We start from the raw sequence: 115343 nt of genomic DNA, 5'->3' as shown, positions 1-115343 counted from the left end.
CTGCCCGGGCCCGCCCCAGGCGGTCAGCTTCCGGTCCCCGTACAGGTACCCGACCGCGGTGCCCGGCCGCACCGAGTCGTACTTGCGCTTGTAGTGCCAGGTCGCGATGGTGACGTCGATGAACGCCACGTCGGACATGGTGATGTAGTGCACGGTCTGCTCGGTGTTCAGCTTGCCCGCCAGCACCACCGGCGTGCCCGCGTACTGGCCGAAGGTGAGCACCTTGTCGTTGAACAGCTCGGCGGTCATCTTCTGCTCGTCGGTGAGGTTCGCCGACGCCTTGAGCACCTCGTCCGCCTGGCGCTGGTAGGCGCGGCCGTTGTGGTGGTCGCTGTTCACCGGCGGGGAGACCTTGAACTCGGTCGGGCTGTCGTACGTGAACGGCTTCACCCTGCCGTAGTACGGGGTCGCGAACTGCTGGTCCTTGTAGACGTCCCGGGTCGAGGACGTGCCCGGCTGCCAGCGCGACGGATTGCGCAGCTCGTAGGCGGAGTTGACGGGCCTGTAGCCGGTGTAGTCCGAGTAGGGCTTCTTGTTGTACTTGCGGCCGCCCATGCCGCCGTCCCGGTTGCTGCCGTCGTCCTGCCGCGCCGCCATCGCGTTCTTCGCCGCGAGGATGCCGATGCCGCTCGGCGTGGTCGGGTCCTCGGCGGTGGCGCCCGGGTCGAGACCGGCCGCGTCCATCATCTCGATCCACCGGTCCTTGTACTCCGGCAGCAGCGCGTTCAGCGAGGTGAACGCCGCGTAGGTGACCGCGATGTTCTGGTTGCGCGTCGTGTGCTCGGATTCCGGGCGGCGCGGGATATCGGAGAAGATGCCCTTCGCCGTGGGGTGATAGGGCGCGATGGCGTCGAACCACGGCATTTCGATGAGCATCGCGTGGTCCACGGTCAGCGACACCGCGCGGCCGGAACTCTCCTCGCGCGACACCCGCTGGAACTTCGGATACACGACTTCCATCAGCACGTTGTCATGGTCGATGTCGAAGCCGTCGTCCTGCGACGACGCCGGCACCGCACTCGTCAGGGTCCCCGTCAGCGCCGCCGCGGTGGCGATGGCCACCGCGTATCCCAGGCGCCGGCTACGCAGCCGTGTCACTTTCGCCACCGGACGATCTCCTTGTTCGTGCGTGGGCTGGATCCGCAAATGGGCGCGTCGTATTCGGCAGAGGAATTGCACACTGATCAAGGAGGCTAGACCTGCGTTCTGCTGCCGGTCCACTGCTCGATCGGGTAGTGGGCACTACCCATGCTGGAGCATTTGCGGATGTTGCCCGCGCGGGCCGCCGCCGGGGAGAATTCGCCGGAATCGGGGGCGCGCCGACGGGAGTTCGGCGGTGTCCGGCCGGAGACAGGGAGAACGGGCGCGGGCGGCGGCCCGGCTTCCCGGACCGCCGCCCGCGCCCGTTGCGTACGGGCCGGCCTTCCTTCGGCTACGGCAGCGCGGGGCCGCGCGTGCCGGTGACCTTCCAGACCTTGCCGTTCGCCTTCGCCAGCAGGTACAGCTCGCCCGCCGAGTCCTGCCCGAAGCGCAGGTCGACGCGGGTGTCGCCGGCCAGGTCCTGCGCCGTGACGAGGTTTCCGGTGGCGGCGTCGTAGAGCCTGAGCTGGTGGATCGTCGCCATCTCGGCCGCGCCGCGGTTCATCTCGCCCGTCTTCGTACCGAAGACGCGGCCGTCGACGAGGTCGCCGAAGAGGTACGTGCCGCGCAGCTTGCGCAGGTCGTCACCGCGGTAGACGAAGCCGCCGGAGACGGCCCGGCCGACGTCGGAGGTGCAGTTCCAGTCGGCCGGCGGGTCGTGGTCGTAGGCGGTGACGGGGTAGGTGTAGCCGTACGTGTCGTCGTCGGGCGGCAGCGGCTTGTACGCGTCGCACGGGTCGGCCGGGTTCTTGTCGAAGACGAACGGGCCCTCGCGCTCGCTCCAGCCGAGGTTGTCCCCGGCCCGCACCTCGTAGATGGACTCGATGGCGTGCTCGCCGATGTGGCCGAGGTACAGCCGGTGCTTGCCGCCGGTGTCCCAACTGAAGCGGTGCGGGTCGCGGAAGCCGTACGCGTAGACCTCGCCGAGGGCGCCGGGGCGGTCGGCGAACGGGTTGTCGGCGGGCACGCCGTACTTGCCGCTGGCGCTGTTGCTGCCGCGCGGGTCGATCCGCAGCAGCTTGCCGTGCGGCAGGGCGAGGTTCTGCGGCTCGGTGGTGCGCACGCCGGTACCGCCGTCGCCCACGGCGAGGTAGAGCTTGCCGTAGTCGGCGCTGCCCTTGCGGGCGGTGGGGTTGAAGGCGATCTGCTGGATGCCGTGGATGCGGCCGTTGAAGCCGAGGCGCAGCACCTCGCGGCGGGTGCCGGAGAAGGTGCCGGCGGCCGGGTCGTCGGCGGTCCACTCGGTGATGATGCCGTGGTAGCCGGTGTTGGGCTGCGGGGTGAGGTCCGGCTTCTTGTCGGTGGTGGAGGCCAGTTCGGTGTGCACGGTGTAGAAGATGCCGTTGCGCGCGAAGTCGGGGTGGAAGGCCGCGTACCCGAAGCCCTGGCCGAGGCCCTGGCCGGAGAAGAACTGGGGCGCGAAGGTGGCGCCGACGTCGAGGTACGTGCGGGGCTGCGCGCCGTCCTCGACGAGGTACAGCTTGCCGTTGAGGTCGGGCACCGCCTTGCGGCCGGAGCCGTCGGGGAGTTCGGTGAGCGCGTTGATCCGGGCGTGCCGCATCAGCCGGGGGTCGGTCGGCGGGGGAGTGGGCTCCGACTCCGGGAACTGCGCGTACTCCTCGACGACGAGGCCGAGCTTGGCGGGTACCGGCTTGGGGAGCAGGGAGTCGCCGGGCGCGGCGGCGCCCGCGGTCGCGCCCGGCGCGGCGGTCGGCTCGGTGCGGGCCTCGGCGGGGGCGGTGAGGAAGGCGGTCGCGGCCACGGCGGCGGCGAGCGCGGGGGCGAGGAGGCGGGGCTTTCTGCGGGTGGACAGGGGCATGCCGGGCTCCGTTCTGGGGGTGCGGGTGCGCGGGCGCGTGGTGCGGCGGACGGCGTACTACGGGAAACGGCGTACTACGGGAAGGGGGCCGGTGACCGGGTGGCCGGGTGGCGGCTCAGGGCCGGGGCGCGACCATCAGCCGGTACTGCGCCCGTACCTGACCGCCGGTCAGCTCGCGGTCGAGGAACATCAGGCTGTCCATGCGGCAGTTGCAGGGATTGCCCTCGCGGGTGTTCTGCGGGAAGCTCCCGCCGATCTTGATGCCCCGGGGATCGGTGGGCGAGGCGCGGTGCTCGCCGGGCCCGCCGACCTGCCAGGGGTCGCCGGGGTTGGTGTAGAAGCCGTCGAGGCGCTCGCCGTTGCGGAACAGCGCCATGGTGCCGTCGGAGTAGTCGAACGTCGCGGCCAGGAACACCCACTCGTCGGGCGGCAGCAGCCGGCGCCAGTCCTCGGCGGCGGCGAACGTCTGCGAGGCGCCCTCGTCGACCCGGCGGCCCAGCGCCACGAGGCGCATCTCGCCGTTCACCTCGATCAGCTCCAGCAGGGCCCGTACGCCGTGGCCGTCGGAGTTGCCGGAGAGCACACCGGCCAGGCCGACGGCGCCGTAACGGTCATGGGGGTCGGCGGTGTTGGAGTTGGGGGAGGGGTTGTCGCCGGTCATCTTGAACCAGCCCATGACGGTGGCGGACTGCGCCCCGTTGAACGCGCGCATGCTCGGCACGCCGCCGGGGCGGTAGAGGCCGGCCTTCCAGTCGTCGTTCCCGGCGGTGGCGGGGGAGACCTGGGCGGTCTGCAGCGCGGACCCGGCGCCCGGGAAGGCGCTGTCGGGCACGCGCATGGCGGCGCCGCCGTTGACGAGTTCGATGTCGGTGCCGGAGCGGCCACGGTCGCTTTCGAGGGCGGGGCTGCCGGGGACCGGATGGCCGAAGTCGTAGTACGCGACGAGGCCGGGCCCCAGCGCCGGCAACACGACGGGCGCCCCCCGCCTGTCCCCGTCCGCGGTGTCCCCACCCTGCACCGCCTGCACCGGCCCGGCCGCGAGTGCGGTCAGGACCAGCGCCGCGGCCGCCGCGACAGCCCGCGCGGCAACGCTCCCGCTGTGCTTGCGCATTGCGTCATCTCCCCTGCCAGAAGAGGATCCCACGATCTCAGTAAGCGCTTGCTAAAACGCCTTGGCGGACGCTATCCGCGCGACGTAACGGCGTCAAGCACTCGCGGCTCCACCGCGGGCAACGGGGGAGCCCGGCACGGGGGCGCTCCGGTGCGGGGTCGTGGCGTCACCGCCGACCGGGAAGGGGCCGGGCACCGGGGCGCTTTCGCGCGATCGCGGGAGTAACAGCCGCTGAAGCCGGTGCGGTTGGTCGGGCCCCCCAGCCAGGGAAGGCCGAGCGGCAGCGAGTAGCCCGAACGCCGGGCGCCCCACCCGTACCGAGGCGGCGCCACAGGTCGAAGGGGCCGCCTCGGCGAAGCCTCGGTGACGGGCCCGGGGCGCACGTCGGGCGCCGCCCGGCCGTACCCCCGACTACCCGGCCGGGGCGCTGCCCGTCGCCCCGGTCCTTGCGGCCCCGGCGGGCCGCCTCAGGCGCGGTCGCCCCGTGTCTCCGCCTCCGCCCCCGGAGCTACAGCGCCCGGCGGCCCCGCCGCCTGGCGGGCGCCCGGCGGTAAGGGCCGGCTGGGGTGGTGCGGTGAAGGGTCGGTGGCGTGCGGCGGGCGGTGCCCGGCCGCACCCCCGATTACGCGGCCGGGCGCCGCCCGTCACGCAGCCCGACCGTCCCGGCCCAACGCGCCGGTCCTGTCGTCCCGGTCCCGTCGTCCCCGTCCTGTCGGGCCGGCCTCCCCCTGCTCTGGCACCGCCCCCCCCGCGGGCCGGCTAACCCGCCGTCGGTCCCTGCGTCGCCGGCTCCGCCGCGCCCCGCCGGGCGTTCGCCGTCCAGGTCAGCAGTGCGTCCCACAGTGCGCCGTAGCCGCGCCAGCCCGTGAACGCCGCCGGGGCCCAGTGGGCCGACATGTCGGAGGTGAAGACCGACGTGCGGCCCGCGCCCACCTCGCGTACCGCGATCAGCGGGTCGCCGTCGATCTCCGCGAGCAGCGTCGCCTCCTCACGCAGCACCGTCTTGTTGTAGCCCAGCAGGTACGGCCACGGCCCCGCCACCTCCGGCAGTGCCGGGTGCGGCTCCGGGCGCGGGGCGGGGATGCGGCCGTCCGGGAGTTCGCGGCGGTCGTCGTGGTCGAGTACGCGGACGGGCAGGACGTCGGCCAGCGGGCTGGCGCCGTAGCGCGCCTTGCCGTCGATGCCCGCGAACGACAGGTAGCCGCCGACCATGGCCAGCCCGCCGCCCTCCTCCACGTACGTCCGGAGCATCCCCAGCCGGTCCACGTCCCGGTCGCCGTCGGTGAAGACGGAGCGGGTGAGCTGGAAGGTGTTCACGCCGACGTCGGAGACGACGACGCAGTCGTACGCGCCCAGCCGCGCGGCGTCGGTGGGGAAGTCCCGCTCTATGGTGTGCGCCGGGAGGTGGTCGACCTCCCAGCCGCGCCGCGACAGCGCCGCCGTGAGCGGGCCCGCACCCTCGGCGTACTCCGTGGTCGTGAAGGTGTCGAAGCCCTTCTGGTGAATCATGTGCGTGGTCCACGACTCACCGAGGAGCAGCAGTTTCTTCGCGGTCATCGGTTTACCTCCGTGAATACTCCGTCCTTCAGGGCGGAGGGGAAACGGTCCTGCGGAGCAGGGCAACGGGCTGGGTTCGCCGCCGAGAGGGATCCCAGCGCTCTGACCGGCAGGATTGATCTCTAACCGGCGGTCCCGCTCACTTGTGAGCGTGACTGCGGAAGGTCTACGACATGGCGCTCGCTGCCCGCAGTGAGGCGTGGGCGCTCCGTCAGGACGTACGTAACACGGTCAAGAACCACAACCTTGCCCGCGCCACCAGCGATGCGGCATGGTCGCAGTTCCGGAGGATGCTGGAGGACAAAGCCGCCTGGTATGGCCGCACAGTGATCGTGGTCGACCGGTGGTTTCCCTCCTCCAGGCTGTGTTCACCCTGCAAGACGAGATGCCCCTGCACATTCGCACCTGGACGTGCGACTGCGGAACGACCCGCGATCGGGACGTGAACGCAGCGAAGAACCTCCTGGCGGCCGGACGGGCCGTTACAGGCTGCGGAGCTGGTGCAAGACCTCAACGGAGTTCTCCGGGCGGGCAGTCGGCAAGGAAACAGGAAGTCTCACGGTGCGAGCCGTAAGAACCCTCTCCACTCAGGGAAGGGAGCGTCAACGAATGGTTCCTTTCGGGAAGTGCTCCGTGAACTGCCAGTCGTGCTCGGGGACGATGATGTCGGCCTCGCGATGCAGCCGGTCGTATCCACGCATGAGCTGGGCCAGGTCCCAGAAGGACCCCATCGGCCAGTTCAGCTCCAGATTCCGGTAGTTGTACATGACGTCGCTGGTGAGGCAGACGGTGCCGCTCTCGGTCTCGACCATGACCACCATGCAGCCGGGGGTGTGGCCGCCGATCTTCACCAGCCTGATGCCGTCCGCGAGTTCCACGTCGCCGTCGATCACCCGGAGCCGGTCGCGTACGTCGGTGACCTTGTACGAGTACTCCGGGTAATAGAACATGCAGAACTGCGGCGGCGCGATTCCCTGCGGCAGCTCGTCGCGTTGCACGACGAAGGTCGCCCGCGGGAAAAGCTCGTTGTTTCCGATGTGGTCGAAGTGCAGGTGCGTGAGGACCACGACGTCCACGTCCTCCGGCCGGACGCCGTGCCTGGCCAGGCCCGCGACGATGTCCTGCTGCGACCCGCGGCGCTCGGCGACGAAGCCGACGCCGTAGCGCGACTGCATGGCCGAGACCTCGTCGAGGTCGCCGAGGCCGGTGTCGATGAGGATGGTGCGGTCCGCGCCCTCGATGAGCCAGACCGGCACCGGCACCATCACGCCCTCGTGGAGGCTGCCGTCCCGGCGCCGGATGTCGTGGCGGTAGCCGTACGGGAGCACGGACTCGCGGTCGAGATCCGGATGCGCGCCGCTGTTCAGCAGGCTCACCGACAGCGAGCTCTCCAGCTCGCCGGTCACGATGTGGTGGATGGTGTGCTTGCCGCTCATGGCGTCCTCCTCGCTCTGCCTGCCGGCCCGTGGGGCCGCCGTGCTCAGTAGCCCTCTTCGTGCTCGCCGTACTTGTCGACGTAGTCCTGCCAGACCTGCCCGCCCGCGAAGTGCTTCTTCGGGTCGACCGGGGAGCCGAGGGCGCCGGTGCGGGTCAGGTAGTCGTTGTCGCCGTCCCAGGTGCGCTTCCAGTAGGCGACGCCGTCCTCGTCCAGGACCCACTTCTTCACCGCGGCCGCGTTCGGCGCGTACAGCTCGATCTTCTGCCAGGCGGCCACGAAGTCCTCGACGCTGGACTGGCTGCCGGTCTCCTTGTTGAGCCGGTCCGTGATCGTCTTCCCGCACGCCTCGGTCTCGGCGTCGCAGTAGCGGAAGATGCGGTGCATGACGTGGGTGAGCTTGAGGATCTTGTCCTCGTGCTCGTCCAGGTACGAGTCCGTGGTGACCCAGCCGTTGATCGGCGGCGGGGCCAGGTCGGGACCGGCCAGCAGCACCGGGGAGCCGTCGGCGACGGCCCGGGCGCGCTGCGGGGCGCCGCCGATGTAGGCGTCGCCCGTACCGGAGAGGAACGCGGCGAGGCCCTGGTCGGGGTCCATGTCGATGACCGTCACGTCGTCGGTCGACATGCCGACCGACTCCAGCGCGTAGTCGAGGGCCTTGCCCATGTCGGTGGCGTTGGTGGTGACGACCGTCTTGCCGCGCAGTTGCTCGATGACCTCGGTACGCGCCTTCTCCTCGTCCGCGCCCTTCTTGACGGCGTCCTCGTACGTCGTGAGGTCGCTGCCGGGTCGGGCGACGAGGGCGGAGCCCTCGGTGAACGGGTTGAAGCCGTAGGCGTAGACCATGTCGCCCGTGGCTTCGGCCACCGAGACCAGGCCCGTGGTGTTGTTGATCGCCACGTCCACGGAGCCGGAGGCGACCGAGGGCGTCACCGTGTTCCACGCGAGCGTCTTCAGCTCGACGTTCAGGCCCTCCTCTTCGAACCAGCCCTTCTCCTGGCCGATGATCGGCAGCATGGTGTCCTGGAACGGGGAGATGCCCAGCCGCACCGTGTTCGGGTCGCCGCCGCCGGGCTCGGAGCCCGAGCCGCAGGCGGACAGGGTGAGCAGCAGGGCGGCGGAGACGGCGAGGCCGGCGGTCAGGGGTGAGGACGTGCGCATGTCGTGCCCTCCTCGGGTGGTTCGTGCGCGCGCCCCGGCGTCGGGACGGCGCGGGGAGCGCTCACGGAGCCGACGCGGACCAGCGCGTGGCCCGGTCGCTCAGCAGCTTGATGATCCGGTCGAGCAGGACGGCCTCGATCGCGATGATGATCGTGCCCACCAGCACCGACGGGGTGTTGAGGGTGCGGCTGGCCTGCATGATCAGCCGCCCCAGCCCGCTCTGCGCGCCCTGGAACTCCGCGGCCACGACGACCGCGAACGTCAGCGCGCTGCCGATCCGCAGCCCGGAGAGCAGCTCGGGGACGATGGCCCGCAGCACCACGGTGCGGTAGACCTGCCCGGATCCCGCGCCCAGCGACCTGGCGGCCCGGCCGTACAGCGGGTTGACGTTCCCCGCGGCCACGATCGTGTTGACGACCATGACCATGAACGAGGCCAGCGCGCCGAGGAAGATCTTGCCGCTGTCGCCGATGCCGAACCACAGGATGACGAACGGGATCAGGGCCACCGGCGGGATCGGCCGGACGGCCTCGATCACCGGCGTCAGCGCGTAGAACAGCGTGCGGGAACGGGACATGAGCAGCCCCACCGCGACGCCGAGGGCGCTGCCGACGGACCACGAGACCACGACCCGGCCGAGCGTCGCGGTGGCGTCGGACCACAGCGTCTCGCGCAGGTTCGACGCGCTGTCCCACACCTTGTCGGGCGCGGGGAACTTCAGCGGGTCGATGGCGTCGGTGGCGGTGGTGAAGAGCCACCACAAGAACAGCGCCAGCGCGATCACGGCCACGGACAGCGCGGGGCCCGCCAGCCGCCGCGCGGGGTGCTTCGGCGTACGGGCCGGCTGGTCCGGCGCCGCGGGCGGGCGTACGGGAGTCGTCTCAGGCAGCGTCATCGGTCGTCTCCCTCAGCAGATGGGCGATGCGCAGGCGCAGTTGCTGGAACTCGGGCTCGCCGCGGACGTCGAGGTCCCGGGGCCGGTCGAAGGGGACCTCGACGATCTCGCGCACCCGTGCCGGGCGCGGCGTCATGACCGCGATCCGGTCACCGAGGAAGAGGGCTTCCTCGATGTCGTGGGTGACGAAGAGGACGGTCTTCGGCGCGGCCTCCCACGTCTTGATCAGGAAGAGCCACATCTCCTCCTTGGTGAACAGGTCGAGCGCGCCGAACGGCTCGTCGAGCAGCAGCACCTCGGGCTCGTTGACGTAGGCGCGGGCCAGGTCGACGCGCTTGCGCATGCCGCCGGACAGCTCCTTGGGGTAGGCGTCGGCGAAGTCGCTCAGCCCGACCTGGGCCAGGAAGTGGTCGACGGCCGGCGCCCACTCCGAGCGCGGTACGCCGCGCGTGCGCGGGCCGTACGAGACGTTGTCCCGCACGGTCAGCCAGGGGAAGACCGCGTCCGCCTGGAAGACGACGGCGCGGTCCGCCGACGGGCCCTCGACCCGCCGGCCGCCGACCTCGACGCTGCCCTCCGTGGGCTGCTCGAAGCCGGCGATGAGGTTCATCAGCGTGGTCTTGCCGCAGCCGCTCGGGCCGACGAGGCAGACGATCTCCCCGGATGCCACGCTGAGTTCCGTCCGCGAGAGCGCGAGCGTCTCCCGCCGGCGGCTGACGAACAGCTTCGATGCCTGTGCTACATGGATGCCGGACACGTCTCACGCTCCTCACTCTCTGGTGCGGCCTGGCGCTCTCCTTCTGGCTGCCGGGCGGCGGGTCGCCGCCGGCGCGGTGGAGTGGCGTTCCCTTAAGGTCACGGGCAGCACGGTGTGCTCGGGCCCGCTCCCGGGGTCGGCGATGATGCGGTACAGCTCCTCGGCGGCGGTCCGGCCGAGGACGGCCGCGTCCTGGCGCACCGTGGTGAGCGCGGGCTCGATCAGGTGGGCCGCCAGCACGTCGTCGAAGCCGACGACGGAGACGTCCGCCGGGACGGCGAGCCCCAGGTCGCGCAGGGCGGCGACGGCGCCGAGGGCCATCATGTCGTTGACGGCGAAGACGCAGGTGAAGCCGCGGTCGAGGAAGAGGGCGGCGGCTTCGCGTACGGCCGCGTAGCCGCCGTCGTAGGTGAACCCACCGGGGCGCACCTCGCAACTGCCGCCCGTCTCCTGCCAGAGGTCACGGAAACCTTCGACGCGACGAAGGCTCGACATGAGCTGGGACGAGGCGGACAGCACGAGGGCGTCCCGGTGGTCCAGGGCCGCCAGATGCCGGGCGGCGAGGCGTCCGCCCTCCGCGTTGTCCGAGACGACGCTGGTGGCGCCGATTCCCGGCACCTCCTCGTCGACCAGCACGAAGGGGATCCCCGCCAGCATCTCGGCGGTGTCGGGGGCGGGCGAGGGCGCACCGGCGGCGTAGACGACGCCGTCGACGGCCCGCGACCGGATCATGTTGAGGTGGAAGCGCTCGCGTTCGACCTCGAAGGCGGTGTTGCCGAAGACGACGTTGTAGCCCTGCTCCAGGGAGACGTCCTCGACGCCCTTGGCGAGGTCGGCGAAAAAGGTGTTGCTGATGTCCGGCACGATGAGGCCGACGATCTGGGAAGCGCCGCTCTTGAGCGTCTGGGCCGCGCGCCGCGGCACGTAGCCGAGCTCGGCCATCGCCTCCTGTACGCGCTTGAGCACGCTGGGGCTGACGGGCCGCTTGCCGGACAGGGCGTGCGAGACGGTCGTCCTGCTGACGCCCGCACGGGCGGCGACATCCGCTATGACCGGTCGTGCCATCCCGTTCTCCTCTCACGCAAACCGGTTTGCCAAACCGGTTTGCCCAACGTAGAACGCGGGTGGCCGCGACGTCAACCCCCTCGGCGTCGAGCGCGCGGCACGCGGGGGGTGCGGGTGGGGCCGTGCCGGTACCGGGGCCGGCCTGGTCGGGGGCGTACACCCTGGGGAGGAGAAGGGCCCCGTACGACGGTCCGGCGGGTGGACGGCCGGGGGTGCCGCAACCCGTAACGTGTGTCCATGGATGTCGAGCGTGGCGATCAGGGGGACGAGAGAATGGACAAAGCCGACACCGACGCTCCGGTGGCGAAGCTGGACGAGCCCGAGAAGCCGGACACCCCGGAGCACCGGACGTGGGGGTCCAAGGCGCCGCACTTCATCCAGCGCTCGCGCGCGCTGCACGTGAGCTGGCAGGTCGGGGTCTTCATAGTGGGCCTGGCGATCGTCATCGGGGGCATCATCCTGCTGCCGCTGCCGGGCCCCGGCTGGCTGGTGATCTTCGCGGGCATGGCGGTGTGGGCGACGGAGTTCGTGTGGGCGCAGATAGTCCTGCACTGGACGAAGCGGAAGGTCACGGAGGCCGCGCAGCGCGCCCTGGACCCGAAGGTCCGCCGGCGGAACGCGATCCTGACGGCGGTCGGTCTGGTGATCTGCGGCGTGCTGCTCGGCATCTACCTGTACGAGTTCGGCTTCGAGATGCCCTGGAAGGTCTGACGCCACGCCCCTCCCGGCCCCGCCGACCGGGGCCGGGTTTTGCCGGCGAGGGCGGCCCCGGCGGGGCCGGACGCGTCACCACCGTGAGCGGGCGAGCCCGCGGTGAGGCACGGCCCTCGCCGCGTCGCCCCGCCCCGGTCGGGACGAGCCCCCGCCACGCGGGCCCCCGGCCGCGCGCGTAGGACGGGCGCCGGGCGGGGTACGTGCCGTCGCGAAGCACGGCCCCGTTTCGCATCCGGCCCGCTCGGCGATGGAACGGGCAGCGGCCGAGCGGCCGGTGGAGCAGCCGCCGGCGCGGCTGACGGCGGCGGACCTCGCCGCGCGGGGGCTGAGGTCGGGCCAGGCTCGTGCACGTTCTCCAGCGCCTTCTGCCGGCCCAACGCGGCCACGCGGCGGATCCTCGCGAACGAGGCGGGCATGGTCGCGGGCGGGGCGGCCACGAACGTGGACACCGGGAGCCCGCGTCCTGCCGCCCGCGCCGCTCCCGGCCCGGGGCGGACGGCCACTGCGTGGGCGCGTTCCCGCCGCGGCTGCGCGAGCCCTCAGGCGCGGCCCGTCGCGTTCCACGGGCTCCCGACCATGGTCGCGTCCCGCCCCGGCGGGGCAGCGGACCCGTGAGGGCGCGACCCCTGCCAGGGGCGGCTCCATCGCGTCCCGCCCGCTCCCGCGTCCCGCGGCCCCCCACCGCTCCTCGGTCCCGGCGGGAGCCCGCCGTGTTGTGTGTCTCCGCCGCCGCCGTGCAGCCCTGGCGTGCGCGACTCCGTCGGGCTTCGCGCGCTGTTGGGTTTCTGTGCCCCTCCCGTCCCGACGAGAGGCCACCCCGTGGGCGCGAGCCCCCCTCACGCACGGCCTGTCGCGTCCCGCCCGCTTCCGCGTCCGCGCCCTCCCGCGTCCCGCGATCCCGCCCGGCGGCGGTCGACCCGTGAGCGTTCGCGGCGCGACCGTGCGCCTGCTGTCAGGCACGGCCACGCCGCGTTCCGCGGGCTGGCGGGTCCCCGTCCCCGGTCCGCGTGCCTCTCCACGGTCCCGGCCGGAGGCCACCCGGTGGTGTGCTCCCCACCGCCTCCTCGCGTCCGGCCCGCTCCCGCGCCTCTTCGGCCCCGGCGGAAGCCGACTCGTGATCCACGTGTCCCCCCGCCTCCGGCGCCCCCCAGCCCCGGCCGGAGGCCACCCCGGGGGGTGCGTTCCCGTCGCCACCGCGCGAGCACCCCTCACGCACGGCCCGGTCGCGTTCCGCCCGCTGCCGCGTCACGCCGCGCCCGCCCCGGCGTCCCCGGCTGGAGGCCGGCTCGTGGGTGCGCTCCCACCTGGGGAAAGACATGGGATGTTAATTAGTCAGGTGGATTGACAAATTGACACGCCGTTGTGAGCATCGGCGCCGTTCGGAATCTCGAACGCCGCCGCCCCACGGAGAGCCGAGATGCCCACCTGTCATGTCCGCAACCCAGGAACCGGCGAGCACCTGGGCGACGTACCGCAGTTCACTCCCGAAGACATCGATCACGTCGCCGAGTCGGCCCTGCGCGGACAGCGCGCCATGGCCGCGATGCCCGCGCATCAGCGGGCCACCCGGCTGACCCGGGTCGCCGCGCTGCTCGACGCGCACACGCCGGAACTCGCCGCGCTGCTCGCCGCCGAGAACGGCAAGCCCCTCGCCCAGACATCCGACGAACTCGCCGCCGCCGCCCGCATCTTCCGCGGCTTCGCCGGGGAGGCCACCCGGCTCTTCGGGCGGCAGATTCCCCTCGACGCCGTGCCGGGACTGGAGCGGCACCTCGCCGTGACGCTCACCGAGCCGCTCGGCCCGGTCGCCGCGCTCGTGCCGTTCAACTATCCCGTCGAGCTGTACGCCCACAAGGCCGCCGCCGCGCTCGCCGCCGGCAACGCCGTCGTCGTCCAGGCGCCGCTGCGCTGCCCGCTGACCGTGCTGCGCGTCGCCGAACTCGTCGCCGCGGCCGGCTTCCCGCCCGAGGCGCACCAGGTGTTCACCGGCGGCCCCGACGTCTCCCGCAGGCTCGCCGACGACCCGGCCGTCGCCGCCGTCAGCCTCACCGGCAGCACCGCGGCAGGACGCGAGATCGCCCGCCGCGCGGCGGCGACGCTGAAGAAGACCCACCTGGAACTCGGCGGCAACGACGCCCTCATCGTCTGCGCCGACGCCGACGTCGACGCCGCCGCCGAGGCCGTCGTGCTCGGCCGGCTCGCCCGCGGCAACGGCCAGATCTGCTGTGCCGTCAAGCGCGTCTACGTCCAGGACGCCGTGCACGACGAGTTCGTGGACGCCCTGCTCGCCCGCACCATCCGCCTCACCGTCGGCGACCAGTTGGCGCCGGGCACCGACGTCGGCCCGCTCATCAGCGAGGACGCCGCCGAGCGGGTCGAGACCGCGGTGGCGTCGCTGATCCGGGACGGGGCGCGGCGCGCGGCCGGCGGGTGGCGCAGCAAGGCGTTCTACGAACCGGCGGTGCTCGTCGACGTCCCCGACGGCAGTCCGGCGCTGGCCGAGGAGATCTTCGGCCCGGTCGCGCCCGTCGCCCGGTTCACCGACCCGATGGACGCGGTCCGGATGGCCAACGACTCCCCGTACGGGCTCCAGGCCGCCGTGCACACCCGCGACCTCAGGCGGGCGTTCGCGATGGCCCGCCGGCTGCGCGTCGGCGGCGTCGTGATCAACGGCTCCACCGCCCTGCGCGCCGAGAACCTGCCCTTCGGCGGGCCCGGGGACACCGGCGGCAGCAGCGAGGGACTGCACGACACGGCGCGGGAGTTCACCCGGCAGAAGACCGTCATCGTGCAGGAGGCGCTCGCGTGAGCGCCGCCGGGGAGCGCGCGCCCGGGGAGCGCGCGGCGCGGCCCGAGGTGCTGCGGATGCGCGACGTGCACAAGTCGTACGGCCGCACGGAAGTGCTCCACGGCGTCGACCTCGTCGGGCACGCCGGCGAAGTCCTCGCCCTCGTCGGTGCCAACGGGGCCGGGAAGTCGACGCTCATCAAGGTGCTCGCCGGCGCCGAGCCGATGAGCGCGGGCGAGCTGCACGTGGGCGGCGAGCGCGTCGCGTTCGGCTCCCCGCACGCGGCGCAGGCGCACGGCATCCGCACCGTGCACCAGGAACTGACCCTGGTCCCCGAGCTGTCGGTGACCGAGAACCTGCTGCTGGGCCACCTGCCCAGGCGCCTCGGCGGGCTCGTCGACTGGCGCGCCGCGCACGCCCGCGCCGCCGACCTCCTCGCGGGCATCGGCTTCGGCGCCGTCGACCCGCGGGCGGAAGCCGGCCGGCTGAGCGTCGCCCGCCGGCAGATGGTGGAGATCGCCAAGGCACTCGCGGCCGGCCGGCCCCGGGTCCTGATCCTCGACGAGCCCTCCGCCGTGCTCGCGGGCACCGACCTCCAGGCGCTCTTCGCCCTCGTCCGGCGGCTGCGCGAGGAAGGGGTGCTGATCGTCTACGTGTCCCACCGGCTCGCCGAGATCGGGGAGCTGGCCGACTCGATCGCGGTGCTGAAGGACGGCCGGGTGGTGGCCCGTACGGTACCGGCGGACACCGACGAGGACCGGCTGATCCGGCTGATGGCCGGCCGCAGCACCGGGCAGTTGTACCCGGCGAAGCGCACCGGGCCGGGCCCCGCGCTGCTGGAGGTCGAGGGCCTGAGCCGGCCGGGGGAGTTCCACGACGTGTCGTTCCGGCTGCACGCCGGGCGGATCACCGGGCTCTTCGGGCTCGTCGGCGCGGGCCGCAGCGAGCTGGTGCGGTGCGTGTTCGGCGCCGAGCCCCCGGCGGCGGGTTCTGTGCGGGCGCAGGCCGTACGGGACGAGAACGGGGACGCGCCCGCGCCGGGAACGCGGTTCGCCGGGCCGCGCGCGGCGATCGACGCCGGGCTCGCCCTCGTCACCGAGGACCGTCAGCGCACCGGACTGGTGCCCGGGCTGAGCGCCGCCGAGAACATCGGCCTGACCACGCTGCACACCGCCACCCGCGGCCCGCTGCTCGACGGGCCGCGCCGCCGCCGGGAGGCCGCGGCCATGGTCCGCCGCCTCGGCATCCGCCCCGCCGACTGCGCCGCGCTGCCCGTGTGGACGCTCAGCGGCGGCAACCAGCAGAAGGCGGTGCTCGCCAAGTGGCTGCTGACCAGGCCGCGGGTGCTGCTGCTCGACGAACCGACCAGGGGAGTGGACGTGGCGACGCGCGCGGAGATCTACCGGACGCTCGACGAGCTGGCCCGCGGCGGCATGGCCGTGCTGCTGGTCTCCTCCGACCTCACGGAGGTGATCGGGGCGAGCGACCACGTGCTGGTGATGCACGAGGGCCGGATCGTCGCCGACGTACCGGCGGAGGGCGCCACCGAGGACGGCGTCCTCGCGTACGCGATCGGGCGTGCCGCGTGAACGGGCGCCCCGCGGCGGCGGACACCGCGAAGTCCGGGCGGAGCGCGCGGACCCGGCGCACCGCCGGGGAGCCGGAGGACGCCGAGCCCACCGGCAAGGACCCGGCGGACCGGGCCCCCGCCCCGGTCCTCTCCCGCCTGCGGCCGCCCCGGCTGGTGGTACGCGGCCGGGACTTCACCGCCGAGGCCGGGATGCTCCTGCTGCTGGCGGCGTTCGTCGCCGTCGCCGGCTCCACGACCGACGCGTTCCTCACCGACACCAACCTCACGAACCTGATGAAGCAGATGGTGACCACCGGCCTGCTGGCCTACGGCATGCTCGTGGTCATCGTCACCGGCGGCATCGACCTGTCCGTCGGCTCGGTCGTCGCGCTGACCGGCATCATGGCCGCGGGGCTCGCCGCCGACATGCCCGTGCCCCTCGCGCTGCTGGCCGGGGTCGCCGTGGGCATCGGCTGCGGGGCGGTCAACGGCACCCTCGTGGCCCGGTTCGCGATCGCCCCCTTCGTGGTGACGCTCGCGGCATTGACCACGGTGCGCGGGCTGGCGTTCGTCTACTCCGAGACACCCGTCGCGCCCACCAAGGAGAGCTTCTTCGAGCTGGGTTCGGCGACCGCCGGGCCGTTCCCCGCCGCCACGCTGATCATGCTCGGCGTCTTCCTCCTCGGCGGGATCTTCCTCACCCGCACCCCGCCCGGCCGGGCGCTCGTCGCCATCGGCGGCAACGCCGAGGCGGTACGGCTGGCCGGGATCGGGGTGCGCAGGCACCTGGTGCTCGCGTACACGATCAGCGGCGCCTGCGCCGGGCTCGCCGGGGTGATCCTGGCCAGCCGGGTGGGCATCGCGCAGCCCAGCGTGGGCACCGCGTTCGAGCTGGACGCCATCGCCGCCTGCGTGATCGGCGGCGCCAGCCTGGCCGGCGGCAAGGGCTCGGTCCGCGCGACCTTCGCGGGCGTGCTGCTGCTGGCCCTTATCAACAACCTGCTGAACCTCCACGACGTGCAGAGCTTCTGGCAGCAGGTCCTCAAGGGCCTGATCATCGTGGCCGTCATCCTCGTGCAGCGCGCCGGCCGGCTGCGCGTCGGGAGCGGGGGCACCGACCGAACGAAGGCGAGAATGACATGATCTCCACCCGTACGGCCGCGGCCCTCGCCGCCGGCCTCCTCACCGCCACGGCGCTGGCCGGCTGCTCCTCCGACGACTCCGGCGGGGACGGCTCGTACACCGTGGGCGTCGCCAACTTCACCCTCAGCGGCCCCTACTTCAACGGCATGGACAAGGCGATCGAGGCGCGGGCCAAGAAGAAGGGCGTCGAGGTCCGCTCCACCGACGCCGGCGGCGACGCCGCCAAGCTCGCCGCCAACGTCGACGACCTGCTCGCCAAGGGCGTGGACGCGGTGATCGTCTCCGGCGGCCCGCTGGAGTCGGCGCCCGCGGTGCTGAACGCCATCAAGGCCGCGGGCAAGCCGGCCGTACTGGTCGACCGGAAGTTCCAGACGGGCGACTACACGAGCTGGATCGGCCCGGACAACGAGGCCATCGGCAAGCAGAACGGCGACTTCCTGCTGGAGCGGCTGCCCGACGGCGGCAAGGTCGCGATCATCAAGGGCGGCCCCGCGGACAACAGCATCGGCCTGGCCCGTACCGGCGGCGTGAAGCAGGCACTCGACGGCGCGCCCGGTATCGAGCTGGTCGAGGCGCCGGACTACGGCGACTGGACCACCGACGGCGGGCTGAAGGTCATGGAGGGCCTGCTCGCCGCGCACTCCGGGATCGACGCGGTGTTCTGCGAGAACGACGCGATGTGTCTGGGCGCGCAGCGCGCCGTGGCCGACGCCGGGCGCGAGAAGGACATCGTGCTGGCCGGCGTGGACGGCCAGACCGAGGCCGTGAAGGCGATCCTCGACGGCACCAACTACCTGGTCACCGGGCTCAACGACGCGGACGAGATCGGCAGCCTCGGCCTCGACCGCACCCTGGCCGTCCTCGACGGCGAGGAGACCGAGAAGGACACCGTCGTGCCCTCGCCGATGGTGACCGAGGACAACGCGAAGAAGTACTACGACCCCGACGGGAACTTCTGATGACGTCTACGTCCCCACCCCCCGCACGCTCCCGCGGCCTCGCCGTCCGCTCCCGCCGCGCGGGCCTCGCGCTCGCTGCCGGCGCCCTGGCGCTCACCCCCGCCCTCCAGGGCGGCACGGCGACGGCCTCGGCCGCGCCGGAGGGCGCTGACGCCGCCTCCGCCGTGGAGTGGCAACTGCTGCACGAGGAGGACTTCGCCGACCCGCTGGACCCCGGTGGCGCGTCCTGGTCCCGCGAGACCTACGACGAGCCGTTCGACACGATCATGGACGACGACGGCCAGTGGTACCGCAACGACTACGGCCCGGCATGGGAGGAGGCGATGGACTCCTTCGACACGTACCGCAAGGAATTCCCGGTCGGCGACGGCGGCTGGCTGACGGCCTCGCTCTCGGGCCGCGACTGGAACAAGGACGGCGAGATCGAGCAGCCGCCGTCGATCACCAACGGCACCGCGGGCGGCGAGCCCGTCGCCCGGCTCGACGTCCCCGACCACACCGGCGGCGCCATCCTGCGGCCGACCGAGCAGTTGCCGGACGAGTACCGCATCGAGTACAAGCTCAAGACGCTGGACTTCGGCGGCAAGCGCAACGGCTCCATCGAGTACGGAGGACGGATCAACGGGTACGACGCCGACGGCTGCAAGACGCAGCACCCCTGGGGCGAGGGCTCGAACAGCCCCGGCTGGGAGGGCGACGCCTCGGCGCCGTACTGCGAGTGGCAGGACGTCCGCGAGGGCCCGTACGGCTACAACGGCTTCCACTACATGTCGATCGTCGACTTCCCCGACCCCGCGCCCCGCAACAACCACTTCTGGCACTACCGCCGCAAGGTGCTCATGGATTCCTTCGCCCAGCACCCCGACCGCGTCGGCGGCGGCACCGGCGGGCGGATCTGCGACGCCTCGACCGGGCAGTACTACGACTACAAGGACAGCAGCTTCAACACCGTCAACATGTGGATCAGCGGGATGCCCAACTGGACCCCGGGACAGGGCGGGCTCGCCGGGAACTCGCAGTGGTTCATGTCGAGCTGCTCCGGCGGCGTCGCCGAGCAGCAGCTCTCCTCCGCGGGCGAGCTGCAGCCGGAGCTGATGCCGGACGAGGACTACACGTTCGCCATCGAGCGCGACGCCACCGGATACACCCTGGAGGCCGGCGGCAACTTCGCCCGCTCCGGCGAGCAGACGTTCCGCTTCCACCGGCCGTTCGTCGTGAACAACGCGCCGATCTGGCACTACAACACCAAGCCGGAGGAGTACGACGGCCGGTTCGACGGCGACCTGGTGCAGAACGACAAGAACGGCAGCACCACCTGGCCGGACCAGTGGCCGCAGGGCTCCGCCTACCCCGACTCGTTCGTGATCGGCGACCTCTACACCAACGTCTACGAGGGCAGCGCCGGCCTCACCGACCTGAAGATGTTCGTGCCGGCCGACTGAGGAAGGCGGCGGGAGAGGACAGGGGCCGGGGGAGGGGCGCCCGGCGGGCGGTCGCGCCGGGAGGGTTGTTATCCTCTCATGACATGCAGTCAAGTATCGATCGTTCGTCGCTGCTCCCCTTCTACCACCAGCTCAAGCAGATTCTCCTGGGCGAGATGGAGAGCCGCGAGCTGAAGCCCGGCGACCGGCTGCCGGGGGACCACGAGCTGTGCGAACGCTACGGGGTCTCCCGGACGGTCGTCCGCCAGGCCCTCGCGGAGCTGGAGTCCGAAGGGGTCATCGAGCGGATCAAGGGCCGCGGCACCTTCGTCGCCCACCCCAAGACCCCCGAGGGCCTGGTCCAGTCCCTCACCGGGCTGTACGAGGACGTCGCCGCCCGCGGCGGCCACCTGCGCAGCCAGGTCCGCCGGCTCGCAGTGGTCCCGGCGGACGCGCAGGTCGCGGGGGCCCTGGACGTACCGCCGGGGCATCCGGTGATCGTCATCGAGCGGCTGCGGTTCGTCGAGGAGGAGCCGTGGGTGCTCACGATCACCCACGTCCCGCAGGAGGTCGCCCCGGGGCTGGTCGACGAGGACCTGACCCAGGAGTCGCTGTACGCGCTGCTGGAGGGCCGGTACGGGGTGCGCCTCGTGCAGGGCCGGCGCTCGGTGGAGGCGGCGGTGGCCTCCGCGGAACTGGCGCGCAGCCTCGGCGTCAACCGGGGCGCCCCGGTGCTCGTGCTGCGCAGCGTCAGCGTCGGCGAGCAGGGCCGCCCGGTGGAGAGCTTCGTCGCCTTCCACCGCGGCGACCGCAGCCGCTTCGAGGTGGAGCTGTCCCGGCAGCAGGGCGCCCCGCCCCGCCCCCTGATGATCGTCACCGACTGACGCCCCCGGGCCGTACGCGTCCCGTACGCGCGCCCGCCCCGACACGACCCACGCGGCCGGTCTGCTCACCCGAGCGGGCCGGCCGCGACGCGTGTGCGGGGGAGCGCGGAGGGCCGCTGCGGGACCCTTGACATCCTGACCGTACAGGATGTCAAATGACCAGGTCGTCACGCTGACGCCCTCCGGAAACACCCCGCACGACCCCAGGAGGCCACGGTGCCGTCCTACGCATCGCCCCCCATCGAGCCGAGTCTCATCACCTTCGATCCGCGGGCCGGCGGCATGAGCCCGTCGGGCCCGGTGCTCACCCGGCGCATGTCCGATCTCGACGGCCTCTTCGCCGACGGCGACGCCTGGCGCGCCGCGGTACGGGACGGCGGTGACCCCGTCGTGTACGACGTCGCCTCCTCGCCCGTGCCGGAGGCGGAGGGCGAGCTGCCGCAGTCGATCACCACGATCCGGCCGGGCACGGTCGGCGGCGAGTTCCACATGACCAAGGGGCACCAGCACCCCAACCCGCAGGGCGAGATCTACCTCGGCCTCGCCGGCACCGGCGGGCTGCTGCTCTTCGACGGCGACCGGCCGCGGTGGATCGACATGTACCCGGGCGCCATCGGCTACATCCCGCCGGGCTGGGCGCACCGCAGCGTCAACACCGGCGACGAGCCGTACCGCTTCCTGGCCGTCTACCCCGGCAACGCCGGCCACGACTACGGCTGGGTCCTCGACCACGGCATGGGCTACCGCGTCCGGCGCGCCCCGGACGGCGCCCCGCCGCTGCTGGTCCCCTTCACCGCTTCGTCCCCCAGCACGTCCCCTAGCAACCAGGAGTAGCCATGGCGCGCATCCGTTTCGTCTCCTCGGGGGTGGCCGCCGCGCTGGCCGTCGTCTTCGCGGCCGGCGGCGTCGCCGCCGGAAAGGTGGCGTTCGACGACTCCGGCTCCTCGTCGGGCGGCGGCGCCGCGGTCGGCGGCACCAAGGTCGACGTCATCACCAAGGCCACCGACTCCGACTTCTGGCAGTCGATGCTCGCCGGCTCCAAGCAGGCGGGCGACGACTTCGGCATCGACCTCGGGCTCTTCGGCCCGACCTCGGAGACCGACATCGAGGAGCAGGTCAGCCTGGTGGAGAACTCCATCTCCCGGGGTGCCGACGCCATCGTGCTGGCCTCCAACTCCTCCACCGCGCTCAACGGCGCGGTGGACCGGGCCCGCGACGCCGGCATCAAGGTGATCACCGTCGACAACGCGATCACCACCGAGGCCGAGGGCTTCATCGGCACCGACAACGTCAAGGCGGGCGAGCAGGCCGGGGTCCGCATGTGCGAACTGCTCACCGGCAAGGGGCAGAAGGACGGCAAGATCCTGCACGAGAGCTCGACTTCCGGGCAGCAGGTGCTGGTCGACCGGTTCAACGGCTTCAAGAGCGGTCTGGCCGCCGAGTGCCCCGACGCCGAGATCATCCAGACCTCCGTCAACGACAACGACCTCAACAAGGCCGTCTCCCAGGTCAACGACGCCCTCACCGCGACGCCCGACCTGGCCGGGGTCTTCGCTGACAACAACACCTCGGGCACCGGCGCCGCCAAGGCCGTGGCCGAGCGCAACGCCAGCGACCGCGTCGCCGTCGTCGCCTTCGACTCCGACCCCGCGGAGATCGCGGGCGTACGCGACGGGTCCATCGACGCGATCATCGTCCAGAACCCGTTCTTCTTCGGCTACCAGGGCGTCGTCGAGGCCGCGATGGCCGCGGGCGACAGCACCCCGCCGGTCCGGCTCGACCCGGGCGCCGTCGTCATCGACAAGTCGACCGTGGACGAGGCCCAGTACGAGCAGTTGCTCAACCCGCCCAAGACCAAGGGCTGAGGGCCGGCCATGGCAACCCCCGAGTCGAGCCCCCTGGTCAGCCTGCGGGGCGTGGGTAAGAGCTATCGCGCCGTGACGGCGCTGGCCGCCGTGGACCTGGACATCGCGCCGGGCGAGGTGCACTGTCTCGCCGGCGAGAACGGTGCCGGGAAGTCCACCCTCATCAAGGTGCTGACCGGCGCGGTGGCCCGCGACGGCGGCGCGTACCGGGTGCAGGGCCGCGAGATGCGCGCCCACGTCACCCCCGCGGAGGCCCGTGCCGCCGGCATCGGCGTGGTGTATCAGGAGCTGAGCCTGATGCCCGAGCTGACCGTGGCGAGCAACCTGAGCATGTTCGGGATGCCGGCACGGGCCGGCTGGGTCGACCGCCGCCGGCAGCGGGCGCAGGCCAGGGAGATGCTGGCCCGCGTCGGGCTGGCCGAACTCGACCCCCGTACCCGGGTGTCGGAACTGACCACTGCCACCCGGCAGTTGGTCGAGATCGCCCGGGTGCTCGGCCACGACGCGCGGCTCGTCGTCTTCGACGAGCCGACCACCGCGCTGTCCGCGCAGGAGGCGGACGCCCTCCTGGCGCGCATCGCCGCGCTGCGGGACGAGGGCGTGTCCGTCCTGTACGTCACCCACCGGCTGGAGGAGATGTTCGCCGTCGGCGACCGGGTGACCGTGCTGCGCGACGGCCGGGTGGTCGAGACCCGGCCGGTGTCCGACTACGACGAGGACTCCCTCGTGCAGTCGATGGTCGGCCGCCGGATCGAGAACCTGTACCCCGGCGAGCGCCCCGACCCCGGGGACGTACGGCTGGAGCTGCGGGGCCTGCGCCCCGCAGGATTCCCCGCGCCGGTGGACCTGACCGTACGCCGCGGCGAAGTCGTCGGCCTGGCCGGGCTGCTCGGCTCCGGGCGCACCGAACTGCTGCGCGCCGCCTTCGGCGCCGACCCGGTGCTCGGCGGCGAGATCCTGGTCGACGGCCGCCGGGTCAACGCCACCTCCCCGCGGGCCGCCGCCCGCGCCGGGCTCGGGCTGCTGCCCGAGGACCGCAAGGAGTCCGGGCTGCTGCTGGGCCTGAGCATCGAGAAGAACGTGGCCATCGCCAGTCTGCCGCGCACCGGCACCTTCGGGGTGCTGCGCCGCCGCCGGATGCGCGAGCAGGTCACCGCCGCCTCCGCGGGGCTGCGGATCAAGCTCGGCGACTGGAGCGACCCGGTCTCCTCGCTCTCCGGCGGCAACCAGCAGAAGACGCTGGTCGCCCGCTGGCGGGCCACCGGCGCCAAGGTGCTGCTGCTCGACGAGCCCACGAAGGGCGTCGACGTCGGCTCCAAGGCCGACATCTACCAGGTGATCGCCGAACTGGCCGCGGACGGCCTGGCGATCGTGGTCGTCTCCTCCTACCTCCCCGAACTGCTGGGCCTGTGCGACCGCGTCGAAGTGGTGCGCCAGCGCCGTCTGGTGGGCTCGCTGCCCGCCGCGGAGGCCACCGAGGAGGCCGTGCTGCGGCTGGCGAGCCCCGTGGGCCCGGCGGCCGCGCCCCCCGCCGCCGGCGCCCCCGCGGCCGGCCGGCCAGGACCCGCCGAACCTTCCGCACCGTCCCTGGAGAACCGATGACCGACCTCGCCAGAGCCACCGCCCCCGCCGCCGGCGGCGGCACGTCCAAGGGCATCCAGTTCGGCAAACGCCCCGCCCGGCAGCCCGCCGACGGGGAGATCCTGCGCCTCGGCCAGGTGCTGGGCCGCACCTCGGGCGGCATCCCCGTGCTGCTGGTGCTGGCCTTCGCGCTGACCATGTCCACCGAGTCGTTCCTCACCGGCACCAACCTGGACAACCTCGGCCGGCAGGTGTCCATCTTCGCGATCATCGCCGTCGGCCAGCTCATCGTCATCCTGACCGCGGGCATCGACCTGTCCGTCGGCTCGGTCGTCGGCCTGTCCGGCATCGTCGCCGCCAAGGTGGTCTACGACACCGGCGGCGGACTGCCGATCGTGGCCGCGGTGCTCCTCGCGCTGCTCGTCGGCGCCGCCGCCGGACTGATCAACGGCCTGCTGGTGGCGTTCCTCAAGATGCCGCCGTTCATCGTGACGCTCGGCATGATGGGCGCCGCCCGCGGCGCGACCCTGCTGCTCAGCGACGGCCGCACCGTGCAGCCGCTGCCCGACGGCTTCGCCGAGATCGGCGGCGGCAGCCTGCTGGGCATCTCCCATCTGACCTGGCTGATGGTGCTCATCACGGTGTTCTTCGCGCTGCTGCTGCGCCGCACCGTCTGGGGCGAGTACGTCTACGCCGTCGGCTCCAGCGCCGAGTCCGCCCGGCTGACGGGCGTGCCCGTACGCCGCGTGCTCGTCAGCGCGTACGTGCTGTCCGGCACCCTCGCCGCCGCGGCCGGCGTGCTCCTCGCCTCCCGCCTCGGCAACGGCGTGCCCACCTCGGGCAACGGCTACGAACTCCAGGCCATCGCCGCCTGCGTGATCGGCGGCGCCAGCCTCTTCGGCGCCAAGGGCAGCGCGCTCGGCGCCCTCGTCGGCGCGCTGGTCGTCGGCATGCTCAACAACGGCGGCACGCTGCTGGGCATCGACCCCTTCTGGCTGCAGATCGTCATCGGCGTGCTGATCCTCGCCGCCGTCGCCACTGAGCACGTTCACAACCTGCGCCGCGGCGGCAAGGCCAAACCGGTCGCGGACGCACCCCCGCCGGGGGTGCCGGGACAGCCCGGCGAGCCGGTACCGGCGGGCGGCACGGCGCAACCCGGTCCGGGGACCGCGGGCAACGAGACTGCCGGTGAGCCGACCCCGACGAAACGAGCGGCACCATGATCATCGCGCACGACCTCGGCACCACCGGCGACAAGGCGTCGCTGCACGCCGACGACGGCACCCCGGTCGCCGCGCTGACCGAGCACTACGGCACCGACTTCCGCGCCGGCGGCGTCGCCGAGCAGGACCCCGAGGTGTGGTGGCGCGCCGTCTGCGCCGCCACCCGGCGGCTGCTGGAGCACACCGGCGTCCGCCCCGCGGAGGTCGCCGCCGTCGGATTCAGCGGCCAGATGATGGGCGCGGTGCTGCTCGACTCCGCGTACCGTCCCGTGCGGCCCTCGCTGATCTGGGCCGACCACCGCAGCCAGGAGCAGGCCGGCCGGCTGACCGAGGCGCTGGGTGCCGAGCGGGCGTACCGCCTGCTCGGCCACCAGCTCCACCCCACCTACTCGCTGACCAAGGTGATGTGGGTACGCGACCACGAACCGGAGACCTTCGCCCGGGTGGCCCACGTCTGCCTGGCCAAGGACTACGTCGTGCACCGGCTCACCGGCGTGCTGGCCACCGACCGCTCCGACGCCTCCAGCACCAACGCCTACGACCAGCCCGCCGGCGCCTGGTCCGCCGAGGTGCTGGCCGCGGCCGCCATCGACCCGGCGCTCTTCCCCGAGATCGTGCCGTCGACCACCGTCGCGGGACCGCTGCTCCCCGAAGCCGCCGAGGCCACCGGGCTGGCCGCCGGCACCCCCGTCGTCCTCGGCGGCGGCGACGGCCCGCTGGCCGCGCTGGGCGCCGGGGTCATCGACCCCGGCGACGGCGCGTACACCTATCTCGGCTCCTCCTCCTGGGTCTCGCTCTCGGCCGAACAGCCCCTGCACGACCCGCGGATGCGCACCATGACCTTCGACCACGTCGTCCCCGGCCGCTACGTGCCGACCGCGACCATGCAGGCCGGCGGCGCGTCGCTGGACTGGGTCGCGGAGGTGCTTCGGCCCGGCCAGGGCGGGGATCGCTTCCCCGAACTGCTCTCCGCGGCGGCCGACGCCGACACCGCGGGCCTGTACTTCCTGCCGCATCTGCTCGGCGAGCGCTCCCCGTACTGGAACGCCGCCGCGGCCGGCGCGTTCCTCGGCCTCACCCGCCACCACCAGGAGGCGCATCTGACCCGCGCGGTGCTGGAGGGCGTGGCATTCAACCTCGCCACCTGCGTCGGCGCGTTCCGCGAGGCCGGGCACCCGGTCGACCGGGTCGACGCGATCGGCGGCGGCGCGGCCAGCGACCTGTGGCTGCAGATCCTCGCCGACGTCTGGGGCGCCACCGTGCGCCGCCGCAGCATCGTCGAGGAGGCCAACAGCCTGGGCGCGGCCGTCACCGCGGGCGTCGGCGCGGGCCTCGTCGACGGCTTCGCCGTCGCCCGCGACCTGTCCGGCGTCACCGCCGAGTTCACCCCGGACCCGGGGCGGCACGCCGACTACCGGCGGCGGCACGCGCTGTTCCTGGAGGCGTACGAGCGGCTGGAACCGTGGTTCGCGAAGGAGAAGCGATGAGCGGGATAGCAGAAACCGTCGCCGGCGCGCCCCCCGTGGTGCTGGTGACCTCGCGGTCCTTCGGCAGCGGCACCGCGCCCGTGGAGGACCAACTCGCCGCCGCCGGGCTGCGCGTGGTGCGCGGCTCCACCGCCCACGACCCCGCCGAGCTGGCCCCGCTGCTGGCCGGGGCCGTCGCCTGGATCGCCGGCACCGCGCCGGTCACCGACGCGCATCTGGCCGCCGCGCCGCGGCTGAAGGTCGTCGCGCGCTACGGCGTCGGCGTCGACAGCGTCGATCTGGCCGCCGCCGCCCGCCGCGGCGTCACCGTCACCAACACCCCCGCCGCGAACAGCGACGCCGTCGCCGACCTCGGCATCGCGCTGCTCCTCGCCGCGCTGCGCGGTATCGCCGCCGGCGACCGGGCGGTGCGCGCCGGGTCCTGGCAGCCGCGCCGCGGCCGGGAGCTGGGCACCCTCACGCTCGGCGTCGTCGGCCTCGGCCGGGTCGGGCGCGGGGTGGCCCGCCGCGCCGCCGGGTTCGGCACCGAGGTGCTGGGGCACGACCCGTACCTGGACCCGGTGGTCTTCGAGGTGCTGGGCGTCCGGCGGACGCCGCTCGCGGAGCTGGCCGGGCGGTGCGACGCGGTGAGCCTGCACGCTCCCGGCGGCACCCGGGTGGTCGACGAGCGGTGGCTCGCCGGGGCCAGGCCGGGGCTGATCATCGTCAACACGGCGCGGGCCGACCTCGTCGACGAGCACGCCGTCGCCGCGGCGCTGCGGGACGGCAGGCTGGCCGCGTACGCCGCGGACACCCTCGCGGGCGAGGGCGGCGCCGCCGCGGAAAGCCCGCTGCTGGCCGCCGAGTTCGCCGACCGGGTGGTCCTCACCCCGCACCTGGGCGCGCAGACCGTCGAGGCGGTGGACCGGATGGGCGCGGGTGCCGTACGGGCCGTCCTCGACGTGCTCGCAGGACGCGAGCCCGCGCACCCCGTACCCCACCCCGTACCCCTGCCCGTACCCGCCACCGAAGAGAGCGCACCGTGACCACCCAGCAGCCCCCCGCGGACCCCGCCGCGCCCCCGTCCCCGCTCGCCGGCCTGCGCCGCGCCGGCGTCGTCGCCGTCCTCCGCGCCCCCACTCCGGACGGCGCGCTGGCCGCCGTGGCGGCGCTGGTCCAGGGCGGCGTCACGGGCATCGAGATCACGTACTCCACCCCGGACGCGCCCGCGGTCATCGCGGAGGTATGTGCCCGCCACCCGGAGGCGCTGGTGGGCGCGGGCACCGTCCTCACCCCCGCGCAGGCCGCCGCCGCGGCCGACGCCGGCTCGGCGTTCCTGGTCAGCCCCGGCACCACCCCGGAACTGGCCGCCGCCATGCTGGACACGGGCCTGCCCGTGCTCTCCGGCGCCCTGACCCCCAGCGAGGTCATGACCGCCTCCGCGCTCGGCGTGCACGCGGTCAAGGTCTTCCCCGCCTCCCTCGGCGGCCCGGGTTATCTCCGCGCGCTGCGCGGCCCGTTCCCGGACGTGCCGCTGGTGCCGACCGGCGGGGTCTCCGCCGGGAACCTGGAGGAGTGGTTCGGCGCCGGCGCGCTGGCGGTCGGCGCGGGCGGCGAGCTGGCCTCCGCGGCGCACATCGCCGCGGGGCGCTGGGATTCGCTGACCGTACGGGCCAGGGCGTTCGCGGCGGCGCTGGCGAAGGTCCGCGGTTCCGGCACCGCGCCCGGCCCAGCGGACCCGGCCGTCCCCGCGGACCCGGCAGAACCCGCCGACTCGGGTACGGAGGCGGTCCGTTGAGCGCGCCGGCCGGCGCCGCCACCGGCACCGCCGCGGACACCGCGGCCATGGCCTTCGTCGGCGTCAGCACCGGCGAGTCGTCCATCATGCGGATCTTCCCCGAGTGGGCCCGCCTCCTCGGCCTGCCCACCGCCCGGCTCGTCGGCTTCGACCTGCCGCCGGACGCGGAACCCGCCCGCTACCGTGCCGTCGCCGAGCGGATCAGGCGCGACCCGCTGCTGCTCGGCGCGCTGATCACCACGCACAAGATAGGCGTCTACCGGGCCGCAGCGGACCTCTTCGACGAGCTGGACGACTTCGCCAGGCTCTGCGGCGAGGTGTCCTCCGTCTCCAAGCGGGACGGCCGCTTCGTCGGCCACGCCAAGGACCCGCTGACCGCGGGCCTGGCCATCGAGGAGTTCCTCGCGCCCGGCCACTTCGCCGCCACCGGCGGCGAGTTGCTGTGCCTGGGCGCCGGCGGCGCGGGCACGGCGATCAGCTACTACCTCGCCCGCCGCCCCGACGCCCCCGCCCGCATCGTCTGCACCGACCGCTCCGCAGACCGGCTCGCCGAGCTGGCCGACGTGCTCCGGCGCGGCGGCGCGGACCCCGCCCGGCTGCGTACCGTCGTCACCGAGGGCCACGCCGACGACCTGCTCGCCGCGGCGTCGCCCGGCACCCTCGTCGTCAACGCCACCGGCCTCGGCAAGGACCGGCCGGGATCGCCGCTGTCGCCCGCCGCGCGGTTCCCGCGCGGGGCCGTGGCGTGGGAGCTGAACTACCGCGGCGCGCTGCCCTTCCTGCACGCGGCCCGCGCCCAGGCCGCCGAGCGGGACCTCGATGTCGTCGACGGCTGGCGGTACTTCATCCACGGCTGGTCCCAGGTGACAGCGGAGGTGTTCGGCCTGACCCTGGACGCCGCGACCGTCGACCGGCTGTCCGCCGCCGCCGAGGCCGTACGGTGAGCGTCCGCACGGTCCTCGGCGACGTGCCCGCGGACCGGCTCGGGCGCACCGACTACCACGAGCACCTCTTCCAGGTCTCGCCGCTGCTTCCCGGCGACGAGCTGGACGACGAGGCGCGCAGCGGGCAGGAGGCCGCGTATCTGCGGGCGGCCGGCTTCACGGCGATGGTCGAGGCGACCCCGGTGGGCCTGGGCCGCGACCCGGCGGGCGTCGCCCGCATCGCCCGTGTCACCGGGCTGCACGTCGTGCACACCACCGGCGCCCACCGCGAGGCGCACTACGCGCCCGGACACCCGCTGCTCGCGCGCACCGAAGCCGGGCTGGCGGACCTCTTCACCGCCGAGCTGACCGACGGCATGTACGCGGGCGCGGACCTGACCGTACGCACCGGGCCCGCCGTGCGCGCCGGGATCGTCAAGGCGGGTGTGGGGTACTGGTCGGTCACGCCGTTCGAGCACCGGGTGCTCGCGGCGGCCGGCGCCGCGCACCGGGCCACCGGGGCGCCGGTGATGGTGCATCTGGAGTACGGCAGCGCGGCGTTCGAGGTGCTGGCGGAGCTGGCCGGGCACGGGGTGCCGGCGCACCGGGTCGTCCTCGCGCACGCCGACCGCAACCCCGACCCCGGGCTGCACGCGGAGCTGTGCGCGGCCGGCGCGTACCTCGGCTACGACGGCATGGCCCGGCACCGCAGCCACCCCGACTCCACCGTGCTGGGCTGCCTGCTCGCCACCGCGGAGCGCGCGGGTCCCGGCCGGCTGCTGCTCGGCGGAGACGTCGCCCGCCGCAGCCGCTACCGCGCGTACGGCGGCATGCCCGGCCTGGACTACCTGCCCCGCCGCTTCCTCCCGCGCGTCGCGGCCGGGGGCGGCGATGCGCTGGCCGACGCCGTCACGGTGGCCAACCCGGCGCGGCTGCTGGACTGGAGCGGCACGCCCTGAGGGGCAGTCCCTCGCCCAGCGGCCCTCACCCCGCGTCGTCCTCCTCGACGGTCTGGAGGATCGCCTCGCCGTACTTCGCGAGCTTGTTCTCGCCGACGCCGCTCACGGAGCCCAGCGAGGCGAGCGACCCGGGCCGCTCGGTGGCGATCTGCCGCAGCGTCGCGTCGTGGAAGATCACGTACGCGGGCACCCCCTGCTCCTTCGCCGTCGCACCCCGCCACGCGCGCAGCCGCTCGAAGAGCGACGCCGCCTCCGCCGGCAGGTCGACGGCCTCCGCGCGCTTGGACCCGGACTTCGCCTTCGCCGCCTTCGCCGCCCGCTTGGGCTCGGTGCGCAGCGGCACCTTGCGGCCCCGGTACAGCACCTCGTCGGCTTCCTCGGTGAGCACCAGCGTGCCGTAGTCGCCCTCGACGGCCAGCAGCCCCTTCGCGAGCAACTGCCGTACGACACCGCGCCACTCGTGCTCCGCGAGGTCCTCGCCGACGCCGAAGACCGAGAGCGAGTCGTGGTCGTGCTGGATGACCTTGGCCGTCTTGCGGCCCATCAGGATGTCGACGATCTGCCCGGCGCCGAACTTCTGCCGCCGCTCGCGCCGCAGCCGCACCACCGTGGACAGCAGCTTCTGCGCGGCGACCGTGCCGTCCCACGACTCGGGGGGCGTGAGGCACGTGTCGCAGTTGCCGCAGGGGGAGCCGCTCTGGCCGAAGTACGCGAGCAACTGCGAGCGCCGGCAGTCGACGCTCTCGCAGAGCGCGAGCATCGCGTCGAGGTGCGCGCTCGCCCGCCGCCGGTGCGCGTCGTCGCCCTCGGAGCCGTCGATGAGCTTGCGCTGCTGCACCACGTCCTGCAGCCCGTAGGCGAGCCACGCCGTGGACGGCTGCCCGTCGCGTCCCGCGCGGCCGGTCTCCTGGTAGTACCCCTCCACTGACTTGGGCAGGTCGAGATGGGCGACGTAGCGCACGTCCGGCTTGTCGATGCCCATCCCGAACGCGATGGTGGCGACGATCGCCATGCCCTCCTCGCGCAGGAACCGCGACTGGTGCTCGGCGCGGGTCGCCGCGGGCAGCCCCGCGTGATAGGGCAGCGCGTCGATCCCGTTCCGTACGAGGAAGTCCGCGGTGTCCTCCACGGACTTCCGGGACAGGCAGTAGACGATGCCGGCGTCGCCCGCGTGCTCGCTGCGCAGCAGCTCCAGGAGCTGCTTCTTCGGCTCCCGCTTGGGCACGATGCGGTACTGGATGTTGGGCCGGTCGAAGCTGGCCACGAAGTGCCGCGCCTGCTCCAACTGCAGCCGGCTCGCGATCTCCGCGTGCGTCGCCTTGGTCGCCGTCGCGGTCAGCGCGATACGCGGCACGTCGGGCCAGCGCTCGGCGAGCGCGGACAGCGCGAGGTAGTCGGGCCGGAAGTCGTGCCCCCACTGCGCGACGCAGTGCGCCTCGTCGATGGCGAACAGCGCGACGGTCCCGCGGTCGAGCAGCCGCATGGTGGACTCCACCCGCAGCCGTTCGGGCGCCAGATAGAGCAGATCGATCTCCCCGGCGAGGAACTCGGCCTCCACCATCCGCCGCTCGTCGGGGTCCTGCGTGGAGTTCAGGAACCCGGCCCGCACGCCGAGGGCGCGCAGCGCGTCGACCTGGTCCTGCATGAGCGCGATGAGCGGCGAGATCACCACCCCGGTACCGGGCCTGACCAGCGCGGGAATCTGGTAGCACAGCGACTTGCCGCCGCCGGTGGGCATCAGCACGAGGGCGTCGCCGCCGCCCACGACATGGTCGATGATCTCCTGCTGACCCTCGCGGAACGACTCGTAGCCGAAGACCTTGCTGAGGACCTGCAGCGCCTCGGTGGAACTCATCGGGCGAGTTTATGCCCCGCCACCGACACCCCGCGGGGAGACCTCGGGACCGGCCGGGTGCCGCGGCCGAACCGGTCGCGTCCTTCGCTAGCCGGACTCCCGCTGCGGCAGGGGGCGGTACGAGTCGGGGCCCGGGCTCCGGCCCTCGGGCGGGTACTCGCAGTCGAGGCCGGTGATCTCGTAGTCGGTGCCCTCGCTCTGCTCCCGGTCCACGACGACGGAGCCCGTGCACACACGGCCGTGCCCGTCGGTGAAGGTGACGATCTCGCTGGAGTCGGTCGGGGGGTCGGTGCACCCCGCGACCAGCAGTGCCGTGCCCGCGGCCATCGCCGCCGCGCCGAGCTTCCACCGCCGTGCCGTCCCACGCTCCTCCGCCTCGGTGCGCCCGGCGGTCCGGGCGCCACCACCGGCACCGTAGGACGGAGGGCCCGGGAGCCCTCCCGCGGCGGGAGGCCGCCGGCGCTACAGGGTGAAGCCGGCGGGGAAGGGGTCGTCGGGGTCCAGGAGGTACTGGGACATGCCCGTGATCCAGGCGCGGCCCGTCACCGTGGGGATCTGGGCGGGCAGGCCGTCGATCTCCGTCCCGGCCGCCAGCCGGCCCGTGAACAGGGTGCCGAGCAGGGACTCGTTGACGAAGTCCGCGCCCAGCTCCAGCTCCCCGCGCGCGTACAACTGCGCCATCCGCGCCGACGTGCCCGTGCCGCAGGGGGAGCGGTCGAACCAGCCCGGGTGGATGACCATCGCGTTGCGCGCGTCCGCCGGGCCGCCCCCCGGCGGCGCCGTCAACTGGACGTGCTTGCAGCCCGCGATGCCCGGCTCCGCCGGGTGCACCGGACGGTTCTGCTCGTTGATCGCGTCCATGATCGCCAGGCCCGCGGTCAGCATCCGCTCCTTCTCCGCCTTCGCGAACGGGATGCCCAGGCTCTCGATCGGCAGGATGGCGTAGAAGTTGCCGCCGAACGCCATGTCGTACGTGACCCGCCCCAGCCCCGGCACCTCCACCGCCGCGTCCAGCTCCAGCGCGAACGACGGCACGTTGCGGAACGTCACCGACTCCGCCCTGCCGCCCGAGACCGCGACCCGGGCGATCACCAGCCCCGCGGGCGTGTCCAGCCGGACCTCCGTGACCGGCTCGGTGACCGTGACCATCCCGGTCTCGACCAGCACCGAGGCCACGCCGATCGTGCCGTGCCCGCACATCGGCAGCAGCCCGGAGACCTCGATGTAGAGCACGCCGTAGTCGGCGTCCGGCCGGGTCGGCGGCTGGAGGATCGCGCCGCTCATCGCGGCGTGCCCGCGCGGCTCGTTCACCAGCAGTTGCCGGATGTCGTCCAGGTGCTTGGCGAAGTACTCGCGGCGCTCGGCCATCGTGGCGCCGGGCACCACCCCGACGCCGCCCGTGATCACCCGGGTCGGCATGCCTTCGGTGTGCGAGTCGACGGCCGTGAAGTAGCGGGAGGCGCGCATGTCACACCCCCGCCGGGTGGGCCGGGACGGCTCTGTCCCACGTGTGGTGCGGCATGGCGGTCTCCTTCGAAGGACGGTCTGGCGGTACGGGTACGGTCACGTTCCCGGCTCCGGTTCCGCGGGCGGCGGCTCGGCCAGCTCGCCCAGCCGCACCGGTGAGGCGATCGGGCGGCGTGCGAACGCCGCCGCGTCCGGCACGCCCGTCAGGCAGGCGACGTTGGGGCCGCACACGCGGCCCTGGCACTGGCCGAGCCCGGCCCTGCTGACCAGCTTCACGGCCCGTACCCCGAGCGCCTCGCGCTCCTGCACCGAGCGGCGCAGCTCGCCGTACGGGACCTCCTCACAGCGGCACACGAGGGTGTCGTCGGCCAGCCAGGTGCGCCACCCGTCCCGCACCGGGTACGCCCGCGCCAGCGCGGCGGCGAACCCGCGCCCGGCCCGTACCCGGCGCAGCGCCGCCGCCGGGGGCGCCGGGCGGGCGCCGAGGAGCTTCGCGGCGGCGACGCCCGCGACCTCGCCCTCCGCGGCGGCCGGGCCGGCGCCGCCGACGCCCGTCAGCTCGCCGGCCGCGAACACCCCGGGCACGGAGGTGGCCTGCGCGGCGTCGACCGCGACGAACCCGCCGTCGAGCGCGCAGCCCGCCGCGAGTGCGGTCTCCACCTGCGGCACGAACCCGAAGCCGACGCACACCGCGTCGGCCTCCACCCGCCGCTCGCTGCCCGGCACGGTCTCCCAGCCGGGAGTGAGCCGCGCGGTGGTGACCGCCTCCACGCGGTCCGTGCCGTGCGCGGCGACGACGGCGGTGCGGCGCCGGTACGGGATGCGGTGGCGGGCCAGGAGCGCGGCGTACCCGGCGAGTTCGCCGAACTTGCGCCATCCGGCGACGGCGCCGGCGGGCCGCCGCAGCCAGGCCGTGACCGGCTCGGCGGCCTCCAGCACCCCCGCCACCCCGGCCCCGGCCGCCGTCAGCGACGCGGCGACCGGCAGCAGGAAAGGACCGGTGCCGGCCACGAGCACCCGCTCGCCGACGCGCACGCCCTGCCCTTTCGCCAGCGCCTGCGCGGCGCCCGCGGTGTAGACGCCGGGGAGGTCCCAGCCGGGGAACGGCAGCGCCCTGTCGTACGCCCCGGTGGCCAGCACCAGCGCCCGGGTCCCGACCTCGCGCCCGGTACGGCCGGGGCCGTCGGCGGGTCCGGTGCGGAGGTGCACCCGGTGCCCGCCTCCCGGCACGGGCTCCAGCGCCCAGACGACGGTGTGCGGCAGATGCTCGACGCCGGGCGGCAGCGCGAACAGGTCCCGGCCCGCAAGGGAGTTCTGCCGGTGGTACTGCCCGCCGAGCATCGCGCCGGAGTCCACGAGCAGGACGCGGACGCCGAGCCGGGCCGCGGCCCTGGCGGCGGCCATCCCGGCGGGCCCGCCGCCGATGACGACGACGGGTCCTGCCACCCCCGGCCCGCTCATGCCGGCAGCTCCGCGCCGTCCTGGGTGCGGATGTCGTCGCCGTCGCGCACGAGGCGCTGGCAGGCGCGGACGTCGGCGGCGCCGTTGACGACCACGAGGCAGTCGTGGCAGACGCCGATGCCGCAGAAGACGCCGCGCGGCCGGCCGCCGCCGCGGGTCGTACGCCAGGAGACCCGGCCGAGCGCCAGCAGCAGCCCGGCGACGGTCCGCCCCGACTCGGTGACCAGTTCCTCCCCGTCGACCCGCACGATCATCAGGTCCCCGCCCCGGCCCGCCGGGCCCGCGCCCGGACGCTGCTCACCTGCCCCCGCCGCACGGTCCGGCGACGGGCCTGCCGCACCGGCCCCGCCGCCCCACGCCCGCCCCCGCCTACGCCGGTTCATCCGCCGCCTCCGCCTGTGTCATGACCCCTGGGCGGTCCACCCGGAAGGGCTCCGCGGCCACCTCCGGCGCCCGTCCCGTGAACAGATCCGCCAGCAACTGCCCGGTGCCCGCCGCCAGCCCGATGCCCGCGCCCTCGTGGCCCGTCGCGTGCCAGAGCCCGGGGCGCCGCGGGTCCTCGCCGATCACCGGCAGATGGTCGGGGACGTACGGCCGGAAGCCGCCGTACGCGCGGATCACCGGCACTCCGGCGAGCACGGGGAACAGCCCGGCCGCCTTCCGCGCCAGCTCGCGCAGCACCGCCACCCGCACCGTCTCGTCGAAGCCGGTCCGCTCCCGGCTGGAGCCGATGAGCACCGTGCAGGACCGCGTCGCCTCCACGACGGTCGACGTCTGCAGGTCCGCGGTGCCGCCCGCGACCGCGCCGACGTAGTCGGCGTCGTAGACCTTGTGCCGCACCGTGCCCGCCGGCAGCGCGGCGGTGACGAGGACGAGCCCGCGCCGCGGCAGCACCGCGACCGGCGCCCCCGCCGCCGCGGCGAACCGGCCGGCCCACGGCCCGCAGGCGTTGACGACCGCGCCGCACGGCACCGTGCCCCGGTCGGTGCGCACGCCCGTGACGGCGCCCCCGGCACCGGTCACCACCCCGTGCGCGGTGACGCCGGCGCGCACCCGCCCGCCCCGCTCCCGTACCGCCGCCAGCAGCGCCGTCGTCGCGAGCACCGGCTGCAACTGGCCGTCCTGCGGGTAGTGGACGGCCGCCGTGACGTCCGCGGTCAGGTGCGGCTCCAGCGCCCCGGCCTCGGCGGGGGTCACCGGCTCCGCCCGGACGCCCGCGGTGCGCTGGGCGGCGGCGAAGTCGGCGAGCGCACCGGCCGCCGCGGGCGCGGTGGCGACGACGAGGCCGCCCTTGGCCTCCCACTCCGCCTCCGCGCGGCGCGGGCCGAGCAGGTCGCGCAGTTCCGCGAGCAGATGGGGCCAGCGGCGGCGGGAGTGCTGGGCGAGGGCCAGCTCGGGTCCCGGCGCCTTGTCGGAGACCAGGACGTTGCCCTCGCCCGCGGCGGTGGTGCCGCTCGCGGGGGCGCCGCGGTCGAGCACGGCCACCGAGAGCCCGGCTGCGGTCAGCGCCTCGGCACAGGCCGCGCCGATCACACCGGCGCCCACGACCACGACGTCGTACGCCACCTGCCGCCCACCTCCGTTCATTAAAACGAACGGCAACGAGCGTATGGAGGGCGCCGATCGGCGGTCAAGCCCCTGTTCCGGGGACGCGATGTGCGTTCTGTCGCGGCGCAGGAACGGCGCACGAGGCGACCGGCGGAACCGGGTGCGCGGCGGCCGGGTACTCCAGCATCAGCACCGAGAGCACCGGGCCCCCGACGGTCTCGTAGACGTGCGGGGCGGCGGCCTGGAAGCAGACGTAGTCGCCCGGGCCCAGCTCGTACGGCGCCTCCGGCGGGCCCACCCGGAGCCGCCCGGAGGTGACGACGACGTGCTCGCGCCCGGGGTGGCCCGCCGAGTGCTGCACCTCGCCGGGGCGCACCCGCTGGTCGTACAGCTCGACGACCGTGTCGGTGAGGTCCATCCGGCGCAGCATCCGCAGGTCGACCGCGTTGCTGCTGAGCACTTCGAGGCCCGCCGAGCGCACCAGCAGCACGTCCGGGTCCTCGCGCTCGGTGAGCAGCGAGGACACCGGCACCCCCAGGGCGTTCGACAAACTGAACACGGTCTCGATGGTGGGGTTCCCGGTCCCGGTCTCCAGTTGCGACAGCGTGCCCTTGGCGATCCCGGAGGCGCGCGCCAGCCCGGAGAGGGAGAGCCCCGCCCGGGCACGCAGCGCCCGCAGGTTGGCCCCGAGCACCCGGCCTGCCTGTTCGCGTACCACCGGACCTCCTCGACGGTCGTGCGAGAGGCTACCCCGCGCCCGGCGAGGCGGCGACGGGCGTCATCGCTATTCGCGTATCGTCGTTTTCATTGGTCGGCCCATTGACGCGGGAGTTGACCCCAATTCCCCGTGGAATAGGGGCCGTTGTTACTCGGGGGTTGTCGTGTGCATGTCCCGGATGTTTTCATGGCCGACCGGACAGCGCGCGCGCACAATCCTTGATCCCCCCACATCCACCCCCCACCTGAAGAAGGAGACCAGGATGGCAGCACATCCGGGTTTCGACCGCCGCGCCCTGCTGCGCGGCGGACTGACCGCCTCCGCGGCCGGCGCGCTCGGCCTCGGCGCTGCGGGGCTCGCACACGCCACGCCCAGCTCAGCGACCACGGCCGCGCCCGGCGCGGCCCCCGCCCCGCCGCGCGGCGCCCGTGCGCTCGCGGCGCCCGAGCCGCGCATCTACGGCACCGCGGAATGGGGTGCCCGACCGCCGGAAATCGACATCGTCGTCCTCGACCACGTGCCGACGTACATCGCCGTCCACCACACCGCGGAACCGGGCAACAGCGAGGATTACTCGCTCGAACACGCCATGGAAATCTGCCGGTCCATCCAGAACTTCCACATGGACACCCAGGGATGGGGCGACACCGGCCAGCAGTTCACCATCAGCCGCGGCGGATTCTGCCTCGAAGGCCGGCACGAGACCCTGGACGTCGTGCGCGGCGGCACCCAGCACGTGCAGGGCGCCAACGTCGGCGGCCGCAACAGCGAGGTCATCGGCATCGAGAACGAGGGCCTCTACACCGACGTCGACGTGCCCACCGCGCTGTGGGACTCGCTCGTCGCGATGGTCGCCTGGATCGCCGGCCAGTACGGGCGGCCGGTGGAGAACATCATGGGCCACCGCGACTTCAACTCCACCGAGTGCCCCGGCGACGTGCTCTACGCCCGCCTGCCGGAGCTGCGCGACGCGGTGGCCGGGGTGCTCGGCGCCCCGAAGCCCGAGCGGACCGCCGTCTGGCCGCTGCTGCGCCCCGGCGACAGCGGCCCCGTGGTGCGCGCGGCGCAGCACCTGCTGCGCGCCCGCGGGTTCAACGGGCTGCCCGCCGACGGGCTCTTCGGCCCGGAGACGAAGCGGGCCGTGGCCAAGCTCGCCGAGGACGGGGGCGTCGAGCGGCACTCCTGCTCGGCGGAGTACCACAAGCGCAACGACGAGACCGGCTACCTCGGCGCGGACATCTGGCCGCTGATCACCCCGCGTGGACGCGCCGGGGCCGGCGGCGAGGTCACGAAGGCCGTCGAGGCGCTGCTCGGCCGCGGGCGGCGGGCGCCGTCGGGCCGGGAGCTGGACGCAACGGTGTGGAAGCAGTTGCTGTCCTGAGGGCCTGAGCGCGTACGGGAACGGGCGCGGACCCCGCGCCCGTTCGCGTACGGCCGGCCGCGCGCGCTACGGCACCGCGACCGCCGCGCCCCCCGCGGGCCCGCGGCGGTCGCCGGTGTCAGCGGCGGCCCCGCCACGAACGGGCGGAGCCGGTCGGCGAGCGCGTCGCCCGTCACCAACTGGAAGTCGGTGGCAGGGGAGAGGGCTGACTCGGGGCACGTCTGCCGAGGGCCCGGCCCCACCTTGCCGGCCTCGAACGGCCCGGTGAAGTCGCAGGCGTCCTCGCTGCTTGCCACCGTCTGCCGCGCCGGCGGCGGCGTACGCGGTAGCGGGTCGGGGAAGCCGTCGGGTCCGCCTCCTCCCGCCCCTTCGCGTCGTCGCCGCCGGTGCAGGCGGCGGGCCCGCCGGCCCGGCGACCGCGACCGGCACGAGCCCGGCCACGCCCCGCCGCACACGTCCCACGATGCCCGCTCCTCCCCGCCGTGCCGGGTTCCGCCCGCACCGTATCCGCCACCGTCCGGGACGGGTCCCCCGCCGATCGGGGGTACCGGTCGCGCCAAGGTCAACTACCGGGGAACCGCTTGGTGGTTGGGTAGGGGGGCGAGCAGTGCCGGGACGTGTGCTCCGGCGCGGAAGGAGAGTGCCGTGGAGCCGCTGGCGGCTGGGGATCCCGCCCGGGTGGGCGACTTCGTGCTACGCGGCCGGCTGGGCGCGGGCGGCATGGGGGAGGTGTTCCTCGGCCGGTCGCCCGGCGGGCGGGCCGCGGCGGTGAAGGTGGTGCACGCCCATCTGGCGCGGCAGCCCGAGTTCCGCGGCCGGTTCCGGCGGGAGGTGGCCGCCGCCCGGTCGGTCAGCGGCGCGTACACCGCGCCCGTGATGGCGGCGGGCCCGGAGGACGATCCGCCGTGGATCGCCACGCTCTACGTCCCGGGCCCCTCCCTGGCGGAAGCCGTGCGCGCGGCCGGTCCGTTCCCCGAGGTCTCGGTGTGGCCGCTGGCCGCCGGGCTGGTCGAGGCGCTGCAGGCCATCCACGCCGAGGGGCTGCTCCACCGCGACCTCACGCCGTCGAACGTGCTGCTGGCCGCGGACGGCCCGCGGGTCATCGACTTCGGGATCTCCCGCGCCGTGGACGGCACCGTGCTCACCGGGACCGGCGCGACCATCGGCACGCCGGGCTTCATGTCCCCGGAACAGGCCCGGGACGGCGATGTCCGGCAGGCGGGCGACGTCTTCTCCTTCGGTGCCGTCCTGGCCTACGCTGCCGGCGGCGTCGAGCCGTTCGGGCGCGGCACGCCGCTGGGCGTCCTGCACCGCGTGGTCACGGCGGAACCGCAACTGGACGAGGTGCCCGAGCGGATACGCACCCTCGTCGCCGCGTGCCTGGCCAAGAACCCGGACGACCGGCCCACCCCCGCCGAACTCCTCGGCCTGATCGCCGCGGAGTGGGACCCGGGCGACGACTTCCCGGCCGCCGCGCGGTGGCCCGAGGCCGTGCACACCCTCATCCAGGCCCGTGCCGTACCGCCCACCGCGCGCAATACCGCGCCGAACACCGAGCCGGACAACGCCCCGCCGCCCCCGCACGACGCGCCCACCATGACCGCACCCCCGCGGTACGAACCCACGCAGCCGGCCGGCCCGCCCCCGGAGCCCGAGCCCGCGCCCGCCGCCTCCGGTCGCGTACCGAAGGCCGACCGCCCCCGCGCACTGCGCCGCCGCCACCGGCAGGCCCTCAAGCTCAAGAGGACGGGCGAGTCCGAGGAGGCCGCCCGCCGGCTGGCCGAGGTCGTCGCGGACCGCAGCCGTGTGCAGGGGCCCGACCATATCGATGTCCTCTACGCCCGCCAGCACCACGCCATGGCCGTCGCGGAGTCGGGCCGGGAGGCGGAGGCCGCGGCTCTGCTGGGCGATCTGATCCCGGAGTTCGTACGCCGGCTGGGCCCGGACCACCGCAACACCGTGACCACCCGCCGGGGCCACGCCGAGGCCGTCGGCAACGCGGGCCGGCACGAGGAGGCCGTGCGCCTGCTGGCTGACATCGTCACGGACACCGCCCGTGTGCTCGGCCCCAACCACCCCGACACCCTGCTCACCCGCCATCTCCACGGCACCAATCTCGCGGACTCGGGGGACCACGCGGAGGCGGCGCGCCTGTTCGCGGTCCTCCTCGACGACCGGATCCGCGTGCACGGGCGCAACCACGAGAAGACCCTGGTCGCCCGCATGCTCCACGCCCACTGCGTCGGACTGGCGGGGGACCACGCGGAAGGCGCCCGCCTGATGGGCGAACTCCTCCCCGACCTGTCCCGGGTGCGTGGCCCCGACCACGCCGAGACCCTGGCCGCCCGCGGCAGCAGGGCCCGCCATCTCGGTGAGGCCGGGGAGCATGCGGAGGCCGCGCGCGCGTACGCGGAACTGGCCGCCGACACCGGCCGCGTCCTGGGTCCTGACCACGACGACACCCTGAGCGCGCGCGAGCGCCACGCTTCCCATCTCGGCACGTCGGGGGAGCACGTGGAGTCCGCCCGGCTGCACGCAGGACTGGCCGCCGATCAGGCGCGCCTCCTCGGCCCCGACCACCGCGACACCCTGCTCGCCCGCCACCTCAGTGCGTGGGAGCTGGGCGAGGCGGAGGAGTACGCCGAGGCGGCCCGACTGATGGGCGAGGTCGTGGCCGACTGGGCGCGCGTCGTGGGGCCCGACCACCGCGACACCATGAATGCGCGCCATTTCCACGCCCGTTACGTCGGCGGGGCGGGGGACTACGCCGAGGCGGCCCGGCTGATGGGCGAGGTCGTGGCCGACTGGGCGCGCGCCGAAGCCCCCGACCACCAGGAAACCCTGCGTGCCCGCGAGTGGCAGGCGTTCTATCTCGACGAGGTGGGGGACCACGAGGGGGCCGAGCGGCTGAGGGCGGAAGCCGACGCCTCCCGGGCCCGGGCCGAAGGCGAATCCGTGTCCTGACCGAACGGGCGAAGACGCGGGAGAACGCGGGCGGGGCGCGGGTTGAGCCACGGCCGGGCCGAGGAGACCGCCGGCGGGATCGGCCCGGCCTCCCGGCCCAAGGGCGGGAGGCCCCCGGTATCGTCGGCGGCGTGCCGCTGAGGTTCCCCGTAGGCGGCGGGTTCACTGCCGGCCCGTAACCCCCGGCCCGTAACCCCTGACCCGCACCGGCCGGCGAGTCGTACGGCCTACGCGGCGTCCGGGATGCGGCGGCGGATGTCGGTGAGCAGGTTGTGCATCGACAGGCGGAACAGCTCGGCGCGGTGGTCGCCGAGGAACGCGGTGTGGCCGAACACCTCCAGCACCACCAGCCCGTGCATGTGCCCCCACGCGCTGAACAGCAGCGCGACCGCCGCCGGCGGCAGCGCCGCCGGGTCGCTCCCGCGCAAGCCGTCGAGCACGGCGTGGAGTTCGGGGGAGAGGGGCGGGATGCCGGCGGCGGCGAGCCGGTCCCTCCCGTACCCGCGGAACATCTCGCGCTCGAAGACGGCGCTCATCCTGCGCACGGCCTGCGTGGTCGGCCCCTCGGCGGGCGCCGCGTAGTACCGCAGCGGCGTGCCGTAGATCAACTGGAACCGCTCCGGGTTGGCCACCGCCCAGCGGCGGTAGCCCTCGGTCGCGGCGGCGAACCCCGCCCCGCCCCCGGGGCCGGCCGCGTCGGCGGCCTCCTGCACCGCCGCCGCCAGGTCGTCGTACGTCTTGGTGATGAGCGTCGTCAGCAGCGCGTCCCTGCTGGGGAAGTAGTGGTACAGCGCCTGCACCGTCATCCCCAGCCCGCGCGCGACCGCCCGCAGTGACAGCGCCGCCGGACCGTGTTCCGTGATGTGCGCCTCGGCGGCGTCCACGATCTCCCGGACCGCGACCGTCCGGCGCCGCTCGCGCAGCGACGGCGGGGGCGCGGGGCGTTCGTCCACGGTCATGGCAACTCCCCGTTCGGCGGCAGCTTGTCAGAAAAACTTAACACTGCCAAATTCTCCGTCGCCTGGCTACCGTCGTGCGCGCCGGCCCCCCTCCCCGTCGACCCGGGCCGACCCCTTGCCGCTTGACGGACATATCGCGTTACATGCACAAAGGAGACCCACCGTGTTCAACCGCATAGCCGAGCTGGCGATCCGCCGGTCCCGGCTGGTCCTCGTCGTCGCCGCCGTGGCCGTCGTCCTCATGGGCGCCCTCGGCGCCGGGGCCTTCGCCCAGCTCAAGGGCGGCGGCTACGACGACCCGTCCGCCCAGTCCACCCGGGCCGGCGAGATCATCGACGGCAAGTTCGGCGGGGAGACGAACCTCGTCCTGCTGGTACGGGCCACCCGGGACGGCGCCGATGTCGACGCCCGGCCGGTCGCGGAGGGCGGCCGGGACCTGGTGACCGCGCTGAGGGCCGACGACCGGGTCACGAACGTCGTCTCGTACTGGGACGCGGGCAATCCCGCCCTGCGCTCGAAGGACCGCGGCGAGGCCCTGGTGCTCGCGCACGTCGAGGGCGACGAGACCGAGCGCGCGGAGAACGCCGAAGGCGTCGTCGACGCCTTCACCGGGGAGCGGGCCGGCGGCCTCGACGTCCGGGCCGGCGGCGGCAGCGCCGTGGACGTCGAGCTGTCGCCGCAGGTGCAGAAGGACCTGGTGCTCGCCGAGGCGATCGCCGTGCCGCTGACGCTGGTGCTGCTGCTGTTCGTCTTCGGCAGCGTGGTCGCGGCGCTGCTGCCGCTGGCCATCGCGCTCATCGCCATCGCCGGCACCTTCGCGCAGCTCTTCGTCCTCGGCAGCGTCACCGACGTCTCCGTCTCCGCGGTCAACCTCACCACGGCGCTCGGCCTGGGCCTGGGCATCGACTACGCGCTGCTGATGGTCAGCCGGTTCCGCGAGCAGCTCGGCACGGGCGCGTCCGTCGCCGAAGCCGTACGCACCACGGTGCACACCGCGGGCCGTACCGTCGTGTTCTCCGCCGCCACCGTGGCCGCCGCGCTCGCGGCGCTGATGGTCTTCCCGCAGTACTTCCTGCGGTCCTTCGGCTATGCCGGGGTCGGCGTCGTCGCCATCGCCGCGCTGGGCACGCTCTTCGTGATGCCGGCGCTGCTCGCCGTGCTGGGCCACCGCGTCAACGGCGGCAGGCTGCCGTGGGCGAAGTCCGGGCGCGGTGACTCCCGTTCCCCGCTGTGGGGGAGGCTGGCCCGTACCGTCATGCGGCGCCCCGCGCTCACGGCGCTGCCGGTGCTCGCGGTGCTGCTGCTGGCGGCGAGCCCGCTGCTGGGCATCACGTTCGGCACGCCCGACGAGCGGGTGCTGCCCGAGGACTCCCGGAGCCGCCAGGTCGCCACGGTGCTGCGGGAGGACTTCGCGGGCAACGACGACGGGGCGGTCCACGTCGTCATCGACGGGGCCGTCGCCGAGGCCCCGCTGGCGGCGTACGCGAGCGAACTCTCCGGCCTGGACGGCGTCGTCCGCGTCGAGGCGAGCACCGCGACGTACGCCGCGGGCGAGCCCGCCGGCGCCGGCAGCGCCGCGCTCGGCCGGCCCGACGCGCAGCAGCTCAGCGTCGTCGGCGAGGCGGCGCCGAAGTCGGACGCCGGCCAGCGGCTGGTCGCGGACGTACGCGGGGTCGCGCCGCCCGAGGGCGCGGAACCGCGGGTCGGCGGGGTCGCCGCCGCGCTCGTCGACTCCAAGGACTCCCTCGCGGACCGGCTGCCGATCGCCGTTGCGCTCGTCGTGCTCAGCACCTTCGTGCTGCTCTTCCTCTTCACCGGCAGCGTGGTGCAGCCGCTGCGCGCGCTGGTCCTCAACCTCCTCAGCCTGGGCGCCACCCTGGGCGTGATGACCTGGATGTTCCAGGACGGCAACCTCTCCTCGGTCTTCGGCTTCACCGCCCAGCCGATGGAGGTGTCGATGACGATGCTGATGTTCTGCATCGCCTTCGGCCTGTCCATGGACTACGAGGTGTTCGTCACCAGCCGGATCAAGGAGCTGCACGAGCAGGGCGCGGACAACGGGACCGCCGTGGCCGACGGCCTCGGGCACACCGGACGCATCGTCAGCGCGGCGGCCTGCCTGCTCGCGGTGAGCTTCTTCGCCTTCGGCACCGCGCAGATCAGCTTCATGCAGATGTTCGGCCTGGGCAGCGGCCTGGCCATCCTCATCGACGCGGTGGCGGTACGCGGCGTCCTCGTACCCGCCGCGATGCGCCTCCTCGGCCGCTCCGCCTGGTACGCCCCGGGCCCCCTGCGCCGCTTCCACCGCCGCTTCGGGCTGAGCGAGGGCGGCACCGTGCCGGGCAACGCGGTACCGCTGCCGCCCCGCCTGCCCGCCAGGCGGTGAGTAAAGAAGTCGTCAAGAGGTGAGCGGCCGGGCTGGGTGGAGGCGAGCGCTCCGCGGCTGCCATCCCGGCCGCCCGCCGGCCGGCGGGCCGCTCACGCCGCCGCCCACCTGCGGCGGAGCGCCGCCCTCGGCCCTCACGCCGACCGGATGCCGGGCGCGGCCGCGCCCGGCCCGCGTTCGGGTCGTTGAAGAATAAATCAGTCTGCTTCGGGCTTTGCCGCCATCCCTCCTGCATGAAATCAAGTCAGTCCCAAGCGGGGCGATCCATACTGCCGACGCGAGGTGCGAGTCGCTCACACCTCCCTGTCGATCCGTTACGGATCCCGCAGAACCCGGTGCGGGCCGGGCCCAAAGGCTCCCGGACCCGGCCCGCACCGGTGACCGCACGGACCGTCCACGGCCCGGGTGACACGGCCTCGGAACCGTCTGGACGCCACGACCCTCATCCCTCCCGCGCCCCCGATCCCCGTCCGTCACAGCGCCGTGGCGATCCGGCGATCCGGGGCGCACACAGGTCACAGTTCGATGGAGGCAATTTTCATGGTGAGTCGGCGCAGGGTGCTCGCTGCGGGTATGGCAACGGCGTGCACGGGGGTGACCGGCGCGGCGTTAGTCCCGCTGGTGACCACACCGGCCGGGGCCGAGCCCGCCGGCGCGGCGCGGGCGGCGAACGCCGCGCCCGCGGTCACGCCCTTCACCCAGCCCATGCCGCGGCCCACGGTGCTGTTGCCGGTGTCGACGGGCGGCGGCGTCGACGTCTACGTCATGACGATGCAGCCGGCGACCGCGGAGATACTCCCCGGCATCCAGTCGCAGGTGCTCACGTTCAACGGCAGCTTCCCCGGCCCGCTGATCAGGGCGCGCCGCGGCCGGCCCGTCGTCATCCAGCAGCGCAACCGGCTCGACGTGCCCGCGTCGGTGCACCTGCACGGCGGGGAGGTGGATCCGCAGCACGACGGCCAGCCGATGGAGACCATCGCCCCGGGCGCGGACCGTACGTACTACTACCCCAACACCCAGCCGCACGCCTCGCTCTGGTACCACGACCACGCCCACCACATCGAGTCCGAGAACGTCTACCGCGGGCTGGCCGGCCAGTACCTCCTCACCGACGAGGTCGAGGAGGCGCTGCCGCTGCCCACCGGGCAGTACGACCTGCCCATCGCCATCCGCGACGCCAACGTGGACGCGACCGGACTGCACTACACGATGGGCGACCGGCAGCGCTCCACGATGATCGCCAACGGCAAGGCGTACCCGTACGTCCAGGTCGCCGCCCGCAAGTACCGCATCCGGCTGCTCAACTGCTCCAACCAGCGCTTCATGGAGCTGCGGCTTGAGGACGGCGGCGAGATGATCCAGATCGGCTCCGACGGCGGGCTGCTGCCGCGCCCGTACCGCACCACCGCCATCCCGCTGTCCGCCGCCGAGCGCGCCGACGTCGTCATCGACTTCTCCCGCTACGCCGTCGGCAGCAGCGTCGTGCTGAAGAACACCGGCGGCTTCGGCAGCCCCGAACTCGTCGGCCAGGTACTGCGCTTCGACATCGTCAGGCCCGCCAAGGACAGCAGCCGCGTCCCGGACGTGCTGCGCGAGCTGCCGCCGCTGCCGCAGCCGACCGCCGAGCGCACCGTCACCCTGCGGATGGACGAGGACGGCCGCCCGAACCCGCAGGCGTACATCGACGAGAAGCTGTACGACCCGGCTCGGGTGGACCAGCAGATCCGGTTCGGCGCCAGCGAGATCTGGACCATCAAGAACCTCAACCAGATCGCGTGGCACAACTTCCACATGCACCTCGTCCAGTTCCGCGTCCTGGAGCGCAACGGCCAGGCGCCGGGCCCGGGCGAGGCGGGGCTGAAGGACACCGTCAACCTGCGCCCGAACGAGACGGTCAAGGTCCAGGCGACGTTCGACACCCACAGGGGCTCGTACGTCTACCACTGCCACATGCTCGACCACTCCGCGATGGGCATGATGGCGACGATGAAGATCGCCTGACCGCGGACGGCCCGCCGGCGTGCCGGCCGGGGGTCTCCCCGGCCGGCCCCGCCTTGCGGCGGCTCTTCCTTACGTGGCTCCGCCTTACGGTGCCCAGGGTGCGGCCACGGACCAGGTGGTGTCCTCGGTGAAGGTGGCCGGATTGTCCCAGGGGTGGCCCGCGCCCTGCCGGGCCAGCCACACCTCGGAATCGATGTGGCGGACGAAGCTGCCGGGGAAGTTCGCCGACGAGAGCCGCACCCCGCCGCTGCCGGGCGCGGGGCAGCCGCCGCGGTGCGGCGCGCCGGCCGCGCGGCCGTTGACCAGGACGGTCGTCTCCCAGTCGGAGCCGCCGAAGTTGAGCACGACGCGGCGCCCCGACCAGCCGGCGGGGACGGTGAAGGTCCGCTGGTACCAGAGCCTGTCGTTCTCGGTGATACGGGCCTGGATGCCGGAGAGCGCGGACGGCGGGCGCGGCGGTGAGGCCCGTACCGAGGAGGGCGGCGGCGAGGGCGAAGACGGCGGCGGCCGCGCGCGACCGGCCGCGTAACCGGCGTGCTCGTGGGGGCGCGGGGGGTGTGGGGGAGTGGGTACGGGGTTCCTCCGGCTCTACAACGTTATAAAGATGAGGCTCATGTCGTACGACACCACCACCCGGGCACGCCGTCCAGACCCGGGGCCGAAGTCATTGACGTAAACATGACATCCGGTCACTGTGGTGCATATGAAGCGCTTAGCGACGCTGACGGCGGCGGCCGCACTCGCCGCCGGCTCCCTGGCCGCCGTCCCCGCCCCCACATCCGCGGCGCAACCCGCACCCGCCGCACCCGAACTCGCCCGGATCTGCAACGTTTACTGCGACGCCCGTGACCCCGCCCAGGCCACCCGCGACCGCACCGCCGTCACCGCCACCCTCTTCTCCCGCACCTTCGCGCTGCACGTGGACGACGACAGCGCCATGGGCTGGGCGACGATCGGCAACGGCAGCCCCGGTGACGAGGTCTGGCTCGACCGCTCCTTCGACGGCGGCCGCACCTGGGCCTCCGGCAGCCGGCTCGGCAACACCGCCATCCCCGCCGGCCAGCGCGGCTGGCGCACCGGCATGTACAACGTCGACGACTGGGCGAACCGCGGCGTCGGCGCCCTGCGCGCCTGCGGCAAGGCCGCCGACCGCCCCGACATCGCCTGCACCCCCTGGGCCCGCAGCACCTGGAACGCCTGGGACCGCAGAACCGCCGCCGCCACCGCGCAGATGTCCTTCTACGACCAGGGCACCGGCCTCTTCGCCACCACCGGCTGGTGGAACTCCGCCAACGCCCTCACCGCCGTCATCGACAACATCCGCGTCAGCGGCATGCGCAGCTACGAGTACGCCGTCGCGAACACCTACGACCGCCAGCTCGGCGCCCACCAGGGCCAGTTCCGCAACGACTACATCGACGACACCGGCTGGTGGGGCCTGGCCTGGATCGCCGCGTACGACCTGACCGGCGACCGCCGCTACCTCGACACCGCCCGCGCCGACGCCGACCACATGGCCGCGTACTGGGACGGCCGCTGCGGCGGCGGCGTGTGGTGGAGCCAGGCGAAGACGTACAAGAACGCCATCTCCAACTCCCTCTACATCCACCTCAACGCGGCCCTGCACAACCGCGTCGCGGGCGACACCGCGTATCTGAAGCGGGCGCGCGACGGCTGGACCTGGTTCCAGGGCACCGGCATGATCAACGGCTCCTCCCTGGTCAACGACGGCATCGACCTGGGCACCTGCCGCAACAACGGCCAGCCGGTCTGGTCGTACAACCAGGGCGTGCTGCTCGGCGCCCTCACCGAACTCCACCGCGCCACCGGCGAGGACGCCCTCCTGACCACCGCCCGCCGGCTCGCCGACGCCGCGACCACGGCGCCGTCACTGCACACCGCGGACGGCATCCTGCGCGACCCCTGCGAGTCGGGCGACTGCGGCGCGGACGGCCCGTCGTTCAAGGGCGCCCACGTCCGCGGCCTGGGCAAGCTCAACGCCGCCCTGCCCGACCACCCGTACACGGCCTACCTCACACGCCAGGCGGACCGCGCCCACACCTCCGACCGCAACGCTCTCGACCAGTACGGCCTGCGCTGGTACGGCCCGCTGGACAAGACCGACGCGGCCCGCCAGCAGAGCGCCCTGGACCTGATGAACGCGGCCCCGTAGCGGTTGTCAGGGATCACCGGGGACCGCACCGAAGCGGACACGGGAAGCCGTGGCGCGGCTCCCCGATTCCCGCGGTCCTCTCCTCCCGGCCCGGCGCGCCGCCGCCAGGCTGCTCCGGGGTGCGGTCACCCGACTGCGGGCGTAGCGCTGGTGTGTCCGGCGCGGGTGGCACAGGCTCGGGTCAGGACCCCTGGTGTGCGGCCCGCGGGAGGCGTGTGGCGGGCGCGCGGGAACGGAGAGTGGCGGGATGGAGACTGCGCCGGTCGTCGTGGGCGTGGACGGCTCCGCGGCGGGCCTCGACGCGGTCGCGGTCGCCGCGCGCGAGGCGAAGCTGCGCGGGTGCCCCCTGCGGGTCGTGCACGCGTTCCTCTGGCCGGCCTTCGGTGCCTACCCCGGCGCCGCCGCGATGCTCCCGGGGGACACCGCGCTGCGCAAGGAGGCCCAGAAGGTCGTCGACGACGCCGTGGCGCACGCCCGCACGTCGGAGCCCCGCGTCAGGGTCCACGGGGCCGTCGTGACGGGCGAGGCCATGGAGGTCATGGTCAAGGAGACGAAGACCGCGCAGTTGGCGGTCGTCGCCGGCCGCGGCCTCGGCGCGTTCGCCCGGCTGCTCGTGGGCTCGACGGCGGTTCATCTGTCCGCGTACGGCCACTGCCCCGTGCTCGTCGTACGCGTCGGCGGCGCAGGACCCCGCGGTCCCGTGCTGCTGGCGGTCGACGGCTCGCCGGCCGGGGCCGCCGCCGTGGAGTTCGCCTTCGCCGAGGCGGCCAGGCGGCGGAGCGGGCTCGTCGCGCTGCACGTGGGGAGCGCCTGGACCAGGTTCTCGCCGCGGCGGGACGAGCCGGCCGGTGCCGCCGCGGAAGGGCCGGCCGCGGCGGGCGACCGGGTGCTCGCCGAGGCGCTGGCGGGCGCCGAGAAGTCGTATCCGGACGTACGCGTCGAACGTACCGCCGTCGAGGGCTCGGCCCGCGAACTGCTCATCGAGGCCAGCAAGGACGCCGGCCTCCTCGTCACCGGCGCCCGCGGCCACGGCGGCTTCGCCGGGCTGCTCCTCGGCTCGGTCAGCCACGCGCTCCTCCAGCACGCGCACTGCCCGGTCGCCGTCGTACGCGGCGCGGGTGAGCGCTCCTGACCCGGCACCGGCCCCCCACGCTCCGACCCCGCAGTCCCGAACCGGCCCTGACCGGCCCTGACCCCCGCCGCACCGACGGCCGAAGGACCTGGAGAGGCACGATGGACACCTCGCTCACCCCCACGGCGCTCGCGGAGCTGCGCGAGCGGCGCCCGTACCCCGCCGTGTCGCTCACGCTGCCCACGCACCGGCGCGCGCCGCGCAACGCGGAGGACTCCGTACGGCTGCGCAACGTCATCGCCGAGGCCGAGCGGCAGCTCGACCGCGACCCCGGCGTGACGCGCGCGGCCCGCGACGAGATCCGCGCGCAGCTCAACGCGGCCGTCGAGGAGACCGACCTCTCCCTGGCGCTCGACGGCCTCGTCATCTTCGCCACCGTGGCCGAGCACCACGTGTACGCCCTCCCGCGCGCCGTCCCCGAACGGGTCGTGCTGGCCGACTCGTTCCTCACCCGCAACCTGGTGGCGGCCTACGCGGCGCAGCGCCCGTACTGGGTGCTGTCCCTGGCCGCCGACCGCGTCACCCTGTGGAGCGGCTCGGGCGAGCGCGTCACCGAGGCCACCGCCGATGGCTTCCCGATGACCAGGACCGTGGACAACCCGGACGCGGAGCGCGAGGAGCGGATCGGGGACACGCCCAGCACGTTCCGCGACGAGGAGGTCCGCATCTTCCTGCGCGACGCCGACGCCGCGCTGCACACCGTCCTCGCCAGGGACCCCCGGCCCCTCTACGCCACCGGCGCGGACGCCGCCCTGGCCCTCCTCGCCGACACCGGCACCGCCTCCGCCACCGCCGTCCACATCCCGCACGGCGGCCTGGCCCAGGGCCCGCCGGACGCGGTCGCCCGCACCGTCGCCCCGGCCCTGGAGACGCAGGCGCGCCAGCATGCCGCCGCGGCCATCGCCGCGCTGGACGAGGCCCGGGGGCGCCGGGCGTTCGCGGGCGGGGTGGACGAGGTGTGGTCGAAGGTCACCGACGGCCGCGTCCACCGCCTGGTCGTGGAGGAGAACTACCGCATCACCGTGCGCGCGGCCGACGACGACCACCTGGTCCCGGCCGAGGACGACGACCCGCAGGCCCGCCACGACATCGTGGACGAGATCGTCGAGCAGGCCCTCGACACCGGCGCCGACGTCACGTTCGTCCCCGACGACGCCCTCGCGGACCACGCCCGCATCGCGGCGGTGCTGCGCTACTGAGGCCGGGCTGCTGAAGCCGGGCTGCCGAAAGGCGGGCGCGCGGCGGGCGATGACTTTCGGGTGCCGGTGCCGTCGTAAGGGATGACCGCAAGCGGCGCGGGGCCACCCCGCCGCAGCCACCACCGGATCAGGAGCGACAACCATGCGCACTCTCATCAGCACCGCCTTCGTCTCCCTCGACGGCGTCATGGAGGCCCCGGGCGGCGAGCCCGGCTACCGCAACTCCGGCTGGACCTTCAAGGAGACCGAGTTCCTCCCCGAGGCGTACGCGCTCAAGGGCGAAGAGCAGGAGGAAGCCGGCGCGCTGATGATGGGCCGCGTCAGCTACGAGGCGTTCAGCCCGGTGTGGCCGGGCATGGAGGAGTTCGCCAGATACAAGGTGCTGCCGAAGTACGTCGTCTCCACCACCCTCGCCGCGGACGACCTCGTCACCGACTGGGGTGACATCACCATCCTGCGCTCCCTCGACGACATCGCCGCCCTGAAGGAGACGGAGGGCGCGCCGATCATCGTCCACGGCAGCGCGACCCTCAACCACAGCCTGGCGGACGCGGGCCTCATCGACCGCTACCACCTGCTGGTCTTCCCCCTGCTGCTGGGCGCGGGCAAGCGCCTGTACAGCGACACGTCCAAGGACACCCAGAAGCTGAAGCTGGTCTCCGCCGAGGCGTACGCCAACGGCATCCAGAAGAACGTCTTCGACGTCGTCCGCTGAACCCCTCCGCCGCACCGCCCGTCGCAACCGGACCCCGGCCGCCCGGGCGGTGAAGCGCGCGGCCGGTATCCCTCAGTGGAGGGGGCCCGAGGCCGGCGCCGCGGTGGCCATCTGCTGGAGGTCTTCGCGGGGGACGCCGCTCGCCGCCTGGACGGCGATGCCGAAGGCCAGGGTGGCTACGTAGCGGGCCAGCAGGGCCGGGTCGCTCTCCGCGGGCAGGTCGCCCTCCTCGACGGCCCGTTCGAAGCGGTCGCGGATGCGGGAGTACGCGGTGGTGCGCCAGTCGGCGAGGAGGTCGCGTACCTCGCGGGATGAGTCGCCCGCGGCCAGGGGCGCCCTGGACGCCGAGGCGGCCCCGCGGGTGTGCCGGGCGGGTGGTGCTGCGGAAGTCTGGCGCCGTGGTGTCCCGAGGAGACGCATGACCATCACGCTGATCACCGGTGCCAACAAGGGCATAGGTTTCGAGACGGCCAGGCAGCTCGTCGAGCTGGGCCACGACGTCTACCTCGGCGCCCCGCTGCTGCGGAAGTCCGCCGACCCCGCGGTGGTGACGGTGTCGAGCAGCGCCGGGTCGTTCTGGGCGGTGAACAACCCCGGCCGGCCGGAGTACCACCTGCCGACGGCGCTGTACTCCGCGTCCAAGGCCGCGGCCACGATGCTCACCGTCCAGTACGCCAAGTCCGAGCCGGGCATCGGGTTCAACGCGATCGAGCCCGGGTTCACCGCCACCGACCTCACCGCCGGGTTCGGCGGCGGCAGGACGGCGGCGGAGAGCGCGCGGACCGTCGTACGGCTGGCGACCCTCGGCGGCGCCGGGCCGACCGGGACGTTCCAGGACGAGACGGGGGAACTGCGCTGGTAGGAGGGCGGGTTCGGGGCCGGGACCGGTGGGTGCGGTGGCCCTGAGCGCTACCACGGGGGGAGGCCAGCCCTCAGGGGCGGAGGGGGGGTAACCCCTACCAAGGCCGGGGGGAACCCGGATCGTGCCGGGTCCGGATGATCCGTAACTTCGAGGGTGTCATCGCAACGGCGGTGCGCACCGACTTCGGAGGACACCGTGATTCAGCTCCCCAGCCGCCCGGCCGTCGCGGCCTTCGCCCGGTTCGTGGCCTGCGGTGGCGGCGTCGGGCTGGCCTCCAGCGGCGCGCTCGTGCTCCTCGACGGTGCCATGCCGATGATGGTCGCCAACGCGCTGATCACCGTGGTCTCGACGCTGCTCGCCACCGAGCTGCACGGCCGGGTGTCGTTCCGCAGCGAGCGCGGCGGCTGGCGGGTCCACCTCCAGTCGGCGCTGACGGTCGCCGTCTGCTACGCCTTCACCACCGCCGCGCTGCTGGCGCTGCACGCGGCGCAGCCGAACCCCTCGGTCGTCACCGAACAGGCCGTCTACCTCTCCGCGTCGGCCCTGGCGGGCATAGGCCGCTTCGCGGTCCTCCGCGCCGTCGTCTTCGCCGACGACCGCCGCACCCGCCGCGGCCGCCGCACCCCGGCCCTCGCCCGGACGTCGGTGACGATGGCCGCGTAGCACGGCCGGAAAGCCGCCGGGCCGGCCCCCCTCGCGAGGAAGGGGGCCGGCCCGGACGGGTCGGATCGGGACCGGACCGGACTCAGTCCAGGTCGAAGCGGTCCAGCATCATGACCTTGTGCCACGCCGCGACGAAGTCGTGCACGAACTTCTCCTTCGCGTCGTCGCTCGCGTACACCTCCGCCACCGCGCGCAGCTCCGAGTTCGAGCCGAACACCAGGTCCGCCCGCGTGCCCGTCCACTTGACCTCGCCGGTGGCCGGGTCGCGGCCCTCGAAGAGCTGGCCGTCGCCGTTGGCGGACGTCCACGTGGTGTCCAGGTCGAGCAGGTTGACGAAGAAGTCGTTCGTCAGCGTGCCCGGGGCCTCGGTGAGCGCGCCCTGCGCGGACTGCTGGTGGTTGGCGCCCAGCACGCGCAGGCCGCCGACGAGGACGGTCGTCTCCGGGGCGGTCAGGCCGAGGAGGTTGGCGCGGTCGAGCAGCAGGTACTCGGCCGGCAGCCGGGTGTCCTTGCCCAGGTAGTTGCGGAAGCCGTCCGCGGCCGGCTCCAGCGCGGCGAAGGACTCGGTGTCCGTCTGCTCCTCGGTGGCGTCGGCACGGCCCGGGGCGAACGGGACCTGGACCTCGACGCCGCCGTCCCCGGCCGCCTTCTCGACGCCCGCGGCGCCGGCGAGGACGATCAGGTCGGCGAGCGAGATCCGCTTGCCGCCGGACTGCGCCGCGTTGAACTCCTCCTGCACGCCCTCCAGCGTGCGCAGCACCCGCGCCAGCCGGTCCGGCTCGTTGACGTCCCAGCCGATCTGCGGCTGCAGCCGGATGCGGGCGCCGTTGGCGCCGCCGCGCTTGTCGCTGTCGCGGTACGTCGACGCCGACGCCCACGCCGTGGAGACCAGTTCGGAGACCGACAGGCCGGACTCCAGCACCTTGGCCTTCAGCGCCGCGACGTCCGCCGCGTCGACCAGTTCGTGCGCGACCTCCGGCAGCGGGTCCTGCCAGATCAGGTTCTCGGCCGGCACCTCCGGGCCGAGGTAGCGCACCTTCGGGCCCATGTCGCGGTGGGTGAGCTTGAACCAGGCGCGGGCGAAGGCGTCCGCGAACTCCGCGGGGTTGTCCCTGAAGCGCCGCGAGATCTGCTCGTACGACGGGTCGACGCGCAGCGACAGGTCCGTCGTCAGCATCGTCGGGGCGTGCCGCTTCGACGGGTCGTGGGCGTCGGGCACGCTGTCCGCGCCGGCGCCGTCCTTCGGCCGCCACTGGTTGGCGCCCGCGGGGCTCTTGAACAGCTCCCACTCGTAGCCGAAGAGGATCTCGAAGAAGCTGTTGTCCCAGGTGGTGGGGGTGTCGGTCCAGATGCCCTCAAGGCCGCTGGTGATCGCGTCGCCGCCCTTGCCGCTGGCGTGGGTGCTGATCCACCCCAGGCCCATGGCCTCGACCGGGGCGCCCTCGGGGGCGGGGCCCACGGCGTCGGCGGGGCCGTTGCCGTGGGTCTTGCCGAAGGTGTGGCCGCCGGCGATGAGGGCGACGGTCTCCTCGTCGTTCATCGCCATCCGGCGGAAGGTCTCGCGGATGTCGCGGGCCGCGGCGATCGGGTCGGGGTTGCCGTTGGGGCCCTCGGGGTTGACGTAGATGAGGCCCATCTGCACGGCGCCCAGCGGGTTCTCCAGCTCGCGGTCGCCGCTGTAGCGGCTGTCGCCGAGCCACTCGGTCTCGGGGCCCCAGTAGACGTCCTCCTCGGCCTCCCAGACGTCCGCGCGGCCGCCGGCGAAGCCGAAGGTGGCGAAGCCCATCGACTCCAGCGCGACGTTGCCGGAGAGGATCAGCAGGTCGGCCCAGGAGAGGTTCTGGCCGTACTTCTGCTTCACGGGCCACAGCAGCCGGCGGGCCTTGTCGAGGTTGCCGTTGTCCGGCCAACTGTTCAGCGGGGCGAAGCGCTGCTGGCCGGCGCCGGCGCCGCCGCGGCCGTCGTGGATGCGGTACGTACCGGCGCTGTGCCACGCCATCCGGATGATCAGCGGGCCGTAGTTCCCGAAGTCCGCCGGCCACCAGTCCTGCGAGGTCGTCAGCACCTCGGCGATGTCCCGCTTGACCGCGGCCAGGTCCAGGCTCCGGAACGCCTCGGCGTAGTCGAAGTCCTCGCCGAGAGGGTTGGAGGCGGGCTGGTTCTTGGCGAGGATCTTCACGTTGAGGCGCTCGGGCCACCACTGGCGGTTGCCGCCGCCCTGGGTCGGGTGCGGGGCGCGGCCGTGCGCGACGGGGCAGCCTGCCGCCCCCTCCGGGTTGGTGTCGGTGACGTGTGCTTCAGGCTTGTCGGCCATGAAAATCCTTCCGGACCATGCGGTTGAGGGTGCGGTGCTCGGGGGCCGCGGGGCGGAGGAGGTGCGGAAGCGCCGGGGCAGCCGGGCGGGAACCGTGCGGTGTGGCCGGTTTACGCCTGGACGCGACCCTCGAACCGGGCTCCGGGCAGCCGTGCGGTTCGAAACGGCGGCGTACGCGCATGTCGGAGTCTTCGTCTCCTGCCGTACGAGGTCTTCCTGTTTCCTGTGGCTGTCGCCGACTCCGATCCTACGGTGGACAGATTCTAAGTCAAGAAGGACGCCAACTTCGTAACGGATCGGAGTGGCGTTCGCCCGCCGGATCCGGACACCTGTCCCAGGGCCGTGCTACGGGCCTCAGAGCCAGCCGTTGCGCCGGAACCCCCGGTGCACCACGTAACAGGCCACCGCGATGACCAGCAGCGTCGCCGGATACCCGTAGACCGACTCCAGCCCCGGCATGTAGTCGAAGTTCATCCCGTACACCCCGCACACCATGGTCGGGATCGCGATGATCGCCGCCCATGCCGTGATCTTTCGCATGTCCTCGTTCTGCGCCACGGTCACCTGCGCCAGATGCGCCTGGAGGATGGAGTCCAGCAGCGCGTCGTACGACGTGATCTGGTCGGTGATCCGCTGGAGGTGGTCGGCCACGTCCCGGAAGTAGGCCCGGATCCCCGGCGCGATGTGCGGTATGGGATGAGTCGCGAGGCGCTGCAGCGGCCGGTCCAGCGGGGCGACGGCCCGGCGCAGCTCCAGCAGCTCGCGCTTGAGCTGGTAGATCCGGCCCGCGTCGCCGCTGCGGGCGTGCTCGCTGAAGACGGCGGACTCCACGTCGTCGATGTCGCGCTGCACCGCGTCGGTCACCGCGAGGTAGTCGTCGACGACGTGGTCGGCTATCGCGTGCAGCACCGCCGCCGGGCCCTGGGCGAGCTGCTCGGGCGCCGCCTCCAGCGCCTCCCGCAGCGGGCCCAGCGAGCCGTGCGGCCCGTGCCGGATGGTGATCACGAAGTCGGGTCCTGCGAAGACCATCAGCTCGCCGGTGTCGACGACCTCGCTGGTCGCGGTCAGCTCCGCGTGCTCCACGTAGCGCACGGTCTTGAAGACGGCGAAGAGCGTGTCGTCGTACTGCTCGACCTTGGGCCGCTGGTGCGCGTGCACCGCGTCCTCCACCGCGAGCGGATGCAGCCCGAAGAGGTCCGCGAAACCGGCGAACTCCTCCTGCCGCGGTTCGTGCAGCCCGATCCACACGAAGCCGTGCCCGCGCCTGCGCACCTGCCGCAGCGCCTCGGCGGCCGGGCAGTTGCCCTGCTGGAGCCGGGCGCCGTCCAGGTAGGACACGCAGTTCACCACCGCGTTGCCGAGCGGCGAGCGGGCGTGGTGGCTCAGGTCCACCGTGCGCCGGGGTGCCCTGCGCACCACGTGGCGGAGGCTTTTGATCATCGACACTGCGTGCTCCTTCGGCGGACCGGTGCCAGTCTGCCACCGGTCCGCCGCGCGCCGGGACCCTTGGCGGCGATCACCCGCGGGCCGGGAGGGAGCGGGGGAGCGCGGTCAGTCCGCGGCCGTACGCCCCCGGCGGCGCTGCACGTAGATGCGCCCGTCGCGGCCGCCGGTCCACTCCAGGCGTACGACGCCGGGGACGGCGGCGTCGGCGATGCGGGCGGGGTCGGCCCAGTAGCCGAAGTTGGGGTTGCGGAAGAACGTCGCCCACAACCGGCCGCCCGCGTCGGCGAAGAAGTTGTTGTGCCCGGCGCCCACGCCCGCCGTCCAGCGCCTGGAGTACGGGCCCTCGAAGCGGTCGGCGACGGCCACCACCGCGTCGTACTGGTACTGCACCCGGCCGGCGCCGCCCGGCTCGTACGCGTGCCGCGTGCTGCCGTACGCGTCGAGCGAGGCCCGGTCCCACGCGGCGTGCAGCAGGAAGTACTTCCCGCGGTGCTTGAAGACGTAGGCGCCCTCCAGATACGGCTCGGGGGAGTAGCGCTGCTGCTCGAAGCGCGGCAGACTCGTCGCGGGGACGATGTCCTCCATGTCGTCGCGGAACTTCGCGTACAGGTCGTTGTGGAGGACCAGCCAGGCGTCGTCGCCCTCGCTGTAGAGGCTGCCGTCGATGTGGTGGTAAGCGCCGGGCTCGATGAACGCCGGGCCGCCCCTGACCGGGTCGCCGAACGGCTTGTCGAGGTTGCCCTCGACCAGCCGGTAAGGGCCCTCCACCCCGCCCTCGCTCACCAGCATGAACGAGCCGACCAGACGCGAGTGGTCGCCCATGCACGCCACGATGTACCAGCGCCCGTCGAAGTAGTGCACCTCCGGCGCCCAGGCGTTGGCGCGCTTGCCGAACATGTCGTCGTGCCAGTACTCCTGCCACGGCGCGACGACGGTGCGCCCCGGCCGGTTCTCGCCGGCGAACTCAGGCGACCACACCTTGCCCTTCTCCGCGTCCGGCCGGATGCCGGTGGTGTCGGCCAGCTTCCAGGGGCCGTGCAGGGAGCGGGCCGTCCAGACGAAGATCCCGTCGTTCCACGGGCTCGCGGTCTCCAGCCCGGGGACGCGGGTGGTGCCGGTGGCGACGTACAGCGGACGGCCGTCGACGGAGAAGCAGTTGACGTACGTGTCGCGCATCCACACCACGCCGCGCTCCTCGTCGCGGGGGCGCAACTCCAGCGGCAGCACGAAGGAGTTGTCGTCGCGCGGCCACAGGTCGGCGCGGGTGTCGGCGAGCCCGTACGGCTCGGGGTCCGGCCAGTTCCCCGCGGCGTCGCCTCCGCCCCCGGCCGGGGCCGCGTCAGGGGGAGTTGCCGCGGACGCCGGTACGGGCGCCAGTGCCGCCGCCGCTCCCACGGAGCCGGCGCCGGCCAGCAGGGACCGCCGGCCGATGGACGAACCGCTCGCTGAGTGGGTCATCTTCTCTCGTCCTCCCTCGTCGTGCCGCTCGCGCCGGCGGCAGCCTGGCGCACAGCATGCGAACGCCCGAAGATTTTCGTCAACAGGTCGGAAAAATAATCCGGTCGGGCCGCAGCCGCCGCCCGGTCCGTGCCGCGGAGCATCGCCGCAGGTCACGCAAGACCCCATCGTGCAGCAGGCGCAACGGAGTTTTGTGACGGGAGTCTTGCGGCCGTGTGTTTCTTTTTTCCGACCTGTTGACGAAAAACTCGGGGCGTCCCCATGCTGTCGGCCATGCACCCCTCCGCAGGCCCCCTCTCCCGCCTCCGCCGCGAGCACGAAGAGCTCGTGCTCTCCCTGCTGCGCAAGCACGGCCCCCTCAGCCGCGGCGAACTCGGGACCCGCTGCGGGCTGTCCCGCACCACGCTCTACGACATCGTCGGCGACCTCATCGCCAGCGGCGCCGTCGTCGCCGCCGTGCCGCTCGCCGAGGAGCGCCGGCGCGGCCGGCCCGTGGAGAAGCTGTCCCTCAACCCCGACGCCGGGCAGGCCCTCGGCATCGACTTCGCCCGCCGCGCCGTCCACGTCGCCGCCGTCAACGTCGCCCACGAGATCGTCGGCTCCGCCAGCGAACAGCACGCCCCCGACCTGCCATGGGAGGAGCGCGTACGGCTCGCGGAACGGCTCGTCGGCACCCTCACCGGCGGCGTGCTGCGCCTCGGCGCCCTCGACGCCATCGGCGTCGGCGTCGTCGGCCCCATCGGCGCCCCCGGCGACCTCACCGCCGGCGACCGCCGCCTCGACGTGCTATCGGACCTGCTGCGCAAGAGCTTCGGCGTGCCCGTACTCCTGGACAACAACACCCGCCTCGCCGCGCTCGCGGAGGCCACCTGGGGTGCCGCCGCCGACGACGCCGACGTGCTCTACCTGCGCGTCTCGCACGGCGTCGGCGGCGGGCTCGTCGTCGGCGGCTCGCTGCACCGCGGCGCCTTCGGGCTCTCCGGCGAACTCGGCCACGTCACCGCCGTACCGGCCGGCGCGCCCTGCGAGTGCGGCGGCGCCGGCTGTCTGGAGACCGTCGCCTCCGTCGGCGCCGTACTCGACGCCTACCGCGCCGCCGGCGGCCGCGCCGACGACCTCGCCGCCTTCACCGCCGCGCTGTCCGCCGGCGACCCCGCGGCCCGCGCCGTCCTCGCCGTCGCCGGCGCCCACATCGGCACCGTGCTCGCCGCCGTCTGCAACGCCATAGGACCCGGCGTCATCGTCATCGGCGGCGAACTCGCCCGCGCCGGCGAGGCGCTCACCGGCCCCGTAGAGAAGGCGCTCGCCGCCCACATCATGCCCGCCTCCCGCGACCGCGTGGTGCTGCGCCCCGCGACCCTCGGCGCCACCGGCGGCGCACTCGGCGCCATCGCGCTGGTGCTGCACGAATCCCCCCTGCTCTCCCACTACCCCGCAGACGCCGGTCCCCAGGACGACGCGTGAGACGAACGAGGTACGAATGGCCGTGATCACCACACCCCGCAAGCGGGCCGCCCGGCCACGCACGCGCCGCAGCGAGCGGCGCGGCCAGGTCCGCTCCCTCGTACTGAACGTCATCGCCCTCGCCGCGGGCGTGGCCGTCTGGGCGGTGCTGGCCGCGCTCAACGTCGAGAGCCTGCCCGGGCCGCTCGCCGTGGCGCGGAAGGCCGGCGACCTCATCGCCGACGGCACCCTCGCCGACGACCTGCTCGCCAGCCTGCGCCGCGTCTTCACCGGCTTCGCGCTCGGCACCGCGCTGGCGATCCCCGTCGGCTTCCTCATGGGCTGGTACCCCACGGCCCGCGGCCTGCTGGAGCCGTACGTCCAGTTCTTCCGCACCATCCCGCCGCTGGCGCTCATCCCGCTGGCGATCGTGCTCATGGGGATCGGCGAGACCCCGAAGGTCTTCGTCATCTTCCTGGCGGCGTTCCTGTCCTGCGTCGTCGCCGCCTTCCAGGGCGTGGTCGACGTGGACCGTACGCTCATCAACGCCGCCCGGGTCCTCGGCGCCTCCGACCGCGTCATCTTCCTGAAGGTCGTGATCCCGGCGTCGACCCCGTTCATCCTCGTCGGCATGCGCATCGGCCTCGGCGCCGCGTGGGCCACCGTGGTGGCCGCGGAGCTGATCGCCGCCCAGGAGGGCCTGGGCTTCCGCATGCAGCACGCCCAGACCTACTACGACCTCGACACCATCTTCGTGGGACTCATCACCATCGGCGTGCTCGGCCTGGTCATGGACCGCCTGCTGCTGCTCGCCGAACGCCGTCTCACCGGCTGGCAGGAGCGCCGATGACCGAGAAGATCTCCTTCCGGGACGTCGTGAAGACCTTCCCGATGAAGGGCACCGACTTCACCGCACTGAACGGGGTGTCCCTGGACATCGCCGACCGCGAGTTCGTCACCGTCGTCGGCCCCTCGGGATGCGGCAAGAGCACCCTGCTCAACATGGCCGCCGGGCTCGCGGAACCCACCTCGGGCGACGTGCTGGTCGACGGCAGCCCCGTCACCGGGCCCGGCCCCGAGCGCGGCGTGATCTTCCAGCAGTACGCCCTCTTCCCCTGGCTGACCGTGCGGCGGAACGTCGAGTTCGGGCTGAAGCTCGCCGGCCTCGCCGCCGGCGAGCGCAGGAAGCGGGCCGACAGCGCCATCGCGCTGGTCGGCCTCACCGACTTCGCCGACGCGCTGCCCAAGACCCTGTCCGGCGGCATGAAGCAGCGCTGCGCCATCGCCCGCGCGTACGCGGTCAACCCGCAGGTGCTGCTGATGGACGAGCCGTTCGGGGCGCTGGACGCGCTGACCCGGGTGCAGTTGCAGGACCAGCTCCTGGACACCTGGAGCCAGGACAAGCGCACCGTCATGTTCATCACCCACGACGTCGACGAGGCGGTCTACCTGGCAAGCCGGGTGGTGGTGATGGCCGCCCGCCCCGGGCGCATCCACCGGATCGTCGACGTCGGCCTGCCCTACCCCCGTACCGAGGAGATCCGGCTGTCGCCCGAGTTCGGCCGGATACGCAACGAGGTCTGGCACTCCGTCTACCACCAGGGCACCGCCCCGGCCGCCGCCTGACCCCGCACCCGACGCCCGTACGACCCACAAGACTTCAGCACACCCCGAAAGGACCACCCCGCCATGCGTGCGACCCGCCGTACCCTCGCCCTCTCACTCACCGTAGCGCTCATATCACTCCCGGTCGCCGCCTGCTCCGACGACAGCGGCGGTGGCGGCGGTGACGGCTCCACGGTCCGCTTCGGCTACATCAACGACTACAACGGCGCCAGTCTGCTGGCGATCGCCGAGAAGCAGGGGCTGTGGAAGGAGGCCGGCCTCGACGCCGAGGTCTCCGTCTTCAACAACGGCCCCATCCAGATCCAGGCCCTCGGCGCGGGCGATCTCGACTTCGGCTACATCGGCCCCGGCGCCATGTGGCTGCCCGCCTCCGGAAAGGCCGACGTCATCGCCGTCAACACCCTCGGCTACGCGGACCGCGTCATCGCCCAGCCCGGCATCACCTCCCTCGCCGGCCTCAAGGGCAAGAAGGTCGGCGTCCCCGAGGGCACCTCCGGCGACATGGCGCTCAACCTCGCCCTCCAGGAGGAGGGGATGTCCATCGACGACGTCGAGAAGGTCCCGATGGACCCCGCGACGATCGTCTCCGCGTTCTCCTCCGGCCAGATCGACGGCGCCGGCCTCTGGTACCCGATGATCGACGAGATCAAGGCCAAGGTCCCCGACCTCGAAGAGGTCGCCAGCACCCGCGACTTCGAGAACGGCTACTTCCCCAACGCCTTCGTCGCCGGCACCGGCGTCGACCCCGAGCTGACCACCAAGGTCGTCGGCGTGCTGCAGAAGGCCAACGACTGGCGCTTCGAGAACCCCGACGAGTCCGTCGCCGACACCGCCGCGATGCTCAAGCTCGACGAGGAGAAGGTCAAGGCCGACGCCGCCAACCAGGAACTCCTGGCCACCAAGGACCTCGTCGCCAGGACCGAGGACGGCACGGTCGGCGACTGGCTGAACGACCTCGCCGAGTTCTTCGTCGGCACCGGCCAGCTCGACCAGGCCCCCGACCCGGCGGAGTACTACCTCGGCGACCTCTACACGAAGGCGTCCTCCAAGTCAGCTTCTCGGTCCTGAAGTCCGGGCTTGACGGCCCGGCGGGTCTTCACACCGATTCGCGCTCCCGGCTGCCCCCTACGACAGGACGGCCACGGGTCGCATCCACCACAGAGAGGAGGTGCTAGGTCTCTTGCAGTGCGGGACTGTTGACGAAGCCCCACGCCAGGCGTGCGCGCTCACGCACGTTGACCCCGGCGACGTGGTCGGACGGGCCAGCGAGCCCGCACCGACGACAGCGAAAACGATCCCGGGTCGGGCGATTGCCGCGTTCGGTATGGCCGCAGCGCGGGCAGCGCTGCGAGGTGTAGGAGGCGTCGACTTCGAGAAACGCCACACCTGCCCGGCGGCACTTGTATGCCAGGTACTCGCCGAGCTGGTGGAACGGCCAGGAGGAGAGCGCGGCCCGCTGGTCGCGGGAAGGCCGTGCCCGTTCGCGGATCCCGCCGAGGTCCTCGACGGCGACACCGCGTCCGGTGCGTTGTGCGACGGCCACGATCTCCTTGCTGATCCTGTGGTTGGCGTGGGCGGCATGCCGGGTCTCCCGGCGGGCCATCCGCTTGGCCCGCCGGGATGCGCTGCGTGTCTGTCTGGCCTGCAGTTCCGCCCTCTTACGGGCCTGCCAGCGCCGGTAGCGCCCCAGGCGCCGTCCCTGGTAATTGGTGCCGTCACTGGTGGTGGCCAGATTTGTAATGCCCCGGTCCAGACCGATCCAGCCCCTCGGCTCCGACACCACGGGCTCGGGCACCTCGCAAACCGCGACGAGCAGCCACTTCCCGTTACGGTGCACGAGATCACTCTCGCCTTTGCGGTACTTCACCAGCAGTGCCATCTGCTCCGGATGGCCGACGTAACGCAGGCCCTTCAGGCGCCCGGCGGTGGTCCAGATACTGACCGTGCGGCTGTCGTGCTGCCAGGACAGGATCCGGTCGTCGTAGGGTTGCGCCGCATCCGGGCGGAAGGCGATCGGTTTCGACTCGGCCCTGACTCTGCGTTTCGAACCCGGCGGCCCGAGGTTTCCCGCACGCACGTTGGCCTTGAGGGTGGTGTAGGCATCCACGGCCTTCTTCACCGATCTGACGGCGGCCTGGGCAGACAGGCCGAAGTCTGCCTTCAGCTCCGCGTACACCTCTCTCTGCAGGTCGTTACGCGACCGCTTGCCCGTCGAGTAGGCCGCTGCCGAGGCCCGGTTTGCCGCGGCATTGCAGGCGTGCAGCGTCCGCTGCAGCGCCGACGCCTCCTCGGGCTTCGGCAGCAACCTGACCTGCACCACCAGCCTCATGCAAGCAACTTACCGGCGACCACTGACAACGCCTCCCACGCAGATGACGCTGCGCTGCCCCCGACGCCAGGATCAGGTTTCGATTTCTCAGGATCCGAACGCTGGGGCTTCCTCGAAAGGGCAAGAGTGAACCTGCTGTTCCTGATGACCGACCAGCACCGCGTCGACACCCTGGGCTGTTACGGCAACCCGCACGTCGCCACCCCCCACCTCGACCGGCTCGCCGCCACCGGCACCCGGTTCGGGAGGTGCTACACCCCCACCGCCATCTGCACCCCCGCCCGCGCCAGCCTGCTCACAGGACAGGCGCCGTTCCGCCACCGGCTGCTCGCCAACTACGAACGCAACGTCGGCTATCTGGAGGATCTGCGGGACGACGCGTTCACCTTCCCCGGCGCGCTCGCCGAGCGCGACTACCAGCTCGGGCTGATCGGCAAGTGGCACGGTGGCACCCACCGCAACGCCGCCTCCTACGGCTTCGAAGGACCCGACCTGCCCGGCTGGCACAACCCCGTCGACCACCCCGACTACCTCGCCTACCTCGACGAGCGGGGGCTGCCGCCGTACCGGATCTCCGAGCCCATCCGCGGCACCACCCCCAACGGCAACCCCGGCAACCTGCTCGCGGCCCGCCTCCACCAGCCCGCCGAGGCCACCTTCGAGCACTACCTCGCCACCCGCGCCATCGAGCACCTGGACACCTACGCGGCCACCGGCCGCCCCTTCTTCCTCGCCACCCACTTCTTCGGCCCGCACCTGCCCTACCTGCTGCCCGACGAGTACTACGACATGTACGACCCGGATCTGGTCGAGCTGCCGCCGTCCATCGCCGAGACCTTCGAGGGCAAGCCGGCCGTCCAGCGCAACTACAGCGCCCACTGGACCTTCGACACCCTCCCCATCGAGGTCACCCGCAAGCTGATCGCCGTCTACTGGGGCTACGTCACCCTCATCGACCGGCAGATCGGCCGCATCCTCGCCCGCCTCGACGAACTCGGCCTCACCGACGAGACCGCCGTGTTCTTCACCGCCGACCACGGCGAGTTCACCGGCGCCCACCGGCTCCACGACAAGGGCCCGGCGATGTACGAGGACATCTACCGCATCCCCGGCATCGTCCGCGTCCCCGGCGCCCCGCCGCAGGTCAGGGACGAGTTCGTGACCCTGACCGACTGCACGGCCACCATCCTCGACCTCGCCGGCTGCGACACCGCCCCCGCCGTCGACAGCCGCAGCCTGCTGCCGCTGGTCCGCGGCGAGCACCCCGAGTGGCCCGCGGAACTGCTCGCCGAGTTCCACGGGCACCACTTCCCGTACCCGCAGCGCATGATCCGCGACGAGCGCTACAAGCTGGTCGTCAACCCCGAGTCCGTCAACGAGCTGTACGACCTGCGCGCCGACCCGCACGAGCTGACCAACCGCTACGCGCACCCCGAGATGCTGCCCGTACGCCGCCGGATGCTGCGCCGGCTGTACGACCTGCTGCGCGAGCGCGGCGACAACTTCTACCACTGGATGACGCCGATGTACGACGTCGGCGCCCTCGACTACGACCCGACCCTCAGCGCATTCGAACCGGAAGGAACCACCGCATGAGACGGACGTGGACACGGACCGCGCTGCTGCTGTGCGCGCTCCTCGCGGGACTGCTGCCGCTGTCGTCGGCGACGGCCGCGGACCCGGCACCGACGCCGGATCCGGCCCCGGCGTCGGCACCGGCATCCGCATCGGACAAGAAGAGCGCCCCCGGGACGTACGCCAACCCGGTCACCGACGGCGTCGTCGACACCTTCCCCGACCCGGTGACGATCCGCGGCAAGGACGGCTACTGGTACTCCTACGGCACCCAGAACCCCGTGTTCCAGACCGGCGGCGAGCAGGGCGAGCGGATGCTGCCGATCCTGCGGTCCGGGGACCTGGCGAACTGGGAGTACGCCGGCGAGGTCTTCACCCCCGAAACCCAGCCCGAGTGGCACCGCGGCTCCCGGCTGTGGGCCCCCGACATCCGCTACAACGACGGCCGCTACACCCTCTACTACTCCGTCCCAGGACGCGACACCGTCGGCGCCGCCACCGCGCCCACCCCGACCGGACCGTGGACGGACACCGGCCCCGTGCTGCCCGCGCCCAGCGGCTGCCCCACCGGCGGCATCGACCAGGCGCAGTTCACCGACCGCGACGGCAGGACGTATCTGTACTGGGGCAGTTACGACATCCTCTGCGTCGCCGAGATGAACGCCGACCGGACCCGCATCACCGGCGAGGTGACGAAGGTCGCCCAGGGCCGCCGCATGGAAGGCGCGTTCGTCGTCCGCCGCGACGACCACTACTACCTCTTCTACTCCGACGCCGGCTGCTGCGACGGCGCGTACAGCGGCTACCAGGTCAAGGCGGGCCGCTCCACCAGCCCCACAGGACCGTTCCGCGACGACGAGGGCGTCGACCTGATGGCGCCGACCAGCAAGGGCGCCATCGTCCTCGGCGCCAACGGCAACCGCTGGATCGGCCCAGGACACAACGGGCTGACCACCGACCTCGCCGGCCAGGACTGGCTCGTCTACCACGGCATCCCCGCCGACGACCCCGACCTCGACCGCTTCCCCGAGCTGCCCGACCGCCAGCTCACCCGGCGCCCGATGCTCATGGACCGGCTCGACTGGATAGGCGGCTGGCCCGTCGTCCGCGCGGGCGCCGGGCCCTCCGAGGGCCCGCAGCGCGCCCCCGTCACCGACTGGGACGCCGGCGGCACCTTCGCCGGCGGCTCCCTCGACGGCTGGCGCGCCGAGGGCGCGGGCACCGGCGGCTGGGCGGTGGCGGACGACGCCGACTCCGGCCCGTACGCGACCCACGGGGGCGGCGCCGGGGCTGCGTTCCTCGTCACCGGCGACACCGCGCCGCGCGACCTGCGCGCCGAGGCCGACCTGCGGGTGGCCGCCGCCGACGGCGCCGCGGGCCTGACCGTCGCCTACCGCGACCCGCGCAACCACACCACCGCCTGGCTCGACCGCGCGCGCGGCGCGCTGGTCACCGACGTCGTCGTGGGCGGCCGCAGCCGTGGCGAGCAGGTGACGCCGCTGCCCGCCTCGTACGACTGGGACTCCTGGCACAACGTCACCGCCGAGATCCGCGGCGGCCGCATGACCGTCGAGGTCAGCGGCGACCGGCTGCGCGACGCCGTTGCCGCCCAGGAGCGGAAGCTGCCCGGGGCCGCCACCGGGGCCGCCACCGGGGCCGCCACCGGGGCCGGCGCGGTCGGCACCGCGGCGCGCGGCGGCGGCGCGGCGGCCGACAACGTCGGCGCGGCACGGCTCTACGAGCCGGTCACCAAGCGCGTGCCCGAGCCGGCCACGGGCCGTCTCCTGCCCGGCTACGGCGACGAGTTCGACTCCGCCGCCGTGCCCGGCACCGAGCCCGGCTCCCCGTGGCGGTGGCTCCGCGGCCCGGCCCCCGGCGTGACCGCGGACGGCGGCCGACTGGTCTGGCCCACGCAGAACGGCGAGCTGCACCTCAACAACAACACCGCCTCCGTACTGCTGCGGGACGCCCCAGAAGGCGACTACACGGTGACGGCGAAGCTCGGCTTCGACCCCGCCCGGCCCAACCAGCAGGCAGGACTGCTCCTCTACGCCGACGACGACAAGTACTTCAAGATGACCCACTCCGCACTGCCGCTGAACCGCGGCGGCGGCACGGTCCTCGACGTCAGCGAGTTCGGCAAGGAAGGCGCGCGCCCCACCACCTCGCCGCCGACACCCGTCGCCAACGCGCCCATGTTCGGCGGCCCCACCGCCGACACGATGTGGCTGCGGCTGTCGTACCACCACGACGCCGGGAACGGCGAGCACGAGGTGCGCGCGGCCACCAGCCGCGACGGCCGTACCTGGGTGCACAACGGGGTGTGGACGCTGCCCGGTGACGAACGGCTGCGGATCGGTCTTGTGTCCATGAACAAGGAAGGAGCGGTCGCGAAGTTCGACTACGTACGCACCCACCGGAGCCGGTGATCGCAGGCTGATCGGTTCCGACGTCTTGACGATCGGCCCGGCCGCGCTCACCGTGGCTGAGGCTGGTCCACCGGCCCCGCCGGCACTCCTGGTGCCGGCGGGGCCGCCTCGTGCGTCCCCCGTACGTCACCTCGGAGAGGTCCTCGTGAACAGCAAACTGCTCGGCGCGGGCACGGTCCTGGCGCTCCTCGCCTCGGTCGCCGCGATGCCCTCGGCGTCTGCTTCGGTGCCGGCGTCGTCCGCGCCCTCCGCCCCGGCCTCCCCGGCGGCGGCGAAGCCCCTGCCGCTGGGCGACCCCGGCCTGACCGAGACGAGGACCACCGAGACGCTGCAGCCCGGCGTCAACCTCACCCGCATCGTGCGCGGCGCAGGCAGCCCGCAACTCCCGTGGACCGTCGAGGTGTCCATCCCCGGCGGCACCGGCTCGCCCGACCCCGACGCGCCGCCCGCCGCCCTGCGGGACCGGGCCAGCGCCGGGGAACTGGCCGCGAAGCTCACCGGCGCCGGCTTCGCCGCCCGCGCCGAGGAGGTCACGACGCCCGCGGTCGCCGACTTCGCCGGGGGCACCCTCGGCTGGCGGGTCCGCGTCGGCTCGTTCGACGGGCAGGCCGCCGCGAACGCCGAACGGGCCCGGCTGGTCGCCGCGGGATACGCCGGCTCCGCCGCGTACACCGGCTGGGACGGCGACCCCGGCGTCCGCGGCACCTGGCGGGTCGACGTGCTGACCGTCGACCCGCGTACGTTCCGCGGCGGGCTCACCGCCTCGTACGGTCCCGACCTGGAGAACCGCGAGAAGACCAGCGAACTCGCCGCCGCCGCGGGCGCGACCGCCGGGGTCAACGCCGGCTTCTTCGTCCTCGACCCGAAGGCCGGCGCCCCCGGCGACCCCGCGGGCGTCGGCGTCTACGACGGCCGCGTGCTCAGCGAGTCCGTCGGCACCCGGCCCGCGCTCGTGCTCCGCGACTCCGCCCACGGCACGAGCGTCACCCGCCTCGGCTGGCAGGGCAGCGTCACCGCCCGCGGCGGCGCGCTGCCGCTGGACGGCATCGACCGCGTACCGGGCCTCATCCGCAACTGCGGCGGCACCGCGGACGACACCCCGACCGCCCTCCCGCGGCACGACGTGACCTGCACCGACGACGACGAAGTCGTCGCCTTCACCGAGGAGTACGGGGCCCGCACCCCCGCGGGCGACGGCACCGAGGCCGTGCTCGACGCCAGCGGCCGGGTCGCCGAGGTGCGCTCCCCGCGCGGCGGCCCGCTGCCGGCCGGCGGCACCTCAGTCCAGGCCACGGGCGAGCACGCCGCGGAACTGGCCGCCCTCGCCCGTCCCGGCGAGCAACTGCGCGTACACCACGGGCTGCGCGACGACCGCGGCCGTCCGCTGGCCACCCCGCCCGGCACGACGGTCGTGAACGGCGGCCCCGAACTCGTCCGCGACGGCCGCACGCACGTCACGCCCGCCGCCGACGGCATGGTCCAGCAGGGGAACCCGAGCTTTTACTACGGCTGGATGCACAAGCGGAATCCGCGCACCCTCGCCGGCGTCGACGCCGCGGGCCGTACCGTCCTCGTCACCGCGGACGGCCGCGCCACGGACTCCCTCGGCCTCAGCATCCCCGAAAGCGCCGACGTCGCCCGCGCGCTGGGGCTGCGCGACGCCGTGAACCTCGACGGCGGCGGCTCGACCACGATGGCCGTCGGCGGCGAGGTGATCAACGACCCGTCCGACGCGGCGGGGGAGCGGCCGGTCGGCGACGCGCTGCTGATCCTGCCGAAGCGCCGCTGACGACGCTTCCTGCTTCGAGAACACGCACGTCCGAACACGCACGTCCAGCGACCCACACCACCAACGGGAGCCGCCATGACAGCAGTTCAGACCGTGAGAAACCGCTTGCTCCTCATCCTCACCGCCCTGCTCCTCACCCTCGTCCCCGCCGCCCCGTCGCTCGCCGCGGCCGCCCCGGAAGCCCCCGCGGCAGCCGCCGCACCGGGCGGCCCCCGGGGTGACGCCGAGGTCGTCGGCGTCAAGCAGGTCGGCGAGCGCCTGGTCGACCTGTCGGTACGGTCCCCCGCCCTCGGCGGCCGCACCGTCCCCGTACGCCTGCTGACCCCCGACGGCTGGGACGCCAAGGAGCGCGGCCGGAACTGGCCCACGCTGTGGCTGCTGCACGGCTGCTGCGGCGACTACACGTCATGGACGTCGGCGACCGACATCGAGGACACCGACGACCTGCGGGACGTCCTCGTCGTCATGCCCGAGGCCGGCTGGAACGGCTGGTACAGCGACTGGTGGAACTTCGGCGCGGGCGGCGACCCGGCGTGGGAGACCTTCCACACCGACGAACTGCGCCGGCTGCTGGAGAGCGACTGGGGGGCGAGCAGCAACCGCGTGGTCGCGGGCCTGTCGATGGGCGGCCAGGGCGCGCTGATGTACGCGGCCCGCCACCGCGGCATGTTCCGCGCCGCCGCCGCCTACTCCGGCGCCGCGCACCCGCTGCTCAACGACGAGTCGGTCAACCGCATCATGGGCTTCTTCGGTGGCCGGGGCGACGACCCGCGCCGCGTCTGGGGCGACCCGGTCGACCAGCGCGCCATCTGGCAGGCCCACGACCCGTATTACCTGGCGAAGAAGCTGAAGTCGACGCCGGTCTACCTCTCCTGCGGCGACGGCACGGCGGGCCCGCTCGACCCGCCCGGCGCGCGGGACGCCCTGGAGGCGGACTTCAACAGGCAGAACCAGGCGCTGGCCGACGAGCTGAAGCGGGTCGGCGCAAAAAAGGTGATCACCAACCTCTACGGTCCCGGCACCCACCGCTGGGCGTACTGGGAGCGGGAGCTGCACGCCTCGCTGCCGATGCTGCTGGACGCGCTGAAGGTGCGCTGACGGCGCGCACGTTGCGCTGACGAACCCGTACAGGACCCGCCCAGCAGCCGGTTGGGCGGGTTACTCACTGGACCGGCGTAGTCACGGGCCGTAATCATGGCGGTGCCGGAGTTCCGGCAGTGACACATGAGAGGTGGCCGGACATGGGGAAAGTCGGCAACGTCAGCCTGTACGGGGGCGAGTCGGAGGCGGCGGACAATCTCAAGACCTTCGGGGCGATGTTGAAGGTGCTCCGGGACGAGGCGGGCTTGACGCAGGAGGCGTTGGCCGAGGGCCTGGGGTACTCGGTGGAACACATCTCCAAGATCGAGCGGGGCGGCCGGTTCCCGCCGAGGGATCTGGACAAGCTGGCAGAAGAGGTGCTGGGCTCGCTGGCGGCGAGGCTGTTGAAGGAGACGCGCCTGAGCCTGACGAGGAAGGCGGGCCTGGCGTCGCGGTTCAGGCACTGGGCGGTGATCGAGAAGGAAGCGCTGACGCTGTACGCGTACGAGTGCCGCACGATTCCGGGGCTACTACAGCCGGAGCCGTACATCCGCGCCGTATTCGAGGTCGTTCTTCCTCCCCTGGTCGAAGAGCAGATCGAGCAGCGAGTCGCGGCAAGGCTGGAGCGGCAGGCCGTGCTTGACCAGCGGCCGAACACGTTCTTCGGCTTCATCCTGGAACAGGCGCTGCTGGACCGGCAGATGGGCGGCGCGGAGGTCACTCGCCGCCTGCTCGACCACCTGCTCGCGACGGGCGAACGCCGCAACGTCGAGATCCAGGTGATGCCGCGGCGCATGGAGAACCACGCAGGGGGAGACGGCTCGCTCTACCTCGCCGAAACCGTCGACCACAAGTGGCTTGGCTACTCCGAGGGACAGCGGTCGAGCAATCTGATCAGTGACCTGGCCGATGTGGGTATGCTCCAGCAGCGCTACCGGAAGCTCAGTTCCCAGGCGCTCAGCCACGAAGCTACGGTGGACTTGTTGCAGCAGATGCGAGGAGACCTATGAGCAGGATCGGACCGGAGTGGTTCAAGAGCAGCTACAGCGGTGGCGATGGCGACAACTGCATCGAGGTCGCCGTCACTCCGCGGGCTGTCCTCGTCCGTGACACCAAGGACCGGGAGGGCGGTCAGCTCTCCGTGACCCCCGCGGCCTGGGCCGACTTCGTCGCCTTCGCCAAGGCCGTCGAACTCTGAAACACCCCGCCCGTGCGGCCGCACCCGGCCGCACGGACGGCGGCGGCGTGCGGATCTCAGCCCGTCCGCCGTGTCAGCCGTACCTCCACCAGCAGCTCGGGCCGCAGGAACGCCGGGCCCAGCAACCCGGACGGCACCGCGTTGCCGCGGGCGTTCGCACCCGTGTTGGTGACCCGGACGGCCAGCTCATTCGCCCCGGCGCGCAGCGCGTCGGTGACATCCACGTGGTACGGAGCCCACAGGCGGCGCGGCAGCTCCTGCCCGTTGACCGTCACCTCGGCTACGTCGCGGACGTCGCCGAGGTCGAGCAGCCAGCGGCGCCGCCCCAGTTCCTCAGCCCCCAGGCGGAAACCGCGTCCGTACTCCGCCGACCCGGAGTGGGCGGCGTCCAGCTCGGTCCACGAGCCGAGCGGCCGGTGCACGGTCTCGGCGCCATCGCGGTCGAAGCGGAAGCTCCAGTCGCCGTCCAGCGGCACGGCGGTCAGCGGGTCGTCCACGACGCGGCTGCCCGCGTAGCGGCGGGGGCCGTCGACGGCGGTGACACGGACGGTCGTCGCGGAGGTCACCCGCACCGTGGCGATCGCCGTGTCGCCCCGCATCGCCAGTTCCTCCACCGGCGCGTTCGCCTCGACGGCGTGCGCGGGTTCCCCGCCCGCCGTCCGTAGCACCACCAGCAGCGTCGCCCGGGCCTCAAGCCGCAGGGGCACGGCCGTTCCCGTCCGCTCCCGCCGCCAGACGGCCGCGGGCCGCGCCGCGCCGGACTCCGGGTCCCACAGCTCCGGTGCGCCCTCGGTGGGGAAGACGGCTGTGAACTCAACCGCCTCGTCCCGCTCGTTGGTGACGAAGAAGGCCGCGTCGCCGCCGCGCGAGAGCCGCAGCACGCGTACCTCGGGCGTGGCGGGCACCAGGGTGGCCGCGGCGCCCCCGCCTTCGGCGATGAGCGCGGCAGCGGCGGCCGGGTCGTCGGCGCGGTGGGCGTCCGGGTGGGCGAAGAGCCGGTCCAGGGCGCGGGCGAGCCGGTCGTCCTGACCCGCGGGCTCGTGCCGCGGCGGCTCGCCGACCGCGACGAGAGTGCCGCCACCGGCGACGAACGCGGTGAGGGTCCATACCGCGTCCAGCGACAGCATGGGCGTCTGCGGCAGGACGACGAACTCGTACGCCGCGTGCCCGACCGCGAGCCGGCCGCCGCGTGGCCGGGCGTGCTCGATGAGCGCGGGATCGCCGGTCAGCGCGCCCTCGTCGAGGAAGTCGAAGTCGACCTGGACGTCCTCCAGAGCGTGCACCGCACCGGTGAACGCCGTGTCGATCGCGTTTCGTTCGTCTTCGTCGTCCTGGTAGCACTCGGCGGCGCGCTGTGGCTGGAGCAGCGCGGTGGGCGCGGGGGCGGTGGCGCGGGTGGCCTCCACGACCCGGCCGATCCAGGTGTTGAGCGGGGCGGAGAGGTCCCACCAGGGGTTCACCGGCTGGAAGGGCGGCGGGTAGACGATGGTGTCGGAGTCGGAGAAGCGGCAGTGCAGGAGCACCTTGTTGATGCCGCGTACGGCGAACGAGCCGATGACCTCGCGGGTGTGCGCGGGCGTGGTCTGCCAGCCGACGCCGCCCATGGCCTCCAGGTACACCCGCTCCAGGCCGCGCTGGTGGGCGGCGCTGGCGGGCCAGCGGGGCAGGATCCGGTGGTAGCCGAGCTCCTGGTGGTCGAAGATCAGGTCGGTGCCCGGGATCTGCACCCACTGGTGGGAGGTGTTGAGGTTGCCGCTGCTGCGCAGTTGCCGTGCCGGGCCGTACTCGTCCCACAGCGGATTGGAGATGACCTCAAGGCCGCGCTCGGCGGTCCAGCCGCCGAGGCGCCGGTAGTAGGCGTCGGCGAACCGGTTGGACACCGCGCGCCAGAACGCGCCGCGCAGCTCGCGGCCCTCGGCGCCGAGGTCGTCGTGGACGGCGGACAGCACGACGCCCGCCCCGGCGCCCGGCTTCAGCCGCGCCAGTTCCGCGGGCAGCGTCGGAGACCACGGCACCCGCCCCCAGGCTGCGGGGGAGGAGGCGAGGAACGGCTCGTCGTCGGCGAAGCCGCGCAGCACGCCGCCCGCTGCCCAGCCGAAGCGGCGCAGGTACTCGCCGGGGACGATGTCCATGTAAAGCTCCACGGCCTCGTCGTCGAGGAGGTCGAGGTAGTTGCGCCACGGGCCGCTGGAGTCGGCGAGGAGCCGGAGGCTGTAGACGTCGACCTGCCAGTCGCCGGCGGGCGCCTCCCAGCGGCCGGGGCCCTGGGCGGCGTCGGTCAGGTCGGTCATCCGGGCGACGGTGCCGTCGCCGCTCGCCCCGGCGGGCCGGGCCACGGCTGCGACGGGCGTGCCGAGGTCGCCGGGGGGCGCGAAGGCGTCTGCGTCGGTGGCGGCCTCGAAGCCGGAGGCGAACAGCTCGGCCCCTTCGGGCGAGGTGACGCGCAGGCTGTCCCACGAGGAGCGCTGGGTGGCGGTGGCGCGTACCCCGGCGGTGCCGGTGGCGAACGTCGTGTCGGTCGCGCCGGGCAGCGCGGTGCCGTCGAGGACGGGGGTGATGCGGTCGCCCCGGACGGTGACGGTCAGCTCGTGGTCCGCGGCGGCGTCGAAGTCCGGCCGTGGCTGGCCTTGCTGGAGCCGGGTGAACGCGCCGTCACGCTGGCGCCAGATGTCCACGCCACCGTCGGTGCGCAGGTCGGCGAGGTAGCCGTTCTTCGCGTCGGGGCAGCGCACCATCAGACCGGCGGTGGCACGCTCGATGCGGACGCGGGCGGTGACGTCGTAGTCGGTCCACTCCGCGCCGGTCTTCAGGACCCGTACGCCGTCGTACGCCGCGGCGTCGACCAGCAGCCGGCCGTCCGACACCGACAGCCCCCGGCCCATCAGTTCGACGGTGCTGCCGCCGGCGACCTCGAAGGTGCTGCGCAGCACGCACTTGGCGCGCAGATCGGGGCGCGGGGGATAGGTGCGGTCGCCGACCGTGCCGCCGTGGACGGCGAAGCCGCCGGCCCGGCCGCTGGGAAAAAAGTCGTCGTTGAACAGCCAGACGGCCATGTCGTGCCGCCCGGCCTCGCGCAGGGTGTGCCCAATGAGGTCGAACCACTCCTCGGTGAAGAACTCCGGCCGCAGCGCGGCGGTGTCGAAGGGGAAGACCAGCACCTCGGTCACGCCTTTGGCGCGCATGTCGACCAGGCCCTCGTCCACGAGTTCGCGGGTGAGGGTGCCGTTCCAGAACCACAGGACCATCGGCATGCTGCCCGTCCCGGGGCGGGCGAAGCGGTCGGCGGACCAGCCGGCGCGGCCCGCGGGCGCGGCGGCGTGGACGGGCTGCCAGAAGGAGCCGGCGGTGCCGCCGGCGGCGCCTGCCGCGGCGGCGGCGAGTTGCAGTGCGCGTCTGCGCGTCATCCGGGTGCGGTCGCTCATCGAGCCCCCAATTGAAAGGTTTCATATCGGTCTTCGCGCTGACCGGAAGTTAGACCTGGAGACATGGTCCGTCAACACCCCGGAGAATGTTGGCGAGTTGAACGTTTCAAGTGGATCTCGCATTAATAGAGTGCGTGCTCTGTTAATGTGCGGGGAAAGGCCCGGCCGGGCAGGCCGCCGGGCCGGGGTGACGGCGCGAGCCGCGGGAGGCGTACATGCAGGGACGGGGAGTGCGGGCACGGGGGTTGAGCCGGAAGCGGTTCCTGGCCGGGGCGGCGGGGGTCGGGGCCGCTGCGGTGGGCGGGTCGGTGGCCGCCGCGAACAGCGGCGGGGCGGCGGAGCCGGCGCGGACGGCCGGTGGCGCCGGGGGCCGGGGCGGCAGCGGATTGCGGTACCGCAGCGTCTGCTACACCATCGGTGCCGGGGAGACCCCCGCCACCCGGTGGAGCGCCGCCCGGATGCGGCGCGACATCCGCGCCATCCGCGACGGTCTGCACGCCAACGCCGTGAAGGTCACCGGCGACGGCGTGGCCCGCCTGACCGCCACCGCCGAGGAAGCCGCCGAGCGCGGCCTGTACGTACGCGCAGAACCCACCCTCGGCGACCGTCCGCCGCGCGAGATCCTCGACCACCTCGCCGAAGTCGGCCGCCACGCCGAGGGGTTGCGCCGCCAGGGCGCCGGCGTGGAGCTGAGCGTCGGGTGCGAGTTCTGGCTCTTCGTGCCCGGCATCGTGCCCGGCGCGAACGTCTTCGAGCGGATCGAGAACATCCAGAACGGCACCTTCGACCCCGTCGAGATGCAGCGCAAACTGGATGAGTTCACCGCCCGCGCCGCCGCCGTCGGCCGGTCCGTCTTCGGCGGCGAACTCAGCTACGCCGCCGCCCAGGACGACGAAGTCGACTGGAACCTCTTCGACATCGTCGGCATCGACTACTACGGCTACCACCCGCGCCCCGCCGGCTACCGCCGCGACCTGCGCGCCTACCTGCGCTTCGGCAAGCCGCTGTCGATCTCCGAGTTCGGCTGCTGCACCTACGAGGGCGCCCCCGCGGACGGCGGCATGGGGTGGGCCAAGGTCGACTTCGACAAGACCCCGCCGGAGCTGACCGAGCCGCTGGTGCGCAGCGAGCGCACCCAGGCCGCGTACCTCACCGACGTCTACGACGTCATCGACTCGATGGGGCTGCACTCGGCGCACGCCTTCGAGTTCCTCACCCCCGGGTCCTGGCACTGGCCGGACGACCCGGTGCACGACCTCGACACCGTCAGCTACGCCATCGTCAAGCCGGTCCAGGACACCCCCGGCGACCCGGAGTCGCCCTGGCACTGGGAGCCCAAGGAGGCGTACCACGCGCTCGCCTCCCGCTACGCCCGCGCCGCTCGCCGATAGCGGATGCCTGCGCCCGGGTGCCCTCCCCGGGCGCGGCCCCTACCGGACCGCCCGCGGCGGCCGTCGCACGGCTGCGCGGGCGGGGAAGGCCGGGACGGTACGGGACGGGGTGCGCGATGGCCGGTACGACGGGTGGCGGGGGCCGGGTGCGCACGTACCGCGGCCACCTCGGATCGATGATCTTCCTCGCCCTGCTGTGCGCCGTCTTCTGCGGGCTGTTCGCGTTCTTCGGACTCCTGCTGGTCATCGGCGCCGACGCGCCCGCCGCCGTCGCGATCCCGTTCTGCGCCGCCGCGCTGGCCCTGTTGCTCCTCGGCTGCTGCGTCGTCCGCAGCGTGACGATCGTCGACGACAGCGGCATCACGCTCCGCTGGCTGCGCACCAGACGGCTGGCCTGGCCCGATCTCCTCGCCGTCGAGGTCGAGCACAACGCGCCCGCGTCGGCGGAGCGCAAGCGCCCCGTCATGAGCGTCGTCGTCCACCACCGCGACGGCCGCCGGGTGAGCCTGCCCAACGTCATGGACCGCCGCGGCCTGCTCGCCCACCGCGAGGCGCAGGCGATCCGCGAGGTCCGGGAGCGCCGCCGCGGCGCGGACTGGACGCCGCGGCCCGAGGTCACCACCGCCGCACGGGCCAGGGCCGGTGCCGCCGAGCGGAACGAGAACTCACTGGTGGAGGCGATGGGTTGGGGCCGCACCGCGGTCCGTGTGCTGGTCGGCCGCGTGCTGGCGGTCGCCGTCGCCTTCCTGGCCACCGGCAACGCCGGGTCGCTGCCGGACGTCCCCGGCACGGTCTTCGTAGGCGTCTTCGCCGCGGTGGCCATTGCCCCGGTCGCGGTTGCGCCGGCGGGCATGGCCCGCAGACGACGCGACGGGGACGGGGCCGGGGACCGCGAGGGCGGCGAACCGCCGCCCTGGTGAGGAGGCGGGGCCCGGCGCAGGAGCCGGCGCGGGACGCCGGCCCCTGCGGGTCCGAGGGGGTTCAGCAGAGGGGCACGCCCGGCAGCTTCGCGTCCGGATGGTCGATGTAGATGTTGGAGATGAACCCGCGCTGGTCACGCAGGCGGCTCCACCAGTCGTTGGTGTAGCCCTCGGCGTTGACCACGTCGCCCTGCTTCTGGCACTCGACGAAGACGCGCGTCGGCCCCGAAAGGGTCGTCACCACCGGGGCGCTGAGACGCGCGTCCGCGCGGACGTTCACGCCGCTGCCCCAGGTGGAGAAGTTGGTGTTGCCGCAGTTGTCGCTGCGCAGGTGGTACTGGCCGTACGAGCCGGGATACGGCAGCGCCGAGCCGTTGATGCGGATGTCCTGGCCGACGCCGTTGAGGAGCTGCTCGTAGTGGATGTGGGCGCCGGAGGAGTTGCCGGTGCTGCCCGTGACGCCGATCTGCTGGCCCTGGCCGACCGAGGCGCCGTTGGCGACGGAGAACGACGCGAGGTGGAAGTAGTACGTCTTCCAGCCGCCGCCGTGGTCGATGACGATGTAGTTGCCGGCGCCGCCCGCCTGGTAGTGGCGGGTGGCGGTGCCCGCCGCGGAGGCGACCGTCGGTGTGCCCGCGGTGCCGCCGCCGTCGGAGCGGATGAAGTCCAGCGCGCGGCGCACCTCGGCGCTGTGATGGCTGTACGTCCACTGCTGGCCGCAGGGGAACGGCGCCTTGAAGTTCGGCGCCAGCATGGGGCTCGGGTCGGCCTGCGCCGGCGCCGCAGCGGTCAGTCCCAGCAGCGTCAGCAGCGCCGCGACGACGACCGCCGCGGCCCGCCGCGCCGGCCGGCGGGCGGAAGCGGCGGCGGGGGAGGAGTGGGGTCTGCGAGGCATCGGGTCGCCTCCTTCGGTGGGGGTGGAAGGTGCGGGGGTGGCGCGTTCAGCACTCGGGGACGCCCGGCAGCCAGGCGTCGGCGACGTCGATGAAGATGTTGGAGATGTAGCCGCCGTAGTCGGGCAGGTAGGCCCAGGCGTCGTTGGTGTGGCCGTCGTACGTGATCCGCTCGCCGCGCTCCTGGCACTCCACCCGCACCTGCGTAGGACCGGGCAGGGTGGTCAGCACCGCGGAGGAGGTGGTGGACGCCTGGCGGACCCGCACGTCGGTGCCCCAGGTGGGGAACCGCTTGCCGGTCTGGTCGCCGGTCCACAGGAACGTCACGTCGACCCAGCCGTTGTCGTTCAGGCCGACGTTGTAGAACGTGCCGTCGGCGAGGTCGATGCCCGCCGGGTTCGCGACCCGGCGGCCGAACTCGTCGCGCCCGCCGTTGTAGCCGTTCTGGTACGCCGCCTGCGCCTCCGGCATGCCCTGCGGCAGGTCCCGCCACGACTCGCGCACCGACGGCGGACTCCAGTAGTCGTCCTTGGTGTTCCACGGGCCCACGTCCCACACCGGCGCCGTCTCGCACCGCGCCGGGCCGCAGACCTGCACCGAGTACTCGGCGCTGCCCTTCGGGGACAGCCCGCGCCGCGACGGCAGGGCCACGAAGTGGTCGTTGGGCTGGATGACATGGCCGTTGGCGGTCGTGCCGCCCACCAGGCCCTCGCGGGTGGCGAACAGCCGGTACGTCAGCGGGGCCGCGGCGGCGCTCGCGCGCGGCGCCGCGTCCGTGTCGGCCCGTAGCCGCAGCCCCTGGACCGACGGGGCGGCGCCGGTGCCGGCGGCGCGCAGCGTCAGCCGGGCCTGGACCTCGGTGACCGCGAACGGCAGCCGGGCCGCCTCCGCCGCGTCCGCGCCCGCGGGCAGCCACTCCGTCCAGCCGCCGTCCGGCGCCCGGCCGCGGACGTCGACCGCAACCTCGGCGCCCGCCGGGACGCGGGCGTCCAGCCCGGCCCGTACCCGGTTGACGGGACGGCCGAGCCGCTCCGGCGCCAGGACCTGGCTGCCCTCGCCGGGGACCGACCGCAGGGACGCGGGTGCGGCCGTCTGCGAACGCAGCCGCAGATCGCCCTGTACGTACCGGACGTTGACGTCGTCCGCGCCGACGTCCGCGAGGTCCGCCCGCCAGGTGGCGGGCGGCGCGGGGCCGCCGGCCTCCGCCGTGCCGCCGGCCGCCCCGGCATACGCCGGGTGCGCGACGGCGGCCGCGCAGATCGCGCCGGTCAGCGCAACCCTGCGCCACCGGCTCCGTGTTGGTGTGCGCCGCATCTGGCTCCTTCCCGTGTTCCGTAGCTGCTCGCGAAGGTGCTGGCCGTGCGGCGACGCATCGTAGGCACCCCTGGACCCCCGCGCCGCACGGGTTTTCCGCCACCGTCGAAAACCCGAGTCCACCGCGGCCGGAACGGGAGCGGTCGCGCCGGAGACAGCGCAGGCCGCGGGTGGTTACCCTCGGGTATGGCCGGAAAGCTTCATGTCCACTTCAATGACCGGGACTTCCGCCACGTCCAGCTCGCGCGCACCGCCGACCCGATCTGGGAGGCGATCCTCGGGCTGCACGTCGCATACACCCCCGCACCCCGCCTCCCCGCCAGACTGCGCCCCTGGCACCGCCGCGCCCGCCACCGGCTGCAACAGCACGACCTGCGCCGCACCTGCCGGTTCGTCAACGGCATCGCACCCGCCGACGCCCGCTACTTCCCCGACTTCCTCACCCCCGCCGAATCCGAGGACGGCATCACCGCCGCCCTGCGCACCCTGCGCGCCACCCCCGCCACCCGCCTCGCCCGCGAAATCCGCCTCGCCGCCCGGCACCGCCCCCTGCCCTCCTGGACCCGCCGCCTCGCCGCCGGCGACCGCACCGTACTCGCCGACCTCGCCGACGCCTTACACCACCTCCACCACCACCTCGTCGCCCCCGACTGGAGCGAAATAGAAGCCACCGTCGCCGCCGACCGCGCCCGCCAGCTCGAAGCCCTCGAAACCGGCCTGCCCGCCGTCCTCGCCACCCTCGAACCCTTCACCTGGACCGACCCCGTCCTCACCGCCCCCTACCCCGTCGACTCCACCCTCCACCTGCACGGCCGCGGACTCCGCCTCATCCCCTCCTACTTCTGCCACACCACCCCCGTCGCCCTCGCCGACCCCGGACTCCCACCCGTCGTCGTCCACCCCGTACGCCGCCACCCCGCCCCGCCCGCCACCACCGGCCCCACCCCGCGCCGCCACACCGCACTCGCCGCCCTCCTCGGCACCAGCCGCGCCCGCATCCTCGCCGCCCTCACCCCCACCCCCGCCCCCGCCACCACCGGCGGCATCGCCGCCCGCCTCGGCATGCCCGCCTCCTCCGTCAGCGGCCACCTCACCGTCCTGCGCCGCGCCGGCCTCGCCGAAAGCGAACGCGCCGGACCCCACGTCGTCCACCGCCTCACCGCCCGCGGCCGGCACCTCCTCGACGGCTGACCCGCACAACCCGTGCCGCACCCGCGCCCGGCACCATTCGCCGCACGTCTTCCGCAGGTTCACCCGCCGCTGCTGTGATACCTGCGCCCCACACCCCGCACACACCCCCACCTCGACCACCAGGGAGGCAGGCGTGAACCTCGTCGTCAACGGCGACGCAGAGACCGGGCCCGGAGGCACCGCGGACCCCGTCACCACCGTCCACGGCTGGCGCCTCACCCAAGGCGCCCCCGCCCTCGTCCCGTACGACCTCGGCGGCGGCTACCCCACCCCCGACGACCCCGGCCCCACCACCCGCGGCACCCGCTTCTTCACCGGCGGCAACAGCCCCCGCACCGCACTCCTCCAGGACATCGACCTCCCCCGCACAGGCGCCACCGGACACAAAGCCATCGACGCCGGCCGCGTCCACTACACCCTCACCGCCTGGCTCGGCGGCTACGCCGACCAGCAGGACGGCGCCCGGCTCGCCGTCGAACTCCGCGACCCCCAGGGCACCCCCCTCGCCCTCAGCGTCCTCGGCCCCGTCACCGCAGAAGAACGCGCCGGCCGCACCGCCCTCCTCGAACGCACCGCCACCGCCCCCGTACCCCCCGGCGCCCGCACCGCCCGCCTCCTGCTCACCCTCACCCGCGCCGGCGGCACCGCCAACGACGGCTACGCCGACGCCCTCACCCTCGCCCTCACCGCCACCCGCCGAGGAGGCCGCCCGTGACCGTCGACCGCCGCACCCTCCTCAAATCCGCGGCCGCCGCCGGCGCCCTCGGCGCCGCCTGGCCCCTCACCGCAGGACTCGGCCCCGCCCAGGCCCGCGCCGCCGCCGAGAAACTCGGCGCCCGATACGACACCGCACCCTTCACCCTCGGCATCGCCTCCGGCGACCCACAGCCCGACTCCGTCCTGCTGTGGACCCGCCTCGCCCCCGAACCCCTCGCCGCCGAACAAGACCTCCCCGACATCGTCGAAGTCCGCTGGACCGTCGCAGAAGACCCCGAACTGCGCCGCGTCGTCGCCAGCGGCACCGCACCCGCCTCCGCCACCCTCGGCCACAGCGTCCACATCCCCGTCACCGGCCTCACCCCCGGCCGCACCTACCACTACGCCTTCAGCGCCCTCGGCCGCACCAGCCGCACCGGCCGCACCCGCACCGCCCCCGGCGGCACCGTCGGCCGCGTCCGCTTCGCCGCCGCCAACTGCCAGGCGTTCCACGACGGCTACTACGCCGCCCACCGCGGCATCGCCGCCGAGAACGTCGACTTCGTCATCCACCTCGGCGACTACATCTACGAACACGGCCAGGTCGGCGGCGTACCGGAAGACCACGTCCGCGACCACGACGGACCCGAGATCCTCACCCTCGCCGACTACCGCAAACGCCACGCCCTCTACAAAGGCGACCCCGCACTCCGCGACGCCCACGCCGCCCACCCCTGGTTCCTCACCTGGGACGACCACGAAGTCGTCAACGACTACAGCGGCAGCGGCGGCGGCGCCCCCTTCGTACGCCGCCGCGCCGCCGCCTACCAGGCGTGGTACGAACACATGCCGCACCGCGACTCCTTCGGCGACTCCGCACTCCCCGACCCCGAGATCCACCGCACCCGCGACTGGGGCGGACTCGTCCAGCTCGCCATCCTCGACCTGCGCTCCCACCGCTCCGCGCAGAACCTCCCCGACGGCACCATCCTCGGCACCGACCAGAAGAACTGGCTCAAGCACCACATCGACAACGCCCCCGACACCTGGCACGTCTGGGCCAACTCGATCATGCTCAGCCAGCTCCGCGGCGCACCCGGCGGCCCGTACATGTTCACCGACCAGTGGGACGGCTTCCTCGCCGAACGCAAGGAAGTCCTCCAGCACGTCCACGCCGCCGGCCTCGAAGACCTCGTCGTCGTCACCGGCGACTGGCACTCCGCCTTCGTCGACGACATCCGCACCGACTACGACAACCCCGAATCGCCACTTGTCGGCACCGAGTTCACCGCCCACTCCGTCACCTCCGGCGCGTACTCACCGGACTGGAACCGGACCAACGGACCCGTCATGGGCGCCGCCAACCCGCACCTCAAGTACTTCGAAGGCAACCGCTACGGCTACGACGTCTACGACGTCACCCCCGAACGCTTCAGCGCCCACATGCGCGTCATCGGCGACCGCCGCGACCCCGACTCGCCCGTCACCACGCTCACCACCTTCCACGTCGACCGCGGCACGACCGGCAGCCACGAGGACGAGGCGACGAAGAACTCCCCGGCCCAGTACCGCCGCGACTGACGCGCGGCACTCCAGGGCGCCCAGGCGGTCGGCACCCGGCCGGACCCCGCACGCCGTCGGCCGCGCGGCGTACGGACCCGGCCGGGTTGCCGCCTGGGGATCCCGCCCGATCGTCCGCCGCGCCCAACACCCGAGTCAATCCTCGGATTTGCTTGAGACGGGCCGAGCCGAACCTTGGAGCCGCCCGGGACGTAAAAACCCGGATTCCCGTGTGTCCCTGCGCGGTCACCTGTTCGGCCCATCGATAGACTCGCCCGATGGCCGCACCGGGAGCACGCGGAACTGCAGAGGAGGCACGTTGACCGGACATGACGTCACCGACGAGCAGTGGCAGGGGCTCGCCGAAGTCGTCCCCCTGCGCGGCAACGAATGGCCCTCCTGGACCGGGCACCAAGCCCTCGACGACCCCGAAGCCGACGCCGACCAGCGGCAGTTCGTCGTCATCCGCTGCCAGGTCTTCGCCGACGCCCGGCGCGTCGCCGAATACCTGATAGCGCAAGTCCCCGTCCTGCTCGACCTCACCGGCGCCGAGCCCGACGTGGCCAAACGCATCCTCGACTTCGCCAGCGGCGTCACCTTCGGCATCCAGAGCAGCATGCACCGCGTCGACCGCAACGTCTTCCTCCTCGCCCCCCTCGGCACGGAAGTCGAACCGGTCGCAGGCCACTGACGCCGTCGTTCGCTCACCGACCGCCGGCCCGGCGCCCTTACCGCGACCGAACGGGCGGGCCCCCACGGATCCGCGGGGGGCTCGCCCGTTCGGGCGAAGGTGCCGCTGCCGGAACGGTTCCGCTGCCGGCGCGCTCAATAGCGTCCGGGAACATGACCTCCCCCACCGGGCACCCTCCCCGCGCCCCCCGCGACCTCCCGCGCGACCCGCCGCGGGACACCACCCTGCGCACCGCCCACACCGGCCGCCACCCCCACACCGACCGCGCCACCCTCGGCGAACTCCGCGTCTCCGCCTTCAAGTCGCACCGCGGCACCCGGCTCGGCCTCGGCCCGGTCACCCTGCTTACCGGCGGCAGCGGCAGCGGCAAGACCGCGGCCCTGGAAGCCTGCGGCGTCCTGGCCAGACTCGGCGCCGGAGCCACCTTGGAAGAGGCGTTCGCCCCGGTGCCGGGAGGCGTCGCCGCCTGCGTACCGCAGCGGGCCAAACCCGACGCCGCCGGCCGCCGCGGCGTCCGCCTCGGCTGCACCGTCCGCGGCCCCCTCGGCGACGTACGGCTCGATGTCGCCGTACAGGCCGAACCCGAACTCCGCATCGTCGGCGAACGCCTCACCGGCGCCGGGCACACCCTGCTCGCCACCGCACTCCGCGACCCCCGGCGCGACCGCGTCCAAGCCTCCTGGCACACCGCGGGCCCCGCCCCCGTCACCCGCGCCCCGCTCCCCGACGACCGGCTCGGCACCGCCCTCTTACCGCTCCGCATCGGCGGCCGCACGGACGGCGAACACCTCGTGCTCGCCGCCGCGGAACAAGCCGTCCTCGCCCTCCGCTCCGTCTATCCCTGCGACCCGCACCCCGCCCTGATGCGCGCCGCCACGGCCGTACCGATCGGCGGCGAACAACTCACCCCCGACAGCCGCAACCTCCCCGCGGTCCTGCGCCGCGTACGCGACGAGTGCAGCCTGCGGCACGCGGCCCTCGTGGACGCCCTGCGCGGCGGCTGCGCGGGCCCGGTCCACGACCTGACGACGGAGGAGTACGGGGACGGGCTGGTCCGCGCCGTCCTGCTGCGCGAACCTGGCCGGCGCAGCACCCCGGTCGAGACGCTGGGCGACGGCGAGTTGCGCTACCTCGCGATGGCGCTTGTCCTGCTCACCGGCCCCGGGGTGCTGGCGGTGGACCCGGCCTCGGAGGTGCTGCCGGCCCGCCAGGTGCTGACGGTCCTGGCGGACGGGCTCGACCGGAGCCTGGACGCCCGGCAGGCGAGGGAACTCGTGGCGCTGTCCGGGCGGATGGGCGCGCGCGGCCACATCCGGGTGCTCGGCTCGGTCGGCGACCCGTCGCTGGCGGAGGCGGAGTGCGCCACGGCGGTGCCGCTGCCGCAGCGGCGGGAGCGGCCGGGGCAGGGGCGGGAGGGAGCGAAGGCGGAGGCATGACGGCGGACGACTGACGGATGCCAGATGTCAGATGTCAGATGTCGGAATCTGTCAGTCGTCAGTTCGTGGGAAAAGGCGTTGCGGGGCGGGCGGGGGTGTGCCCGATCATGGGGAGCCGCCGATTCCGGTGAGGCGACCCCCACGAACGAAGCGAAACGGAGTGCACATGCCCCTCCAGGGCCGGACCGCACTGGTCACCGGCGTGAGCCGCGAGCAGGGAATCGGGTTCGCCATCGCCCGCCGGCTGCTGGCCGACGGCACGCGCGTCTTCGCGCACGGCTGGACGCCGCACGACGACGAGATGCCCTGGGGCGCCGACCGCGGCGGCACCGCCGCCGTCACCGCCGCCCTCGGCGGCGAGGGCGACCGGCTCGCCTACGCCCACGCCGACCTCGCGGAAGCCGATGCCCCCGCCGCGCTGCTGGCCGCGGCGGGGGAGCGGTACGGGATGGTGGACACGCTGGTCGTCAACCACGCCCGCAGCTCCACGTACGACCTCGACCGGCTGACGGCCGCCGAACTGGACCTGTGCTGGGCGGTGAACGTCCGGGCCACGCTGCTGCTGGTGCAGGCGTACGCGGCGCAGTACGACGCGGCGGCGGGAAAGGAGCGGGGCGGCGGCCGGGTCGTGCTCTTCACCTCCGGCCAGCATCTGGCACCGATGAGCCAGGAGATCCCGTACGCCGCCACGAAGGGAGCGCTTCAGCAGTTGACGCTGACGCTCTCGGACGCCCTCGTCGACCGCGGCATCACCGTGAACTGCATCAACCCCGGCCCCACGGACACCGGTTGGGCGACCGACGAACTGGCCGCCCAGGTGGGCCGGGCGCTTCCCCGCGGCACGTGGAACACGCCGGACGAGGCGGCGGCCGTGGTGGCGCTGCTCCTGGGCGACGACGCGGCGACCATCACGGGCAACACGGTCGACGCGGAGTCGGGCTTCCGGCGCTGGGTGTACTGAGGTGTACCGAGGCGTGGTCGTCACGTGCCCGTCACGGCCGTGCGGCGAAGGCGGCCGCGCCGCCGTCCCGCACCGTGCCGCGCCGCCGTCCTCCGTCACGCCGAGACGTCGACCTCCGCGTCGGCCGGCACGCGGCGATGCTGCGGCGGCAAGAGGGCGCCGGCGGACGGATTCACCGTGGGCCCGGGTGGTAGACAGGGGCGCATGAGCGACGACGTGCAGGCACTGCAGAAGCGGCTCGTGGCGTTTGCCGCGGCGCGGGACTGGGAGCAGTACCACACACCCAAGAACCTGGCCGCGGCGCTGAGTGTGGAGGCCGCGGAGCTGGTGGAGATCTTCCAGTGGCTGACGCCCGAGGAGTCCGCGCGGATCATGGCGGACCCGGAGGCGGCGCACCGGGTGACGGACGAGGTCGCGGACGTGCTGTCGTACCTGCTGCAGTTCTGCTCGGCGGTGGGGGTGGACCCGCTGGCGGCGCTGGCGGCGAAGATCGAGCGCAACGAGTCGCGGTTCCCGGCGGCCAAGGATCCGGAGCCGGGGGAGGGGAGTTGAGACCCCTCTCGTCGTTCCCGGAAGCGGTCGGGCGGGCCGCGGCCGGCGGCCCGCCCCTCGTGCTCGACGGGGGCCTGTCGAACCAGCTCGAAGCGCAGGGCTGCGACCTTCGCGACGCGCTGTGGTCGGCCCGGGTGCTCGCGGAGGAGCCGGCGCAGATCGAGGCCGCGCACGCCGCGTACGTACGGGCCGGGGCGGACGTGCTGCTGACGGCGAGCTACCAGGCGACGTTCGAGGGCTTCGCACGCCGCGGCGTCGGGCGGGCGGAGGCGGCCCGGCTGCTGACGAGCAGCGTGGCGCTGGCCCGGCGGGTGGCGGACGAGGCGCCCCGGCCGGTGTGGGTGGCGGCGTCTGCGGGCCCGTACGGGGCGATGCTGGCGGACGGTTCGGAGTACCACGGCCGCTACGGGGCCGGGGTGGGCGTCGCGGAGCTGGAGCGCTTCCACCGGCCCCGGCTGGAGGTGCTGGCGGCGGCGGAGCCGGACGTGCTGGCGCTGGAGACCGTCCCGGGCGTGACGGAGGCGACGGCGCTGCTGCGGGCGGCGTCGGGTCTCGGCGCACCGGTGTGGCTGACGTACACGGTCGCGGGCGGGGCGACCCGGGCGGGCGAGCCGCTGGCGGACGCCTTCGCGGTCGCGGCGGACGACGAGGGGGTGGCGGCGGTCGGCGTCAACTGCTGCGCGCCGGAGGACGTCGCGTACGCGGTGGAGACGGCGGCCCGCGTCACGGGCAAACCGGTGCTGGCGTACCCCAACAGCGGCGAGACCTGGAACGCGGAGACCCATGCCTGGCGCGGCCCCGGCTCGTTCGACGCCCCGACGGCGGCCGGTTGGCGCCACGCGGGCGCCGCCGCCCTGGGCGGCTGCTGCCGCGTGGGCCCGCAGGCGATCGCCACCCTGGCGGCGGAACTGCACGGAAGCGGCACGGCCCGCTGAGCACCGCTCTCGACGGTGAGCACCGACCCGCGCCGCGACCGCCGCTCTCCGGCGCGGCCGCCGCTCTCCGGCGCGACCGCCGCTCTCCGGCGCGACCGCCGCTCTCCGGCGCGACCGCCGCTCTCCGGCGCGACCGCCGCTCCCCGGCGAGAGCACCGCTCCCCGGCGAGAGCACCGCTCCCCGACGTGAGCAGCCCGCCGCACCAAGAGCACTGCTCTCGGACGAGAGCACCGCTCGCGCGCCACCCGCCCCCGCCCGAAACCCGATGGCCCCCGCCCCACCCCGCGCGAAATACTCGTTCACGTGTTCCTGACCATTACCGCGACCGGCACCGACGCCGCGCCCGCCACCGACCTCGGCTTCCTCCTGCACAAGCACCCCGGCAAGGCGCAGGAGTTCGCCACCTCGCGCGGCACGGCCCACGTCTTCTACCCCGAGGCGACCCCCGCCCGCTGCACCGCCGCGCTGCTCCTCGAAGTGGACCCCGTCGGCCTCGTGCGCGCCGCGAAGGGCAAGGGCAAGGGCGGCAAGGGCAAGAGCCCCGACTCCGCCCTCGCGCAGTACGTCAACGACCGGCCCTACGCCGCCTCCTCCCTCCTCGCCGTCGCGCTCAGCCGCGTCTTCCGCACCGCCATGACCGGCACCAGCCGCACCCACCCCGAGCGCGCCGCCCGGCCCCTCCCGCTGCGCGTCGAGGTCCCCGCCGTCCCCGCCCGCGGCGGCCCCGGGCTCGTCGAGCGCCTCTTCGCGCCCATGGGCTGGCAGGTCACCGCCGACGCCGTGCCGCTGGACCCCGAGTTCCCCGAGTGGGGCGACTCGCGGTACGTGTCCCTCACCCTCGACGGCGAGGTGCGGCTCGCCGACGCGCTGCGCCACCTGTACGTCCTGCTGCCGGTGCTCGACGACGCCAAGCACTACGGCGTCGCCCCCGACGAGGTCGACAAGCTGCTGCGCGCCGGCAAGGGCTGGCTGGAGGACCACCCCGAGCAGCACCTCATCACCGGCCGGTACCTCTCCCGCCGCTGGTCGCTCGCCCGCGAGGCGCGGGAGCGGCTGGAGCTGGCCCGCCTCGCCGAGTCCGACGACGCCGAGCCGGAGGAGCTGGACAACGCCGTCGACGAGGCGGCCGACACCGAGGAGAAGCCGGTGCCGCTCGCGGTGCAGCGCCGCGCCGCCATCGCCGAGGCGCTGCGCGCCGCCGGCGCGGCCCGGGTGCTCGACCTCGGCTGCGGCCAGGGCCAGTTGGTCAAGGAGCTGCTGAACGACCCGCGGTTCACCGAGATCGTCGGCGTCGACGTGTCCGTACGCGCCCTCGCCGCCGCCTCCCGCAGGCTGCGGCTGGAGCGCATGGGCGAGCGGCAGGCCGCGCGCGTGTCGCTGCTGCAGAGCGCGCTCACGTACACCGACCGCCGGCTCGCGGGCTACGACGCCGCCGTGCTGAGCGAGGTCGTCGAGCACGTCGACCCGCCGCGGCTGCCCGCCCTGGAGTACGCCGTCTTCGGCTCCGCCCGTCCCGGGACGGTGGTCGTGACGACGCCCAACTCCGAGTACAACGTGCGCTGGGAGTCGCTGCCCGCCGGCCATGTCCGGCACGCGGACCACCGCTTCGAGTGGACCCGGGCGGAGTTCCGTGCCTGGGCCGAGCCGGTGGCGGCACGGTTCGGGTACGCGGTGGCGTACGAGGGCGTGGGCCCGGACGACCCGGAGGCCGGCCCCCCGACCCAGCTCGCGGTCTTCACCAGGACCGCCACCCGCACCCGCACCGAAACAAGCACCGACAGAACCACCGGCAGAACCACCGGCACCACCACCGGAACGACCAGCCCCGCCCGCACCCCGAAGGAGGCGTCATGAGCGACACCACCCCGGCACCCGGCACCGCACCCCGCCGCCTCGGCGTCCCCGACCTCTCCCTCGTCGTCCTCGTCGGCACCACGGGATCCGGCAAGTCCACTTTCGCCCGGCGGCACTTCAAGCCGACCGAGGTCCTCTCCTCCGACTTCTGCCGCGGCCTCGTCGCCGACGACGAGAACGACCAGTCCGCCTCCGGCGACGCCTTCGACGTCCTGCACTACATCGCCGGCAAACGCCTCGCCGCGGGCCGGCTCACCGTCGTCGACGCCACCAGCGTCCAGCCCGAGGCCCGCCGCCAGCTCGTCCGGCTCGCCCGCGAGCACGACGTGCTGCCCGTCGCGATCGTCCTCGACGTCCCCGAGAGCGTCTGCCGCGAGCGCAACGCCGCCCGCCCCGACCGCGCCGGCATGGGCGCCCACGTCATCCCGCGGCAGCGCCGCGAGCTGCGCCGCGGCCTGCGCGGGCTGCAGCGCGAGGGTTTCCGCGCCGTGCACCACCTGCGCGGCACGGACGAGATCGACGCCGCCCAGGTCGTGCTGGAGCGCCGGTACAACGATCTGGCCCACCTCACAGGACCGTTCGACCTCATCGGCGACGTGCACGGCTGCGCGAGCGAGCTGGAGACGCTGCTGACGAGCCTCGGGTACGAGGACGGGGTGCACCCCGCGGGCCGTACGGCGGTCTTCGTCGGCGACCTCGTCGACCGCGGCCCCGACAGCCCCGGTGTGCTGCGCCGCGTCATGGGCATGGTCGCCGCGGGCAGCGCGCTGTGCGTGCCCGGCAACCACGAGAACAAGCTGGGCCGCCTCCTGCACGGCCGCAACGTCAAGCTGACGCACGGCCTCGCCGAGACCGTCGAGCAGTTGGAGCGCGCGGAGGCGGCGGAGCCCGGGTTCCGCGAGCGGGTGCGGACGTTCGTCGACGGGCTCGTCAGCCACTACGTCCTCGACGGCGGCGGGCTCGTCGTCAGCCACGCCGGCCTGCCGGAGAAGTACCACGGCCGCACCTCCGGCCGGGTGCGCTCCTTCGCGCTGTACGGGGACACGACGGGCGAGACCGACGAGTACGGGCTGCCGGTGCGCTATCCGTGGGCCGAGGAGTACCGCGGCCGCGCCGCCGTCGTCTACGGCCACACCCCGACGCCGGAGGCGTCGTGGATCAACAACACCCTCTGCCTCGACACCGGCTGCGTCTTCGGCGGCAAGCTGACCGCGCTGCGCTGGCCGGAGCGCGAGCTGGTCGACGTCCCGGCCGAGCGGGTCTGGTACGAGCCGGTCAAGCCGCTCGCGGCCGGCGCCCCGGGTACGGACGCCGCACAGGCGGGTACGGCCGGCGACCGCCCGCTGGACCTCGCAGACGTGCACGGCCGCCGCGTCGTGGAGACCGGCCAGCACGGCCGCGTCGCCGTACGGGAGGAGAACGCGGCGGCGGCCCTGGAGGTCATGAGCCGCTTCGCGGTCGACCCGCGGCTGCTCCTCTACCTGCCGCCGACGATGGCGCCGACCGCCACCTCCGGCGAGGAGGGGCATCTGGAGCACCCGGCGGAGGCGTTCGCGGCGTACCGCGCGGACGGCGTGGCGCGGGTGGTGTGCGAGGAGAAGCACATGGGCTCGCGCGCCGTGGCGCTGGTGTGCCGGGACGCGGGCGTCGCGGAGAAGCGCTTCGGCCTGCCGCCGGGCTCGGGCGTGACGGGCGCGCTGCACACGCGCACCGGCCGCCCGTTCTTCTCCGACGCCGAGCGCACCGAGCAGGTGCTCGCCCGCGTCCGCGACGCGGCGACGGGGGCCGGGCTGTGGGAGGAGCTGGGTACGGACTGGCTGCTGCTCGACGCCGAGCTGCTGCCGTGGTCGCTGAAGGCGGGCGGGCTGCTGCGGCAGCAGTACGCCGCGGTGGGCGCGGCGTCGCGGGCGGTGTTCCCGGGTGCGCTGGCGGCGCTGGAGGCGACGCGGACGCGCCTGGCGGCCACCGCGCCGACGGCACCCCCGGCCGCCGGCACCGACGCCGGCGCCGCGGAGCCCGACCCCGCCACCGCCCTCGCCGCGCTCCTCGGCCGCCAGCGCGAGCGGGCCGTCGACGCCGAGGCGTTCTCGGCCGCGTACCGCCGCTACTGCTGGCCGGTCGACGGCCTCGACGGCGTGCGCCTGGCCCCGTTCCAGCTCCTCGCCGCCGAGGGCCGGAACCTGGCCGGTGAGCCGCACGACGCCCAGCTCGCCCTGCTCGACCGGCTGGTGGCGCAGGACGCCACCGGCCTGCTCCGGCGCACCGGGCGGCTGTACGTCGACACCGGCGACGACGAGTCGGTGGCCGCGGGCGTGGCCTGGTGGCAGGAGATGACGGCGGCCGGCGGCGAGGGCATGGTCGTCAAGCCGCTCCAGGCACTGGTACGGAGCGGGGAGGGCCGGCTCGTACAGCCGGGCGTCAAGTGCCGCGGCCGGGAGTACCTGCGGATCATCTACGGCCCGGAGTACACCCGGCCGGAGAACCTGACCCGGCTGCGCAGCCGCTACCTGGGCCACAAGCGCTCCCTGGCGCTGCGCGAGTACGCGCTGGGCCTCGAAGCGCTGGACCGGCTGGCGGCGGGGGAGCCGCTGTGGCGGGTGCACGAGGCGGTGTTCGCGGTGCTGGCGCTGGAGTCGGAGCCGGTGGACCCGCGGCTGTGAGACGGGCGGGCCCGCGCACCACCACCGCGGGCCCGCCACACCCCCCGCCCGTCGCCCCCGTCCGCCCCGCACCGCCGCCGCCCGGCACCCGGCCCGTAACCCCCGCCCCGCCCCGCTCCCGTCACTGATCCCGAACCGCTGCCCCGCGTCGCCCCGCGTGGCAGTCTGATCTCATGCCAGCGCCCTCATTCCGCGTCGACTCCGAGGCCGGTCGCCTGAGCCGCGTGATACTCCACCGGCCGGACATGGAGCTGAAGCGGCTCACGCCCCGCAACAAGGACGCCCTCCTCTTCGACGACGTGCTCTGGGTCCGCCGGGCCCGCGAGGAGCACGACGGCTTCGCCGACGTGCTGCGCGACCGCGGCGTGCAGGTGCACCTCTTCGGCGACCTGCTCGCCGAGACCCTGGACCTTCCCGAGGCGCGGGCGCTGGTCCTCGACCGGGTCTTCGACGAGAAGGAGTACGGGCCGCTCGCCACCGAGAAGCTCCGCTCCACCTTCGAGTCCATGGACTCCGCGGCGCTCGTGGAAGCGCTGGTCGGCGGGATGACGAAGCGGGAGTACCTGGAGGGGTTCGCCGAGCCGGCGTCGGTGCGCTTCCACGTGATGGACCCGGACGACTTCCTCCTCGGCCCGCTGCCGAACCACCTGTTCACCCGGGACACGTCCTGCTGGGTCTACGACGGGGTGTCGATCAACGCGATGCGCTGGCCGGCGCGGCAGCGCGAGACGGTCCACTTCGAGGCGATCTACAAGCACCACCCGCTGTTCGCGGGGCCGCAGTCGGGCGAGTTCCACGTCTGGTCCGGCGGCCAGGAGGACTACCCGTCGACCATCGAGGGCGGCGACGTGCTGGTCATCGGCAACGGCGCCGTGCTCATCGGGATGAGCGAGCGCACCACGCCGCAGGCGGTGGAGCTGCTGGCGCGCGGGCTGTTCGCGGCGGGCTCCGCGCGGACGATCGTCGCGCTGGACATGCCGAAGGCGCGGGCGTTCATGCACCTCGACACGGTGATGACGATGATCGACGGCGATACGTTCACGCAGTACGCGGGCCTGGGCATGCTGCGCTCGTACACGATCGAGCCCGGGTCGGGCAGCGACGATCTGAAGGTCACCGACCATCCGCCGGAGCACATGCACAACGCCATCGCCGCCGCGCTGGGCCTGGACGGGATCCGGGTGCTGACGGCGACGCAGGACGTGCACGCCGCGGAGCGGGAGCAGTGGGACGACGGCTGCAACGTGCTGGCGGTGGAGCCGGGCGTGGTGGTGGCGTACGAGCGGAACTCGACCACGAACACGTTCCTGCGCAAGCAGGGCATCGAGGTGATCGAGATCCGCGGCAGCGAACTGGGCCGGGGCCGGGGCGGCCCGCGGTGCATGAGCTGCCCCGTCGAGCGCGACCCGGTCTAGTCGAGGGCTCGGACAGCAGCGGCGCCGCTCCGGGCCCGGACGGCAGCGGCATGGCACCCGGGACCGGGACGCTCCGGATGCCACCCGCCGTGCGGTGCCGCTCAGATCTGGTTGGTGCCTCCGTCGACGTAGAGGTTCGCGCCGACGACGTAGCTGCTCTGCTCCGAGGCCAGGAAGGCCACGACCGCGGCGGCCTCGTCGGGCCGGCCCATGCGCCCCTTGGCCACGGTCGCGGCGACGTTCTCCTTGACGGCCCGGGCGGTCTCCTCGTCCCCGAAGGCGGCGGTGCCGCCGGGGGTCTCGATCCATGCCGGCGAGACCGCGTTGACCCGGATCCCGCGGTCCTTCAGCTCGTTGGACCACGTCCGGGCGAAGGACCGGACGGCCGCCTTCGACGCCGCGTACGCGCCGAACGCCTCCACTCCGCGGTCGCCGGCGGTCGAGCCGACCAGGACGACCGAGGCCCCGTCGTTGAGCAGCGGCAGCGCCTTCTGCACGGTGAACAGCGTGCCCCGGACGTTGACCCCGAAGGTCTGGTCGAAGTGCTCCTCGGTGGTCTGCTCCAGCGTCACGAACGTGCCGATCGCCGCGTTCGCCACGAGCACGTCCAGACCCTCGCCCCTGGCCCGTACCGCGTCGTAGAGCCGGTCCAGGTCGGCCATCGTGCCGATGTCGCCGGCCACCGCCGTGGCCCGGTCCGTGCCGATGGTCTTGACGGCGGCTTCCAGCTCGGCCTCGCGCCGCCCGGTGACGAACACGTACGCGCCCTCGTCCGCCAGCCGGACGGCGGTGGCCAGACCGATACCGGTGCTGCCCCCGGTGACCACCGCGGTCTTGCCTTCGAGCTGTCCCATGTGGGTGTCTCCATCACTGTCTCGGTGCCGATCCTTCCGGCTTCGATAGTGCGGGAGCAGCGGAGTGTGATCCATAATGTAAAGTCCACACTTCTTTACGCATCGTCCAGGAGGTGGCGCGGGTGCTCGGCTTCAGGGATCCCGTGGCCGACGCGATCGGCCTGCTCCGGCCCCGCACGGTCATCGGGCCCAGCCTCCGGGCCACGGGAGAGTGGGCGCTGCGCTTCGACCCGTTCCTGCACGTGCGGGTCGGCGGCCTCGTGCGCGGCACGTGCTGGCTGATCCTCGAAGGGCACGAGCCGGTGCTCCTGCGGGCGGGCGACACCTTCATGCTGGGCAACCCGCCGCCGTACGTGCTCGCCGGCTCGCTCGACGCACGCCCGCGCCCCGCTGAGCCGGTGCTGGCGGGCGCGGAAGACGGGTTCGTGCGGATCGGCCCGCAGTCCGAGGACGACCTCTACCTCTGCGTCGGGCACATCGGGTTCGACGAGCGGAACGCCGCCCTCCTCACCGATCTCCTGCCGCCGGTCGTGATCGTCCGCGTGGCCGATCCCCACGGCAGGCGGCTCGCGCAACTGATCGATCTCCTGGCCACCGAGGTCGGGGTCACCGCCGCCGGCGGCCCGCTGGTGCAGAACCACCTCGCGCAGATCCTGCTCGTGCACATGCTGCGCGCCCACGCCGCTCAGACGGACCGGCCCACCGGCTGGCTGGGTGCCCTCAACGACGACGGCATCGGTGCCGCGCTGCGCGCCGTGCACGCGGACGTGGCCCACTCCTGGAGCCTCAAGGAGCTGGCCGAGGTGAGCCGCATGTCGCGTTCCGCGTTCGCCCAGGCGTTCAAGAACCACGTCGGGGTCCCGCCGCTGGAGTACCTGATCCAGTGGCGCATGAGCCTCGCCCGCGACGCCCTCGCCCGGGACGCGATGTCGATCTCCGAGCTGGCCCGGGCCACGGGCTACCTGTCCGAGAGCGCGTTCAGCACCGCGTTCCGCCGCGTGGTCGGCTCGTCGCCCGCGCAGTTCCGGAACCGGGCGCGCCGGCCACCGCGCTCGGCCGCGAACGGAAGCTGACGCAAGCTGGAGGAGGCGCCCCGTGTGCCACCGGCGGCGGCGCGGGTACGCGTCAGAAGCGCGAGGGTAGTACTGGACCCGGCCCACCAGTCGGTCTGTATAGTGATGCGTTCGAACGCATAGAATCTCAGGAGCGCGGAACCATGGCGATAGACCTCACCGGCCGGACCTTCGTCAAGGAGCTGGACTACACCGCCGAGGAGCTGCACCACCTCCTGGCGCTGGCCGCCGAGCTGAAGGCGGCGAAGCGGGCGGGCGCCGAGCGGCAGCGGCTGGCCGGGAAGAACGTCGCGCTGGTCTTCGAGAAGACCTCGACGCGCACCCGCGCCGCGTTCGAGGTCGCGGCGGCGGACCAGGGCGCGTCGACCACGTACATGGACCCGGCCGGCTCGCAGCTCGGCCACAAGGAGTCGGTGAAGGACACCGCGCGGGTGCTGGGGCGGATGTACGACGCCATCCAGTACCGCGGCGCCGCCCAGTCGGCCGTCGAGGAGCTGGCCGCGTACGCCGGCGTGCCCGTCTACAACGGCCTGACCGACGAGTGGCACCCCACGCAGATGCTCGCCGACGTGCTCACGATGTCCGAGCACCGCCCGGGCCCGGTCGGGGAGATCGCGTACGCCTACCTCGGCGACGCCCGCTTCAACATGGGCAACTCCTGCCTCGTCACCGCCGCCCTGCTCGGCATGGACGTGCGCATCGTCGCGCCCGAGGCGTACTGGCCCGACGGCACCGTCGTCGCCGAGGCCCGCCGGCTCGCCGCCGCCTCCGGCGCCCGGATCACCCTCACCGCCGACATCGCCGAGGGCGTGGCCGGCGCCGACTTCGTCGCCACCGACGTGTGGGTCTCGATGGGCGAGCCCCAGGAGGTGTGGGACGAGCGGATCACGGCGCTGCGCCCGTACGCGGTGACGATGGACGTCCTGCACGCCACCGGCAACCCGGACGTGAAGTTCCTGCACTGCCTGCCCGCCTTCCACGACCTCGGCACGGCAGTCGGCCGGGAGATCCACGCGCGGCACGGGCTGACCTCGCTGGAGGTCACCGACGAGGTCTTCGAGTCGGCGCACTCCGTCGTCTTCGACGAGGCGGAGAACCGGATGCACACCATCAAGGCGCTCATGGTCGCCACCCTGGGCTGAACGCCCCACTTCTGACCGCCCGTCCGCCCGGCCGCCCGCTCCCCGGGGCCGTTCGGCGGGACCCTCCTGCGCCCCGGGCCCGTATCGCGCGGTCGTGACGACAGTCACGTACGAGTGATAACTTCGGTTTACCGCCACCGCCCGCCACCGTCTGCAGACAGGGGCCGCGCACGATGAGCCCGTTCACCGGATCCGCCGGCCGCACCGAGCAGTGGGAGCACCTGCGGGTCACAGAAGACGACGGCGTCGTCACCGTCACGCTCGACCGCCCCGAGAAGCTCAACGCGCTGACCTTCGAGGCGTACGCGGACCTCCGCGACCTCATCGCCGAGCTGGCCCGCACCGGCGGCACCCGCGCGCTCGTCCTCGCCGGCGCGGGCCGGGGCTTCTGCTCCGGCGGCGACGTCGACGAGATCATCGGCGCCACCCTGGCCATGGACACCGGCCGGCTGCTGGACTTCAACCGCATGACGGGACAGGTCGTACGGGCCCTGCGCGAGGCCCCGTTCCCGGTGGTCGCCGCCGTGCACGGGGTCGCCGCCGGCGCCGGTGCCGTCCTCGCGCTCGCCGCCGACTTCCGCGTCGCCGACCACTCCGCGCGCTTCGCCTTCCTCTTCACCCGCGTCGGCCTCTCCGGCGGCGACATGGGCGCCGCCTACCTGCTGCCCCGCGTCGTCGGCCTCGGGCACGCGACCCGGCTGCTGATGCTCGGCGACGCCGTCCGCGCCGCCGAGGCAGAACGCATCGGCCTCCTCAGCGAACTCGCCGACGAGGGCCGCGCCGACGAGGCCGCCGCCGCGCTGGCCCGCCGCCTCGCCGCCGGGCCTGCGCTCGCGTACGCGCAGACCAAGGCGCTGCTCACCGCCGAGCTCGACATGCCGCTCGCCGCCGCCGTCGAGATGGACGCCGCCACCCAGGCGCTGCTGATGAACAGCGCCGACTACGCCGAGTTCCACGCCGCGTTCACCGCCAAGCGGCCCCCCGCCTGGCAGGGGCGCTGAGCGCCGTGCGGGCCGCGGTCATCGGCGGCGGGCCCGGCGGGCTGTACGCCGCGGCGCTCCTCAAGCGGCTCGACCCCGCCCGTACGGTCACCGTCTACGAGCGCAACGCCCCGGACAGCACGTACGGCTTCGGCGTCGTGCTCTCCGACGAGACCCTCGGCGGCATCGAGCACGCCGACCCCGCCGTCTACGCCGCGCTGCAGCGGGAGTTCGTGCGCTGGGACGACATCGACATCGTCCACCGCGGCACCGTGCAGCGCTCCGGCGGCCACGGCTTCGCGGCCCTCGGCCGCCGCCGGCTGCTCGCGGTGCTCCAGCAGCGCTGCCGCGACCTCGGCGTCGACCTGCGGTTCCGTACCGAGGCGCCGCCCGCCGCCGAACTCGCCCGCGGCCACGACCTCGTCGTCGGCGCCGACGGCGTGAACAGCGTCACCCGCGAGGCGCACGCCGATGTCTTCCGCCCCCGGATCGCCGCACACCGCTGCCGGTACGTGTGGCTGTCCGCGCCGTTCGCGTTCGACGCCTTCCGCTTCGAGATCGCCGAGACGGACGCGGGCGTCATGCAGTTGCACGGCTACCCGTATGCGGTCTCGCCCGAGGAAGCCTCCACCGTCATCGTCGAGATGCGCGAGGAGGTCTGGCGGCGCGCCGGGCTCGACGCCTGCGGCGAGGAGGAGACGGCCAAGCGGTGCGCCGCGTACTTCGCCGACGCGCTCGGCGGCCGGCCGCTGACGGGCAACCGCTCGCAGTGGACGGCTTTCCGCACGGTCGTCAACGACCGCTGGTGGCACGAGCCTTCGCCCGGCGGCGGCGCCGTCGTCCTCCTCGGCGACGCCGCCCACACCGCGCACTTCTCCGTCGGCTCCGGCACCAAACTCGCCGTCGAGGACGCCCTCGCGCTCGCCGCGTGCGTCGAGGAGCAGCCGGACGTGCCGGCCGCGCTCGCGGCGTACGAAGCCGAACGCAAGCCCGTCGTCGCCTCCACCCAGCGCGCCGCGCACGCCAGCCGCGAGTGGTTCGAGGACCTGGCGCGCCATCTCGGCCGCCCGCCGCGGCAGTTCGCATTCGACCTGCTGACCCGCAGCCGCCGCATCACCCACGACAACCTGCGGCTGCGCGACCCCGGCTTCGTCGCCGCCGTGGAGCGGGAGGCGGGGGTACCGGAGGGCACGCCGCCGATGTTCACGCCGTACACCCTCGGCGGCCTGACGCTGCGCAACCGCGTCGTGTGCTCGCCGATGGACATGTACGTCGCCGAGGACGGCCTGCCGGGCGACTTCCACCTCGTCCACCTCGGCGCCCGCGCGCTCGGCGGCGCCGGACTGGTGATGACCGAGATGGTCTGCGTCAGCCCCCGCGGCCGCATCACCCCCGGCTGCACCGGCCTGTGGTCGGACGAGCAGGAGGCCGGCTGGCGCCGCGTCACCGACTTCGTACGCGGCCACGCGCCCGGCGCCGCCCTCGGCATCCAGCTCGGCCACTCCGGCCGCAAGGGCTCCACGAAGCTGATGTGGGAGGGCATCGACGAGCCGCTGCCCGACGGCAACTGGCCCGTCGTCGCCCCCTCCCCGCTGCCGTACCGCGCGGGCCTGAACCAGACGCCGCGCGCGCTGGACCGCGCCGGGATGGACGAGATCCGCGAGGAGTTCGCCGCCGCCGCGCGGCGCGCCGCCCGCGCCGGGTTCGACCTGCTGGAGCTGCACTGCGCGCACGGCTACCTGCTGTCCGGCTTCCTCTCCCCGCTGACCAACCGCCGCACCGACGCCTACGGCGGCGGCCTCGACGGCAGGCTGCGCTACCCGCTGGAGGTCTTCGACGCGGTACGGGCCGCGTGGCCGGCCGACCGCCCCGTGACCGTGCGGATCTCGGCCACCGACTGGGCCGAGGGCGGCACGACCGGGGCCGACGCGGTCGCGGTCGCCCGCGCGTTCGCCGCCCACGGTGCGGCGGCGATCGACGTCTCCACGGGCCAGGTCGTCGCCGACGAGCGGCCGGCGTTCGGCCGCTCGTACCAGACGCCGTACGCCGACCGGATCCGCGCGGAGACGGGGATCCCGGTGATCGCGGTCGGGGCGATCTCCTCGTGGGACGACGTCAACTCCCTGATCCTCGCCGGCCGCGCCGACCTGTGCGCCCTGGCCCGCCCCCACCTCTACGACCCGCACTGGACGCTGCACGCCGCCGCCGAGCAGGGCTACACCGGGCCGGGTGCCCCGTGGCCGGCCCCGTACCGCGCGGGCAGCCGCAGGCCGCCGGCGGGGCGCACCGACGGGCCGAAGCCGCGGCTGACGCTGGACGGCGGCTGAACACGGGCCGCCGGCGGGGCCGGTGCGCCCCGCGCGTCAGCTCTGCCGGACGCCGGCGGCGATCCTGTCGCCGGTGCGCAGGTCGACGCTGCGCCAGTACGCGACCGCGCGCTGCAGCACGGGCTCGCTGACGCCGTTCAGCAGGTGCCGGGTGACGTTGCCGACCAGGCGGTCGCGGGCGGCGTCGTCCAGGACGTCGCGCACCAGCGTGCCCGGCTGGGTGAAGTCGTCGTCGTCCGCGTGCAGGGTGTAGGCGGCGCGGACCATCTCCGCGGTGTCCACCGTCCAGCGCGGCGGGTGGTTGGAGCGCTCCTCGTCGGCGGCGGGGCCGCCGTAGGAGTTGGGCGCGTAGGGGCGGGCCACGTTGGGCGGGTGGTAGCGCATGGCGCCGTCCTTGGCGTACGAACGGACCTCGGTCTCCGACTGGTTGGGCGGCAGTTGCGCGTAGTTGGTGCCGATGCGGTAGCGGTGGGTGTCGGCGTAGGAGAAGAGGCGGGCCTGGAGCATCTTGTCCGGCGACGGGCCGATGCCCGGCACCAGGTTGCTGGGTTCGAAGGCGGCCTGCTCGATGTGGACGAAGTAGTCCTCGGGGTTGGTGTCGAGCGTCATCCGGCCGACCTCGGTCAGCGGGTAGTCGCCGTGCGGGACGGTCTTGGTGACGTCGAAGATGTTGAAGCGGTAGTCCGGCGCGTCGTCGTACGGGATCGCCTGCACGTACAGCGTCCACGACGGGGCCTCGCCGCGGGCGATGGCCTCGGCCAGGTCGCGGCGGTGGAAGTCGGCGTCCTCGCCGGCCAGCGCGGCGGCGTCGGCGTCGCTGAGGTACCCGACGCCCTGGTCGGTCTTGAAGTGGTACTTGATCCAGGTGCGCTTGCCGGCGGCGTTGGTCCACAGGTAGGTGTGGGAGCTGTAGCCGTTCATGTGCCGGTAGGTCCTGGGGATGCCGCGGTCGCCCATCAGGTACGTCACCTGGTGCGCCGACTCCGGCGAGAGCGTCCAGTAGTCCCACTGCATGTCGTTGTCGCGCAGGTTCGAGTCGAGGGTGCGCTTCTGCGAGCGGATGAAGTCCTGGAACTTGCTGGGGTCGCGCATGAAGAAGATCGGCGTGTTGTTGCCCACCATGTCGTACACGCCGTCGCGGGTGTAGAACTTCAGCGCGAAGCCGCGCGGGTCCCGCCAGGTGTCGGGGCTGCCCTGCTCACCCGCGACGGTCGAGAAGCGGGCCAGCATCCGGGTGCGGCGGCCGGGCTGGAAGACGTCGGCCTTCGTCAGCTCGCTGACGTCGCCCGTGACCTGGAAGGTCCCGTACGCCCCCGAGCCCTTGGCGTGCACCACCCGCTCGGGGACGCGCTCGCGGTTGAACTGGGCCATCTTCTCGATCAGATAGCTGTCCTGGAGGAGGATCGGGCCGTCGGCGCCGACGCTGAGTGAGTACTGGTCGCTCTCGACGGGGGTGCCGGTGTTGTCGGTGCTGCTCGGGTCGCTCATCGCGCTGCTCCGGGTGGGGGGTGGGGGGGCGGGGGCGTCACTTCTGGAGGAATGCCAGCAGGTCCTGGTTGAACTTCTCCTTGAAGCCCGGCACGAGGGCGATGCCGTGGCTGCCGCCCTCGTAGACCTTCAGCTCGGCGTCCCGGACGATCTCGGCGGTCTTGCGGCCGGTGGCGTCGATCGGCACGACCTGGTCGTCGTCGCCGTGGACGACGAGGGTCGGCACGTCGAACTTCCGGAGGTCCTCGTGGAAGTCGGTGGCCGCGAAGGCGTCGACGCAGGCGACCCCGCCCTCGATGGTCTCGGCCATGGCCATGTACCAGAAGGCGTCCTGGTTGCCCCGGGTCGCCTTGGTGCCTTCGCGGTTCGCGGAGAAGAAGCCGACGGCCGTCTCTTGCCAGAACTGCGAGCGCTCGTGGAGGATCCCGGCCTTGATGTCGTCGAAGACCTTCTGCGGCACGCCCTCGGGATTGTCCGGGCCCTGGAGCATCAGCGGCGGGATCGCCGAGAGAAGCACCGCGGAACGGACCCGCCCGGTGCCGTGCCTGCCGATGTAGCGGGCCAGCTCGCCGCCGCCCATGGAATGTGCCACCAGAGTGACGTCCCGCAGGTCAAGTTCGGTGAGCAGGTCGTTCAGGTCGTCGGCGAAGGTGTCGAAGTCGTACCCGTCGAAGACCGGCGTGGACCGTCCGTGCCCCCGCCGGTCGTGCGCGATGCCGCGGAAGCCGGCGTCGGCCACGGCCTTGAGCTGGTCCTGCCAGGCGTCGCCGTTCAGCGGCCAGCCGTGGATGAACACCACGGGGCGCCCCGTGCCCCAGTCCTTGTAGAAGATGTCGACACCGTCGCGTGTCGTGCAAACCGGCATGTCCGGATTTCCCTTCCCGCGGGAGCAGCCGGGGCGGACCACCGCCCGGCGATTCGGAGAGGCATGACGAGAGGGCTGCGCGGCCGCGAAGACGCGCGGCAGCACCGGATTCATCTTCGCCACGCCACCGAACCCCCGCAATTCGGGCACGGCCGGTGCGGGGGGTTGGCGGGGGCGGCGGCTCATCGCGTCCGCCGGCCGGTCAGGGTGTGTGCAGGGTGGCGTGGACGAACCGCGACGCGGGCGCTCGCAGGCGGTCGTCCAGGGCCGCGAAGACCGCCGCCGCGCGGGCGCCCGGCCAGCCGGGGGGCAGGACCTCGGCGGGCAGGCCCGGGTCGGCGTAGGGGAGGTGGCGCCAGGTGTCGAGGGCCAGGAGGTAGTCGCGGTACGCGTCCGGGCCCGCCGCCCGCTCCGCCGCCCGCTCCGCCGCCCGCTCCGCCGCCCGCTCCGCCGCCGGGCGGGCGGACCACCTCGCCAGCACCGGCTCGTGGGCGTCCAGGAACGCCTCGTGCAGCTTCGCCGTGGCCGGGAGGTCCCACCACCGCGCCACCGCCTCCGGCGTCGGCGTGAAGCCCTCGTGGGCGCCGCGGAAGAGGTCGACGTACGGCGCGAGTTCCAGGCGGCGCAGGGTGTGCCGGGTCTCCTCCGCGACATGCGCCGGGGCGATCCACACGCCGGGGGCCGCCTGCCCGAAGCCCAGCCGGGCCAGCCGGGAGCGCAGCAGGTGGCGCTTCTGCCGTTCCGGCTCAGGTACGGAGAACACCGCCAGCAGCCAGTCGCCGGGGCCCGCCGGGGCCTCCCGGCGGTAGATGCGGCGGTCGCCGTCGTCGAGGAGGGTGCGGGCGGACGGTGACAGGGCGTACGCGGCCTCCCCTTCGTGCCGTACGGGCACCAGCAGCCCGCGCCGCTTGAGCCGGGAGACCGCGGAGCGCACCGCGGGCGCGTCCACGCCCACCGCGCCCAGCAGCCGGATCAGCGCCGCCACCGGCACGCGCCCGGAGCCCGCGTCCTCGCCGCGGCCGAACGCGCCGTAGAAGCTGACGATCAGGGAGCGCGGGGTTCGTTCGGCTGGCACTCGATCACTCTAGCGATTCCCGGCCGCCCGGCCGGCCTGCTCCTCCCGCAGCCGGTAGCGCTGCAGCTTCCCGGTCGGCGTCCGCGGCAGCGCGTCCGTGAAGAGGATCTCCTTCGGGCACTTGTACGGCGTGATCTCGCCCTTCGTGAACTCCCGCAGCGCCGCCTCCGTCTCCGGCCCCCGCACCACGCCCTCGCGCAGCACCGCGTACGCCACGACCACCGTGCCCCGCTCCGCGTCCGGACGGCCCACCACCGCCGCCTCCCGCACGTCCGGGTGGCGCAGCAGCGCGTCCTCGACCTCGGGTCCCGCGATGTTGTACCCGGCCGAGATGATCATGTCGTCCGCACGTGCCACATACCGGAAGTACCCGTCGGGCTCGCGCACATACGTGTCGCCGGTCAGATTCCAGCCGCCCCGCACGTACTCCCGCTGCCGCTCGTCGGCCAGATACCGGCACCCCGTGGGCCCGCGCACCGCCAGCAGCCCCGGCTCCCCGTCCGGCACCCCGGCCCCGGCCGCGTCCACGATCCGCGCCTCGTACCCGGGCACCGGCACGCCCGTCGTCCCCGGGCGGGCGTCGTCGTCGGCGGCGGAGATGAAGATGTGCAGCATCTCGGTGGCGCCGATGCCGTTGATGATCCGCAGCCCGGTGCGCTCGCGCCACTCCTGCCAGGTGGCCGCCGGCAGGTTCTCGCCCGCGGACACGCAGCGGCGCAGCGAGCCGGTGTCGTACGCGCCGAGCTTGTCGAGCATCGCCCGGTACGCGGTCGGGGCGGTGAACAGCACCGACACCCGGTGCTCCGCGACCGCGGGCAGCAGCCGGTCGGGCCCGGCCTGCTCCAGCAGCAGCGCCGAGGCGCCGGCCCGCATCGGGAAGACCACGAGGCCGCCGAGGCCGAAGGTGAAGCCCAGCGGCGGGCTGCCCGCGAACACGTCGTCGGGGAGGGGCTTGAGCACGTGCGCGGAGAAGGTGTCCGCGATGGCCAGCACGTCGCGGTGGAAGTGGACGCAGCCCTTGGGCCGGCCGGTGGTGCCGGAGGTGAAGGCGATGAGCGCGACGTCGTCGGCGGAGGTTTCCACGGGCGCGTACGTGTCGGGTCTCGCGTCGGCGAGGCGCAGGAGGTCGCCGGGCTCCCCGCCGCCGTACGGGACCACCGTCAGATCCGCCACCTCCGCGCGGGCCAGGTCGTCGAGCGAACGGGCGTCGCACAGCGCGTGCCGTATCCGCGCGATCTCGCAGATGCCGCGCAGCTCGTGCGCGCGCTGCGCGGCCAGCACGGTGACGGCGACCGCGCCCGCCTTCATGACGGCCAGCCAGCAGGCCACCAGCCAGGGTGTGGTGGGCCCGCGCAGCAGCACGCGGTTGCCGGGCAGCACGCCGAGGTCGTCGGTCAGCACGTGCGCGATCCGGTCGGTGCGGCGCTGGAGTTCGCCGTACGTCCACGTCTCGCCGGCGGCGGTGTGCAGGGCGGGGCGGCCGGCGCCGAACCGCTCGACGGTCGCGTCGAGCAGCTCCGCGCCGCAGTTGAGCCGGTCGGGGTAGCGCAGGCCGGGCAGCGGGAAGACCAGGTCCGGCCACTGCCCGGGCGGCGGGAGGTGGTCGCGGGCGAAGGTGTCGGCGTGGGCGGAAGGCTTGAGCTGCATGGCGTACGCCCCCTAGGTCTGCCCTGCGGTACCCCAAGGAGCGTAGCGTTGGCGTGACGACAGTCAACAGTCCGCGATAACCCGCCAGGCCGGGCCCGTACGCGCACCGGACGCGCCGTTGCCGCGCACAGGACGCCACCCCCGCGCCCGGCACCCGCCCCGGCCGGCGGCCGGCCCCGGGACGCCAGGTCGCCGGGAGAGAGGAGCACCGCATGGCGCAGGAGCACCCGTCGCAGCCGCAGCCGCCACAGCCCTTCGCGCTCGACCCCGGGCTCCAGGCGTGGTGCGCCGGGCTGCGCGCGTTCGCCGCGCGGCGGCTGCGCCCGCTGGCCGAGGCGGGCACGCCCGGCCGGGTCAACCGGCCGCTCCTCGCCGCCCTCGGCGCCCCGGGCGACGACGGCGAACCCGGCCTGCTGGCCCGGGTGTTCCCCGCCGCAGGACCGGTCTCGGCGCTCACGCTCTGCCTGCTGCGCGAGTCGCTGGCCCGCGAGTGCACCGAGGCCGAGACGGCGCTCGCGCTCCAGGGGCTCGGCGCGTACCCCGTCGTGCAGGCCGGGACGCGGGAGCAGCGGGAGCGCTGGCTGCCGGAGGTGACGGCCGGGCGCGCGGTTGCCGCCTTCGCGCTGACCGAGCCGGAGGCGGGCTCCGACGCCGCGGCGCTGCGGCTGGCCGCCGAGCCGGACGGGCCGGGACGGTGGCGGCTGACCGGCGAGAAGAAGTGGATCTCCAACGCCCCGGAGGCCGACGTCGCCACCGTCTTCGCCCGCACCACGCCGGACGCCGGCGCCCGCGGCGTCACCGCCTTCCTCGTGCCCGCCGGCCGCCCGGGGCTGACCGGCGAGCCGCTCACCATGCTCAGCCCGCACCCCATCGGCACCCTGCGCTTCGACGGCGTCCCCGTCACCGCGGCCGACGTGCTCGGGGAGGTCGACGGCGGCTTCCGTACCGCGATGGCGACGCTCAACCTCTTCCGCCCCTCCGTCGGCGCGTTCGCCGTCGGCATGGCGCAGGCGGCGCTCGACGCGGCGCTGGACCACGCCGGGCGGCGGGAGGCGTTCGGCGGGCCGCTGAAGGACCTGCAGTCCGTCGCGCACACCCTCGCCGAGACGGCCACCCGCGTCGAGGCGGCCCGGCTGCTGGTGTACGCGGCGGCGTCGGCGTACGACGCGGGCGCGCCGGACGTCGCCCGCCGGGCGGCGATGGCGAAGCTGCTGGCCACGGAGACCGCGCAGGCGGCCGTCGACGCGGCGGTGCAGATCCACGGCGCCCGCGCGCTGGAGGCCGGGCATCTGCTGGAGCACCTGTACCGCGAGGTGCGCGCGCCGCGTATCTACGAGGGGGCGACGGAGGTGCAGCGGAGCATCATCGCCAAGGAGCTGTACCGCCGTTGACCCGCGGGCGTACGGGCCCGGGCCACCGGCGCCGTACGGCCGACAGCCCCGCAGGAACCACCGCAGGAACCACCGCAGGAACCACCGAAGGGACCCCCGCCGCCGTGTCCGTCCACCGCGTCAACCCCGCCTCCCTCGCCCGCCCCTCCGGCTTCAGCCACGCCGTCACCGCGACCGGCTCCTCCCTCGTCTTCCTCGCCGGCCAGACCGCCCTCGACGGCGCCGGCCGGGTCGTCGGCGACACCCTCCCCGCCCAGTTCGAGCAGGCCCTCGGCAACCTCCTCACCGCGCTCGGCGCCTGCGCGGGGGAGCCCGCCCACCTCACCCGCGTCACCGTCTACGCCACCGACCCCGAGGACTACCGCGCCCACGCCGCCGAACTGGGCCGCATCTGGCGCCGGCTGGCCGGCGACACGTACCCGGCGATGGCGCTGATCGGCGTCACCCGGCTCTGGGACACCGAGGCGCTGGTCGAGCTGGACGGCATCGCGGTGCTGCCGTGACACCGCGCGGAACCGCCCGCGCAGGTCGCGGTCCCGCTACGAGTCGGCCGCAGTGCGGCGACTGCGCATCGCTACGAACTGGTGACCGGGCGGCATCGTAGGTAGATTCGTGCGCACCCCCAACCGCCGCACGCAGAACAGAGGTTGCCCGCCGATGGCACACGGCAGGACGGAGCTCGACCGCTACGAGGCGCGCCTGCTCATGTGGCTCCTGCGTGAGTCCGGCCACCGCCCCGAGGTGCCCGTGCGCACCGCCGCCTGCGGCCTGGAGCAGAACAAGCCGCCCGTCCGCGTCTCCGCCGTCATCGCCGCGCTGGCGGACCGCGGCCTGGTGGACGTCCACCGCTGGCCCGACCACACCCCCGCCGACACCTCCCTGCGCCCGGAGGGCCACCGGCGCGCGCTGCGCCTTGAGCGCGAGCGCCGCGACCCCGGGGCGCGCCAGGAGTACGCCGAGAACGCGGTGCTGCGCTGGGCGTTCGAGCACCGCGGCGACGAGGCGCTGCTGCTCCGCGACTTCTTCGTGGCCGACCACGTCTTCTTCCACGGCGACGCCCTCCGGGCCGGCGAAGTCCTCGCCGCGGCCCGCTCGTTACGGGCCGCGGGGCTGCCGGGCCTCGCCGGCGACGGCATCGACGGGGACGTGGTCACCGGGCGGGCCGAGCTGACCGAGCGCGGTCTTGACTGCGGCCACGCGGGCACCGGCCTCGCCGGGTTCCTGCGCCAGGAGCGCGAGCGGCAGTCCACGTACCACATCGAGACGATCCAGGGCCCGGTCACCTTCATCAGCAACAGCACCGTCACCTACGTCGGCACGCTCGCCGACGAACTCGCCGGCCTGGGCCCCGGGCTCGGCCTCGACGAGGAGCGGCTGCGGCACCTGCGGCGGCAGGGGGACGAGCTGCGCCCGGCAAGCCCTCCGGCTACCTCGTGTGGAACTCGCGCAAGGAGGACGACCACGTCGCCAACACCCGCGACAACATGCGCGACACGTTCGGCGAGGAGTACCGGCTGGAGAACCGCAGCTCCTCCTTCGTCGGCATCATGGGCGACTACAAGGGCGCGCCGCGCCGCTTCTCCCCGGCCGCGCGGGGGATATGCCGGCCGGAGGCGGACACGGTCTTCTACGCCGGCCGCGACTCCGATCTGCCGTATCTCATCACCCAGTTGTCCGACGAGCCGGAGTGCGACGACTTCGACGCCGGGATCAGCATCCTGCGGGTGGCGACCGGCCTGCCCGAGGGGCTGACGGACGAGGGGGGTGCGCGCCGACATGGCCGAGGCCCGCGTCGTCACCGTCGGCGCCTCGGCGACGGACGCGCCCTCGTGGCGGGCCGGGGACGGCGCCGACGAGCGCTTCACCACCTTCGCGGCCGGGTTCGCGAAGGTCAGCGGGCTGCCGGGGGAGGCGCTCGACGACGGGTACGCGATCATGCACCACGACGCCTTCACCGTCCTCGCCCAGGCCGTCGACACCGCGCTGGACGACCTGGACCGGCCGGACGGGGGCGGGTCCGACCGGCTGCCGTCCAAACGGCCGCGTACGACGACGGCATACGACGAGAAAGGTGAACCGCACCTCATGAACCCCTTACCCGGCGACGCCGAGCCCGAGATCGACCTGCACACCGACCGCCCGCACTCCGCGCGGGTCTACGACTACCTCCTCGGCGGCAAGGACAACTTCGCCCCCGACCGCGCCGCGGGCGACGCCTCGGTGCGCGCCTGGCCCAGCCTGCCGACCTCCATGAAGCAGACCCGCGTCTTCATGCACCGGGTCACCAGGACGCTGGCCCGCGACTACGGCGTACGGCAGTTCCTGGACATCGGCACCGGCATACCGACACCGCCGAACCTCCACGAGGTGGCCCAGGAGGTCGCCCCGGAGTGCCGGGTGGTGTACGTGGACAACGACCCCATCGTCCTCGCCCACGCCCGCGCGCTGCTGCAGAGCACCAAGCAGGGCAGGACCGGCTACATCCAGGCCGACCTGCGCGACCCCGAGTCCATCCTCGGCGACCCCCAACTGCGCAAGGTGCTCGACCTCGACCGGCCCGTCGCGCTGTCGCTCATCGCCATCGTCCACTTCATCCTCGACGAGGACGACCCGCAGGGCATCGTCGCCCGGCTGCTGAGCGCGCTGGCGCCGGGCAGCTTCCTGGCGCTGACCGTCTTCACCGGCGACACCGACCCGGAGCGCGTCGCGGGCGTCGGCCGCGAGTACAACGAGCGCGGCATCCCGCTGGAGATCCGCGACCGGGCCGAGGCGGAGCGGTTCTTCGCGGGCCTGGAGCCGATCGACCCGGGCGTGACGCTGGTCCACCACTGGCGGCCCGACGGCATCGGCGAGTCGGTGCCGAACTCGCACATCGCGATGTACGGCGGCGTGGCCCGCAAGCCGGCCTGACCCGGTCGGAGCATCCCTTGCGGCACCCGGGTGGCGCGGCGGGGCCGCCCCCGTCCCGTACCCGGCACGGGTGGGCACCCCGGCGGAGCCATGGAGTAAGGTTTATCTCGACATCGAGATATCTGCCGAAGGTGCCACCCTCAAGTCGCCCCGCTTCGGACGTAGCGGCAGGATTGCGGTGGAACGCATATGACGAAGGAGACTGTCGTGTCGGCGAACAGCTTCGACGCCCGCAGCACGCTGCAGGTGGGCGGCGAGTCGTACGAGATCTTCCGGCTGGACAAGGTGACCGGCGCCGCCCGGCTCCCGTACAGCCTGAAGGTGCTGCTGGAGAACCTGCTCCGCACCGAGGACGGCGCGAACATCACCGCCGACCACATCCGGGCCCTCGGCGGCTGGGACTCCCAGGCGCAGCCGAGCCGGGAGATCCAGTTCACGCCGGCCCGCGTGATCATGCAGGACTTCACCGGCGTCCCCTGCGTCGTCGACCTCGCCACCATGCGCGAGGCCGTCAAGGCCCTGGGCGGCGACCCCGCCCGGATCAACCCGCTGGCCCCGGCCGAGCTGGTCATCGACCACTCCGTGATCGCCGACAAGTTCGGCACCCCGGACTCCTTCCAGGTCAACGTGGAGCTGGAGTACGGGCGCAACCGCGAGCGCTACCAGTTCCTGCGCTGGGGCCAGACCGCGTTCGACGAGTTCAAGGTCGTCCCGCCCGGCACCGGCATCGTGCACCAGGTGAACATCGAGCACCTGGCGCGCGTCGTCATGGTCCGCGACGGCAAGGCGTACCCCGACACCCTCGTCGGCACCGACAGCCACACCACCATGGTCAACGGCCTCGGCGTGCTCGGCTGGGGCGTCGGCGGCATCGAGGCCGAGGCGGCGATGCTCGGCCAGCCCGTCTCGATGCTCATCCCGCGGGTCGTCGGCTTCAAGCTCACCGGCGAGCTGCCCACCGGCACCACCGCCACCGACCTGGTGCTGACCATCACCGAGATGCTGCGCAAGCACGGCGTCGTCGGCAAGTTCGTCGAGTTCTACGGCGCGGGCGTCGGCCAGATCCCGCTGGCCAACCGGGCGACGATCGGCAACATGTCGCCGGAGTTCGGCTCCACCGCCGCGATCTTCCCGATCGACGCCGAGACGATCACGTACCTGAAGCTCACCGGCCGCGACGCGCAGCAGCTCGCCCTGGTCGAGGAGTACGCCAAGGCCCAGGGCCTGTGGCACGACCCGGCGCACGAGCCGGAGTACTCCGAGTACCTGGAGCTGGACCTCGCCACGGTGGTGCCCTCGCTCGCCGGGCCGAAGCGCCCGCAGGACCGCATCGAGCTGTCGAAGGCCGCCGAGCAGTTCCGCCTCGACGTGCGCAACTACGTCGAGGACGCGGACGAGCCCGGCAAGGAATCCTTCCCCGCCTCCGACGCCCCCGCCTCCTCCAACGGCGTACCGACCCGCGTCACCCCGGTGACCGCGCCCGACGGCACGACCTACGAGATCGACCACGGCGCCGTCACCGTCGCCGCCATCACCTCCTGCACCAACACCTCCAACCCGTCCGTCATGGTCGGCGCGGCGCTGCTGGCGAAGAAGGCGGTGGAGAAGGGCCTGACCCGCAAGCCGTGGGTGAAGACCACGCTCGCGCCGGGCTCCAAGGTCGTCATGGACTACTACGACCGGGCGGGGCTCACCCCGTACCTCGACAAGCTCGGCTTCAACCTCGTCGGCTACGGCTGCACCACCTGCATCGGCAACTCGGGACCGCTGCCGGAGGAGATCTCCAAGGCCGTCAACGAGCACGACCTGGCCGTCACCTCGGTGCTCTCCGGCAACCGGAACTTCGAGGGCCGGATCAACCCCGACGTGAAGATGAACTACCTGGCGTCGCCGCCGCTGGTCGTCGCATACGCGCTCGCGGGCACCATGAAGACCGACATCACCCGCGAGCCGCTGGGCACGGACAAGGAGGGCAAGCCGGTCTACCTGAAGGACATCTGGCCCAGCGAGCAGGAGGTCGAGCAGGTCGTCGCCGCCGCGATCGGCGAGGAGATGTTCACCGAGTCGTACCAGGACGTCTTCGCCGGCGACGCGCAGTGGCAGGCGCTGCCGATCCCGACGGGCGACACCTTCGCCTGGGACGCCGAGTCCACCTACGTGCGCAAGCCCCCGTACTTCGACGGCATGGGCATGCACCCGGCACCGGTCGCTGACATCGCGGGCGCCCGCGTGCTGGCCCTGCTCGGCGACTCGGTCACCACCGACCACATCTCGCCGGCCGGCGCCATCAAGGCCGACACCCCGGCGGGCAAGTACCTCACCGAGCACGGCGTGACCCGCCGCGACTTCAACAGCTACGGCTCCCGCCGCGGCAACCACGAGATCATGATCCGCGGCACCTTCGCCAACATCCGGCTGCGCAACCAGATCGCCCCGGGCACGGAGGGCGGCTACACCCGCGACTTCACCCGTGCGGACGCGCCGGTCTCCTTCATCTACGACGCGGCCCAGAACTACGCCGCGGCCGGCACCCCGCTGGTGGTGCTGGCGGGCAAGGAGTACGGCTCCGGCTCGTCGCGCGACTGGGCGGCCAAGGGCACGGCGCTGCTCGGCGTCCGCGCGGTGATCGCCGAGTCGTACGAGCGCATCCACCGCTCGAACCTCATCGGCATGGGCGTCCTGCCCCTGCAGTTCCCCGCGGGCGCCACGGCGCAGTCGCTGGGCCTGGCGGGCGAGGAGACCTTCACCTTCACGGGGATCACGGCCCTGAACGACGGCGCCATCCCGGAGACGGTGAAGGTGACGACGGACACGGGCGTGGAGTTCGACGCGGTGGTACGGATCGACACCCCCGGCGAGGCGGACTACTACCGCAACGGCGGCATCCTCCACTACGTCCTCCGCTCCCTCATCCGCGACTGACCCCCACCGCACACGGAAACCCCGCGCCTCCCCTCCGGGAGCCCGCGGGGTTTTCCGCGTCAGCCTCCCGCGGGGCGTTCCCCGCCGCTACGGTGTTCTGCGACCGCTGCAGGTACCGGTGAGACCGGGGGGAACCGGTGGGGAATCGGCCGACGGACTGGTACGTACTCGACCTGGATGACGATCCGACGCCGGGGGATCCGGAGCGGGTCAAGCAGTTGGCGCGTGAGCTGCACGATTTTGCCGATGACGTGGCGGATGCTCTGCGGCAGATCAAGGGGATGGCCGGTGAGGATGCCCTGCTGCGCTGGGCGGGGAAGACGGCGAAGGCGTTCCAGGACGAGTTCGAGGAAGTTCCCAAGAACCTGAAGAAGCTCCAGCGCTCGTACGATCTTGCGGGCGATGCGCTCGCGGCGTACTGGCCGAAGCTGGAGCGGGCGCAGTCCTTGGCGGACAAGGCGCTGGCCCGGGGGCGCGAGGCCCGCAGCGAGTTGTCGTCGGCGACCGGCCGACTGGATTCGGCGAATTCATGGGTGGACCGGGCGACGAAGAAGACCGAGGAGTACGACGAGGAGGAGGGCAAGGAGAAGCCCGACGAGTCCGAGGTACGGGCCGCGACCCGTAACGCCACCGACGCCAAGTCCGCCCAGTCCAGCGCTCAGACGGCCGTGGACAACGCCGAGTCCGGTCTGGAAGCGGCGAAGAAGATGGCCGCCGATGCGAAGAAGATGCGTGAGGACGCCGCGTCCGAGGCCAAGGACAAGCTGGAAGAAGCCTCCGACGCCGGGATCCAGAACCGCAAGTGGTGGGAGAAGGCGGTCGACTGGGTCAAGGACAACTGGGACACCATCGTCACCGTCTGCAAGGTGATCGTCGCGGTCCTGGGCATCGTCGTGCTGATCATCGGGGGGCCGCTCGCGTGGGTGGTCCTCGCGGCCGCCCTGGTCGTGCTGGCCGACACCCTGATGAAGTACATGAATGGCGAAGCCTCCTTGTGGGATGTCGCCTTCGCCGCGCTCGACTGCATCCCGGGCATGAGGGGCCTGACCACGCTCGGCGGACTTGTGAAGGGCGTCAAGGGCGGCCTGAGCATGGCCAAGACCGGTCTCAAAGGCATGTCCCTTGCGGTCAAGGGCATAGCCAAGGCCGCGCGCTCCGGTGCCCGTTCCATGAAGAAGCTCTTCACTTGCGGTGACCCCATCGACATGGCCACCGGCGAGATGGTGATGTCGGCATACGATGTCAGCCTCCCGGGCATCCTGCCCCTGATCCTGGACCGCCACCACCGCACCGGCTTCGCCTCCGGGCGGCTCTTCGGCCTCTCGTGGTCCTCCTTCATCGATCAGCGGCTGATAGCCGACGAGTACGGCTACCGCCTCGTCACCGCCGACGGCATGGTGCTGCGGTACCCCCTGCCCGAGCCGGGGACACCGGTCATGCCGGTCGAGGGTCCGCGCTGGCCTTTGCACCCCGCCGACCACGACGGCACCTTCGGCGTGCATCGCCCGGACGAAGACCGGACCCTGTACTTCCGGGCACTTACGCCCGGGGCCGGCGAGGCGCGGCTCGTCGCGCTCACCGACCGCAACGGCACCACGATCTCGGTCACATACGACACGGAGGGTATGCCGACCGAGGTCGTCCACAACGCCGGCTATCGCGTCGCCGTCACCACCGCCCTCGGCCACGTCGTCGCCCTCCACCTCATCGACGGCGACTCCCACCACGAGCTGCGCCGATTCGCCTACGACGAACGGGGCGACCTGGCTGAGGTCTACAACTCCTCCGGTCTGCCGCAGCGTTTCGACTACGACGACGAGCACCGCATCGTCGGCTGGGCGGACCGCATCGGCGCCTCCTACCGCTACGAGTACGACGCCGCCGGCCGCTGCGTAGCTGCCAGCGGCGCCGAGGGGACGCTGGCGTACGCGTACACCTACGACGACGAGACAGGCACGACCACGGCCACCGATTCCCTCGGCCACACCACCCGCTACCTCTTCGACCACGCCTATCAGCTCGTCGCCGAGACCGACCCGCTCGGCCACACCATCCGCCGTACCTGGGACCGTTACGACCGCCTCACCTCGATCACCGACCCCACGCACCGCACCACCCGCTATGCCTACGACGATGTCGGTAACCTGGTCCGCGCGACCCGCCCGGACGGCTCAGCCGTCACTGCCTCGTACTCGGCCACCGGGCTTGCCGAGACCATCACCCTGGCCGGCGGCCGGAGCTGGCGGCAGACGTTCGATGTCCGCGGCAACCGCACATCGGTCGTCGACCCGTCAGGCGCCGCCACGACCTACTCCTATACCCCGGCCGGCCACCCGCTGCGCGTCACCGACCCGCTCGGGCACTGCCACGAC

89 protein-coding genes and 2 pseudogenes (2 of these 91 cut by a window edge) are annotated in these 115343 nt (G+C 73.5%); 60 read left to right on the top strand and 31 right to left on the bottom strand.

Going from position 1 to position 115343, the window contains the following annotated elements; translation table 11 throughout:
• The 4 genes from CXR04_RS06535 to CXR04_RS06520 all read right to left on the bottom strand — a co-directional run.
• Positions 1-1107, bottom strand: the 5' portion of a protein-coding gene (locus CXR04_RS06535; protein WP_234380089.1) for a vanadium-dependent haloperoxidase. 381 nt of this gene lie to the left of the window's left edge; 1107 of the gene's 1488 nt are visible here — the first part of the coding sequence; its start codon is at positions 1105-1107; the stop codon falls past the left edge of the window.
• 325 nt (positions 1108-1432) lie between these two features.
• On the bottom strand, positions 1433-2959 hold the full coding sequence (locus tag CXR04_RS06530) for a PQQ-dependent sugar dehydrogenase (protein WP_101420933.1): 1527 nt from the start codon (positions 2957-2959) through the stop codon (positions 1433-1435).
• A 115-nt stretch (positions 2960-3074) separates the two neighbouring features.
• Positions 3075-4070 carry a LamG-like jellyroll fold domain-containing protein gene (locus tag CXR04_RS06525; protein WP_101420932.1) on the bottom strand — a complete coding sequence of 332 codons (996 nt, stop codon included), beginning with the start codon at positions 4068-4070 and terminating at the stop codon, positions 3075-3077.
• Between the two features lie 759 nt (positions 4071-4829).
• Positions 4830-5627 (bottom strand): glutamine amidotransferase, encoded by a 798-nt coding sequence (locus tag CXR04_RS06520; protein ID WP_101420931.1) that lies wholly within the window; start codon positions 5625-5627, stop codon positions 4830-4832.
• 218 nt (positions 5628-5845) lie between these two features.
• Between CXR04_RS06520 and CXR04_RS06515 the strand changes: the two are divergent.
• A pseudogene (locus CXR04_RS06515) lies at positions 5846-6201 on the top strand (RNA-guided endonuclease TnpB family protein); the annotation flags it as partial.
• Between the two features lie 28 nt (positions 6202-6229).
• Here the strand turns inward: CXR04_RS06515 and CXR04_RS06510 are convergent.
• The 5 genes from CXR04_RS06510 to CXR04_RS06490 all read right to left on the bottom strand — a co-directional run bounded on the left by CXR04_RS06510 (position 6230) and on the right by CXR04_RS06490 (position 10940).
• Positions 6230-7063, bottom strand: coding sequence for an N-acyl homoserine lactonase family protein (locus CXR04_RS06510; protein WP_101420930.1), 834 nt, complete (start codon positions 7061-7063; stop codon positions 6230-6232).
• Positions 7064-7107: 44 nt separating this feature from the next.
• Positions 7108-8223, bottom strand: coding sequence for an ABC transporter substrate-binding protein (locus tag CXR04_RS06505; protein ID WP_101420929.1), 1116 nt, complete (start codon positions 8221-8223; stop codon positions 7108-7110).
• A gap of 61 nt (positions 8224-8284) precedes the next feature.
• Positions 8285-9118, bottom strand: a complete 834-nt coding sequence (locus CXR04_RS06500) for an ABC transporter permease (protein WP_101420928.1) — start codon at positions 9116-9118, stop codon at positions 8285-8287.
• Complete coding sequence (locus CXR04_RS06495; protein ID WP_199850405.1) at positions 9105-9875, bottom strand: ABC transporter ATP-binding protein; 771 nt, start codon at positions 9873-9875, stop codon at positions 9105-9107. The genes CXR04_RS06500 and CXR04_RS06495 overlap by 14 nt, the downstream gene beginning before the upstream one ends.
• Before the next feature lie 12 nt (positions 9876-9887).
• Positions 9888-10940, bottom strand: coding sequence for a LacI family DNA-binding transcriptional regulator (locus CXR04_RS06490; protein WP_101420927.1), 1053 nt, complete (start codon positions 10938-10940; stop codon positions 9888-9890).
• A gap of 273 nt (positions 10941-11213) precedes the next feature.
• Here CXR04_RS06490 and CXR04_RS06485 point away from each other — a divergent pair, with 273 nt between their 5' ends.
• From CXR04_RS06485 to CXR04_RS06405, 16 genes are all read left to right on the top strand, one after another.
• Positions 11214-11651: a TIGR02611 family protein gene (locus CXR04_RS06485; RefSeq protein ID WP_101420926.1), complete on the top strand. Its 438-nt coding sequence runs from the start codon at positions 11214-11216 to the stop codon at positions 11649-11651.
• Positions 11652-13071: 1420 nt separating this feature from the next.
• The gene (locus CXR04_RS06475; RefSeq protein ID WP_101420925.1) at positions 13072-14463 is read left to right on the top strand and encodes an aldehyde dehydrogenase family protein; all 1392 of its coding nucleotides are present in this window, start codon (positions 13072-13074) and stop codon (positions 14461-14463) included.
• Positions 14464-14519: 56 nt separating this feature from the next.
• Complete coding sequence (locus tag CXR04_RS06470) at positions 14520-16031, top strand: sugar ABC transporter ATP-binding protein (RefSeq protein ID WP_101426225.1); 1512 nt, start codon at positions 14520-14522, stop codon at positions 16029-16031.
• Complete coding sequence (locus CXR04_RS06465) at positions 16028-17155, top strand: ABC transporter permease (RefSeq protein ID WP_101420924.1); 1128 nt, start codon at positions 16028-16030, stop codon at positions 17153-17155. The genes CXR04_RS06470 and CXR04_RS06465 overlap by 4 nt, the downstream gene beginning before the upstream one ends.
• Positions 17152-18114 (top strand): substrate-binding domain-containing protein, encoded by a 963-nt coding sequence (locus tag CXR04_RS06460; protein ID WP_101420923.1) that lies wholly within the window; start codon positions 17152-17154, stop codon positions 18112-18114. Before CXR04_RS06465 ends, CXR04_RS06460 begins: the two co-directional genes overlap by 4 nt.
• Positions 18114-19556 carry a mucin-5B gene (locus CXR04_RS06455; RefSeq protein WP_101420922.1) on the top strand — a complete coding sequence of 481 codons (1443 nt, stop codon included), beginning with the start codon at positions 18114-18116 and terminating at the stop codon, positions 19554-19556. Before CXR04_RS06460 ends, CXR04_RS06455 begins: the two co-directional genes overlap by 1 nt.
• An 83-nt stretch (positions 19557-19639) precedes the next feature.
• Positions 19640-20419: a GntR family transcriptional regulator gene (locus tag CXR04_RS06450; RefSeq protein ID WP_101420921.1), complete on the top strand. Its 780-nt coding sequence runs from the start codon at positions 19640-19642 to the stop codon at positions 20417-20419.
• A 216-nt stretch (positions 20420-20635) separates the two neighbouring features.
• Positions 20636-21253 (top strand): glucose-6-phosphate isomerase family protein, encoded by a 618-nt coding sequence (locus CXR04_RS06445; protein ID WP_101420920.1) that lies wholly within the window; start codon positions 20636-20638, stop codon positions 21251-21253.
• Between the two features lie 2 nt (positions 21254-21255).
• Positions 21256-22284 (top strand): ABC transporter substrate-binding protein, encoded by a 1029-nt coding sequence (locus CXR04_RS06440; RefSeq protein ID WP_101420919.1) that lies wholly within the window; start codon positions 21256-21258, stop codon positions 22282-22284.
• Positions 22285-22335: 51 nt separating this feature from the next.
• On the top strand, positions 22336-23886 hold the full coding sequence (locus CXR04_RS06435; RefSeq protein ID WP_234380087.1) for a sugar ABC transporter ATP-binding protein: 1551 nt from the start codon (positions 22336-22338) through the stop codon (positions 23884-23886).
• Complete coding sequence (locus tag CXR04_RS06430; RefSeq protein WP_101420917.1) at positions 23883-25088, top strand: ABC transporter permease; 1206 nt, start codon at positions 23883-23885, stop codon at positions 25086-25088. The genes CXR04_RS06435 and CXR04_RS06430 overlap by 4 nt, the downstream gene beginning before the upstream one ends.
• Positions 25085-26575 carry a xylulokinase gene (gene xylB, locus CXR04_RS06425; RefSeq protein ID WP_101420916.1) on the top strand — a complete coding sequence of 497 codons (1491 nt, stop codon included), beginning with the start codon at positions 25085-25087 and terminating at the stop codon, positions 26573-26575. The genes CXR04_RS06430 and xylB overlap by 4 nt, the downstream gene beginning before the upstream one ends.
• A complete protein-coding gene (locus tag CXR04_RS06420; protein ID WP_101420915.1) occupies positions 26572-27600 on the top strand; it encodes an NAD(P)-dependent oxidoreductase in 1029 nt (342 codons plus the stop codon). Before xylB ends, CXR04_RS06420 begins: the two co-directional genes overlap by 4 nt.
• Complete coding sequence (locus tag CXR04_RS06415) at positions 27597-28352, top strand: bifunctional 4-hydroxy-2-oxoglutarate aldolase/2-dehydro-3-deoxy-phosphogluconate aldolase (RefSeq protein WP_234380086.1); 756 nt, start codon at positions 27597-27599, stop codon at positions 28350-28352. The genes CXR04_RS06420 and CXR04_RS06415 overlap by 4 nt, the downstream gene beginning before the upstream one ends.
• Positions 28349-29296: a shikimate dehydrogenase family protein gene (locus tag CXR04_RS06410; protein WP_101420914.1), complete on the top strand. Its 948-nt coding sequence runs from the start codon at positions 28349-28351 to the stop codon at positions 29294-29296. Before CXR04_RS06415 ends, CXR04_RS06410 begins: the two co-directional genes overlap by 4 nt.
• Positions 29293-30234 (top strand): phosphotriesterase family protein, encoded by a 942-nt coding sequence (locus CXR04_RS06405; protein ID WP_101420913.1) that lies wholly within the window; start codon positions 29293-29295, stop codon positions 30232-30234. The genes CXR04_RS06410 and CXR04_RS06405 overlap by 4 nt, the downstream gene beginning before the upstream one ends.
• Before the next feature lie 25 nt (positions 30235-30259).
• Here the strand turns inward: CXR04_RS06405 and recQ are convergent, their stop codons facing one another.
• The 7 genes from recQ to CXR04_RS06370 form a co-directional block, all read right to left on the bottom strand.
• Positions 30260-32089: a DNA helicase RecQ gene (recQ, locus tag CXR04_RS06400; protein ID WP_101420912.1), complete on the bottom strand. Its 1830-nt coding sequence runs from the start codon at positions 32087-32089 to the stop codon at positions 30260-30262.
• Positions 32090-32176: 87 nt separating this feature from the next.
• Positions 32177-32416 (bottom strand): hypothetical protein, encoded by a 240-nt coding sequence (locus CXR04_RS06395; RefSeq protein ID WP_101420911.1) that lies wholly within the window; start codon positions 32414-32416, stop codon positions 32177-32179.
• 135 nt (positions 32417-32551) lie between these two features.
• Positions 32552-33556, bottom strand: coding sequence for a proline racemase family protein (locus CXR04_RS06390; protein ID WP_101420910.1), 1005 nt, complete (start codon positions 33554-33556; stop codon positions 32552-32554).
• 96 nt (positions 33557-33652) lie between these two features.
• Positions 33653-35017 (bottom strand): FAD/NAD(P)-dependent oxidoreductase, encoded by a 1365-nt coding sequence (locus CXR04_RS06385; protein ID WP_101420909.1) that lies wholly within the window; start codon positions 35015-35017, stop codon positions 33653-33655.
• Positions 35014-35271, bottom strand: coding sequence for a (2Fe-2S)-binding protein (locus CXR04_RS06380; protein WP_101420908.1), 258 nt, complete (start codon positions 35269-35271; stop codon positions 35014-35016). Before CXR04_RS06380 ends, CXR04_RS06385 begins: the two co-directional genes overlap by 4 nt.
• Before the next feature lie 115 nt (positions 35272-35386).
• Positions 35387-36583 (bottom strand): NAD(P)/FAD-dependent oxidoreductase, encoded by a 1197-nt coding sequence (locus CXR04_RS06375; protein WP_101420907.1) that lies wholly within the window; start codon positions 36581-36583, stop codon positions 35387-35389.
• A 64-nt stretch (positions 36584-36647) separates the two neighbouring features.
• Entirely contained in the window at positions 36648-37283 is a 636-nt protein-coding gene (locus CXR04_RS06370) for a helix-turn-helix domain-containing protein (protein ID WP_101420906.1), read from the bottom strand.
• 262 nt (positions 37284-37545) lie between these two features.
• On the opposite strand from CXR04_RS06370, the gene CXR04_RS06365 reads away from it, so the two are divergent.
• Entirely contained in the window at positions 37546-38664 is a 1119-nt protein-coding gene (locus tag CXR04_RS06365; protein WP_101420905.1) for a peptidoglycan recognition protein family protein, read from the top strand.
• Between the two features lie 645 nt (positions 38665-39309).
• Positions 39310-41628 carry a serine/threonine-protein kinase gene (locus CXR04_RS36375; RefSeq protein ID WP_101420904.1) on the top strand — a complete coding sequence of 773 codons (2319 nt, stop codon included), beginning with the start codon at positions 39310-39312 and terminating at the stop codon, positions 41626-41628.
• A 227-nt stretch (positions 41629-41855) separates the two neighbouring features.
• Here the strand turns inward: CXR04_RS36375 and CXR04_RS06350 are convergent, their stop codons facing one another.
• Entirely contained in the window at positions 41856-42587 is a 732-nt protein-coding gene (locus CXR04_RS06350; protein ID WP_101420903.1) for a TetR/AcrR family transcriptional regulator, read from the bottom strand.
• A gap of 163 nt (positions 42588-42750) precedes the next feature.
• Here CXR04_RS06350 and CXR04_RS06345 point away from each other — a divergent pair, with 163 nt between their 5' ends.
• Together CXR04_RS06345 and CXR04_RS06340 are read left to right on the top strand one after the other, a co-directional pair.
• Positions 42751-44973 carry an MMPL family transporter gene (locus tag CXR04_RS06345; RefSeq protein WP_101420902.1) on the top strand — a complete coding sequence of 741 codons (2223 nt, stop codon included), beginning with the start codon at positions 42751-42753 and terminating at the stop codon, positions 44971-44973.
• 540 nt (positions 44974-45513) lie between these two features.
• The gene (locus CXR04_RS06340) at positions 45514-46974 is read left to right on the top strand and encodes a multicopper oxidase family protein (protein WP_199850403.1); all 1461 of its coding nucleotides are present in this window, start codon (positions 45514-45516) and stop codon (positions 46972-46974) included.
• 84 nt (positions 46975-47058) lie between these two features.
• Here the strand turns inward: CXR04_RS06340 and CXR04_RS36840 are convergent.
• A pseudogene (locus CXR04_RS36840) lies at positions 47059-47424 on the bottom strand (AbfB domain-containing protein); the annotation flags it as partial.
• A 253-nt stretch (positions 47425-47677) separates the two neighbouring features.
• On the opposite strand from CXR04_RS36840, the gene CXR04_RS06325 reads away from it, so the two are divergent.
• The 4 genes from CXR04_RS06325 to CXR04_RS06310 all read left to right on the top strand — a co-directional run bounded on the left by CXR04_RS06325 (position 47678) and on the right by CXR04_RS06310 (position 52193).
• Positions 47678-49147, top strand: coding sequence for a glycoside hydrolase family 76 protein (locus tag CXR04_RS06325; RefSeq protein ID WP_101420900.1), 1470 nt, complete (start codon positions 47678-47680; stop codon positions 49145-49147).
• A gap of 247 nt (positions 49148-49394) precedes the next feature.
• A complete protein-coding gene (locus CXR04_RS06320) occupies positions 49395-50279 on the top strand; it encodes a universal stress protein (RefSeq protein WP_101420899.1) in 885 nt (294 codons plus the stop codon).
• Positions 50280-50380: 101 nt separating this feature from the next.
• The gene (locus CXR04_RS06315; RefSeq protein ID WP_101420898.1) at positions 50381-51478 is read left to right on the top strand and encodes a baeRF3 domain-containing protein; all 1098 of its coding nucleotides are present in this window, start codon (positions 50381-50383) and stop codon (positions 51476-51478) included.
• 142 nt (positions 51479-51620) lie between these two features.
• Positions 51621-52193, top strand: coding sequence for a dihydrofolate reductase family protein (locus CXR04_RS06310; protein WP_101420897.1), 573 nt, complete (start codon positions 51621-51623; stop codon positions 52191-52193).
• Between the two features lie 72 nt (positions 52194-52265).
• On the opposite strand, the gene CXR04_RS06305 is transcribed toward CXR04_RS06310, so the two are convergent.
• A complete protein-coding gene (locus tag CXR04_RS06305) occupies positions 52266-52613 on the bottom strand; it encodes a hypothetical protein (RefSeq protein ID WP_159072264.1) in 348 nt (115 codons plus the stop codon).
• Between CXR04_RS06305 and CXR04_RS06300 the strand changes: the two genes are divergently transcribed.
• Together CXR04_RS06300 and CXR04_RS06295 are read left to right on the top strand one after the other, a co-directional pair.
• Positions 52612-53055, top strand: coding sequence for an SDR family NAD(P)-dependent oxidoreductase (locus CXR04_RS06300; RefSeq protein ID WP_101420895.1), 444 nt, complete (start codon positions 52612-52614; stop codon positions 53053-53055). The genes CXR04_RS06305 and CXR04_RS06300 overlap by 2 nt on opposite strands.
• A gap of 195 nt (positions 53056-53250) precedes the next feature.
• Entirely contained in the window at positions 53251-53718 is a 468-nt protein-coding gene (locus tag CXR04_RS06295) for a hypothetical protein (RefSeq protein ID WP_101420894.1), read from the top strand.
• A gap of 82 nt (positions 53719-53800) precedes the next feature.
• On the opposite strand, the gene katG is transcribed toward CXR04_RS06295, so the two are convergent.
• The 3 genes from katG to CXR04_RS06280 all read right to left on the bottom strand — a co-directional run bounded on the left by katG (position 53801) and on the right by CXR04_RS06280 (position 58936).
• Positions 53801-56032: a catalase/peroxidase HPI gene (gene katG / locus CXR04_RS06290; RefSeq protein ID WP_101420893.1), complete on the bottom strand. Its 2232-nt coding sequence runs from the start codon at positions 56030-56032 to the stop codon at positions 53801-53803.
• Between the two features lie 354 nt (positions 56033-56386).
• Entirely contained in the window at positions 56387-57472 is a 1086-nt protein-coding gene (locus CXR04_RS06285) for a magnesium and cobalt transport protein CorA (RefSeq protein ID WP_101426224.1), read from the bottom strand.
• A gap of 111 nt (positions 57473-57583) precedes the next feature.
• Positions 57584-58936: a family 43 glycosylhydrolase gene (locus tag CXR04_RS06280; RefSeq protein ID WP_101420892.1), complete on the bottom strand. Its 1353-nt coding sequence runs from the start codon at positions 58934-58936 to the stop codon at positions 57584-57586.
• 261 nt (positions 58937-59197) lie between these two features.
• Here CXR04_RS06280 and CXR04_RS06275 point away from each other — a divergent pair, with 261 nt between their 5' ends.
• The 4 genes from CXR04_RS06275 to CXR04_RS06260 all read left to right on the top strand — a co-directional run bounded on the left by CXR04_RS06275 (position 59198) and on the right by CXR04_RS06260 (position 63073).
• Positions 59198-60400: an ROK family transcriptional regulator gene (locus tag CXR04_RS06275; protein WP_101420891.1), complete on the top strand. Its 1203-nt coding sequence runs from the start codon at positions 59198-59200 to the stop codon at positions 60398-60400.
• A gap of 16 nt (positions 60401-60416) precedes the next feature.
• Positions 60417-61229, top strand: coding sequence for an ABC transporter permease (locus CXR04_RS06270; protein WP_101420890.1), 813 nt, complete (start codon positions 60417-60419; stop codon positions 61227-61229).
• Positions 61226-62005 (top strand): ABC transporter ATP-binding protein, encoded by a 780-nt coding sequence (locus CXR04_RS06265; protein ID WP_101420889.1) that lies wholly within the window; start codon positions 61226-61228, stop codon positions 62003-62005. The genes CXR04_RS06270 and CXR04_RS06265 overlap by 4 nt, the downstream gene beginning before the upstream one ends.
• Positions 62006-62068: 63 nt before the next feature.
• Positions 62069-63073, top strand: coding sequence for an aliphatic sulfonate ABC transporter substrate-binding protein (locus CXR04_RS06260; protein ID WP_101420888.1), 1005 nt, complete (start codon positions 62069-62071; stop codon positions 63071-63073).
• Between the two features lie 103 nt (positions 63074-63176).
• Here the strand turns inward: CXR04_RS06260 and CXR04_RS06255 are convergent, their stop codons facing one another.
• Positions 63177-64334 (bottom strand): RNA-guided endonuclease InsQ/TnpB family protein, encoded by a 1158-nt coding sequence (locus tag CXR04_RS06255; protein ID WP_199850402.1) that lies wholly within the window; start codon positions 64332-64334, stop codon positions 63177-63179.
• Between the two features lie 126 nt (positions 64335-64460).
• On the opposite strand from CXR04_RS06255, the gene CXR04_RS06250 reads away from it, so the two are divergent.
• The 6 genes from CXR04_RS06250 to CXR04_RS06225 all read left to right on the top strand — a co-directional run bounded on the left by CXR04_RS06250 (position 64461) and on the right by CXR04_RS06225 (position 72405).
• The gene (locus CXR04_RS06250; RefSeq protein WP_101420887.1) at positions 64461-65930 is read left to right on the top strand and encodes a sulfatase-like hydrolase/transferase; all 1470 of its coding nucleotides are present in this window, start codon (positions 64461-64463) and stop codon (positions 65928-65930) included.
• Complete coding sequence (locus CXR04_RS06245; RefSeq protein WP_101420886.1) at positions 65927-68338, top strand: family 43 glycosylhydrolase; 2412 nt, start codon at positions 65927-65929, stop codon at positions 68336-68338. The genes CXR04_RS06250 and CXR04_RS06245 overlap by 4 nt, the downstream gene beginning before the upstream one ends.
• 145 nt (positions 68339-68483) lie before the next feature.
• The gene (locus tag CXR04_RS06240) at positions 68484-70127 is read left to right on the top strand and encodes a phosphodiester glycosidase family protein (protein ID WP_101420885.1); all 1644 of its coding nucleotides are present in this window, start codon (positions 68484-68486) and stop codon (positions 70125-70127) included.
• Between the two features lie 75 nt (positions 70128-70202).
• Positions 70203-71225 (top strand): alpha/beta hydrolase, encoded by a 1023-nt coding sequence (locus CXR04_RS06235; protein WP_101420884.1) that lies wholly within the window; start codon positions 70203-70205, stop codon positions 71223-71225.
• A 143-nt stretch (positions 71226-71368) separates the two neighbouring features.
• On the top strand, positions 71369-72217 hold the full coding sequence (locus tag CXR04_RS06230; RefSeq protein ID WP_101420883.1) for a helix-turn-helix domain-containing protein: 849 nt from the start codon (positions 71369-71371) through the stop codon (positions 72215-72217).
• Entirely contained in the window at positions 72214-72405 is a 192-nt protein-coding gene (locus tag CXR04_RS06225; RefSeq protein ID WP_101420882.1) for a DUF397 domain-containing protein, read from the top strand. The genes CXR04_RS06230 and CXR04_RS06225 overlap by 4 nt, the downstream gene beginning before the upstream one ends.
• 56 nt (positions 72406-72461) lie before the next feature.
• Here CXR04_RS06225 and CXR04_RS06220 read toward each other — a convergent pair whose 3' ends face one another.
• Positions 72462-75827 (bottom strand): glycosylhydrolase-like jelly roll fold domain-containing protein, encoded by a 3366-nt coding sequence (locus CXR04_RS06220; protein WP_199850401.1) that lies wholly within the window; start codon positions 75825-75827, stop codon positions 72462-72464.
• 245 nt (positions 75828-76072) lie between these two features.
• Here CXR04_RS06220 and CXR04_RS06215 point away from each other — a divergent pair, with 245 nt between their 5' ends.
• Both CXR04_RS06215 and CXR04_RS06210 read left to right on the top strand, forming a co-directional pair.
• The gene (locus CXR04_RS06215; RefSeq protein ID WP_101420880.1) at positions 76073-77218 is read left to right on the top strand and encodes an abortive phage infection protein; all 1146 of its coding nucleotides are present in this window, start codon (positions 76073-76075) and stop codon (positions 77216-77218) included.
• Positions 77219-77334: 116 nt separating this feature from the next.
• The gene (locus tag CXR04_RS06210) at positions 77335-78138 is read left to right on the top strand and encodes a PH domain-containing protein (protein ID WP_101420879.1); all 804 of its coding nucleotides are present in this window, start codon (positions 77335-77337) and stop codon (positions 78136-78138) included.
• 61 nt (positions 78139-78199) lie between these two features.
• Here CXR04_RS06210 and CXR04_RS06205 read toward each other — a convergent pair whose 3' ends face one another.
• Together CXR04_RS06205 and CXR04_RS06200 are read right to left on the bottom strand one after the other, a co-directional pair.
• Positions 78200-79033 carry a peptidoglycan DD-metalloendopeptidase family protein gene (locus CXR04_RS06205; protein WP_101420878.1) on the bottom strand — a complete coding sequence of 278 codons (834 nt, stop codon included), beginning with the start codon at positions 79031-79033 and terminating at the stop codon, positions 78200-78202.
• 46 nt (positions 79034-79079) lie between these two features.
• Positions 79080-80345: an SH3 domain-containing protein gene (locus tag CXR04_RS06200; protein WP_101420877.1), complete on the bottom strand. Its 1266-nt coding sequence runs from the start codon at positions 80343-80345 to the stop codon at positions 79080-79082.
• Positions 80346-80531: 186 nt separating this feature from the next.
• Here CXR04_RS06200 and CXR04_RS06195 point away from each other — a divergent pair, with 186 nt between their 5' ends.
• The 11 genes from CXR04_RS06195 to CXR04_RS06145 all read left to right on the top strand — a co-directional run bounded on the left by CXR04_RS06195 (position 80532) and on the right by CXR04_RS06145 (position 94297).
• Complete coding sequence (locus CXR04_RS06195) at positions 80532-81536, top strand: winged helix-turn-helix domain-containing protein (RefSeq protein ID WP_101420876.1); 1005 nt, start codon at positions 80532-80534, stop codon at positions 81534-81536.
• A gap of 133 nt (positions 81537-81669) precedes the next feature.
• On the top strand, positions 81670-82251 hold the full coding sequence (locus CXR04_RS06190) for a phosphoesterase (protein WP_101420875.1): 582 nt from the start codon (positions 81670-81672) through the stop codon (positions 82249-82251).
• Positions 82248-83813, top strand: coding sequence for an alkaline phosphatase D family protein (locus CXR04_RS06185; protein ID WP_101420874.1), 1566 nt, complete (start codon positions 82248-82250; stop codon positions 83811-83813). Before CXR04_RS06190 ends, CXR04_RS06185 begins: the two co-directional genes overlap by 4 nt.
• A gap of 298 nt (positions 83814-84111) precedes the next feature.
• A complete protein-coding gene (locus tag CXR04_RS06180) occupies positions 84112-84483 on the top strand; it encodes a cell division protein SepF (RefSeq protein ID WP_101420873.1) in 372 nt (123 codons plus the stop codon).
• A gap of 152 nt (positions 84484-84635) precedes the next feature.
• The gene (locus CXR04_RS06175) at positions 84636-85919 is read left to right on the top strand and encodes an AAA family ATPase (RefSeq protein WP_234380085.1); all 1284 of its coding nucleotides are present in this window, start codon (positions 84636-84638) and stop codon (positions 85917-85919) included.
• A gap of 166 nt (positions 85920-86085) precedes the next feature.
• Positions 86086-86880, top strand: coding sequence for an SDR family oxidoreductase (locus tag CXR04_RS06170; RefSeq protein WP_101420872.1), 795 nt, complete (start codon positions 86086-86088; stop codon positions 86878-86880).
• A 204-nt stretch (positions 86881-87084) separates the two neighbouring features.
• Positions 87085-87432 (top strand): nucleotide pyrophosphohydrolase, encoded by a 348-nt coding sequence (locus CXR04_RS06165; RefSeq protein ID WP_101420871.1) that lies wholly within the window; start codon positions 87085-87087, stop codon positions 87430-87432.
• Positions 87429-88367, top strand: a complete 939-nt coding sequence (gene mmuM, locus CXR04_RS06160) for a homocysteine S-methyltransferase (protein ID WP_101420870.1) — start codon at positions 87429-87431, stop codon at positions 88365-88367. The genes CXR04_RS06165 and mmuM overlap by 4 nt, the downstream gene beginning before the upstream one ends.
• A 304-nt stretch (positions 88368-88671) precedes the next feature.
• The gene (locus tag CXR04_RS06155) at positions 88672-90222 is read left to right on the top strand and encodes a 3' terminal RNA ribose 2'-O-methyltransferase Hen1 (protein WP_101420869.1); all 1551 of its coding nucleotides are present in this window, start codon (positions 88672-88674) and stop codon (positions 90220-90222) included.
• The gene (locus CXR04_RS06150; RefSeq protein WP_101420868.1) at positions 90219-92882 is read left to right on the top strand and encodes a polynucleotide kinase-phosphatase; all 2664 of its coding nucleotides are present in this window, start codon (positions 90219-90221) and stop codon (positions 92880-92882) included. Before CXR04_RS06155 ends, CXR04_RS06150 begins: the two co-directional genes overlap by 4 nt.
• 173 nt (positions 92883-93055) lie before the next feature.
• Positions 93056-94297: an arginine deiminase gene (locus CXR04_RS06145; RefSeq protein WP_101420867.1), complete on the top strand. Its 1242-nt coding sequence runs from the start codon at positions 93056-93058 to the stop codon at positions 94295-94297.
• A gap of 101 nt (positions 94298-94398) precedes the next feature.
• On the opposite strand, the gene CXR04_RS06140 is transcribed toward CXR04_RS06145, so the two are convergent.
• Positions 94399-95151 (bottom strand): SDR family NAD(P)-dependent oxidoreductase, encoded by a 753-nt coding sequence (locus tag CXR04_RS06140; protein WP_101420866.1) that lies wholly within the window; start codon positions 95149-95151, stop codon positions 94399-94401.
• A gap of 113 nt (positions 95152-95264) precedes the next feature.
• Between CXR04_RS06140 and CXR04_RS06135 the strand changes: the two genes are divergently transcribed.
• From CXR04_RS06135 to CXR04_RS06120, 4 genes are all read left to right on the top strand, one after another.
• Entirely contained in the window at positions 95265-96224 is a 960-nt protein-coding gene (locus CXR04_RS06135; RefSeq protein ID WP_234380084.1) for an AraC family transcriptional regulator, read from the top strand.
• Between the two features lie 143 nt (positions 96225-96367).
• Positions 96368-97366: an ornithine carbamoyltransferase gene (argF, locus tag CXR04_RS06130; RefSeq protein ID WP_101420864.1), complete on the top strand. Its 999-nt coding sequence runs from the start codon at positions 96368-96370 to the stop codon at positions 97364-97366.
• Positions 97367-97539: 173 nt separating this feature from the next.
• On the top strand, positions 97540-98367 hold the full coding sequence (locus CXR04_RS06125) for an enoyl-CoA hydratase family protein (protein ID WP_101420863.1): 828 nt from the start codon (positions 97540-97542) through the stop codon (positions 98365-98367).
• Positions 98368-98372: 5 nt separating this feature from the next.
• Entirely contained in the window at positions 98373-100673 is a 2301-nt protein-coding gene (locus CXR04_RS06120; protein WP_101420862.1) for a bifunctional salicylyl-CoA 5-hydroxylase/oxidoreductase, read from the top strand.
• 36 nt (positions 100674-100709) lie between these two features.
• Here CXR04_RS06120 and CXR04_RS06115 read toward each other — a convergent pair whose 3' ends face one another.
• The 4 genes from CXR04_RS06115 to CXR04_RS06100 all read right to left on the bottom strand — a co-directional run bounded on the left by CXR04_RS06115 (position 100710) and on the right by CXR04_RS06100 (position 105748).
• Positions 100710-102161, bottom strand: a complete 1452-nt coding sequence (locus CXR04_RS06115; protein WP_101420861.1) for a catalase — start codon at positions 102159-102161, stop codon at positions 100710-100712.
• Positions 102162-102198: 37 nt separating this feature from the next.
• Positions 102199-103026 (bottom strand): alpha/beta fold hydrolase, encoded by an 828-nt coding sequence (locus CXR04_RS06110; protein WP_101420860.1) that lies wholly within the window; start codon positions 103024-103026, stop codon positions 102199-102201.
• 202 nt (positions 103027-103228) lie between these two features.
• Positions 103229-104101, bottom strand: coding sequence for a PaaX family transcriptional regulator (locus CXR04_RS06105; RefSeq protein WP_101420859.1), 873 nt, complete (start codon positions 104099-104101; stop codon positions 103229-103231).
• 9 nt (positions 104102-104110) lie between these two features.
• Positions 104111-105748, bottom strand: a complete 1638-nt coding sequence (locus CXR04_RS06100; RefSeq protein ID WP_101420858.1) for an AMP-binding protein — start codon at positions 105746-105748, stop codon at positions 104111-104113.
• A 212-nt stretch (positions 105749-105960) separates the two neighbouring features.
• On the opposite strand from CXR04_RS06100, the gene CXR04_RS06095 reads away from it, so the two are divergent.
• The 6 genes from CXR04_RS06095 to CXR04_RS36370 all read left to right on the top strand — a co-directional run.
• A complete protein-coding gene (locus CXR04_RS06095) occupies positions 105961-107139 on the top strand; it encodes an acyl-CoA dehydrogenase family protein (protein ID WP_101420857.1) in 1179 nt (392 codons plus the stop codon).
• 104 nt (positions 107140-107243) lie between these two features.
• A complete protein-coding gene (locus CXR04_RS06090; RefSeq protein ID WP_101420856.1) occupies positions 107244-107642 on the top strand; it encodes a RidA family protein in 399 nt (132 codons plus the stop codon).
• A gap of 154 nt (positions 107643-107796) precedes the next feature.
• On the top strand, positions 107797-108891 hold the full coding sequence (locus tag CXR04_RS06085; RefSeq protein ID WP_234380083.1) for a hypothetical protein: 1095 nt from the start codon (positions 107797-107799) through the stop codon (positions 108889-108891).
• A 333-nt stretch (positions 108892-109224) separates the two neighbouring features.
• Positions 109225-110049 (top strand): SAM-dependent methyltransferase, encoded by an 825-nt coding sequence (locus tag CXR04_RS06075; protein ID WP_101426221.1) that lies wholly within the window; start codon positions 109225-109227, stop codon positions 110047-110049.
• A gap of 207 nt (positions 110050-110256) precedes the next feature.
• A complete protein-coding gene (gene acnA / locus CXR04_RS06070) occupies positions 110257-112971 on the top strand; it encodes an aconitate hydratase AcnA (RefSeq protein ID WP_101420855.1) in 2715 nt (904 codons plus the stop codon).
• Between the two features lie 137 nt (positions 112972-113108).
• On the top strand, positions 113109-115343 hold the 5' end (the start) of the coding sequence (locus CXR04_RS36370; protein ID WP_101420854.1) for an RHS repeat-associated core domain-containing protein. It continues 2304 nt past the right edge of the window; 2235 of the gene's 4539 nt are visible here — the first part of the coding sequence; the start codon lies at positions 113109-113111; its stop codon lies beyond the right edge, outside the window.

It is taken from the genome of Streptomyces sp. CMB-StM0423, from assembly GCF_002847285.1.
Taxonomy (GTDB): domain Bacteria; phylum Actinomycetota; class Actinomycetes; order Streptomycetales; family Streptomycetaceae; genus Streptomyces.
Note: the sequence above shows the minus strand (reverse complement) of the source record. Positions and strands in the feature narration are given on the sequence as shown.

Coding starts and splice junctions, on each gene's coding strand:
- CXR04_RS06460 (WP_101420923.1), top strand. CDS start 17,152: ATGATCTCCACCCGTACGGCCGCGGCCCTCGCCGCCGGCCTCCTCACC.
- CXR04_RS06280 (WP_101420892.1), bottom strand. CDS start 58,936: ATGACCCACTCAGCGAGCGGTTCGTCCATCGGCCGGCGGTCCCTGCTG.
- CXR04_RS06440 (WP_101420919.1), top strand. CDS start 21,256: ATGGCGCGCATCCGTTTCGTCTCCTCGGGGGTGGCCGCCGCGCTGGCC.
- CXR04_RS06075 (WP_101426221.1), top strand. CDS start 109,225: ATGAACCCCTTACCCGGCGACGCCGAGCCCGAGATCGACCTGCACACC.
- CXR04_RS06315 (WP_101420898.1), top strand. CDS start 50,381: ATGGACACCTCGCTCACCCCCACGGCGCTCGCGGAGCTGCGCGAGCGG.
- CXR04_RS06205 (WP_101420878.1), bottom strand. CDS start 79,033: ATGCCTCGCAGACCCCACTCCTCCCCCGCCGCCGCTTCCGCCCGCCGG.
- CXR04_RS06245 (WP_101420886.1), top strand. CDS start 65,927: ATGAGACGGACGTGGACACGGACCGCGCTGCTGCTGTGCGCGCTCCTC.
- CXR04_RS06505 (WP_101420929.1), bottom strand. CDS start 8,223: ATGCGCACGTCCTCACCCCTGACCGCCGGCCTCGCCGTCTCCGCCGCC.
- xylB (WP_101420916.1), top strand. CDS start 25,085: ATGATCATCGCGCACGACCTCGGCACCACCGGCGACAAGGCGTCGCTG.
- CXR04_RS06210 (WP_101420879.1), top strand. CDS start 77,335: ATGGCCGGTACGACGGGTGGCGGGGGCCGGGTGCGCACGTACCGCGGC.
- CXR04_RS06430 (WP_101420917.1), top strand. CDS start 23,883: ATGACCGACCTCGCCAGAGCCACCGCCCCCGCCGCCGGCGGCGGCACG.
- CXR04_RS06325 (WP_101420900.1), top strand. CDS start 47,678: ATGAAGCGCTTAGCGACGCTGACGGCGGCGGCCGCACTCGCCGCCGGC.
- CXR04_RS06110 (WP_101420860.1), bottom strand. CDS start 103,026: ATGCCGGTTTGCACGACACGCGACGGTGTCGACATCTTCTACAAGGAC.
- CXR04_RS06365 (WP_101420905.1), top strand. CDS start 37,546: ATGGCAGCACATCCGGGTTTCGACCGCCGCGCCCTGCTGCGCGGCGGA.
- CXR04_RS06320 (WP_101420899.1), top strand. CDS start 49,395: ATGGAGACTGCGCCGGTCGTCGTGGGCGTGGACGGCTCCGCGGCGGGC.
- CXR04_RS06085 (WP_234380083.1), top strand. CDS start 107,797: ATGGCACACGGCAGGACGGAGCTCGACCGCTACGAGGCGCGCCTGCTC.
- CXR04_RS06220 (WP_199850401.1), bottom strand. CDS start 75,827: ATGAGCGACCGCACCCGGATGACGCGCAGACGCGCACTGCAACTCGCC.
- CXR04_RS06170 (WP_101420872.1), top strand. CDS start 86,086: ATGCCCCTCCAGGGCCGGACCGCACTGGTCACCGGCGTGAGCCGCGAG.
- CXR04_RS06095 (WP_101420857.1), top strand. CDS start 105,961: ATGGCGCAGGAGCACCCGTCGCAGCCGCAGCCGCCACAGCCCTTCGCG.
- CXR04_RS06420 (WP_101420915.1), top strand. CDS start 26,572: ATGAGCGGGATAGCAGAAACCGTCGCCGGCGCGCCCCCCGTGGTGCTG.
- CXR04_RS06520 (WP_101420931.1), bottom strand. CDS start 5,627: ATGACCGCGAAGAAACTGCTGCTCCTCGGTGAGTCGTGGACCACGCAC.
- CXR04_RS06275 (WP_101420891.1), top strand. CDS start 59,198: ATGCTGTCGGCCATGCACCCCTCCGCAGGCCCCCTCTCCCGCCTCCGC.
- CXR04_RS06305 (WP_159072264.1), bottom strand. CDS start 52,613: ATGCGTCTCCTCGGGACACCACGGCGCCAGACTTCCGCAGCACCACCC.
- CXR04_RS06385 (WP_101420909.1), bottom strand. CDS start 35,017: ATGAGCGGGCCGGGGGTGGCAGGACCCGTCGTCGTCATCGGCGGCGGG.
- CXR04_RS06450 (WP_101420921.1), top strand. CDS start 19,640: ATGCAGTCAAGTATCGATCGTTCGTCGCTGCTCCCCTTCTACCACCAG.
- CXR04_RS06260 (WP_101420888.1), top strand. CDS start 62,069: ATGCGTGCGACCCGCCGTACCCTCGCCCTCTCACTCACCGTAGCGCTC.
- CXR04_RS06255 (WP_199850402.1), bottom strand. CDS start 64,334: ATGAGGCTGGTGGTGCAGGTCAGGTTGCTGCCGAAGCCCGAGGAGGCG.
- CXR04_RS06470 (WP_101426225.1), top strand. CDS start 14,520: ATGCGCGACGTGCACAAGTCGTACGGCCGCACGGAAGTGCTCCACGGC.
- CXR04_RS06475 (WP_101420925.1), top strand. CDS start 13,072: ATGCCCACCTGTCATGTCCGCAACCCAGGAACCGGCGAGCACCTGGGC.
- CXR04_RS06390 (WP_101420910.1), bottom strand. CDS start 33,556: ATGCGCGCCTCCCGCTACTTCACGGCCGTCGACTCGCACACCGAAGGC.
- CXR04_RS06350 (WP_101420903.1), bottom strand. CDS start 42,587: ATGACCGTGGACGAACGCCCCGCGCCCCCGCCGTCGCTGCGCGAGCGG.
- CXR04_RS06395 (WP_101420911.1), bottom strand. CDS start 32,416: ATGGCCGCGGGCACGGCACTGCTGGTCGCGGGGTGCACCGACCCCCCG.
- CXR04_RS06510 (WP_101420930.1), bottom strand. CDS start 7,063: ATGAGCGGCAAGCACACCATCCACCACATCGTGACCGGCGAGCTGGAG.
- argF (WP_101420864.1), top strand. CDS start 96,368: ATGGCGATAGACCTCACCGGCCGGACCTTCGTCAAGGAGCTGGACTAC.
- CXR04_RS06225 (WP_101420882.1), top strand. CDS start 72,214: ATGAGCAGGATCGGACCGGAGTGGTTCAAGAGCAGCTACAGCGGTGGC.
- CXR04_RS06230 (WP_101420883.1), top strand. CDS start 71,369: ATGGGGAAAGTCGGCAACGTCAGCCTGTACGGGGGCGAGTCGGAGGCG.
- CXR04_RS06525 (WP_101420932.1), bottom strand. CDS start 4,070: ATGCGCAAGCACAGCGGGAGCGTTGCCGCGCGGGCTGTCGCGGCGGCC.
- katG (WP_101420893.1), bottom strand. CDS start 56,032: ATGGCCGACAAGCCTGAAGCACACGTCACCGACACCAACCCGGAGGGG.
- CXR04_RS06150 (WP_101420868.1), top strand. CDS start 90,219: ATGAGCGACACCACCCCGGCACCCGGCACCGCACCCCGCCGCCTCGGC.
- CXR04_RS06485 (WP_101420926.1), top strand. CDS start 11,214: ATGGACAAAGCCGACACCGACGCTCCGGTGGCGAAGCTGGACGAGCCC.
- CXR04_RS06265 (WP_101420889.1), top strand. CDS start 61,226: ATGACCGAGAAGATCTCCTTCCGGGACGTCGTGAAGACCTTCCCGATG.
- CXR04_RS06300 (WP_101420895.1), top strand. CDS start 52,612: ATGACCATCACGCTGATCACCGGTGCCAACAAGGGCATAGGTTTCGAG.
- CXR04_RS06235 (WP_101420884.1), top strand. CDS start 70,203: ATGACAGCAGTTCAGACCGTGAGAAACCGCTTGCTCCTCATCCTCACC.
- CXR04_RS06340 (WP_199850403.1), top strand. CDS start 45,514: ATGGTGAGTCGGCGCAGGGTGCTCGCTGCGGGTATGGCAACGGCGTGC.
- CXR04_RS06380 (WP_101420908.1), bottom strand. CDS start 35,271: ATGATCGTGCGGGTCGACGGGGAGGAACTGGTCACCGAGTCGGGGCGG.
- CXR04_RS06200 (WP_101420877.1), bottom strand. CDS start 80,345: ATGCGGCGCACACCAACACGGAGCCGGTGGCGCAGGGTTGCGCTGACC.
- CXR04_RS06195 (WP_101420876.1), top strand. CDS start 80,532: ATGGCCGGAAAGCTTCATGTCCACTTCAATGACCGGGACTTCCGCCAC.
- recQ (WP_101420912.1), bottom strand. CDS start 32,089: ATGAGTTCCACCGAGGCGCTGCAGGTCCTCAGCAAGGTCTTCGGCTAC.
- CXR04_RS06310 (WP_101420897.1), top strand. CDS start 51,621: ATGCGCACTCTCATCAGCACCGCCTTCGTCTCCCTCGACGGCGTCATG.
- CXR04_RS06530 (WP_101420933.1), bottom strand. CDS start 2,959: ATGCCCCTGTCCACCCGCAGAAAGCCCCGCCTCCTCGCCCCCGCGCTC.
- CXR04_RS06145 (WP_101420867.1), top strand. CDS start 93,056: ATGCCAGCGCCCTCATTCCGCGTCGACTCCGAGGCCGGTCGCCTGAGC.
- CXR04_RS06455 (WP_101420922.1), top strand. CDS start 18,114: ATGACGTCTACGTCCCCACCCCCCGCACGCTCCCGCGGCCTCGCCGTC.
- CXR04_RS06165 (WP_101420871.1), top strand. CDS start 87,085: ATGAGCGACGACGTGCAGGCACTGCAGAAGCGGCTCGTGGCGTTTGCC.
- CXR04_RS06100 (WP_101420858.1), bottom strand. CDS start 105,748: ATGCAGCTCAAGCCTTCCGCCCACGCCGACACCTTCGCCCGCGACCAC.
- CXR04_RS06125 (WP_101420863.1), top strand. CDS start 97,540: ATGAGCCCGTTCACCGGATCCGCCGGCCGCACCGAGCAGTGGGAGCAC.
- CXR04_RS06270 (WP_101420890.1), top strand. CDS start 60,417: ATGGCCGTGATCACCACACCCCGCAAGCGGGCCGCCCGGCCACGCACG.
- CXR04_RS06500 (WP_101420928.1), bottom strand. CDS start 9,118: ATGACGCTGCCTGAGACGACTCCCGTACGCCCGCCCGCGGCGCCGGAC.
- CXR04_RS06175 (WP_234380085.1), top strand. CDS start 84,636: ATGACCTCCCCCACCGGGCACCCTCCCCGCGCCCCCCGCGACCTCCCG.
- CXR04_RS06490 (WP_101420927.1), bottom strand. CDS start 10,940: ATGGCACGACCGGTCATAGCGGATGTCGCCGCCCGTGCGGGCGTCAGC.
- CXR04_RS06140 (WP_101420866.1), bottom strand. CDS start 95,151: ATGGGACAGCTCGAAGGCAAGACCGCGGTGGTCACCGGGGGCAGCACC.
- CXR04_RS06285 (WP_101426224.1), bottom strand. CDS start 57,472: ATGATCAAAAGCCTCCGCCACGTGGTGCGCAGGGCACCCCGGCGCACG.
- CXR04_RS06115 (WP_101420861.1), bottom strand. CDS start 102,161: ATGAGCGACCCGAGCAGCACCGACAACACCGGCACCCCCGTCGAGAGC.